Here is a 115,343-nt window from a genome sequence, read left to right as displayed (position 1 = left end):
GTCCAGCGGCGCGCGGCGCGAGAACGGTCGTTGCAGCGAGTCGACCAGCAGATACGACCCGTCCGGCGAGAACTGCGTGCTTCGATACATGCCCGGCCCGGCCCAGAGACTGGCCGCGCCCTGCAGCGGCACCCGCACCAGCACCGAGGTGGTCAGCGCCTCGAAGTTGGCGTCATCGACCGGGCCCGCCAGCATGTCCTGATAGGTGCGGTTCGATGCCTTGCTGCCATCGCTGACGCTGACGACCGGCCCGGCCGGGATCGCCGCCTGCGCATCGGTCAGCGCCCACGGCGACTCCGGCAGCATCCGCACCAGCAGCGCGCGACCGTCCTTGAACCAGGTGATCGGGTTGCCCAGGCTGGCATTGGCGCGCGCGTCGGTGAGCCGGCGCGCGCTGGCGCTGGCTAGATCGAGCACCCAGATCTCGACACCCTCATCGGCCGTGTGGGTAAAGGCCAGGCGAGTTTCGTCGGGCGACCAGGTGAAGTACGCCAGGCGCGCCCGCGGCGGCAACCCGCTGACCGGGACGGGCCCCGTCGCATCGACCCGCTGCAATGCCAGCCCGCGACTGTAGGCGAGCCGGACCGGGCGGTTGTCGCTGAGCGTGATGGTGTTGGCGACGTGCGTGCGCGGATCGATGCGCAGCCCGCCCAGGCGCAATTCCGGCGCGGACAGCTCGGCCAGCGGCGGATAGGCGCCCTGTTCCAGCAACACCAGGACCGTCTGACGGCTGTCGCTGATCACCTCGGGTGCCGCCGGCGCATCCGCCAGCGCCAGAATCTCCGCAGGTGGCTGCCGGTAAGTCGGCGGCGTCTGCGCCGCCACGCTTGCCGTCAGCATCGCCAATATCGGGAACAGCCATGCTCGGATCATCCGGGTCGGAACTCCTGGGTGAGTGGAAGCGGCATCATGCCAGGCGCGGCTCGCGCGGCTTCGACCGCGTCCGCCCCGACAACGCTGCGCGACAATGCAGATAGAACGCTTCGGTCAACGGCGTCTCGCGCACATTGGCCGACGACATGAACACGTACTCCTGCTCGATCACCGGCGCGAAACGGCGGATGCACACGCCGGTCCACAGCGAGCGGCGCGACAGCAGCTCGTTGACGATGGCGATGCCGATGCCCTCGGCTGCCAACGCGCAGGCCGCGCCGACGTTGTGGGTTTCCAGCCGCACATCCGGATGCACGCCGGCCTGCTGGAACGCCTGGCTGATCCGCATGCGGGTGTCGCCACCGCGATGGCCGACCAGGATGAGCGGTTCGCCGGCCAGCTCCCTGGCGCCGATGGCACGCTTGCCCGCCGACAGCGGATGCGCAGGCGGCAGCACGCAGACTGTGGGGCTGCTGATCAGCGGCCGCAGGCGGATCCCGGGATGATCCAGCGGCAACTTGCCGAAACCGCAGTCGGCGGTGCGCGTGGCGACCAGTTTCATCACGGTCGGCCGCGTGCGCGAATCGATGTTGATATGGATCTTCGGGTGTAGCGTCAGGAAGGTGGCAACCAGCTTCACCAGCGGCCCTTCGGCGAAACTCGGCGGCGCCACCACGCGCAGTTGCCCGGCATTGGTCTGGCGGATGTCCTTGGCCAGCACGTTGATCCGCTCGATGCCCTGCAGGGCCAGATCCACCTCCTCGAACAGCATCAGCGCCTGCGAGGTCGGCAGCAGCCGGCCTTTGCTGCGATGGAACAGCTTGAAGCCCAACTCGGCTTCGAACTGCGCCAGCAGCCGGCTGACCGCCGGCTGGCTAAAACCCAGGCTGCGCGCCGCCGCCGTCACCGAACCAAGCTGGATGATCTCGCGGAAGGCTTCCAGCGTCTTGATATTGTCGAGTCTCATGGCTGGGCGGTACCTGGCGGCTATGAATGGGCTGCCTGTGAACGTACACGATCGCGATGGAAGCCGGCACCGCGCTCAGTCGCCCTCGCGCAGCGGCAGCACCGGCAACAGCAACTGCGACGGATGCGCGCGATCCATGTGCACGCGGTTGTGCGCCACCCGCGCCTCGCTCCAGCGACCCGGTGCGGCATCGGTGTTCGGGTTGAGATCGAAATGCGGGTAGTTGCTGCTGGACACGTCCAGCCGGATGCGGTGCCCGGCGGCAAAACGGTTGGCCGTGGCGAAGGCTTCCACTTCGACCTCGACCACCTCGCCCGGCACCAGCAGGCGCGGCTGCTCCCACGAGTCGCGGTAGCGCAGGCGCAGGATGCCGTCGCTGAGGTTCATGGCGAAACCTTGCGGGTAGTCCGCGCTGGGCGGGTACTCGTCGATCAGCTTGATCGTGATGTCGGTGTCCACGCAGTCGGACGACACGAACAGCCGTGCGCGGATCGCCCCGGCGATCTCCACGTCCTGCGCCAGCGGCGCACTGCGGAAGCACAGCACGTCATCGCGTTCGCCGAGGTCGCGGCCGGTGCCGCTGCAGCCGAAAAAGCGGGCGTCGTCGCGCTGGTCGAACGCGCCCGGCGGCATGATCACGTCGGCCGAGGTGATGGTGCCGCCGATGGTCGGTACCGGGTCGGCCGGATCGTAGACATAGTCCAGCGCGGCAGACGGCGCTGCGGCCGGCGTCGGGTCGAGCAGGCCACTGGCGTGCAAGTGCCACGCCTGCGTGGCGGTGCCGGGCAACGGCCAGTCGTCGGCATGCAGCCAGCGCCCGCCATGCTGCAGCCGGCCGTCCGCGTTGCGCCGGCCGCTGCCGCCGCCCATCACGAAGATCGATACGCGGCCGCGCGCAAACGGGTTGTCGGCGCCGCGTCCCAGCACGTAGTCGTACCAGGCCCGGCGCAGTTCGTAGAACGAGCCGCCGAAGGCCGCGTCCAGGGTCGAGGACACGCCGAAATCGACGTCGCCGGCGAACGGCTGCGAGCGCCGGCCGTGGGTCCACGGCCCCATCACCAGATGCACCGGCCCGCGCTTGCGCCGCGACAGGCCCAGGTAGTTGTCGGTGGCGGTGCGCACGTACGGGTCATACCAGCTCGACATGTGCACCATCGGAACGTCGGCATAATCGTCGTAGTGCCGCTCGCCGCACAGCTCCACCTGTTGCCAGTAGGGGCCGAAGTCGCCGTGCTCCCATTGCTCGAACAGATAGTCCTCGTACTCCGGCGCGGCGCTGACCGGCGAGTCGCCGCGCGCCCACGGCATGCGCCGGAACCAGGCGCGGATGTCCTGCGCCTGCAGCGCCGCCTTGCGCAGTGGATCCTGTTGCGTGCGCGGGCTCAACAAGGCGTGCTTGTAGGCCCAGGTCGCCTGCTTGAGCTCGAACGCGCCACCCTGGCGAATGCCGCCGTGGTAGGCGTTGGAGAACCCGCCGGAGTCGACGAACTGTGCGGCCAGCGCCGTCGGCGCCAGGCTGCCCAGTGCGGTCTGCACATGGGCGCAGTACGACAGGCCCTGGGTCAGCACGCGGCCGTCGCTCCACGGCTGCGCCGCCAGCCACGCCAGCGTGTCGTAGCCGTCCACGGCTTCGTTGGTGTACTTGGTGAACACGCCCTGCGAGCGGTAGCGGCCGCGGCAATCCTGCATCGCCACCACGAAGCCATGGCTGGCGAACCAGCGCGCGATCTGCGGCTTGGACAACGGCTGCGGCTGCCCGGCGACGAGGTCCGACTGCGCCGTGCCGGACTTGTCGTACGGCGTGCGCTCCAGCAGGCAGGGCCAGCGCGGCGCAGCGCCTGCCTCGCGCGTCACCGGCAGGTACAGGTCGACCGCCAGTTGGACGCCGTCACGCATCGTCACCATCACGTCGGACTGCAGACTCACCGCGTGGGGACCGTCGGGAAGACCTGCCAGGGTGCGGCTACTGTCGTCCATGGATGCACATTCCATGTCGTTGCCCATCATTGCCATGTTCAATAGCCGATCCGGACGGCGACCAGCAGAAACGCCATCGCCACCGCGGACAGCACCAGGGTCAGCGGCAACATGAAACGCACCCACTGGCCGTAGGGCACCTTCGCCATCGCCAGCATCGCCAGCATCAGCCCGGAGGTGGGGCTGACCATCGCCATCAGGCCGTTGCCGAACAGGTAGGCCAGCACCACCGAGTTGCCATGCAGGCCCGACAGCTGCCCGATCGGCCACAGGATCGGAATGCTGATCGCGGCCTTGGCCGAGGTCGACGGAATCAGGACATCCAGGCCGGCCTCGGTGAACATGATCGCCAGCGACGCGATCCACGACGACTGCTCGTGGATCAGTCCGGCCATCCCGTTGACCACCGTGTCGAGGATCTGCGCCTGCTGCAGCAGCACGTGGATGGCGCCGGCCAGGCCGATCAGCAGCGCGGGCAGGATCATGCCCTTGATGCCGTCGATGAAGGCATCGGCGGTGGTGCGTGCGCCCAGGCCGCCGACTGCGGCAAGCACCGCGGTGACCGCCAGATAGAACGCGCTGAGTTCGTTGTAGTGCCAGCTCCAGGTGTGCCCCGCGTAAACCATCAGCACGACCGCCAGACCCAGCAGCAGCAACACGCCCATGTGGCGCTTGGACAGGGGCCGTGCATCGGCCACGAAATCCGCCTTGACGAAACCGCTGCGGAAGATGCTGTGCAGCAGATAGGCAATGCCGATCGTCAGGAAGATCCCCAGCACCGCCAGGCGCATGCCGAAGCCGCTGAAGATCGGCACCTGCACGATGCCCTGTGCGATCGGCAGTACCACCGGGTTGCTGACCGAGGCGATGTAGCCGATCTTGGCCGCGATCAACAGCATGGCCACTGCGTACAACCCGTTGAGTCGCAGTCGCTCGGCCATCGACAGCAGCACTGGCAACACCACCAGGTATTCCGAGATCAATCCGAGGAACGAGCTGCCCGCCGCCAACGCGCACATCAGCACCGGCGCCAGCAGGTAGATGTTGCCGTGCGAGCGGTGCACCAACTGGTCGAGCCCCGCATCCAGCGCACCGGTCTGCTTGAACACGCCGAACATGCCGCCGACGAACATCACCATGAAGATCAGTGGTGCATTGCGCACCAGGCCCAACGGGATCGACTGCAGCACCGTGATCACGCCGGCCGGACGAGCCAGCTCGTCGGCCGCGCCCAGGCCCAGCAGATGCAGCCAGTCGCTGGATTTCTCGATCACGGTGAACGTGCCCGGCACCACGCGCCCGTCGATGCGCTGGAACGCGCCTGAATCCAGCACGTAGGTCAGTACCGCACACAGCAGCAGCACGGACAGCAGCATCAGCACCGGGTGCACATCGATCGCGCGACGGCGACGGCCCGTGGGTTTGTCGTCGGTGACGGGGCTCTTGGCCATGCCGGGGGGTTCCATGGGTTTGACGAAGGCTCACGGCACCGGCGGCCGCCCGTATCGCACGGGCGGTGCCGGTACTTGCGTCAGAGGCTGATCGCCGCCTTCATGTAGATGAAGCGGCCACGCGGGTTGTAGGTGCTCATGTCGAAGTTCAGGTCGCCGCCGTTGACGTAAGACAACGGTGGATCCTTGTCGAACAGGTTCTGCACGCCGAGGGTAAAGGTCACCGGCTTGGCGGTCAGCCTGTAGGCTCCCCACACATCGTGGGTGAGCTGCGCCGGAATCCGGCCATAGCCCGGTGCCGCGCCCTCGTCGGTGTTGCCGATGTAATGCATGCTCCAGTTCGCCGCCCACGCGCCGCGCGACCAGTCCAGGCTGGTGTTGGCCTTCCAGCGCGGGAAACTTTCGCGAGCGATGTCCGACTTGCCCGCCCGCTTGACCACCCGCACCTGGCCGTTGGGCAGGGTGTCGTAGCGGTCGAATGCCGTCAGGTAGGCCGCGTTGAACATCAGGTCCAGGTTGCCTATGGCCAGTTTCGGCAGTTGGTAGCGCAACGTGGTGTCGACGCCCTTGGCTCTGAGCCGGTTGAGGTTGATCGGGCCGTCGGTGAGATTGATGATCTCGCCGCTGGTGTCGCGCCGGACCAGGTTGCAGCGCTGACCGGTGTTGGCGCACAGGTTGAGCAGGTTCTGCGAACCGAAGCTGGAGATCGCCTCCTTCAGGTCGATGTCGTACCAGTCCACCGACCAGCTCAGGCCCTTGGCGAAAGCCGGCGTGTAGACGAAGCCACTGCTGCGGTTGACCGAGCTTTCCGGCCTCAGGTCGGGGTTGCCGCCCACGGTGGAGTGGATCGAGCCGCCCGAGTAATTGGCTTGGTTGTAGCCGACCGGCACGCCCGCGCAGCCGGGTTTGCCCGCGCCGCCGCCGTTGCACGGATCATTGGCAGGCAGGTTGGTCTGGCGCAGGCCGGCGTACAGTTCATTGATCGACGGTGCGCGAAAACCCTGCGCCCAGGTGGTGCGCAACATCAGGTCGCCCCACGGCCGCCAGACCAGGCCGAACTTGCTGTTGGTGGTGCCACCGAAAGTGCTGTAGCGCGAATGGCGCGTGGCGACGGACAGTTCCAGTTGCTTCGCCATCGGCAGCTCGGCCAGCAACGGCACGTTGAACTCGACGTAGGCCTCCTTCAGGTTGTACATGCCGCGGGTGGGCAGGCGCGGAGCCGACGTGGTCTTGCGGTCGTAGGTGATGAACTGCGGCTTCTCGTTGACGTACGCGCTGGGTCGGTCGAAGCCGATTTCCTTGCGGTATTCGACGCCGGCCGCGAACGCCAGCATGCCGGCCGGCAGCGCGAACAGGTCGCCGGTGAGGTTGGCGGTGAAGTCGTGCTGCTTGGTGCCGTTGCGGTCCACGGCGTTGACGCGGATGTAGTCGGCCATCTGCGGCGTGATAGTGCCGAAGATGTCCAGCGGCACGCACGAGTTCGCCGCGCAGCGCGCATTCGGGCCCAGCGCCAGCGCCACCTTGTCCAGGTCGATCTGGTTGGCGGAAGTCCACTTCGCCTTGTTCTGCGCATAGGTATAGAACGTGTTCCACGACCAGCCGTTGCTGAAGTCGCCTTCGAAACCCGCGGCCAGGCGCATGGTGTTGACGTTTTGCGTGTTGATGCGCGGGCCCAGCTCGGTGATCATCCGCACCACTTCGAAGTTGGTGCCGCTGCCCTGGAACGGCACGCCGAACGGGTTGAACGGGTGGTCAACCGGAATTGTCATGCCGTCGCCGCCGCGGATGCGTGGGGTGGCCGCCGGGAAGCGCTGGCTCGACTCGCGGGAGTTGAACAGGCCCTCGGTCACGAAAGTGGCCGAGTCGCCCAGGTGGAAACGCAGCTGGCCGTACAGGCCTCTGCGATCGGACGGCCCGACCAGGGTGGTGTCCGGGGTCTCGTTGTAGACGTCGGTAGCCGGCACGTCCAGCCGGTAGCCGCCGGCGCCGTCCCGCACGAACGCCTTGGTACCGAAACTGCCCACCGCGATGCTGTTCTTGAAACGGCCCGCCGGCGTGTTGCGGCTCAACCCCTGCAGCGGCGCGCGCGAGAAGTCGCGATCGCCAGCGAGAATTTCCTTGCTCGAGGCGATCGTGGCCGAGACCAGTGCCGAACCCCAGTCGCCGGACTTGCCCCACAGGAGGTCCTCGTTGTGGGTGAAGCCGTCACCCTTGTCGGTACCGCCGACGTAGCTGCTCAGCTTGACGCCGTCGAAATCGCTGAAGGTGATGATGTTGACCACGCCGGCGATCGCGTCGGCGCCGTAGATCGCGGTGGCGCCATCGAGCAGCACCTCCACGCGTTCGACCGCCGCCAGCGGGATCGTGTTGAGGTCGACGAAGTCGCGGAAGCCGCGGGTACCGGCGCCGTTCACCCAGCGCCGGCCATTGACCAGTATCAGCGAGCGGTTGGCGCCCAGATTGCGCAGGTTCAGCGAACTGGTGCCATGGCTGGTACCGGCCGAGCCGGTCGAGTTGAAGCTGGAGCCCACCGAGGGCAGCTCCTGCAGCAGCTCGCCGACCGAGACCACGCCGGTCGCCTCGATCTCATTGCGCTCCATCGTGAACACCGGGTTGGCCGCTGTTTCGTCCTTGCGACGAATGCGCGAGCCGACCACGCTGACCGCTTCGAGCGTCTTCGCTTCGCTGCCGTCGCCGGCGCTGGCCGGGACGGCTTCCTGTGCCACGGCGAGCGACGGCAGGCCGTAGCCCATTCCGAGCACGCTGGCCACCGCGATGGCCATCAGGGTTCGGCGCGTGCCGCGACACATCACCACGTTGTTCGTCACTCCGTTCATAGGATTTCCCCCAAGGATTCTGCAGCGGACGATCCGCGCGCCGACCATCAAACCTGATGGGGAGTAATTCATGGGCGTCACACTTATGCAATCCTATCGTTCGACGTAATGTATTCATGCGTATTTGGTATGACACGCCCATGCCGGTGAATACGCTTGCATCCACCTCGGCCACTATGTGTTGCTAGGCTCGTCACCACGCCACGCGCAGCCTGCACCCCGCTCCGCGCCCGTTCGTTTTCGACGAGGACAACTCACATGACCGAAGCCCACGACCCCCAGCGACGACGCCTGCTGGCCGGCTTGGCCGCCTCGCCGTTGCTGCTGCTGTGCGGGGCGACCTCGGCGCCTGCGACGCTGACCCTGACCCTCACCGGACAAGCCCTGATCGCCCACGACCTGTGCGCCGAAGCCTACCCCGGGCTGGCCGACGTGATCGCGGAAATCCGGCGCGGCGACACGGCGATGACCGATCTGGAAACCGCGATCCGCACCGCCGCCTCGGGCGCACCCACGCGGGAAGGTGTGTTCCTGCACCAGGCCGGCATGGCCGAGCTGCGCTGCTTGCGCGAGATGGGTTTCGACGCCCTGGCGCTGGCCAACAACCACGCCGGCGATTTCGGCCGCGAAGGCGTGCTGGCAACGCGACAAGCCGCCCACGACGCCGGCTTCCATGTCGCCGGCAGCGGCGGCAACCTCGCCGAGGCCAGCCAAGCGACACGCTTCATGGTTGCCGGTCAGCCAGTGGCACTGGTCGCCATGGCCGCCGGCAAGATCCGCGCGGGCGCGGCCACTGCCACGCTGCCGGGTATCAACGAATTGCGGCTCGACGGCGTCAGCCCACCCAACGCCGGGGACGTGGCGCGTATTCACGCGTCCATCCGCGCCGCCGCCGGCTCGTCACGGGTGATCGCCTACCTGCACAACCACGACTGGGGCGACGACCTGCGGGTGACCCGCCCGTGGGTCCGCCGCTTCGCTGCGTCGTGCATCGACGCCGGCGCCAGCGCGTTCTTCGCGCACGGCGCACCGCTGCTGCATGGCATCGAGCTGCATCGCGGCGCACCGATCTTCTACTGCCTGGGCAGCCTGATCTTCCACTCGCGCACGCCGCCCGGCCACTACCTGCCGGAAGTCTGGGAAAGCGCTATCGCACATCTGCACTACCGCGAGGGACAGTTGCGTCAGCTCGAACTGGTGCCGGTAGTGCTCAACGAGCGGGGCGATGATGCCGCACGCCAGAACGAGACCCGCGGCCGCCCCCGGATCGCCACGGGAGAAGATGCGCAGCGCATCCTCGCCCGCCTGCAGGTGCTCAGCGGCGCGTTCGGCACCTCGCTGCGGATCGCGCGGGCACGCGGCTGGATCGAGGTGGGCTGAAACACCTCGACGGTATCAGCGGCCCTTGATCGGGAACGTCTGCGCATTCCCCGGCGCAGAACCGGCCGGCGTGGTCGGGCGCGCCGGCGACGGCGTGTTCGCGCCGCACTGGTAGGCGCCCCACGGCTGCGAGCCATCGGCCGGCTCGGCCAGCGGCTTGATGGTGTCGGCGTTCATCTTTGCCGCCTCGTTGCGGGCCAGCACCTCCAGCTCGTCGCGCACCTTGATGTTGTTGCGGTCGACCGGGCCGACGCGGTCCATCACCGAGACGGTGACCTTGCCCAGCTCACGGCAAGAGGAGACGTCGCCGCTCCACGCGGTACGCACGTTCTTCGCCGCCGGATCCAGGGTGATGCCCCAGCTGCAGGCGCCGAGCAGGAGGACGGGGACGAGCAACAGCAGGGTCTTGCGCATGGGTGACTCCGCGACGATGGCTTGGGCATGAAAGAGGCCGGGCGTGACCGACCCGGCCTCCATCCTAGCGCGGGGACGGCGGCGCGTCCCCAACCGATCCACAACGCGCGGCGGCGGCAGGCGCCGGCGCCGCGTCCCGGCTCACGGCACCGACTTGCCATCGGCGTCGAGCACCTGCACCTCGCCCAGTTTCAGCGCGCGGACCTGCGCCTCGATCTTCTTGAGGTCGCCGACGATCACCCAGGTCAGCTGGTCGGGGTGGATGATCTCCTTTGCCGCCGCTTCCACCGCGGCATCGGTCTGTGCCTCGATGCGCGACTTCAGGGTCTGCACGTAGTCGTCCGGCCGCTTGTACTGGGCGATGCCCTGCAGCGCGCCCATCACCGCCGAGGTGGTCTGGTAGCTGCCGGGCATGCTGCGCACGTCGCCGAGCTTGATCTTGTCGATCTCCTGCGCGGTCAGCGGCCTGTCGCCGATCACGCCCCTCGCCTCCTTCAGCATCTCGGCCACCGACGCTGCGGTCTGGTCGGTCTGCACCGGTGCATACAGCATGAACGGGCGCTGGCCCACCGCGTTCTGCAGGAAGCTGAAGGCGCCGTAGGCCCAGTGCTTGTCTTCGCGCAGGTTCATGTTGAGGCGCGAGGTGAAGGTGCCGCCGAAGGCACCGTTCATGGTCTGGATCTCCAGGTTGTTCGGCGCCTCGGTCGACGGCGCCAGGCTGCCGGCGAGGATCAGGCTCTGCTGCGCCCCGGGGCGGTCGACCAGGTACACGCGCACCTGCGACGGCGGCGCCACCTTGCCGATGTTCTTCGCCGGCACCTTGCCGGCCGGGGCCTTCCAGTCGCCGAACGCCGCGTCGAGCTCGGGGATGATCTTGTCCAGCGTGGTGTCGCCGGCGACCAGGATCCGCATGTTGTCCGGCCGGATGAAGTCAGCCATGAACGCGCGCATGTCGCCCGGGGTCAGCGACTTGATCGACGCCTCGGTGCCGGTGCCGGTGAACGGGATCGCGTAGGCATGGCCCTGGCCATACAGCAGCGGCGGCAGGGTGCGCAGCGCGATGCCGATGGGCTGGCTCTTCTCCTGGGCGATGCCGGCCAGCCACTGGCCGCGCAGGCGGCTGATGTCGGCCTCGCGGAACGCCGGGTTGCGCACGACGTCGGCGAACAGCGCCAGCGACGGCTTGAGCTGGTCGTCCAGCGCGTTCAGCGAGGCGCTGCAGAAATCCAGCCCGCAGCCGCTGGCGATGATCGCGCCGAGGCGCTGCTTGCGCTTGGCGATCTCGATCGAATCCAGGCTCTTGGTGCCTTCGTCCAGCATCGCCATGGTGAAGCTGGAGGTGCCCAGCTTGCGGCCCTGGTCGGCGGCGTAGCCGGCATCGAACAGCAGCTGCAGCTGCACCGCCGGCACGCCATGGCGCTCGGCCAGGATCACTTCGATGCCGTTGTGCAGCTTGCCGCGCTGCAGGGCGGGGAAGCTGAGGTCGGGGAAGCTGCCGACCACGGGCACGCCCTGGCTGCGGTCGACCTCGCTCTTCACCGTGCGGTAGTCGCCCTTCGCCGACAGCACCGGCGTCGGCGCGCCGCTGGCCGCGGGCCGGCCGGCCACGGTGGCCATGTCAGTGGCCCCAACCTTGCCAGGCACCACGGTCAACGTGTAGTCGCCGCGAGCGATCCACTGGTTCGCCACCGCGCTGACCTGGGCCGGCGTGGCCGCCATGAATTCCCTGAAGTCCTTCAGGTAAGCGCCCGGATCGTTGCGGTACAGCTGGCCCTCGGCCAGGATCGTGGCCTGCGTGTTGACCTTTTCCAGCCCGCGCACGAACGAGGCACGAGTCTGCGTCTTGACCCGCGCCAGCTCGTCGGCGGTGGGGCCATCCTTCAGGAATTTCCGCCATTCGTCGGCGATCGCCGCCTCGACCCTGGCCGGGTCGACGCCCTTCTTCACGTCCACCTGCAGGTTGAACAGGCTGGCCAGCACGTGTTGCTCGACGTCGACCGAGACGTCGTCGGCCAGTTTGTCGCGGTAGACCAGCCGCTGGTACAGCCGCGAGGTCTTGCTGCCGCCCAGCACCGCGGCGGCCAGTTCCAGCAGGTTCTCGTCGCGGCTGCCGCGGCCCGGCACGTTCCACTCGCGGTAGATGCGCACCTGCGCCACGTTGTCGGTCATCGTGCCGCGGGTGGACTCGGTGCGCGGCGCCACCCATGGCTGCGGCCGCGGCACCTGCGGCCCGGCGGCGATGTCGCCGAAGTACTTCAGCATCTTCTCCTTCGCCAGCGCTGGCGTGATGTCGCCGGACAGCACCACCACCGTGTTGGCCGCGCCGTAGTAGTCGCGGAACCACTGCTTGACGTCGGCCAGAGAGGCGCCGTTCAAGTCCTCCATCGAGCCGATGGTGTCGTGGTGATAGGGGTGGTTGGCCGGGAACGCCTCGGCCTGGATCAGCTCGCTGGCGCGGCCGTAGGGCTGGTTCTCGCCCTGGCGCTTCTCGTTCTGCACCACGCCGCGCTGCTCGTCGAGCTGGGCCTGGCCGATCGCGCCGAGCAGGTGGCCCATGCGGTCGGACTCCATCCACAGTGCCATGTCCAACGCGCTGGTCGGCACCGTCTCGAAATAGTTGGTGCGGTCGAGCCAGGTGGTGCCGTTCTGGTCGGTGGCGCCGGCCAGCTCGAACGGCTTGAAGAATTCGTCCTGGTGGTTTTCCGAGCCCTGGAACATCAGGTGCTCGAACAGGTGCGCGAAACCGGTCTTGCCCTTGGGCTCGTACGACGAACCGACGTGGTACCACACGCTCACCGCCACCACCGGTGCCTTGTGATCCTCGTGCACCACCACGGTCAGGCCGTTCGGCAGGGTGAAGCGGGTCCAGGCCAGCTCGGGGATCTGCTGCGTCGTCGCGACGGCAGCCGCGGTGTCCGGGGCTGCCAACGCCAGTGGCAGGCCGCCGGTCAGGACGAGCAGGCCGGCGACGAGCAGGGCGAGCGGTTTCTTTGCCACGGTGAACCTCCTGTTTCACGGATGAGTCCCCGCAGGCTAGTCGACGCCCTCCAGGCATCGCAAATGACTTGTGGCAGGGGTGGCGGCCGCCTGTCCGGCTGTCCGGCAACAGGCGGCCCGCTGTCCGCGGACAGCAGACCGAGCGCCAGAGTACTCCATTTTGTATTTGAAAATCAGATATTTGGCCCTATATGAGCGGCTGGCACGGGGATTGCTGAATCCAAAGTGCAGGACTTCCCCCCTTTCATCGGAGACATGAACATGAAACTCGAGACCTTGATGCTGCAGGGCCTGTTCGTTGCTTGCCTGGCCGTGAGTGCCCTGATCTTCGGCGCCATGCTGACCACCACCCCGGCATCCGTGCGGCTCGCTGCCGGCAACAGCGTCAGCGCGATCCTGCTGACCGCACCGACCAGCTGCGCATTGCCGCCGGACGGCGTGGTCTGCCCGCAGGTCGGCGGCTGAGGCTCGACGCCGGCCCCTACCGGCACGCGATAATGGCGGGATGCTCCACGTCATCCTGTTCCGACCCGAGATCCCGCCCAACACCGGCAACGTGATCCGCCTGTGCGCGAACACCGGCGCCGCGCTGCACCTGGTACGGCCGCTGGGTTTCGAGCTCGACGACGCCCGCCTGCGCCGCGCCGGCCTGGACTACCACGAGTACGCCAGCCTCGCCGTGCACGGCGACCTCGCCGCCTGCCTCGCTGCGATCGGCACCCCGCGCGTGTTCGCCTTCAGCACCCGCGGCCGCGTCGCCCATGTCGACGCGCAATTCGCCGACGGCGACGCGCTGCTGTTCGGCTGCGAGACCGCCGGCCTGCCGACCGAGGTGCTGGAAACGATTCCCGCCGAACAACGCCTGCGCCTGCCGATGCGCCCGCACAGCCGCAGCCTGAACCTGTCGAACACGGTCGCTGTGGCCGTCTACGAAGCGTGGCGCCAGCTGGGTTTCCCCGGCGCCGCGGAAGTTTGAGCCCGGCCGGCGGGCTACAATCGGCGGATGAACGCCGCCACTCCCAATTCCTGGTTGCCGCAACCGCTGCGCCGGCTCGCCGGCCGCGCGCTGGAAACCGCGCTGAACCACGCCCTGTCGCTCGATCCCGACACGCAGCAGAAACTCGCCGCGCTGGACGGCCGCCGCGTGCAGCTGCACCTGCGCGGGCCGGAGCTCGCGCTGGCGGTGACCGTCGAAGACACGCGGCTGAAGGTCGGCCCGCCACAGGACGATAGCCAGCTGAAAGTGGCCGCCACCCCCGGCAGCCTGCTGGCGATGTTGCTGCGCCGCGACGACGACGGCGTCGCGCCGGGCAAGGTGGAGATCGCCGGCGACGCCGAGCTGGCACGGCGGCTGGAGAAGCTGGCCGGCAGGTTCGCCCCGGATTTCGAGGAGGCCTTCGCGCGCACGTTCGGCGACGTGCTCGGCGTGCCGCTGGCCAGGGCCGTGCGCCAGGGCCTCGCCCACATCCGCGAAACCGCCGACCACCTCACCGAAGACACGGCCGACTGGCTGCGCGACGAAGTGCGTGTGGCGATGGCGCCGGGCGAGGTCGAGGGTTTCCTCGACGGCGTGGACGCGCTGCGCGAACGCAGCGAACGGCTGGAAGCGCGCGTGCAGCGACTCGTGCAACGACTGCAGGGCAGCGCCGCGTGACGCCGCTGAAGGTGGTGCCGCGCCTGCTGCGGGTGGCCTCGGTGCTGCTGGCGTACCGGCTCGACGAACTGGTCGACGCCGCCCACCTGTACCGTCCGTTGAAGCTGCTGCGGCCGTTGGTGGCGCGTCCGCGCATCGACATCAGCGGCCTGCCGCGCGGCGCCCGCCTGCGCCATGCGCTGACCGAACTGGGGCCAATCTTCATCAAGGCCGGCCAGGTATTGTCGACCCGCCGCGATCTGATGCCGGCGGACATCGCCGACGAACTCACACTGCTGCAGGACCAGGTCGCGCCGTTCCCCGGCAGCGCAGCGCGCGCCATCGTCGAGCAGGAGCTGAAGTCGCCGATTGGCCATCTATACGCCCAATTCGACGAAACCCCGCTGGCCTCCGCCTCGATCGCCCAGGTGCACGCCGCCAACCTGCACGACGGCCGCGCGGTGGTAGTGAAGGTGCTGCGCCCCGGCATCGACGCGCAGATCGCCCGCGATGTGAAGCTGCTGCGCTCGCTCGGCGAGCTGGCCCAGCGCTGGCACCCGAACGCCGACAAGATCCGCCCGCTCGACGTGGTGGCGGAAGTGGAGAAAATGCTGGAGAACGAGCTGGACCTGCAGCGCGAAGGCGCCAGCGCCAGCCTGCTCAGGCGCAACTTCGCCAGCGGTGTGGATCTTTATGTGCCCGAAGTGCACTGGGAACTCACCAGCGCGCGCGTGCTCACGCTCGAACGCGTCCACGGCATCAGCAGCGACGACATCGCCGCCATCGACGCCGCCGGCCTCGATCGCAAGGCGCTGGCCGCCAAGGGCGTGCGGGTGTTCTACGAGCAGGTGTTCCGCGACAACTTCTTCCACGCCGACGCCCACCCCGGCAACATCTGGGTCGACCCCACGCGCGCCGGCGAACCGCGCTTCATCGCGCTGGACTTCGGCATCATGGGTTCGCTGCCCGAGGCCGACCAGTACTGGCTGGCGCAGAACTTCATCGCCCTGTTCGAGCGCGACTACGCGCGCATCGCCAAGCTGCACGTGGACGCCGGCTGGATGCCCGCCGACGTGCGCCTGGACGAGCTGGAAGCCGCGGTGCGCACGGTGTGCGAGCCTTACTTTACGCGCCCGCTGGCGCAGATCTCGCTGGCCGAGCTGGTGGTGAAGCTGTTCCAGACCGCGCGCCGCTTCCAGCTGACCCTGCAACCGCAGCTGATCCTGCTGCAGAAGACCCTGCTCAACATCGAGGGCGTCGGCCGCATGCTCGACCCGGAGATCGACATCTGGGCGGTGGCGCATCCGGTGCTCAAGCGCATCCTGCGCGAACGCTACAGCGTGCGGCGCACCCTGCGCGAAGTGCGCAAACGGCTGCCGGAATGGCTGCACGAGGGGCCGCAGTTCCCCGGGCTGGTGCGCGACGCGCTGCGCCAGGCCGCGCGCGGCGAGCGGCGCATGCTGAGCGACCCGGCGGCGCTGAAGCTGCTGCACGACAACGCCCAGCGCCAGCACCGGCTGCTTGCCTGCGGCCTGCTCGGCAGCTCGCTGCTGCTCGTCGCCGCCCTGCTGTGGACGCTGGCGCCGCAGCACGGCCCATGGCCGCCGCTGGGCGCGGGCGCTGCCGGCCTGCTGGCGTTCGCGCTCGGCTGGCCCCGCTCACGCTGATACTCCATCGCCTCCCCCCCGGGAGGGGCACTCGCATTCGCCAGAAGCCAAAAGCACCCCACCCCAACCCTCCCCTGCAAGCAGGGGAGGGAGCCCACACACTGACGCATGACTCCGATCGAGATTCTCTACCAGGACGATGCGCTGATCGCGGTGAACAAGCCCGCGAACCTCGCCGTGCACCGCTCGAAGATGGTCGGCAACACCGAGGAGCTCCTCATCGACCTGCTGCGCGAACAGGTCGGCGGCAACGTGTACCTGGCGCACCGGCTCGATCGCGCCACCAGCGGCGTGCTGTTGATCGCACGCAGCAAGGAGGTCGCCGCCGCGCTGGGCGAGCAGTTCATGGGCCGCACGGTGCACAAGCAGTACCTGGTGGTGGTGCGCGGCTGGCCGGAGCCGGCCGAGGGCGTGATCGACTATCCGCTGCCCGGCTCGCGCGAGACCGGCCCGCGCCGCGAGGCGCGCACGCATTACCGGCGACTGGCCACGGTCGAGGTGCCGATCGCGCTGGGCCGCTATCCGCAGCAGCGCTATGCCCTGCTGCGGGCCGAGCCGGAAAGCGGCCGCTTCCGCCAGATCCGCAAGCACCTGGCGCACATCCACCACCCGGTGATCGGTGACTGCCAGCACGGCCGCGGCGACCACAACCGGTTGTACAAGCAGCACTTCGGCTGTCACCGCATGCTGCTGCACGCGTGGCGCATCGACTTTGCCCACCCGGTGACCGGCGCCGCGATGCATCTGGAAGCGCCACTGGATGCCGAATACGCCGCAGTGCTCGAGCGCTTCGACTGGAAACGGAAAATGAGCGAAGAAGAGTGAGCCGCGGGAGCACCGCGACTCGCCCCCGCTTTCTCTCGACTTCCCGCTCCTCTTTTCCCGCTCATCCACTTACCATCGCTCCATGCTTGTCATCAGCCGCACCCTCTCCCTGCCCGAATCCGAACTGGTCGAGCGTTTCCTGCGCGCCGACGGCCCCGGCGGGCAACACGTGAACCGCACCGAGAGCGCGGTGGAGCTGCGTTTCGACGTGGCGGGCTCGTCCTCGCTGCCGGAGGAAGTGCGTGCACGACTGCTGGCGCGGCGCGACCGCCGGCTCACCGACGAGGGCGTGCTGGTGATCCAGGCGCGCCGCTTCCGCGACCAGGCGCGCAACCGCGACGACGCGCGCGAACGGCTGGTCGAGATCATCCGCGGCGTGCTGGTGCCACCGAAGAAGCGCGTCGCGACCCAGCCGACCCGCGCCTCGAAGGAACGTCGCCTGGCCGGCAAGCAGCAACGCGGCAAGATCAAGCAGACGCGCTCGCGCAAACCGGACTTCGAATGAAGGGACGCCTGTTCACGCCGGACCAGTTGCCGACGCAGATGCCCGGATTGCGCGATGGCTGGCAACGCCGGATCTGCCGTGGCGTGCTGCGCCTGTGCGGCTGGAGCCTGGCCGGCGAGTTTCCCGACGTGCCGAAACTGGTGCTGATCGCCGCACCGCATTCGTCCTGGTGGGACGGCGTGTGGGGTCTGTTGGTCAAGGTGGCGATCGGGGCCGACGTGCACTTCATGGGCAAGCGGGAACTGTTCTTCTGGCCGCTGGGCAGCCTGCTGCGCCGGCTCGGCGGCATGGCGATTGACCGCGGCAGCGCGCAAGGCGTGGTCGAGCAGATGATCGACCAGTTCCGCCGACGCGAAAAACTCTGGCTGGGCATCGCCCCGGAAGGCACGCGCAAGCCGGTGAAGCGCTGGAAAAGCGGCTTCTGGCGCATCGCCCGCGACGCCGGCGTGCCGATCTTCCCGGTGGCATTCCACTATCCCGACAAGACCATCCAGCTCGGCCCGCTGTTCGACACCAGCGCCGACATGGAAGCCGACCTCGCCCGCCTGCGCGCGTTCTACGCGCCGTTCAAGGGCAAGCACCGCGACGTCTGAGCCGCCGGGTTTCTCCGCACCCGGTCCGCGCCGGCAACCCGCTCGCCCGGCCGGGGCCGGGCCCGTATCGCGCCGGCACACACGGGCAGGCCGGTACCGATGACTCCTAGCGACCTTCCTGGTCCGTTCCTGACCCGCCAGAGCCATTCCATCGCTCCCTCCCGCCGCAGCGGCGGCGGCGCGACCGCCGGAGATCCGCGGCCGGCATGGGCTTTCTTTCATGGCACGGCACGTGCTTGGCAATATGCATGAAAAATGTGATACACATCACATTATGAACGGCGGCGCCGCAGTAGGCGCCGGCATCCATCGGGGAATCCACGCATGCACGTGTTGATCACGGGCGGGGCCGGTTTCATCGGCTCCCATTTGGTAGCGCTGCACCTTGCGCAAGGGCACAAGGTCCACGTGGTGGACGACTTGTCGACCGGCCGGCGCGAGAACCTGGCGCCTTTCGAAGCCTCGCCGAACTTCCGCTTCGACGAGGCGGACATGCTCACCTGGCCGTTGCTGCAGCAGGCCGCGGCCTGGGCGGACCGCGTCTACCACCTCGCCGCGGTGGTCGGCGTGTACCGCGTGATCGCCGAACCGACGCGCGTGCTGGCCACCAACATTGCCGCCTGCGAGCGGCTGTTCCGCACCATCGTCGCCAGCGGCTGGCGGCCGCAGGTGGTGGTCGCCTCCAGTTCCGAGGTCTACGGCCACCACCACGAAGAGCGACTGGGCGAGGAAATGGATCTCAGCGTGTCCACCCGCGTCGGCACGCGCTGGAACTATTCGGTCAGCAAGATCGCCGACGAGGCGCTGGCCCTGTCCTACGCACAGAAATTCGGCATCCCGGTGGTGGTAGCGCGCTTCTTCAATACCATCGGGCCGCGCCAGACCGGCCGCTACGGCATGGTCGTGCCGCGCTTCGTGGAGCAGGCGGTACGGGGTGAACCGATCACGGTGTACGGCACCGGCGAGCAGACCCGGTCGTTCTGCGACGTGCGCGACAACGTGGCCGCGCTCGACCTGCTCGCCTCGCGCGGGAGCGGCGACGCGCTGGTGGCGAATGTCGGCAACGATCGCGAGATCAGCATGAACGCGCTGGCCGAACTGATCCGTGAGCGCGCCGACAGCGACTCGCCGATCACCCATGTGCCATACCTGAAGGCCTATGGCGAGGATTTCGAAGACATCCAGCGGCGCCGGCCAGAACTGACCCGGCTGCGTACGCTGACCGGGTTCCGGCACCGCTACACGCTGGAAGACACGCTCGACGAGCTGATCCAAGAACGGCGTATCGCCTTGACAGGGACCGCACATGGCCACCGCACCCTGGTTTGTCATCAGTCCTAACGCGCTGCTCAGCGTGGTCGGATTGCTGCGCGGTCCGGACCGGACCGTGCCGACGCCTGCGCAGGACTGGCGCGCCGCCACGGTGGACGTGGTGATTCCCGCCTACCGCGAGGCGGAGAACATCGCCCACTGTCTGGTCTCGGTGGCGCGGCAGACGCACAAGCCGCGCAACATCATCGTCGTCGACGACGGCAGCAGCGACGACACCGCCAACCGCGCCGAGCAGACCGCGCAGCGGCTGGGCCTAAAGGTCACGGTGATCCGGCGGCAGGCGTCGATCGGCAAGACGCCCACGCTCAAGCGCCAGGCGCGCGAGTTCGACGCCGACGTCGAGTTCATCCTCGACGGCGACACTTTCCTGGAATCGCCGGACTACATCGCCCGCTGCGTCGAGGAGCTGTACAAGGGCGTCGGCATCGCCTCGGTCTGCGGCCGCGTGCTGCCGATGCGCCTGTCCGACCGCCGCCGCCTGGCGGAGACCCCGGAATACGCCGCCGTGCTCGGCGGCAAGCCGTACGTCGACCCCAAGTCCAGCCGCACCCGCCTGCAGCTGATCTGGTGGGGGCTGACCAACATCTACCGCGACTGCCTGTACCGCTACCTGCAGGGCTTCGTGTTCCACGGCCAGATGGTGTTCTTCGGCGGCATCACCAACCCGGTGGGTTGCGCGGTGGCCTATCGCCGCGAATACATCAAGGACCTGTTCGACCGCTACGAGCCCCATTTCGGCGACAACCTGACCAATTCCGAAGACATCTTCATCGGCTTCGCGCTGATCAACCAGGGCTATCGCAACGCCCAGCTGAGCGACGTCAGCGCCCGCTCCGAGGAGCCGCTGGCCACGCACCTGCCCAGGCAGATCGCGCTGTGGTCGTCCTCGTTCCTGCAAAGCTGCTACTACTTCGACGCGCTGGTGCGCAGCCCGTTCAAGGCCTTCGCCCGGCTGCGCCGCCGCTGGCACGAACGGCACGGCGAACACGGCGAACACATCCGCGAGATGCGCAAGATCGCCGAGCCGTACCGGCAGGCGTTCGGCGAGGAAGTCACCCGCCGCTACGGCCGTCCGCTGGGCTGGATCATCTTCATGTCGGCGATCGAGAAGGTCGGCTTCCCCACCGCGCTGATCGTGATGCTCCTGCTGCGCATGTGGGAGCCGCTGGTGGTCACCGTGCTGGCCGAATCGCTGCTGTCACTGATGGTGCTGGTGGTGATCTCCAGGGGCGAACGCTGGAAGGCCTTCGGCAAGAGCCTGCTGGTGACCCCGCTGCGCTACGCGCTGATCCTCACCGAGGTCGTCACGATCGGCCGATTCGCCAGCGACCTCTGGATCACGAGGAACCGGAAATGGCGCAAATGATCTCACGCCGCCGGACCTTGGCTCGCGCTTCGGCGCCGGGTCGGGCCAGCCTGCTCGCCTGCGCGCTCGCCTGCGCCTTGTCCATGAAGCCCGTTTTCGCGCAGAACGCGGTCGCCTACCAGCCGGCGCTGGACGCCGCCTGGACCGGGCGCACCAGCGAGGCGCTGCGCCTGATCGACGCCTACCTCGCCAAGCACCCGCACGACCATGCCGCGCAACTCGACCGGGCGCGTTTCCTCGCCTGGCTCGGCGACTACGCGAAGGCGGACGACGCGCTGGCCGGGTTTGGCGCCGACGACAAGGAGGCCGCCGCGCTGCGTGCACGGGTGCTGGCCTGGGCCGAGCGCCGCGATGCCGCGCTGGCGCTCAACACGCCGTTGTACGCAACCGACCCGGACGACTACGACAACGCCTGGACCCAGGCGCTGATCCTGCGACAAGGCGAGTGGCCGCAGCAGGCCTTGCCGGCGCTGGCCGCCGTGCAGGCGGTCAAGCCGGACGACAAGGACACCATCGCGCTCGCCAAGGCGGTGCGTCTGCCGCTGTTCTCCACGATCGGCCTGGCGCCTTCGCGGTACAGCGATTCGGACCACATCGAAATCCGCGGCATCGCCGCCGATGCCAACCTGTGGCTGTCCGATCGCTGGCGGTTGCTGGCCAGCGCCACGCGACGCGAGCACTCGGCCGCGTTGGGCGGGCCGTTCGCGCCGTTGCTCGGCGACAACCACGTCGACGAGGATCGCGTTGGCATGGGACTGCACTTCGCGCCGTCGCCCGACACCGCGCTGGAGCTGTGGCTGGGCAATTCGCGGACCGACAACGGTGTCGGCAGCGACAGCAAGACGATCGGCCACCTGCAGATCTCGCAACGCGCCAGCGACGCTTTCCTTTACAAGCTCACCCTGGACCGCGACCGCGTCGACCAATCGCCGCGCGCACTGGCGGTGATGCGCCACGGCCTCACCGCCGATCTGCGCTGGACGCCGACGCTGCGCGACCGCTTCGATGCGCGCATCGCCAGCGACGCTTTCGACGACGACAACCGCCGCGCCTCGGTGCTGGCCAGCTACACCCGTGCGGTGTACCGCAGTGGACGGGTGATGTTCGACCTCGGTCTGCAGGCGGAGGGCCAGCACAACACCCGCAATACCGGCCATGGCTACTACAGCCCCGACCGCTACCGACGCTATGCCGTCGCGGCTTCCAGCTACGTCTCGCTGGGCCAGGAAGCCGGGTTGTACCTGTCGGCCGCACTCGGCCAGCAACGGGACGAGACTTTCGATAACTGGAAGCGCGCCACCGACGTCAATGCCGAGCTGACCCTCGGCATCTTCAGCCACTGGCAGCTGGTCGGCCATGCCGGCTACAGCCAGCGCCTGAACCAGTTCGGCCGCTACGAAGGCACCACCGTCGGGCTGGGACTGCGCTACCGCTTCTGCGAGTTTCGTGCCGACCGCTGCCCGTCGGTGCCTTGAGCGATCCGGCGGCGGAGCCTGCGCTGGGCGACGGCATCGCGTGTCGCCCGACGCGCGATGGATCCGACCCTGTTCGACTCGTGCCGTGCGGCCGGTGCCCGACCGGATCGCTTCGGTCAAGGCGCGCGCCGGCGATGGCTGGCGTGCACTTCCGAAAACCTTCCATCGCGCTGCCGCCGCAGGGGAGCACATGAAGAGACTGCTGCAGCTTGCCTGCATTGCGCTCATCTGCCTGTCGGCGGCGGCGCCCGTGGCGGCGCAGGCAACCACCGCATCCCACGACCGGCGCATCGCGATCACCTTCGACGACCTGCCCTGGGCCAGCCTCGACCCGACCACGCCGCGGCCCGCGCAGGGTACGGTGCCGCCGCGCATCACGGCCGAGTACGCGCGCCTGCTGCAGGCCATCGAGGGAGCGGGGACCCCTGCCGTCGGTTTCGTCAACTCCGCGCGTCTGCTGGTCGGCGGCCAGCCGCAAGCGGACCGCACGGCGATGCTCGACGCCTGGCTCGATGCCGGACTGGAACTGGGCAACCACACCGCCACCCATGCCGACCTGCACGCCGTCGGCGTGCAGGCCTACGCGGACGACATCCTCGCCTGCGACCGCGTGCTGCGCCCGCTGCTGGCCAGGCGCGGCCATGAACCGCAATGGTTCCGTCACCCCTACCTGCGCACCGGGCACACACTGGAAGACAAGGCGGCGATGGACGTCTTTCTCGCCACGCACGGCTACCGCATCGCGCCGGTCACGGTCACCAGCTCCGACTGGATCTGGGCCGCCGCCTACGCCAGGGCGCTGGACAGCGGCGATGCCGCCACCCAGGCGAAGCTGCGTGCGCAATACGTGCCCTACCTGCTGCGCAGGGTGAACTACTTCGAGCACCGCTCGATCAGGCTGCTGGGCTATGCCTTGCCGCAGGTGATGCTGCTGCACGCCAACGCGCTCAATGCCGACACCTACCCCGATTTCGTCGCTGGCCTGCGCGCACGCGGCTACCGCTTCGTCAGCCTCGACGAAGCCTTGCGCGATCCCGCCTATCGGCGCGCGGACGAATTCACCGGCGCACTCGGCACCAGCTGGATCCATCGCTGGGCGATCGCCGCAGGCAGGTCGTGGAAGTTCTACAGCGGCGAGCCAACTTCGCCGAAATGGGTGATCGACCTGGCCGGCGTGCCCACGGACTCGGAGTAGCCCCCGCCCGCAAGCGGCAGCGCGGCACGACGGCCAGCCACGATCGATGGCCCCGCGATGCAGCTCAGCGCCCCGAGTGCCCTGGCTCGTCGTAGTCGCGATGGGTCAGCAGGCCGGGCCGGATCAGGTCGACGAAGGCACGCGCCTCGGCGCTGAGGAACTTGCCCTTGCGCATCACCACGCCGTAGCTGCGCTGCGGGAAGTACTGCTTCATGTTGCGCACCGCCAGCCGCGCACGGTCGGCCGCGGTGATGCAGATGCCGGTGACGATGGAGATGCCCAGGCCCATCGCCACGTATTCCTTGATCACGTCCCAGCCGCCCACCTCGATCGCCACGTGGTACGGCACCTGCCGCTGCTGGAACACCAGGTCGACCAGGCGATAGGTGGACAGCCGCTGCGGCGGCAGGATCAGGCCGTACGGCGCGATGTCCTCCAAGGTGATTTTCTCCTTCGCCGCCAGCGGATGGTCCGGCGGCAGGATCAGCATCGGGTCGTAGTGCTGTACCGGCGCCCAGGCGATGTCGTTGGGCACGTCCAGCATCGAGCCGACCGCGAAATCCGCCTCGTCGGCGCGCAGCAGGGCCAGGCCGTCCTTGCCGGTGACGTTGGCCAGTTGCAATTGCACCGCGGGAAAGCGTTCGCGGTAGCGGCGCACCAGGTCGGGCAGCAGGTACTGGATGGTCGAGGTGCCGGCGGCGATGGTCAGCCGACCGCCCTGCAGCCCCTTCACACGAGCCTGGAAGTCGCGGTCCAGAGTGTCCCAGCCCTCGACCAGCGGTCGCGCCAGCTCATACAGTGCCTCGCCCGCGTCGGTGAGGTTGATGCGCCGCCGGCGGCGCTCGAGCAGGCTCACTCCGAGTTCCCGCTCCAGTGCCTGCAGTTGCAGGCTGATGGTGGGCTGCGACAGGTACAGCGCCTCGGCGGCGCGGGTCAGCGTGCCCAGCTTCACCACGCTGACGAAGGCGCGCAGTTGCTTGTAGCGGTTGCCCTTGTAGTAGAAGCGCCCCGCGTCGGCCGGCTCGCCGCCGGTGCGCTTTTTTGCTGCACTGCGGTGCGATTTTTTGGCTTTGTCCGGCGTTTCAGCAGACCTTTTCATCGAGATCGTTCAATGTGTTGAGTCATATATTAATCATGATAATAGTAATGATTGAAACATTTGCTTTGTCAAACAGATGATTCCTGCCTAGCTTCGAGTCACCCAGACACGGAGCAAATCCATGGCAGTCCCGCAGGAACGACTCGACACCGGGGGCGTCGAGATACACGCCGACCCCACCGGTCACGCAGGCATCCTGACCCCCGCGGCGCTGGCCTTCCTGGCCCGGCTCCACCGCCGCTTCGAGGCCACCCGGCGGCGGCTGCTGCAGGCCCGGCACGAGCGTCAGGCTGGTTACGACGCCGGCGACCTGCCGGACTTCCGCGCCGACACCGCGGCGATCCGCGACGGCGACTGGCGCGTGGCGTCGATCCCGGCCGCGCTGCAGGACCGCCGCGTGGAGATCACCGGCCCGGTCGAGCGCAAGATGATCATCAACGCGCTGAACTCCGGCGCCAAGGTGTTCATGGCCGACTTCGAGGATTCCTCCTCGCCCACCTTCGCCAATCAGCTCGACGGCCAACTCAACCTGCGCGACGCGGTGGACGGCACGATCGCGTTCACCTCGCCCGACGGTAGGGAGTACCGCGTCGACGACAACCCGGCCGTGCTGGTGGTGCGCCCGCGCGGCTGGCACCTGCACGACCGCTTCTTCAGCGTGGACGGCGAGCCGGTGGCCGGCGCGCTGGTCGACTTCGGCCTGTTCGCGTTCCACAACGCCCGCGCGCTGCATGCGCGCGACCGCGGTCCGTACTTCTACCTGCCGAAACTCGAGGCGATGGAAGAAGCCGCGCTGTGGGACGCGGTGATGGCGGCGGCCGAGGAGGAACTGCAGCTGCCGCTCGGCACGATGAAGGCGACCGTGCTGATCGAGACGCTGCCGGCCGCGTTCCAGATGCACGAGATCCTGCACGCGCTGCGCCGCCGCGCGGCCGGCCTCAACTGCGGCCGCTGGGACTACATCTTCTCGTACCTGAAGACCCTGCGCGGGCACCGCGACCGCCTGCTGCCGGAACGCGGCCAGGTGCAGATGACCGCGCCGTTCCTGAAGGCCTATTCGGAATTGCTGATCCAGACCTGCCACCGCCGCGGCGCGTTCGCGATGGGCGGCATGGCCGCGCAGATCCCGATCAAGGGCGACGAGGCAGCGAACGAGGCGGCGCTGGCCAAGGTGCGCGCCGACAAGCTGCGCGAGGTCAAGGCCGGCCACGACGGCACCTGGGTGGCGCATCCGGCGCTGGTGCCGGTGGCGCAGGCCATCTTCGACCAGTACATGCCGGCGCCGAACCAGCTCGACGTGCTGCGCGAGGACGTGCGCGTGACGCGCGAACAGCTGCTCGCTGCGCCGGTCGGCACGATCACCCGCGCGGGCTTCGACAACAACGTCGAGGTGTGTCTGCGCTACACCGCCGCCTGGCTGGACGGCCTGGGCTGCGTGCCGATCCACCACCTGATGGAGGATGCCGCCACCGCCGAGATCGCCCGTGCGCAGCTGTGGCAGTGGCTGCATCACGGGCACCTCGAATTTCCCGACCACGCGCCGATCGACTTCGCCCTGTTCGATCACGCCCTCGCCGCCCACGTCCATCGCCTGCGCGACAGCCGGCATCCCGGCGCCGCCCGCGCCGATGATGCCGCCGCGCTGCTCTCGGCCATGACCCACGCCAGCACGCTCGGCGACTTCCTCACCCTGCCCGCCTACGACCAGCTTTGACGACACCACCCCTTTCCCAACAGGGGCTCAAAACCAACGGAGCCGCACCATGAAGACCACTCTGCCCACCACCGAACAGATCACCCTGGACTGGAACAACAACCCGCGCTGGACCGGCGTGAAGCGCAACTACGCCGCCGAGGACGTAGTGCGCCTGCGCGGCACCGTCGCGGTGGAGCACTCGCTGGCGCGCCGCGGCGCCGAACGGCTGTGGAAGTCGCTGCACAGCGAGGACTTCGTCAATGCGCTGGGCGCGCTCACCGGCAACCAGGCGATGCAGCAGGTGAAGGCCGGCCTGCAGGCGATCTACCTCTCCGGCTGGCAGGTCGCCGCCGACGCCAACGTGGCCGGCGAGATGTATCCCGACCAGTCGTTGTACCCCGCCAACTCGGTGCCGCTGGTGGTCAAGCGGATCAACAACACCCTGCTGCGCGCCGACCAACTGCACCACGCCGAGGGCAAGGACGACTGCGACTGGCTGGTGCCGATCGTGGCCGACGCCGAGGCCGGTTTCGGCGGTGTGCTGAACGCGTTCGAGCTGATGAAGGCGATGATCGAGGCCGGCGCCGCCGGCGTGCATTTCGAGGATCAGCTGGCCTCGGTGAAGAAGTGCGGCCACATGGGCGGCAAGGTGCTGGTGCCGACCCGCGAGGCGGTGGACAAGCTCAACGCCGCGCGACTGGCCGCCGACGTCGCCGGCGTGCCGACCCTGCTGGTGGCGCGCACCGACGCCGACGCCGCCGACTTGCTCACCTCCGACATCGACCCCAACGACAGGCCGTTCATCACCGGCGAGCGCACCGTCGAGGGCTTCTTCCGCGTCAGGCCGGGCCTGGACCAGGCGATCAGCCGCGGCCTTGCCTACGCGCCGTACGCCGACCTGATCTGGTGCGAGACCAGCAAGCCGAACCTGGATGACGCGCGCCGCTTCGCCGAAGCGATCCACGCGAAATTCCCCGGCAAGCTGCTGGCCTACAACTGCTCGCCCAGCTTCAACTGGAAGAAGAACCTGGACGACGCCACCATCGCCAACTTCCAGAAGGAACTGGGCGCGATGGGCTACAAGTTCCAGTTCATCACCCTGGCCGGCTTCCACAGCCTCAACTACGGCATGTTCGACCTGGCGCACGGCTACGCGCGCCGCCAGATGAGCGCCTTCGTGGAACTGCAGGAAAGGGAATTCGCCGCCGCCGAACGCGGCTTCACCGCGGTGAAGCACCAGCGCGAAGTCGGCACCGGTTACTTCGACCAGGTGACCCAGGCGATCCAGCAGGGCCAGTCCTCGACCACCGCGCTGAAGGGCTCCACCGAGGAAGCACAGTTCAAGCAGGCCTCGGCGGCGTGACACCCGTCGAAAACCCGCAGGAGCCCGCTCACGGGCGATGCCTTTGCTGCATCCAAGAGCATCGCCCGTGAGCGGGCTCCTGCGGGTTCGTCATTCGGGGCGGGGCTCCGATGGCGGCACCAGCGCGATCACTGTCCAGCCTGGCTTCGGCTCCAGCTCGCGCTTGGCCGACGCCACCCGCAACGTGCCTTTTTCCTCCACGCCGAACATCAGCAGCGTGTTCGATCCGTACTGCTCGATGAAGTGCGGCCAATCGAACGTGCTGGTCAACTTCGTCGACTTGATCCGCCAGCCCTGCTCCATCATCTCGGCGAAGCGGCCGTGGGTCATCGTCTCGTCGAACAGCGGCGGCGCCAGCAGGCTGCCGGCCAGCGCCGCGCGGTCGGTGTTCTCCTGCGGCGTGAGGTTGCGCAACCGGTACACCTTCTGGCGCCCGAACTCCTGCCGGTAATGCACGCAGGCCAGCGAGTTGCGCTCGCGATGGGTGGACACCGCCAGCAGCCGGCCGATGCCGGTGAGGTCGAGGTGGCGCTCGGCATGCGGCGAGGCCGGGTTGCCGAAGAACGTGGCCAACCCCTCCATCCGCGCCAGCCGGATGCCGTCCCAGTCGTCGTCGGCCAGCACCACGCGGAAACCAGCGTCGTGCAGCGACTTGCCGATCGCGCGGGCCACCGGGTCCGAGCCGAAGACCAGCACGCCGCGCGGCTCCGGCTCGGCCACCTTCAACCAGATCGCCAGCGGTCGTGCGGTGGCGCTCTGCAGGATCACCGTGCCGATGATCAGGGTGAACACCAGCGGCACCAGCGCCTCGGCGCCGGCCACGCCAAGCTGATCCAGGCGCAACGCGAACAGCGCGGAGACCGACGCCGCCACGATGCCGCGCGGCGCCACCCAGCCGATCAGTGCGCGCTCGCGCCAGTTCAGGCCGCTGCCGAAACTCGACAGCGCCACGGTCAGCGGGCGCACCAGCAGCTGCGCGATCACGAACAGCGCGATGCCGGCGCCCAGCATGCCGTCCGGCAGCGGCCAGTGCAGCCGCGCCGCCAGCAGAATGAACAGCAGCGACACCAGCACCGTGGTGAGGCTCTCCTTGAAGTCGAGGATGTCGTCGATGTGCACGCCGCGCAGGTTGCCCAGCGCGATGCCCATGATCGTCACCGCCAGCAGGCCCGACTCGTGGGTCAGCGTGTTGGAGATGCTGAAGGCCATCAGCACCGCTGCCAGCACCGCGTAGTTCTGCAGGTACTCGGGGATCAGCTGGCGGCGCAGGAAGAACGCCATCAGCCAGGCGGACAAGGCGCCGATGATCACGCCGCAGCCGATGGTGGCGATGAACACGCCGATGGTGTGGCCTTCCTCGCGCGACACGATCGCTTCGTAGATCAGCACCGCGAACAGCGCGCCCAGCGGGTCGATCACGATGCCTTCCCAGCGCAGCGTGTTGGCGATGCGCGCGTTCGGGCGCAGCGTGCGCAGCATCGGCGCGATCACCGTCGGCCCGGTCACGCAGGCCAGTGCGCCGAACAGCAGCGCGATCGGCCAGGCCAGCCCGGCAACGAGATGCGCAGCCAGCGCCAGCAACAGCAACGAAGCGATCGCGCCGTAGCTGACCAGCCCGCGCACCGCTTTGCCGATCCCCGGCAGTTCGTGGAAACGCAGGGTCAGGCTGCCCTCGAACAGGATCAGCGCCACCGCCAGCGACACGCCCGGGAACAACAGCCCGCCGAGCAGCCTGTCCGGCTCGAGTACGCCACTGACCGGCCCTAGCACGATGCCGGCCAGCAACAGGAACAGGATGGCCGGCAGCTTCACCCGCCAGGCCAGCCACTGCGCCAGGAAGCCGATCATCAGCATGCCGGCGAGCATCAGGCCCAGCTCGATCGTCATCGCAGTCCTTGGGAAGATCAGGCCGCTATCGAAGCATGCACCGGCGGCGACGTCCAGTCGGCAGGCGAAATTCAGAAGCGCCGGTATTGCAGCGCCTCGGCCAGGTGTTCGCGCTCGAGCAGGGCCGCACCGCCATCGAGATCGGCGATGGTACGGGCCACCCGCAGTACGCGGTGGTAGGCGCGGGCGGACAGGCCCAGCCGCTCCAGCGCCGATTCGAACCAGCGCCGCTCGGCCGGCCCCAGCGCGCAGTCGCGCTCCAGTTCGCGCGTGCTGATCTCGGCGTTCGGCCGGCCCGCGCGCATCAGCGATTGCCGCCGCGCCTTGAGCACGCGTGCGCGTACCGTGGCGGAATCCTCGTCGCGCTCGTTGCGCGGCGTGCCCAGTTCGGCCAGCGGTACCGGCGGCACTTCCACGCACAGGTCGATACGGTCGAGCAGTGGCCCGGAGATGCGTGCACGATAGCGCTGGATCTGGTCCGGCGTGCATTGGCACCGCGGGTCGCCGGCGTAACCGCAAGGGCAGGGATTCATCGCCGCGACCAACTGGAACTGGGCGGGAAACGCCGACTGCCGCGCTGCCCGCGAGATTACGATGTGTCCCGATTCCATCGGCTCGCGCAGTACTTCCAGCACGTGCCGACTGAACTCCGGCAACTCGTCCAGGAACAGCACGCCGTTGTGCGCCAGCGAGATCTCGCCCGGGCGCGGATACGAACCGCCGCCGACCAGCGCCACTGCCGACGCGGTGTGGTGCGGGGCACGAAACGGGCGCCGCCGCCAATGCTTCGGATCGGCGACCTGCCCGGCCACCGACAGCACGGCGCAGGTTTCCAGTGCCTCCGACTCCGACAGCGGCGGCAGGATGCCGGGCAGGCGCTCGGCCAGCATGGTCTTGCCGGTGCCCGGCGGCCCGACCAGCAGCAGATGGTGGCCGCCGACCGCAGTGATCTCCAGCGCGCGCCGAGCCTGCAGCTGGCCGCGCACGTCGGCCAGGTCGGGACCATCTTCGGCACCGCCGTTACCGGGAATGCCCACCGGCATCGACAGTTCGTGCGCGCCACGCAGCCAGCCGCACACTTCGGCCAGCGTGTCGGCCACCCGCACGTCCACATCCGGCACCAGTGCCGCTTCGGCGGCGTTCTCGCGCGGCACCACCACCCGGCGCCCGCGCGCCCGTGCGCGCAGCAGCGCCGGCAACACACCGGAGACGCTGCGCAGCATGCCGGTCAGCGCCAGTTCGCCGAGGAATTCGCAGTCGTCCAGCTTTTCGCGCGGCACCTGGCCGCTGGCAGCAAGGATGCCCAGCGCGATCGGCAGGTCGAAACGACCGCCGTCCTTGGGCAGCTCGGCCGGCGCCAGGTTCACCGTGACGCGACGGCCGGGGTACTCGAACGCGGTGTTCTGGATCGCCACGCGCACACGGTCGCGCGCCTCGCGCACCGCGGCTTCGGGCAGACCGACGATACTGGTGCTCGGCAAGCCGCCGGAAAGATGCACCTCGACCATCACCTGCGGCGCGGCGACACCTTCCTGGGCACGACTGAGGGTGACGGCAAGACTCATGCGACCGCCAGCGACGTCAGGCGGCGAACGGCGGACGGAGCACCGACGAAAACAGGCATCGGCATCGAACGCTCCATCAGCGGCACTGGATAAATAACCGCCTCCGATCGTTCTCGGGGTGAGGGTGACGGATCGGAGGCGGCTCCCGGGAGGCGGTAGTCACTGACCCGCGCGGGCAGCCAGCGTGGCCTCCAATTCGGCCACGCGTCGCTCCAATTCGTCGACCTTGGCGCGTGTGCGCGCCAGCACCTGGGACTGGACGTCGAATTCTTCACGGGTGACCAGGTCGAGGCGGCGCAGTCCTTGCACCAGAACATCCTGGAAGTTGGTCCGCAAATCCTGATGCGCCTGTGCCACCCCTGGCGGTACCAACGACACAAGTCGCAGGGCAATCTTGTCGATATCCTGCCTATCCATCATGGATAGCGCCTCGAACTCGTCGAGGTAGATACTAGGTGAACGGAAATTGGGCGCGCCATCGGTATGCTCCGTCAAAAACTGTAGGGATTGTCCTACACGCGCCACTCCCGGCGCGACAATGCCCCGTCGCACAGGCAGAATGTGGCCTCAGCCCAACCGATACTTTGCAAGGAACCACCCATGAAGCTGGTCGTGGCGATCATCAAGCCGTTCAAGCTGGACGACGTGCGCGAGGCGCTGGCCGAGGTCGGTGTGCAAGGCATCACGGTCACCGAAGTGAAGGGTTTCGGGCGCCAGAAAGGTCACACCGAGCTGTACCGCGGTGCCGAATACGTGGTCGACTTCCTGCCCAAGATCAAGCTGGAAGTGGCGGTGGCCGACGACCAGCTCGACCGCGTGATCGAGGCGATCCAGGCCTCCGCGCGCACCGGCAAGATCGGCGACGGCAAGATCTTCGTCAGCACGCTGGAGCAGGTGATCCGCATCCGCACCGGCGAGCTGGATCACGACGCACTTTAACCCGCCGCTGTCCGCCCACGAAACGATCTGCACACAATCTGTTGGGTTGACCCTTCCCCGGTCACCCGATATGTTGTGTGCGTCGGTGCCCGACCCGATGCGACATCGGTCGGGCTTAAAAGGGAATCCGGTGTAACTCCGGAACTGCCCCGCAGCGGTAAAGCGGAAACGAAAGCCCCCACATGCACTGGCCCTCCGTGGCTGGGAAGCGGGAGCAAGTAGGCGGATCGCGCTGATCCTCGTCCGCAAGTCCGAAGACCTGCCGGCACATCGGGGCGAACGTGCCCCGGTGCGTAGTGGCGGCTTCCGCGGGGAAGTGCGTCGTGGAGCTGGTCGCCGCATGGCGTCCGCTTGCGCGCCGCTCCTGGACTCCGTCGCTATCAGGCCCTGCGCGCGGGAGCAGGCGTTTGATGTCCTTCGCCGGAGCCACCTGCCATGCAAGCCCCCGATACCGCCGAACGCGAGCGTGCCGACGCGCGCATCGAATCCCCAAGCCCGTCCGCCGACAGCGCGTTCGCGCTGACCTCTCCGCACAGCGCGGCCTCCATGCACGTGACCAAGCGCAACGGCGGCCGGGAAGCCGTCGACGTCAACAAGATCGTGCGCGCCGTGGCGCGCAACGCCGAGGGCCTGCACGGCGTCGACCCGCTGCGGGTGGCGCTGAAGACCATCGGCGGCCTCTACGACGCAGCTACCACCGCCGAGCTGGACCAGCTTTCCATCCGCACCGCCGCCGCGCTGACCGCGGAGGAACCCGAATACGGCCAGCTGGCCGCGCGCCTGCTCGGCGCGTACATCGACAAGGAAGTCAGCGGCCAGGAAATCCAGAGCTTTTCGCAGTCGATCGCACGCAGCGCGGAGCTGGGTATCCTCAACGATCGCCTGCGCGATTTCGTCGCCGCCAACGCGCGCAAGCTCAACGACGCGATCGACCCGCTGGCCACCCGCCGCTTCGAGTACTTCGGCCTGCGCACGGTGTACGACCGCTACCTGCTGCGCCACCCGCAACGGCGGCTGGTGCTCGAGACGCCGCAGCACTTCTTCATGCGCATCGCCTGCGCCCTGGGCGGCAACGAGATCGGCGAGACGCTGGAACTCTACCGGTTGCTGTCGTCACTGGAATACCTCGCCAGCTCGCCCACCCTGTTCAACGCCGGCACCGCGCACGAACAACTGAGCTCGTGCTACCTGCTCGACTCGCCGACCGATTCGCTGGAGTCGATCTACGACAAGTACGCCGACGTGGCCAAGCTCAGCAAGTTCGCCGGCGGCATCGGCCTGGCGTATTCGCGGGTGCGTTCGCGCGGCTCGCTGATCCGCGGCACCAACGGCCATTCCAACGGCCTGGTGCCGTGGCTGAAGACGCTGGACGCGTCGGTCGCCGCGGTGAACCAGGGCGGAAAACGCAAGGGCGCGGCATGCGTCTACCTGGAATCGTGGCACGCCGACATCGAGGACTTCCTCGAGCTGCGCGACAACACCGGCGACGACGCGCGTCGCGCGCACAATCTCAATATCGCGAACTGGATTCCCGACGAATTCATGCGTCGGGTCGAGGACGACGACGAGTGGTCGCTGTTCGATCCGAAGATGGTGCCGCACTTCGTCGACAGCTGGGGCGACACGTTCGACACCGCCTATCGCCAGGCCGAAGCCGACGGCTTGGCCGTGAAGACGGTGAAGGCGCGCGACTTGTACGCGCGCATGATGCGCACGCTGGCGCAGACCGGCAACGGCTGGATGACGTTCAAGGACCGCTGCAACGCCACCTCCAACCAGACGGCCAATCCCGAGAACGTGATCCATCTGTCCAACCTGTGCACCGAGATCCTGGAAGTGAGCTCGGCGAGCGAAACGGCCGTGTGCAACCTTGGCTCGGTAAACCTGGCGCGACATGTCGTCGACGACGCATTCGACTTTCAGCAATTGGCCTCGACCGTGCGTACCGCGGTGCGCCAGCTCGACCGGGTGATCGACCTCAACTACTACCCGATCGACACGGCGCGCACCGCCAACATGAAGTGGCGCCCGGTCGGACTCGGCGTGATGGGCCTGCAGGACGTGTTCTTCAAGCTGCGGCTGCCGTTCGACTCGGCCGAGGCGCTGGCGCTGTCCACGCGCATCGCCGAGGAGATCTACTTCAACGCCTTGTCGCAGTCATGCGAGCTGGCCGAGGCGGAAGGCGCGCACCCAGGCTTCGCCGAAAGCCGCGCCGCGAACGGCGAGCTGCAGTTCGATCATTGGCCCAGCGCCGCGCCGCACGACGGCGCACGCTGGAACGCCTTGCGCGAACGCATCAAGCAACATGGCTTGCGCAACTCCCTGCTGATCGCGATCGCACCCACCGCCACCATCGCCTCGATCGCCGGCTGCTACGAATGCATCGAGCCACAGATATCGAACCTGTTCAAGCGTGAGACGCTGTCCGGCGACTTCCTGCAGGTGAATCGCCATCTGGCCGACGAACTGAAAACGCTGGGACTGTGGACGTCCGAAATCCGCGACGCGATCAAGCTGGCGGAAGGTTCGATCCAGGGTATCGCGGCGATCCCCGAACGCCTGCGCCAGATCTACCGCACCGTGTGGGAACTGCCGCAGAAGTCGCTGATCGACCTGGCCGCCGCGCGCGGCGCCTGGATCGACCAGAGCCAGTCGCTGAACCTGTTCATGGAAAACCCGAACATCGGCCAGTTGAGCTCGATGTACATGTACGCGTGGAAATCCGGCATCAAGACCACGTATTACCTGCGCTCGCGTCCGGCGACGAAGATCGCCAAGACCACGGTGTCGGCGCCGTCCGACCAGGCCCATGCGACCGCCGCGGTGGTTTGTTCACTGGAGAACCCGGAGTATTGCGAGGCCTGCCAATGACGCCATGAGGTGTCGCGATGAAGCGCTACCGGAATCTCGATGGCAACTCCGGCGTCGCCGCGTACGAATGCGGTGACGGCTTCATCCGCATCCGCTTCGTCAATGGCGAAACTTACGAATACACCGACGAGGTCACTGGCCGCGCGCATGTCGCGAACATGCAGAAACTCGCGCAAGCCGGCCTGGGCCTCGCCACCTATGTCAGCCGCTTCGTGCATGACGCCTATGCGCGCAAGCTTTGAATCGAAGGAACCCCATGTCCGCCCAACCCGTCCGCAACGCCCACATCCTCGACCCGGGCTTCGAACTCACCCTGCGCCCGATGCGCTACCCGGGCTTCTACGAGATGTACCGCAACGCGATCAAGAACACCTGGACCGTCGAGGAGGTGGATTTCTCGATGGACACGCGCGACCTCGACACCAAGATGTCCGCCGCCGACCGCCACCTGATCCGGCGCCTGGTGGCGTTCTTCGCCACCGGCGACACCATCGTGTCGAACAACCTGGTGCTGAACCTGTACCAGCACGTCAATGCACCGGAGGCGCGCATGTTCCTGTCGCGCCAGCTGTACGAGGAAGCGCTGCACGTGCAGTTCTACCTCACCCTGCTGGACACCTACATTCCCGATCCGACCGAGCGCAGCGCCGCGTTCGCCGCGATCGAGACGATCCCGTCGATCCGCCAGAAGGGCGCGTTCTGCTTCAAATGGATCGACTCGATCCAGGACCTGCGCCGGCTGGAAACGCGCGAGCACCGCCGCCAGTTCCTGCTCAACCTGATCTGCTTCGCCGCCTGCATCGAGGGGCTGTTCTTCTACGCCGCCTTCGCCTATGTCTACTACCTGCGATCGCGCGGCCTGCTGCATGGGCTCGCCGCCGGCACCAACTGGGTGTTCCGCGACGAGAGCGGACACATGGCGTTCGCGTTCGAGGTGGTGCGCACCGTGCGCGCGCAGGAACCCGAGCTGTTCGACGATGCCATGCGCGCGCAGGTCGAGGAGATGGTGGAGGACGCGATCGCCTGCGAGACCCAGTTCGCCGAAGACGTGCTGTCCGGCGGCGTCGCCGGCATGTCGGTGAAGGACATGCGCCAGTACCTCGAATACTGCGCCGACCAGCGCCTGGCCCAGCTCGAGCTGCCGAAAAAGTACGGCGCGAAGAACCCGTTCGACTTCATGGACCTGCAGGACGTGCAGGAACTGGCCAACTTCTTCGAACGCCGCGTCTCGGCCTACCAGGTCGGCGTGCAGGGCGAGGTGGCGTTCGACATGGCGTTCTGAGCGATGTGCCGGGCGGCCTATTGACTACAGGTGTAGTCACGGCGTAGCTTGACTACACCTGTAGTCACGCGATCGTCCGTCATGCGCAAACCCTCCATCGGCGACCAGGAACTGGCGCTGCTGCAACACATCGACGAAGTCGGCGCCGCCTCGGTCGGCGAGGTGGCGGTGAGCTTCGGCGAGCCGCGCGGGCTGGCCCGCTCCACCGTGCTGACCATGATGGAACGCCTGCGCGGCAAGGGCTATCTCAAGCGCCGCCAATCGAAGGGCGTGTTCCGCTACAGCACCGCCACGGGCCCGGGCGAGGCGATGCGCAGCGCGGTGGGCAGTTTCGTCGAGAAGACGCTGAGCGGCTCGGTCTCGCCGTTCGTGGCCTGGATGTCCGAGCGTGCCGAAGTTTCCGACACCGAACTGGCCGAGCTCGAGGCGCTGGTAAGCCAGCTGCAATCACGGCGCAAGGAGTCGTGAGATGGACGCGCTCAACCATTTTTCCGACATCCTGCTGACGCGACTGGTCTGGACGTCCATCCAGGCCGCCGTGCTGATCGGCGCCGTCTACCTGGCCGGCCGTCTGTGGCCGCGCCTGTCCGCGGCGATGCGCTGCATGCTGTGGTGGCTGGTCGGCGCGCAACTGCTGCTCGGCCTGCTGTGGCACGCGCCGCTGGAGCTTCCGCTGCTGTCGCACGCACCGCTGGAAGCGATCGTGCCGGTCACGCCGCCCGTGACGTTCTTCGCCACCACGGCGACCGCCGGCGCCGTGCTGCCGTCGATCGCTGCGTCAACCACACCGGCGCCGTCCTGGCGTACCGGCGTCGCCCTGTCGTGGCTGGCCGTCGTGCTGTTGCAGGCGCTGATCGCACTGCGGCAAGGGCGGCAGGCGCGCCGCATGCTGCGCGAATCGCAAGTCTTGCGCGATGCTTCGCTGCAAGCGCTGTGCGCGCGGCAGGCGCGGCAACTCGGCTTGCGCCGCTGCCCACGGCTGCGCGTCTCGGACGCGATCGTCTCGCCGCAGGTAACCGGCCTGTGGCGACCCACCGTACTGCTGCCCGCCGGCCGCGCGCTCAGCGCCGAGGAAGCGGCGATGGCGCTCGCGCACGAGCTGGCCCACCTGCGCCGTGGCGATCTGTGGCTGGCCTGGGTGCCGGCGCTTGCGCAGTGCCTGTTCTGCTTCCATCCGCTGGTGCGCTGGGCGATGCGCGAGTACGCACTCAACCGCGAATCGGCCTGCGATGCGCAGGTCGTGCAGCACGACCGTGCCGCACCGCAGGACTACGGCCGCCTGCTGCTGCGCCTCGGCGTGGCGCAGCCGATGCACGCCGGTCTCGCCGGCGCTTCCCCGTCCTTCCACAACCTCAAGAGGCGACTGACCATGCTGCAGCAAACCGTGAACCAGCCGCCATCACGCACGCGCGGCTGGCTGCTCGTCGCAGTGATCGCCCTCGTCGGCGTGCTGCCCTATCGCGTGACAACCGCCGGCGCGAACGGCACTCCCGCCACGCCGGCTTCCACGCAGGCAAGCCTGCTGCCGCCACCGCCGCCGGCCCCTCCAGCAGCACCACTCCCCGCCGTGCCCGCCCTGCCTGCCGCGCCCGCCCCGCCCGCCCCGCCCGCTCCTCCGCCGGCACCACCGCTGCCACCCGCCCCGCCGCACGACGCCAGCGGTCTGCGCGTCCACTACGCCAACATCGCCATCCATACCGACGCCAGCGAAGGCTTCGCGCTGCTCGACGGCGATGCCGCCGTCGTCAATGGCAGCGATGCCGATCTCGCCGCCGCGAAGCGCCTGCAGCGGAACGGCAAGTCCATGCTGTGGTTTCGCCGCGGCGACAAGGCCTGGCTGATCGACGACGCCGCCTACGTGCAGCGCGCCAAGGCCGCCTACGCGCCGGTCGACGCCTTGGCCAGGCAGCAAGGCGAACTGGGCGGCAAGCAGGGTGCACTCGGCGGCAAACAGGGAGCCCTGGGTGCGCGGCAAGGCATGCTCGGTGCGCAGCAGGGACAACTGGCGGGCCGGCGCGCCATGCTGGCCAGCCAGCAGGCCATGCTCACCGCGCCATCCGGCCAGCGCGACCACGCCGCTGAAGTGCAGGCAAACCGCGCCAGGCTGGAAGCCAGCGAACAGGAACTCGACCGGCAGCAGGCAAAGCTCAGCCAGCAACAGGCGGAGCTGGGTCGGCAGCAGGCCGAGCTCGGCAAGCAACAGGAAGCGCTCGGCACGCAACAGGAAGCGCTGGGCAAGCGCCAGCAAGAGGCCTCCAGCCAAGCCAGCCAGCAGATCCGCAAGCTGCTGGACGAAGCGATCGCCAAGGGCGTCGCGAAACCGACGGCCCTGCGCTGAGCGAAATCTCGCAGTTGCCCCTGCAATCACGCGTCGCCTTGCTCCCTCCCCTGCTCGCAGGGGAGGGCTGGGGTGGGGTCCCCCTCCTGACCTCCCCCTGCTGCGCAGGGGGAGGGACCGGAAGCGGTGCTCAGCGCCACCTGCAGGGCTGAGGCGTCCTACCGGGCCGCCTCTAGCGGGAACCGTGCATGACGCTCAGCGCCAGGGCCACGCCTTCAGCTGGTACTCGTGCGGCGGCGTGTTGCCGGCCAGGTACTGCACGAAGTAGTCCCAGCGCCGGCGGGTGGCGTACGGGGTGGCCTCGGCGTAGCCGTGGTGGACGTTCGGGATCATCAACAGGTCGAAATCCTTGTTCGCCTTGATCAGCGCGTCGGCCACCAGCAGGGTCTGGTAGGGCGGCACGTTGTCGTCCATGGTGCCGTGCACCAGCATCAGCCGGCCCTTGAGGTTCTTCGCGAAGTTCTGGTTGGCCTGGGCGTCGTAGTTGGTCTTGCCGTCCTTGTCGGTGACCAGCAGGCCCTGCCACTTCTCGGCCCAGTCGTCTTCGTAGTTGCGGTTGTCGTGGTTGCCGCTCTCGGCCCAGCCGACCTTGAAGAAGTCCGGGTAGTGGAACATCGCCGCCGCGGTGGCGTTGCCGCCGCCGGAGTGGCCCCAGATGCCGACGCGGTCGAGGTCGATCCACGGGTATTTCTTGCCGAGTTCCTTGATGCCGAGCACCTGATCGGGCAGCGTGTTGTCCTCGATGTGCTCGAAGTAGGCGTCGTGGAACGCCTTGGAACGCCACGGCGTGCCCATGCCGTCGAGCGCGATCACGATGAAGCCCAGCTCGGCCAGCGCCTGGTTGTCGCCGTGCGCGGACAGGAAGCTGCGCCCGCGCACCGAACCGGTCTGCGGGCCGGGGTAGATGTAGTCGATGATCGGGTACTTCTTCGACGCATCGAAGTTCGACGGCTTGAACATCATGCCGTACAGGTCGGTCTTGCCGTCGCGGCCCTTCACCGTGAACGGGATCGGCGGCACCCAGCCGGCGGCCTTCAGTCGCGAGATGTCGGCAGTGGCCACGCTGGCCAGCTTGCGGCCGTCATCCGAGCTGCGCAACACGGTGACCGGCGGCGTGGTCGGGGTGGAATACGCATCGACGAAGGCCTTGCCGTCCGGCGACAGCGTGACGGTATGGTCGGCCGCTTCCGGCGTCAGCAGCACCGGCTTGCCGCCGTCCAGGCTGACCTTGAAGAACTGCTGGTAGTACGGGTTCACGCCCGCCGTGCGGCCGACGCCGCGGAACCATACGGTGCGTGTGGCCGGATCGACCTTGAGCACCTCGGTGACGTTGCCCTCGCCGGTGGTGATCGCGTGCTTGAGCTTGCCGGTCTTCAGGTCGTACAGGTACAGGTTGCCCCAGTTGTTGCGCTCGCTGAACCAGATCGCCTCGTTCGTCTCGGGCAGGTAGCGCCAGTTCACCGCGCCGTTGCCGCTCTCGTAGTAGGTCGGCACGACTTCCTCGAACACCGTGCGCACCTTGCCGGTGCTGGCGTCGGCGATGCGGAACCATTCGTGCTTGTGGTCGCGCGAGGTGGAAACGAAAGCCAGCGTCTTGCCGTCCGCCGCCCACTTCACGTCGTCCCAGCCGCCGTCGGGGCCGCAGCTGACGTCGTCGCACAGGCTGGAGCGGTGCTGGTCCGGCGGCATCTGCAGGCGCGTGACCTTCTTCGCGGCGACGTCGATGATGACGCGCTCGATCATCGTCACGTCCTTGTCGCCGACCAGCGGGTACTTCCACTTCTCCAGCTTCGGATGGCCGACGTTGGTGCTGACCAGATACATCTCGCCGGTCTTGCGCTGGTCCTGCTGGAAGGTGGCGATCTTCTTCGAATCCGGCGACCACTCCACGATCGCGTTGTCGGTGTGCTTCCAGCCGGCGTTGTCGGTGGCGTAGCCGAAGTCCTCCACGCCGTCGGTGGTGAGCTGGGTCTCCTGACCGCTGGCGACGTCGCGCAGCCACAGGTTCCAGTCGCGGATGAACGCCTCGCTCTTCTTGTCCGGCGACAGCGCGCCGGGTTCCTTGCCGGTCTTCACCAGCGTGGCGCGGTCGACGCAGCTCGCCTCGGCAGCGGCGAGGTCGCACACGTAGTGCTTGCTGCGCACGGCGATGTCGACCCGCCCGTCCGGCCGAACCTCGTAGCCGGTGACCGGCAGTTTTTTCGCATCGACCGGCTTGCCGCCGGCCTTGCCCAGCGCGGCGGCCAGCTTCGCCTGGTCGAACAGCGGCGCGGTCTTGCCGCTGGTCGCGTCCATCCGCACGAAATGGTCGCCGTCGGCGTCGTGGTCGACGTACCAGAAATGGCCGTCGTCCAGCCAGGTGACCTTCTGCACCGCGTGATCGACCAGCGGCGCGGTGTTGTAGCTCATGAAACGCTCCGCCCGCGCGTAGTCGTCGGCGCTCAGCGTGCGCGTCTGCGCCGCGACGCCGGACGACAAGGCGCCCATGACCAGCGCGCCGAGTACGCGTGAACTGCTGATTTTCAAACTCATGTTGCGTTCCCCTTGCGAAAGCGGATTTCTGCGATTGCCGACCCTGGCGCGGACTCACTCGAATACCCGATGCTAGCGCGGGCATGACCAATGGCACCCCTGCCATTGGTCCCGATTGACCCGCTCGAGCCGCCAGTGCGCCACCGCACGGAAGTGCCGCGCCCTGCGCTTGACGGACGGACGCCGGCCATCGCACGCTGCGCCAACCGTGCCCCCGGAGCCGCGTCATGTCGCAGCGCCTCAGAGTCATCGGCAACTACCTCTCGCCTTACGTACGCAAGGTGCTGGTGTGCCTTGAGCTGAAGGGGCTGGAATACGAAATCGACCCGATCGCGCCGTTCGTCGGCAACGACGAATTCACCCGGCTCAGCCCGCTGCGCCGCATCCCGGTGCTGGTCGACGGCGAACTGGTGCTCAGCGACTCCTCGGTGATCTGCCAGTACCTGGAAGACCGGCAGTCCACGCCGGCGGTCTACCCGCGCGACATCGCCGACCGTGCCCGCGCCCGCTGGCTGGAGGAATACGCCGACACGCGGCTGGCCGACGGGCTGATCTGGCGGCTGTTCCACCAACTGGCGATCAAGCGCCACATCTTCGGCGAGGCACCCAACGAGGCGGTGGTGCAGCATGCGCGCGAGGTGGAGATCCCCGCCGCACTCGACTACCTGGAAAAACAGCTGCCCGACGACGGCTTCGTGTTCGGCACGTTGTCGATCGCCGACATCAGCCTCGCCAGCTTCTTCCGCACCGCCTCGTTCGTGCGCTACGCGATCGATGCCGAACGCTGGCCGCTGATGGCCGCGCTGGTGGCGCAGGTGCAGGCGCTGCCGGTATTCCAGAAGCTGGCACGCTTCGAGGACTGCATGCTGCGCCTGCCGCTGGCCGAACAGCGCGGCGCCCTGCTCAGCGCCGGCGCCCCGCTGACCAGCGACACCCTCGGCACCAGTGCGCCGCGCCCCGGGCCGCCGCGCGCGTCGTAACTCCCTCGACATGCCCCTCCCCTGCTTGCAGGGGAGGGCTGGGGTGGGTTGCTTTTGGCTTCGCGGCAAGCCGGAGCAACCCCCCTGCCTGCAGGGGGAAGAGCCAAGGGCTGCGCATCGGCGCGCGGAGCGAGAACCGCTAAACTGCGCCGCATGAGTACCCCCGAACACTCCCCGCTCGGCAAGGACACCGTCTACGCCGAGCGCTACGATCCGCGCCTGCTGTTCCCGATTCCGCGCGCGGGCAAGCGTGCGGAGCTCGGCATCGCCGAATCGCTGCCGTTCCACGGCGTGGACGTCTGGAACGCCTATGAGCTGTCGTGGCTCGACCTGCGCGGCAAGCCGCGGGTGGCGCTGGCCGAGTTCCGCGTGCCGGCGGCGTCGCCGCACCTGATCGAGTCGAAGTCGTTCAAGCTTTACCTGAACGGCTTCGCGCAGGAGCGCATCGCCGATGCCGCCACCCTGGCCGCCACCCTGACGCACGACCTGTCCGCGGCGGCGGGTGCGGTGGTCGGCGTGCAGCTGCGCGACGCACGCGCCCAGGCACTGCCGACCGTCGACCTGGACGGCCATCTGCTCGACGACCAGGACCTCGTCATCGACCACTACGGCCCGCCGGATGCCGGTTTCCTGCAAGCCGACAGCAGCGCCACGCCGGTGGCGGAAACCCTGGTCTCGCACCTGTTGCGCTCGAACTGCCCGGTCACCGGCCAGCCCGACTGGGGCAGCGTGCGGATCGCCTACCGCGGCGCGCCGATCGACCATGCCGGGCTGTTGCGCTACCTGGTGTCGTTCCGCACCCACAACGAATTCCACGAGCAGTGCGTGGAGCGCATCTTCGTCGATCTCACCCAGCGCTGTGCGCCACGGCAACTCAGCGTGTACGCGCGCTATACCCGCCGCGGCGGGCTGGACATCAACCCGTTCCGCAGCAGTACGCCGGCCACGCCGGACAATCCGCGCACGGTGCGCCAGTAGCGGCGAAGCCCCCGCCGCATGTGCGCCGCGCGTTGCCGGCGCATGAAGGTCCGGCAGCCTGGACGCCGCCCGGTAATCCTCGCTTCAGATCGGCGGCGCTAGCCTCGTCGAGCCTGACCAACGCGCCCGGACGGCGCCGCGGCAGTCACCATGGACGGCCTCCGCCCATGATCGAGCCAGGAGTTCCCATGACACGTCCCATGCGTAACAGCGCGCTGTTGAGCACCGCCCTCGCCGCCCTGCTGCTCGGTGCCTGCGGCAAGCACGAGCCGGCCGTGTCGCCGACCGGCGCACCCGCCCCGGCCCACACGGCCGCCGCACCCGTATCGGCCCCAGCCCCGGCCGCCACCGCCGCGCAACCCGCGGCCGCCACCACGGCCGCCCATGCCGATGGCGCGGCAGCCGGCGCCTCGACAGCGCCCCTGCCCGCACCGCTCACCGTGGCCAAGCTGACCCTGGGCAGCGCGGTGAACGCCGAGCACCAGGTGATCCGCGCCAGCGACCGTTTCGCCACCAGCGACAGGACGCTCTACGCCAGCGTCGCCACCGAAGGCAGCAGCGGCGGCGCCACGCTCAACGCGAAGTGGAGCTACCTGGAAGGCCAGGGCCAGCTGGTCAGCAGCATCAGCCAGTCGATCGCCACCGACGGCCCCGCCATCACCACGTTCAAGGTGCAGAACCCCGACCTGTGGCCGGAAGGCAAGTACCGCGTCGAGATCTCGCTCGACGGCAAGCCGGTGGCCAAGCAGGATTTCCAGATCGGGAAGAGCTGAGCTCGCTCGATCCGGCATGCACACAAAAAGGCGCCCTCCAGGCGCCTTTTTGTTGACTCAGTGCCCGTCCAGCGCCCTGCGCCCGATCGCCGGAGCGTCGGTGAAGAACGCATCGATGCCGGTGGCCAGGTAGGTGCGGATCTCGGCGATGGCACCGGCCTCGTTGACATGGCGCGGGTCGATGCCCTGCCACAGGTCGCGCGGCAGGAAGTGGTTCTCGGGGCGGAAGGTGTACGGGTGCACCTCCAGGCCGGCGGCATGCGCGTCGTGCACCAGGCTGGTGGGCGTGCCGAGCAGGCGGTTGAACTCCAGCGGGATGATCGCGCGGATACTCGGCCCGATCGCATCCGCATACGTGGCGACCTCGCGCAGTCCGGCCGGCGTCATCATCCGTGCGTAGGTCAGCTTGCCGCCCGCCGCGGCCACGTCGTACGGTTGTCGCTCCGCGTCGCCGAGCAGCTGCAGCAGGCGGATGTTGCCGCGCGTGAAGTCGGCGAGCTTGCCGCGCAGATACTTCAGGTTGCCGATCTCGAACGACTGGATCTCCACCGGTGCCGTGCGCGTGTAGTCGTGCGCGGCCAGCGTGGCCAGCAGCTGGTCCTCCAGCGGCAGGCCGATGCGCCGGAAATAGCTGCCATGCTTGATCTCCGGGATGATCCCGATGACCCGTCCGCGCGCCCTCGACTCGACGGCGACCAGGTCGATGATCTCGTCCAGCGTGGCCAGCGGGAACCGGCCGTCGTACTGCGTGCTGCGCAGCTTCGACAGCCGTTCGCGCGCGCGCAGCGTCTTCAACTCGGCCAGGCTGAAGTCCTCGCTGAACCAGCCGCTCACCGCCTCGCCGTCGATCGTCTTGCAGGTCCTGCGCGCGGCGAACTCCGGATGGTCGACGACGTCGGTGGTGCTGCCGATCTCGTTCTCGTGACGCGCCACCAGCGCGCCGTCCCTGGTCGTCACCAGGTCCGGCTCGACGTAATCGGCGCCGTCGGCGATCGCCTGCGCGTACGAGGCCAGCGTGTGCTCCGGGCGCAGCGCACTGGCGCCGCGATGGCCGATCACCAGCACCTTGGCGGCAAGCGGTTTCTCGGCGGCGGCACGGGTGGCGGACATGGCGATTCCCGGAAGCAGGGCGAGGACCAAGCATAGGCGATGCACGCGGGCTCCCCGATCAATGCGCAAAAGGCAGGCCGGCGACATCATGCAGGAACTCGCGGCTGCGCCGGTGCGCCGACTCGACCGACTGCGAATGCGCCACCGCGGCGATCACATGCGCGCCGGCGTCGAAAGAATCCGCTTGCGATGAGCCGCGCCAGGCCACCCCGTTCACCGGGGCATCACGGCCGGTCCACACCGAGTGCCACAAAGTTGCGCGTCGGCGCCGGGAACAAGAAATTGCCTGGCCGGCCCAACTGCGTGAGGAAAAAATCATGAGTATCAACGAGCGACCCACCGGCTCCGAACCGGGCAAACAAAAGGGCGGCATCGGCTATGTCCTGCTGTGGTTCCTGGGCGTTCCCATTCCTCTGCTCATCTTGTTCGCTCTCTTGCGCGGTTGCGCCTGATCCATGCGTTGCGACCAAGCGCTTGTGCAATCGCCGAACGGGAGAGACGACCATGTCATTCGTGCCAGAAAGTCCTGCAAATATCGACAAACGAAATTTGCACCCGGCCATGAAGTTTCGCGCGGTGATCGCGGGTTGGCTGGTTGCGACGGGTGTGGCCGGGTTGCTTTACGTGGCCGGACTCGCATTGGGCTTTTCCAGTTTCGATGCGTGGAATGCCGCCGGGAGCGTCAAGGGCATCGGCACCGGCACGGCGCTTTGGATGATCATCACGTGGGCCGCCGCGCTCTTTCTGGGCGGCATGTTCGCGGCGTGGTTTGACGGCCGCAACGATGACACCATGGGCGCGCTTCACGGAGTGACGGTCTGGGGGCTTTCCGTAACCATGACCGCCCTTTGGCTGGCATTGGGCCTGGGGCACTCCCTGTCCGGGCACGGCGGCACGATGGGCATGCACGGAGCCGGGGACGGCCTGCGCAACCCGACAGCCACGGCAGGCGCAGGTGCGGTTGCGGTGCTGGATGCCAATATCGCGTTCTTGCTGAACGCGCACGTACGCGGTGATTCGACCCCGATCGTCGCGGCACTGATCGCCAACCATGACGACACGGCCAGCGCGCTTCTCGCCGCGGATACAGGCACGACACAGGCCAGCGCCGCGGAATCGTTGCAACGCCTGTCGCCCCAGATCAGGGCGGCGAGAGCCGAGGCGAAAATGACGGCGGATCGAACGACCCACTACCTGGCCATGACGTTGTGGATCGTCTTCATCAGCAGCTTCGCCGCACTGCTCGCGGCAGCTGTTGGCGGCTGGTTGGGCGCCTCCCACGTCCACCGCGTATATCACTTGCGCAAATACACGGTTCGTCCGAGACGTCTGACCTGACCGTATTGATGTCCTTGCGCTATCGGCACGAATCGGGCGAAACGCGACTTACGCCCTCTTGGCGTTTTTCAACCGCCGGTTGGCGGTCGGCGACCGCTTCGCGGTGCGCAGCCGGCGGCGCAGGAAGCGCAGGACGGCGGTTTCGAGCTGGCGCGGATGTGTGGCGACAGGCAACGGGATCGCTGCGTGCAGGCTGTCGTCCAGCCAGCCTTCGATGATCTGTGGATGGATGTACGAAGCGCGGCATACCGCCGGCGTATTGCCCAGGGCCGCCGCAACTTGCTTGATCGCCTCGGCCAGTGCCGCACGCTGGACCGGTTCGCCCTCCGCCGGCCGGGGTGTCCGGACCAGGATTCGCGCAGCCTCCAGCGTGCCGCCCCAGGTGCGGAAATCCTTGGCGCTGAAGTCACTGCCGCAAGCGGCGCGCAGGTAGCCGTTGACCTCGCCGGAATCGACTGGCCGCCGATGGCCGGCACCATCGAGATACTGAAAGAGTTTCTGACCAGGCAGTTGCTGCAGGTGTCGCACGACCCGTGCCAATCGGGTGTCGTCCAGTTCGGCCTCCTGCGTTTGCCCGCTCTTTCCGCGAAAGGTGAAGCGGAGCCGACCGCGTACGGTGCGTACATGGCGGGAGCGCAGGGTGGTCAAACCGTAGCTGTGGTTGTCCCGGGTATAGCGTTCGTTGCCGACGCGGATCAGGGTTTCCTCCAGAAGGCGCACGATCAGCGCCAGCACTTTTTCGCGCGGCAAACCGGGTTGCGCGAGATCATGGCGCACGTGCCGACGCAAGGTGGGCAGCAATGCGCCAAATTCCAGAAGACCGCCGAACTTGCCTTTATCCCGCAGCGCACGCCAGCGCGGGTGGTAGCGATACTGCTTGCGCCCGCGCGCATCGCGCCCTGTAGCCTGAAGGTGGCCGCTGGCGTGGGCGCATATCCAGACGTGCTCATACGCGGGAGGAATGGCGAGTTTGCGGATGCGTTCCAGTTCATCGCGTTCCGTGACGCGTCGGCCTTCGGCGTCGCGATAGATGAACGACTTGCCATGACGCACCCGACGGATGCCCGGCTCCAGATCGCTGACATAGGTCAGCCCCGCGATGCGTGCTTCGTTGCGGGACGACGGACTGGAATCGCGCTTGTTCGCCACAGCCGGAGTATCCGCACAGTCAGGGATTGCGCTGAGGCGGAGCCCTTGCGCTCATGGACGGCCGCCGGATCTGCCACGCGATGTGCGGCACCGTCGTCGATTCACCGGGCACGTTTCCGATCCGCAATACCGGAGAGCATTGAACGCGCGCTGCGATTCACGGCTGGCTCACACCCTCTTGCTCCATGTTACGCCGCATCGTGACCCGGAAAGATAGGCCGTGACATCCCCCTCCCCGCCACCAGGGCATGCCGGACGCGCAACCGTGCCCGCCGTGTACGTCGGCTGCGCCGGCTGGACGGTTCCAGCTGCCCACGCAGGCCGCTTCCCCGAGGGCGACAGCCATCTGCAGCGTTACTCGCTGGTCTTCAATTGCGTCGAGATCAACTCCTCGTTCTATCGCCCGCATCGGCCGGCGACCTACACGCGCTGGGCGGCCACGGTGCCGAAGGATTTCCGCTTCGCGGTGAAGATGCCCCGCGTCATCAGCCATCAGGCACGACTGCATGACTGCGCGCCCGCGCTGCGGACCTTCCTGGCCCAGGTCGATCAACTCGGCGAAAAACTGGGCTGCCTGCTGCTGCAACTGCCACCCGGCCTGGTCTACCAGCCCCGCGTGGCCCTGGCGTTCTTCGACGAGTTGCGCAGCTTGCACGAAGGGCCGGTGGCCTGCGAGCCGCGCCATGCCTCGTGGTTCGCGCCGGCAGTTGACCGCCACCTGAGAGACCACGGCATCAGCCGCGTCGCCGCCGACCCTGCACGCACGCCGCAGGCGGCGATACCGGCCGGTGACCCTGCGCTGCAATATCTGCGTCTGCACGGATCGCCGCGGATCTACTACGACAGCTACGCGGACGCGAGCCTGTGCCGGATTGCCCTCACGCTGCGCCAGGCTTCATCGCAAACCACCCGGCGTTGGTGCATCTTCGACAACACCGCGCTGGGCCACGCCACCTCCAACGCACTGGAACTGATCGACTGCTTGGGCGCCTCGAACTGCTCGGGTTGATCCCGTTCAAAAAGCTGTCGCCCGGATAAATCCCGTAGCAGCAGTTCGCGGACTTTTCACTCGGCCGGACGCATGTTCACCCCCCTTTGTGGAGGAACGATCGTGCTCCAGCTCAACCCACCTATCCCGATGAATACGCCCAAGGGTGAAGGCTTCGCCCATGTCTTGATCGACTATGGACCCGAGTCGGACCTGTACTGGACCGTTCTGATCACGGAGACGGGCGAGATATGGACATACGCAAACCGTCATGTGCGCGCGGCGAAGAACATTACGCTCGGGCGAACCAACCCGTCCGTCCCGATCGGGAATGATGTCTCGCCGGTCCCCATGCGGCCCCGTGTCGTGGACAGCCCCGAACGCTCATAAGCCGGTGCACGGCTGGCCGCCGGAATCGCGGCTGGCCGCACCGGACGCATGGCTTACCCTGCGCGGCCGCCCTGGTTTGGCGAGGGGCAGCAGCCTGGCCGGAGAGCGCGCTACCCGGCATGCGCGAGCCCAGACCGCTCGGCAGTGCCTGTTTTCCGCGATCACGCAGTCACGCCACTCCCAGCGAAGCCGTTGTCGATGCCGGAAGGCCCGTCCATAGTCATCTTGCGCGAGGAGGCTGCGAAGTTTGCCGGCCGCACGATCCAGCGCGCCGTGGGTAATGCGAAAATCGATCTTCCACGGCTGCTCGGGCGCGAGGTGCGCAGTTTGCGCAGCTTCGGCAAGCAGTTCCTGATCGAGTTGCCCGACCGGCTGGCCGTGCGCATCCACTTGCTGATGTTCGGCAGCTACCGCATCGACGAACGCAGAGATACCCCGCCCCGGCTGAGCCTGGGCTTCGACGACGGCGAGCTCAATTTCTACAATTGCTCGGTGCGCCTGCTCGAGGGCGACCTGGACGTGTTGTACGACTGGCGCGCCGACATCATGTCGGCCAGCTGGGATCCGGTACTGGCGCGCGCGAAGCTGCGCGCGATGCCGCAGACCCTGGCTTGCGATGCGCTGCTCGATCAGAACGTATTTGCCGGTGTCGGCAACATCATCAAGAACGAGGTGCTGTACCGGACCCGGATCCACCCGCTGTCCGTGGTCGGCGGACTGCCGCCGCGCAAGCTGCGCGAACTGGTTGAACAGGCGCGCGTCTACTCCTTCGAGTTCCTCGCCTGGAAAAGGGCCCACGTGCTGCGGCAGCACTGGCTGGTGCACAACCGCGGCCGCTGCCCGCGGCATGACATCCCCTTGCACAGGGCCTATCTGGGCAAGACCAACCGCCGCAGTTTCTATTGCGAACGCTGCCAGAAGCGCTACACCCGGGATTGAGCGATGCCGGGCTTCGCTTCGCGCCACGCAGCCTGCCACTGGACCAGCCGACCGCACGCGCGCCGCCAGTCCATCGCGGCGGCAGCGATCCCGCGGAGAGGACCATCTCGAGACCCAACACGCCAGCCACGACGAACGGATGCGCCGATCCGCAGCAAAAGACGTGGCCCTGTCGCTCAGCGCGTACCGAAATACCGGTCGCTCCCGTACCACGACCGCACCGAGTCAGGCACCAGCGCCTGCAGGTCCATGCCCAGCGCGGCGTAGGCGTCCAGCACGTCGCGCAGGACCTTCTCCACACGCCTGTCGCCTTCATGCGAAGGCACATTGAAATGCTCGTACTCGATCATCTCCAGCATGCGCGTCGACCAACCGAACAAGAGTTCGCTCCAGTCGGCGAAGCGCTCGCGCACCCATGAACTCAGCGGTGCGTGCAGCAGGAATCCCTGCTCCTCGCAAACTTGCCGCGCCAGCACGTCCACCTGCGGAGACACGCCGCGGAACCATTCGGTATGTCCAGCCGCGGATCGCGGCACCACCAGCGGCGCAGGGGCGCGCTGGTCGGCGAAAGTGGTGATGAACAGGCGCTCGATGCGCCGCGCGTCATGCAGGTGATCGGTGCGGATCAGCAGGCCTCGCTCCAGGTCGAAGAACTCGAAGAAGCGCCGATGGAGGGTGCGGAACCGGTCAACGGGATCGCGCGAAAAGCCCACTTTCAGGATGTCCTCGTGCCGGCACGGCAGCACGTAAACGAACGTGCGTCCGCGACTGGCAAAGCGCGGGTAGATTGCCTCCTCGTCCACGACAACACCTTCCTCCAGGCGCCTCTTTCATGGCCGCACCGTGACGCGGCCGCCGCGCCCACACGGGCACGAATCATGGAAGAACCGGAGCAAACGGCTGCGCCATGACGATGACCAAGAGGCGTCGGGCAGGCCTGAAGTGTCCTCCGACACTCGTCTGCATGGCGTGCAAAACGCCGTTGCCGAAGAGTCCGCTTCCGGTGCCGCATGCAGTCTTTGAACAACTCCATGCCGCAGCCGTCACGCCGGATGTCCTTCACTGGCCGTGCATTTCGCAGCCCAACCTGGGACCACAACCAGGATCCCCCCAAGGAGAAAACACTCCCATGAGCAACGACCACGATATCAAGACGCTGAACAGCCTCATCGAAACCACGCTGGACAGCGCGGACGGCTACGCCGAGGCGGCCAAGGACGCCAAAAGCGCGCAACTGATTTCGCTTTTCACGGCACGCGCCACCGAGCGCCGTGCGATTGCCTCCACGCTGCAGCAACGCGTGCGCTCGCTGGGCGGCAAGCCCGAAGAGGACGGCACCGTGCTCGCTTCCGCACATCGCATGTTCGTGAACCTGCGTACCAGCCTCACCTCGAACGACAATACCGCGGTGGTGGACGAGGTTGAACGCGGCGAGGACCACATCAAGGCCAAGTTCGAGGATGCGATGAAGGATACCAAGGTTTCTCCCGGGACCATGTCCGCCATCGCCGAAGCCTACACCTCGGTACGCAGCGGCCACGACCAGATGAGGGATATCAAGAAGGTCATGCACGCCGTCAAGTAGACGTTCGCGCGCGCAGGACGGGCGGGAAATGCCGCCCGTCCTGATTGCCTGCCGGGTGTTCAGCTGGCCTTGCGGACCGGCGATCGTTTCCCGGGTGCCTTCTTTGCACTTGCCTTTTTCGCCGGCGCTTTCTTCGCGACGGCTGTTTTTCCTGTTGCCGTCTTGCGTGCCGGTTTCGCCTCGGCCTTTTTCGCCGGCGTGCGTTTCTTGCTGGCCAGGCTCTGTTGCAGCAGGGCCATGAAATCCACCACGTTGGTGGCAGCGTTTTCCGGCATCTGCGCCTCCTCATCGGCCGGCGGCGTGACCACGCCCTTGGACTTGAGTCGCTTCTCGATGACCTTGCGCAGGCGATCGCGGAATTCGTCCCGGTAGTCACCGGGTTTCCACTCGCCGCTCATCGAATCGATCAGCTGTTCGGCCATCTGCAGTTCCTTCGGCGAGATGCGGTGTTGTGATGCCGCGCCCTCGGGGATCTTGTAGTCGCTTGCGTCGACCAGCTCCTGCGGGTAGCGCAGCAGCATGAGCATCAGCGCGTCGCCCTTGGGCATCACGGCCGACAGGTATTCGCGTGTGCGGATCACCACGCGCGCAATGCCTATCTTGCCGGTGCGCTTGAGTGTCTCGCGAAAAAGCACATAGCCCTTCTCCGCCTTCTTGCCCGGCACCAGCACGTACGGCTTCTCGAAATATTCCGGCCCGATCGAATCGACGTCGACGAAGGCCTCCACCTCGACCGCCTCGCGTCCCTCCGAGGCGGCCGACTTGATATCTTCCGGCTCCAGCACGACGTAACTGCCCTTCTCGTACTCGAACGCCTTGACGATTTCCTTCCACGGCACCTCCTCGCCGGTCTCCGCGTTGACGCGCTCATAGCGCACCGGCGTGTTGCTGCGGCTGTCCAGCATGCGGAAATGCAGGTCGACGCTGCGTTCGCCCGGCATCAGCGACACCGGCACGTTGAGCAGTCCGAATGACAGTGTTCCGGTCCAGATGGGGCGGGCCATGATGTGCGCTCCGGCGGTGCGGTGATCGATCAGGAAGCGTTCTTCGCGCGGGTCTTCGCCGCCTTCTTCGCCGCCGCCGAACGACCGGCTGCACCCTTGGTGTGGGCGGCCTTCTTGGCGGCCGCGGAACGCGAACCGGCGCTTCGCTTCAAGGCGGCCTTCTTCGCGTGGGACGATAGCGCGGATTTCGAGGCGGCACCGTGGCCTTCCTTCTTCAGTGCCCTGCTGGTAGCCCGCGAGCGCTTCGCCGCCGGCTTGTGGTGCTCGTGCGAAGCAGCCTCGTCCTGCGCGGCCTTCTTTCTGGTCGACTTGCTGGCGGTCTTGCCGGCCGGCACCTTCACCCCGGCGCGCCGTGCCTTGGACAGCCCGATGGCGATCGCCTGCTTGGCCGAACGGGCCCCGTGTTTTCCCTCGCGCACATGCTCGATTTCCTCATGCACGTACTCGCCGGCCTGGGTGCTCGGGGACTTGCCTGCTTTCTTGTCCCTGGCCGCGGCGCGTTGGGTTTTCTTCTCGGGCATGGCAGTTCTCCAGTGGCAGCAGGTACCCGGACTATTCCCCCCGCGCTGTCGACGAGCTGTCAAGTACACGCGCAGATGATGAACGCTTCACCCGGGGCGCACGATCCGTTCGCTAGGGTCGTCGACCCGCCAACCGTTCGCGATCCATGGAGTGCCAGGTCCATGCCCACCAGCAAAACCACCTCGCGAACCGGCGCCACCATCAAACGGCAGCGCGCCATACAGGCCGCGACGGACCAGGACGAGCAGCGCAAGGCAAAGTCGAAATCCACGTCACCCAAAGCGCCGTCGAGGACCATCCCTGCAACGGCAGGCGGGCGCAAGCACCCGGAGAATCCGCTGCCCGCACAGCATCTGCGCAAGCCGGGCATCGAGCGGGATCTCGATCCGCGCCCGCAGTTCATGGCTCCCAATTACGTTGGCAGCGGCAAGTTGGCCGGGATGTCGACGCTGATCACCGGCGGCGACTCCGGCATCGGCCGCGCCGTGGCCGTGCTGTTTGCGCGCGAGGGCGCCGACGTGGCGATCGTGTACCTGTGCGAGGACGCCGATGCGGAGGAAACCCGCGACTACGTCGAAGGCGAAGGCCAGCGTTGCCTGCTGATCCGCGGCGACGTCCGGGATCCCGCGTTCTGCCGTGAGGCCGTCGCGCAAACGGTGAAGGCGTTCGGCAAGCTTTCCGTGCTGGTCAACAACGCCGCGTTCCAGGAGCACGCCGACTCGATCGAGGACATCAGCGAAGCGCATTTCGACGAGACCCTGCGGACCAACCTCTATGGCTATTTCCACATGGCCAAGGCCGCGTCGCCACATCTCGGCAGCGGCTGCTCGATCATCAACACCGGATCGGAAACCGGGCTGTTCGGCAACGCCAGGCTGCTCGACTATTCGATGACCAAGGGCGGCATCCATGCGTTCACCAAGGCGCTGGCATCGAACATGGTTTCGCGCGGCATCCGCGTGAATGCCGTCGCACCGGGCCCCGTATGGACACCGCTGAATGCCGCCGACCAGCCTGCGGAGCGCGTGCGCGACTTCGGCAAATCCAGCGCCATGGGCCGCCCCGCACAACCGGAAGAGCTGGCGCCGGCCTACGTCTTCCTGGCCGCACCGTCCTGCGCCAGCTACATCTCCGGCGCGGTGCTGCCGGTGATGGGAGGTCCGACCAGCTGACCATGGGCAGCCTGCGGGACTACCAGCGCAAGCGTGACTTCTCGAAGACACGCGAGCCGGCCGCCAACGAACCCGGCATGGCCAACCAGCGCGCCATCTTCGTGGTGCAGCTGCATCACGCCAGCCGGCGCCATTTCGACTTCCGCCTGCAGGTCGGCGACGTGCTGAAGAGCTGGGCAGTGCCAAAAGGGCCCAGCTATGACCCGCGGGTGAAACGGTTGGCGGTCGAGGTGGAGGATCACCCGGTGTCGTATGCCGGCTTCGAGGGCGACATCGAACACGGCTACGGCAAAGGTCATGTCGATCAGTTCGACCACGGCGTATGGGCCACATCGGGCGACGCCGAGGCCCAGCTGCAGAAAGGCCACCTGCGCTTCGAGCTGTTCGGCAAGCGGCTCAAGGGCGGCTGGCACCTGGTGCGCAGTGGCCGCAAGGAACGCCAGCCCGCGTGGTTCCTGATCAAGGCCAGGGACGCGTTCGCCGGCGATGTCGAGGCCGACGACCTGCTCGACGCGAAGATGACGCGCAGCACCCGCAAAGCCGCGAGGGCCCCGGCGACGCAGGCCGCGGCAAGGAAGTCGACCGCCCGGAAGAAATCCGCACCCAAGTCCAGAAAACTGCCGCGCCTGCGCCTGGCCAGGGCGGCCGCCGCATTGCATGGCGCCCGGCCGGCGGCGCCCAGCAACGTCTTCTTCAAACCTGAACTGGCACGCCTGCGCGAATTTCCGCCGGAAGGAGCGCAATGGCTGCATGAAGTGAAGTGGGACGGTTACCGCATTCTCGCGGCGATCGCCGAGGGCGAAGTGAAGCTGTGGTCGCGCAACGCGCTGCCGTGGAACGAGCGCCTGCCCGACATCGTGCAGGCGCTGGAATCGCTGGGCCTGCATTCGGTCCACCTCGATGGCGAACTCGTTGCGCTGGATGCACGCGGTCGCAGCGATTTCAACGGACTGCAGCAGACGCTGTCGGGTGAGGCGCAGTTGCCGCTGGTCTACATGCTGTTCGACCTTCCTTACCTCGAGGGCAGCGACCTGTCGCGGGTCGTCCTGCTGGAGCGCAAACAACTGCTGGAAAAACTGCTGGCGCACGCACCGGAACATCTCGCCTTCAGCACCCATGCGATCGGCAATGGCCAGGACGTGTTCCGCATGGCGACCGAGCAGGAGCTGGAGGGCATCATCTCCAAGCGCATTGATTCGGCCTACCGCCCGGGGCGCGGTGACGACTGGCTCAAGATCAAGCGGCTGGAGAGCGACGAGTTCGCCGTGGTGGGCTACACGCCGCCCAAGGGCAGCCGCAGCGGCTTCGGCTCGCTGCTGCTGGCGCGGCCCGATCCCGAGGTGAAGTCCGGCTGGATCTACGTGGGCCGCGTTGGCACCGGTTTTTCCAACGAGCAACTGCGGCAACTGGGCAAGACCATCGCCGACAAGGGCAGCAGCAGACCCACGGTGAAGCTCACCGCCATCGATCCACTGTTGCGCGATGCGCGATGGGTCAGGCCGGCGGCGGTCGCCGAGGTGTACTACCGCGGCATCGGCAACAAGAACCTGCTGCGCCAACCGAGTCTCAAGAGCATGCGTACCGACAAGACCCCGGCGGATCTCGCCGACTCCGATCGCGCCAGCAGCAAGCCGTCAGCGAAAAACGCAGGTGCGGGACGCCGCAAACCGGCCGCCCCGGAGATCAAGATCACGCACCCCGATCGCGTGGTGTTTCCCGACGACGGCTACACCAAGCAGGACGTGGCCGATTACTACGCCAGCGTCATGACCTGGTTCCTGCCCGGCGTGGTGAATCGCCCGACCTCGGTGATCCGCTGTCCGGAGGGAACCGCGAAGGCCTGCTTCTTCCAGAAGCATCTGATCCCTGGCCTGAAACACGTGGGCAGTGCGAAACTGAAGGAGGAGTCCGGTGCGCAGGCCACCTACATCTATCCGCTGGACGCCGCTTCGGTGCTCGAACTGGTGCAGTTCGGCGCGCTCGAATTCCACCCCTGGGGTTCGACCATCGGGCAGCCGGAGCTGGCCGATCGGGTGGTATTCGACCTGGACCCCGGCGACGACGTGGCCTGGCCGCGGGTCGTGGCCGCCGCGCGGCTGCTGCGCAGGCTGCTCGCGCGGCTGGGCCTGGAATCCTTCCTGCGCACCACCGGCGGCAAGGGCCTGCATGTCGTCGTCCCGCTGAACCCCGGCTGCGCCTGGCCGCAGGTGAAAGACTTCGCGCACGCCTTTGCCGCCACCGTGGCGCAAGCGCATCCGCTGGAGTTCATCGCGATCGCGACCAAGGCGCAACGCGGCGGCAAGATCTACCTGGACTACCTGCGCAACAGCCGGGGCGCCACCAGCGTGGCGTCGTATTCGCTGCGCGCGCGCAGCGGCGCGCCGGTCGCCATGCCGCTGCGCTGGAGCGAGCTGGGCAAGCTCGAGAGCGGGCACGACTTCGATATCCGCTCCACGCCGACGCGACTGGCGCGGTTGCGTTCGGATCCCTGGGCCGGCATCGACGATCTGCAGCAGAATCTGGACGACGTCATGGCGAAGCTGCGCTGAGTCAGGCGCTGCCCTCGGCGCATTGCCATGCAATCACGATGCGGTGGTGCCCGCCAGGCCGATGTACCGTCCTGGCAGTTCAGTGTTAGCGCGACGTGACCCGAAAGTGGCCGTCGCGTTGACGGCGCGTGCACCACGAAGCTGCGATGGTCCATGCGTCACGCGCAGGCGGCCGCCGGGCGCGAAGCACCGCAGCGAACCCGGCTCGGGTTTCGCGCTCATCGCCAAGGAACCAACATGTCACTTTCATTGCTGCTGATCATCGTGCTGGTCCTCCTTCTGATCGGCGCACTCCCCGCGTGGGGATACAGCCGCTCGTGGGGTTATCGTCCCGTCGGCGGCCTTGGCATCATCCTGATCATCGTGATCGTGCTGCTGTTGATGGGCGTGATCTGAAAGCCCCTGCAGTGCGCAGTGGCTGCACGCACGCGAGTCGAGCCCATGCCAGCCTGGCAAGGACCGCGTGGCGGCCCTCCCAGCGGGAGTCGCGAAGACTTCACTCATGTTGAGCGGACTCGACGAACGCGCTTCTGTCCGAGATCCGGCACAGATGTATCACAGATGTATCACAGGGGGAAAATGGTGCGCCCGGCGGGATTCGAACCCACGACCCCTGCCTTCGGAGGGCAGTACTCTATCCAGCTGAGCTACGGGCGCATGCATGGTCGCCCGCGGTGCACGGCCTGGGCCGGCACCGCGGGGAGCGCAGTATAGCCGAGTTGTCCGCGGGGCGTGGACCCGGCCAGCCGGAGCCACTCGAAGCGTTCGCCACTATGCAGGGCGGGCCGTGCCCGCCCTGCGGCAGGAGGCTTCAGCGCGCCTTGAGCAATGTGCTCAAGGTGTCCGGCCGGCTCTCGTCGCGGACCAGGTGCGGGTACTTCAGGCCGTCGTGGTAGTCGATGCGGATGGTCTTGTACTGGTCGAAGTTCTTCACCAGCAGTTCGATCGGCTGGCTCTTGTCCTTCGCCGCGGCGGTGACGGCGTCCTTCAGCGCGTCGGCGTCGTAGTCGCGGCCGTTGACCGCGACCACCCTCATGCCGGGCGAGATGCCGGCCTTGAACGCCGGGCCGTCCCACAGCACGTCGCCGATGTCACCGCTCTTGCCGACCGACAGGCCGAGCGAATAGGTGAGGTCGGCCGAATGCCGGCGCGCTTCCAGCGCCGTCACTGCGGCGGACGGCTGGTCGGTGTAGACCAGCTTCCAGCCGTGTGCCGCGATGCCGCCGATGAGCGGGCCGTGGCCGTCCAGGCGCGTGCGCAGGTAGCTGGCCCAGTCGAACGGCTGGATGTCGTTGAGCGTCTTGACCACGTCCTCGAAGGTGTAGGTGTTGACGTGCCACTCGCCGTTGCCCATGCCGAAGAAGGCCTTGCCGAAGTCGTCGATGGAATGCTTGCCGCGGCTCAGCTCGCGCAGCTTGGCGTCGACCTCGAGCCAGATCATCTGGCCGGCCGAGTAGTAGTCCTCGCTGGCCTGGTAGTTGCGGTACGGCAGCGGCGCGCGCTGGGCGATGATCGGGTCGTTGGTGGTGTCCTGCACGTTGCGCCAGCTGGCCAGGCCGGGACGGCCGCGGTCGTAGGTGGCGGCGACGAAGGCGAGCATGTCGCGTGCCTGCTCCTGGTTCCACAGACCCGAGCGCGCCGCCATCACCTGGCCCCAGAACTGGGTCTGGCCTTCGTAGACCCACAGCAGCGAGTCTTCCATCGGCACGTTGAAGTTCGGCGTGGTGAGGTCGGCGCCGCGGCGGTACTTGCCGTCCCACGAATGGTTGAATTCGTGCGGCAGCAGGTCGCGGCTCAACGCGTTCTTGTCCCACTCGGTGAAGTAGCCGGTGCCCACGCCGTTCTCGCTGGAGCGGTGGTGCTCGAGGCCCTGCCCGCTCATCTTGTCGCTGAGCGAAAGCAGGAAGTCGTAGTGGTCGTAGTGGTGCGCGCCGTACAGCTTGTACATCTGCTGCACCAGGTTGCGGTGCACCTTCAACTGTTCCGGGGTGATCTCCAGGTACTTCGGCGCGTCCGCCACGATGTTGAGGTGTACCGGCGCCTTCGCGCCCGGGTCCAGGTCGACGCGCTTGAAATACTTGCCGGCGTAGATCGGCGAATCGACCAGGTCGTTGTACGCGATCGGCTTGAAGTGCACCGTGTCGCCCTCGCGCGAAGCCACTTCCAGCGCGCTGCCGAACTGCCAGCCGGCGGGGAAGGTCACGCTGGCCTCGGTCATGATGCGCTTGGCGAAGTAGCCGGCCGGATACACCGTGTTGGCGTTCCACTGCAGGTTCAGCATTTCCGGCGTCATCACCACGCGGCCCTGGCGGGTGTTCTGCGGCGATAGGAACTGGAACGACACCTCCACACTGCTGGCGCCTTCGGGCACCTCGACGTGGAAGGCGTAGACGTTGAGCGTGTCGCGCTTCCACGGCAATGTCTTGCCGTTGGCGGTCACCACCAGGCCGGCCAGCTTGTCGATCGGACCGCTGGGCGAGTGGTGCCCCGGCAGCCACTGCGGGTACAGCAGGGTCAGCGGGCCGGGCTGCGCCGGGATCGTCTCGTGCACGCGGAAGATCCGGCGCGCCACGTCGGTGGCGTCCACCTTGATCTTCAAGGTGCCCTGATACGGCACATCCTGCGGCGCCGGGACCTCGGCGAGCGCAGCGAAACTGGCCAGACCGAGGGCGGTGGCGGCGAGGGCAGTGGCGAGGCGGGTGGCTTTCAATGCGTTCTCCGGGTGAGAAATGGGGAGCCGGCGGGATGAACGGGAATCCGCAGCAGGAGCCGCCCGGGCCGGACAGGCCGGGGAATCCGTGCCGCGGAAGTTGCCGTGACAGGCATCCGGAACGCCGATGCTAGACCGGCCATGCCGGCCTTCACCCCTGCCGAAGGTCATGAGCATGGCCGGCACATGAACCCCTTCCGGCCAGTCGCCGCGATCTGGCACCGCTCTTGCTGTGCTCACTCGACCTCACACGCCCTCCGCCCTCCGGGACCCGCATGAACCTGCCGTTCGACCACCCCATGTCTGCCGACGACGCCCGCCAGCGCCGCGAGTACCGCCAGTACCTGGCGCTGCGGATGGGGCCGATGATCCATGCGCTGATGCTGGTGGCGGCGCTGTCCTACCTGGCGGCGATCGGCGTCGGCGTGCTGATGCGCGACTCGCCGGTGCCGCTGTGGCTGCGCATGACGCCGGCACCGCTGCTGCTGCTGCTGGCACTGGCCACCGGCCGCGTACGACAGCCGCGACTGCTCAGCGCGCTGACCCTGCTGTGCGTGCTGCTGCTGGAAATCGGCATCAATCTCGGCAGTGTCAGCCATCCGCAAGGGCACTCGTGGGTGCCGCCCGGCCTGCTGCTGCCGGTGGCGACCTCGGTGCTGTGGATGGGGCGTTGGGATTTCCTCGTCGCGATGACGCTGTGCGCGCTGGGCCCGCTGCCGATCCTGCTGCTCGGCCCGACCGACAGCCAGTTGCTGGTGCAGTACCTGGTCTACATGGCGATCGCGATCGCGCTGGCGGCCGTGCTGCGGGCGTTCATGGCAGGCACGCTGTTCGAGCAGTTCCGGCTGGAGCAGCAACTGCGCGAGCAGGCCAACATCGACGGCCTCACCGGTCTGCTGCAGCGCAATCGCTTCCTCGAACTGGCGCGTGCCGCGCTGGCCGAACTGCGCCGACAGCAGCAACCGGCCTGCATGCTGTTCCTCGATGCCGACCACTTCAAGCAGCTCAACGACCAGCACGGCCACGCCGCCGGCGACGCGGCGCTGGTCGCGCTGGCCGCGACGCTGCGCCGCCAGATGCGCCAGGGCGATCTGATCGGGCGCATCGGCGGCGAGGAATTCGCCATGCTGCTGCCCGGCAACAGCCTGGAGCAGGCGTGCCGGCGCGCCGAGCAGCTGCGCCAGTCGATGCGCGAGATCCGGCGCCCGGACGGCCCGCTCACCACCAGCATCGGCGTCGCCGAGTGCTCACCGGACTGCAGCGACGACATCGATGCCCTGCTGGCGCGCGCCGATCAGGCCATGCGCCAGGCCAAGCGCGAGGGCCGCGACCGCGTCGTCAGTAGCCCGGACCGCTGCTGACGGTGAAGCTCAGCCCCGCGCCATCCGGCTGTGTCGTATGCCGTAGGCGAAATAGATCACGCAGCCCAGCGCCATCCACAGCAGGAATCGCTCGTAGGTGATCCACGGCAGGCCGTAGATCAGCGCCGCGGAAAACACGATGCCCAGCGGCGCAGTGAACCACACCGCCGGAGTCCTGAAGTTGCGCTGCAAGTCCGGCCGGCGCACGCGCAGCAGCATGATCGAGCTGCAGATGATGATGAAGGCGCTGAGCGTGCCGATGTTGACCAGCTCGGCCACCTCGCCGATCGGCAGCAGCCCGGCGACCAGCGCGGTGAACACGCCCAGGATCAGGGTCGGCCGCGCCGGCGTGCCGAAGCGCGGGCTCACTTTCGCGAACCAGCCCGGCAGCAGGCCGTCGCGGGCCAGCGCGAACCAGATCCGCGCCGCGCCCAGCATGAATGCGAACAGCACGCTGGTGACGCCGATCACCGCCGCGGCCGCGATGGTCACGCTGAGCCAGTGCAGGCCGATCTGCTCGAACGCGTCGGACACCGAGGCCTCGCCGCCGAGCTTGCTGTAGTGGGTGATGCCGGTGAGCACCAGCGACACCGCGATGTACAGCACCATCGCGATCGCCAGCGACAACAGCACCGCGCGCGGCAGGTCGCGCTGCGGGTTCTTCGATTCCTCCGCCGCGGTGGTCAGCGTGTCGTAGCCGAACACCGCGAAGAACACCACGCTGGCGCCGGTCAGCACGCCGGCCCAGCCGAAGTGGCCGATGCCGGTGGCGGCGTCGACCACCCGCGGCGGCACGAACGGGTGCCAGTTCGACGTGTCGATGTAGAACACGCCGACCAGCACCACCAGCAGCACGCCGACCACCTTGATCGCCACCACCAGGGTGTTGAAGCGCGCGCCCCACTCGGTGCGCACGGTCAGCAGCACGGCGACGGCCAGCGACACCGCGGCGGCGATCACGTTGAAGCGGTGGCCGTCGCTGGGCCCGGCGATCGCCGTCGAACCATGCAGGCCGAACAGCTGCTGCAGGTAGTACTCCATGGTCTGCGCGCTCATGCTCTGCTGCGCCCACTCCGGCAGGTGCACGCCGGCCGAGTTCAGCAGCACCTGCACGTAGCCGGACCAGCCGATCGCCACCACCGCGACCACCAGCGCGTATTCCAGCAGCAGGTCCCAGCCGATGATCCAGGCGGCGAACTCGCCGAGCACCGCATAGCCGTAGGTGTAGGCGCTGCCGGTGACCGGGATCAGCCCGGCGAACTCGGCGTAGCACAGCGCGGCGCAGGCGCTGCCGATGCCGGCGATGAGGAAGCTGATCGCCACCGCGGGGCCGGCGTTCATCGCCGCCTGCTGCCCGGCCAGCACGAAGATGCCGACGCCGATGATGCCGCCGATGCCGATCGCGGTGAGCTGCCACAGGCCCAGCACGCGGCGGAAATCGCCGCGCGTGCCGGCCTCCGCCTGCAACTGCTCGACCGTCTTGTGGCGCACCAGCTTGCTGAAGAATCCCATCGCCTGCCCCTGAGTTGAGCAAACGGCGATCATAGCGAATGCGCATGCAGGCACACAGCGCGGTGCAGCAAGGTCGTCGCCGAAGATCCACGATCCGGTAGGGCGGGCACTGCCCGCCGCTTCTGCCAACGCCGACAGCTACCGCAACGCCGGCAGCCGGCGGGCAGTGCCCGCCCTACCGCAGCGCCGACAGCCGGCGGGCAGTGCCCGCCCTACCGCAGCGCCGACAGCCGGCGGGCGGTGCCCGCCCTACCGCGGCGAGGCGGTTGCCGACTCAGGGGACGCGGCGGCCATGCCCACGCGGGCCGATGACGGACGCAGCCACGGCAGTGCGACGGCACTCAGTCCGAACACCGCCGCGATCGCCAGCGCGAGATGGCCGTCCAGATGCGGCACGCCGAACCAGCGCCCGCCGAGCAGCGGCACCGCGGCGGTGGCCAGCACGCGCACGGCTTCCGCCCACGGCGCCCAGCGCCGACCTTCCATCAGCGCGCCGATCACGCACAGGCCAGCGACCAGGTAAGCCGCGTAGCCGAGCAGCGCCGGCAGGCTGGCCGTGCCGGCCATGCCGAGGAACTGGGTGGTCATGCCCAACAGCAGCGCGAACTGCACCAGTACGTAAAGCTTCAGCGGCCGCGACAGCGGCGGGTCGAAACGCTCGACAGGCATCGCGAACGCCGGCTTCGGGTAGCGCGCCGCCACGTCGGCCGGGCGCCAGCCTGGCGGCTTCAGCCACACCAGCAGCTTGTCGCGCCAGCGCCGCGCGTGCCACGCGTCCACCGCGGTATGCCAGTACACCTCGGCGTTCGCCCACAGCGGATTCCAGCTGCGCAGCGGCGAACGGGTGCCGTACACCGGCGGGTCGTTGTCGTCTTCCTCGACGAAGGTGCCGAACAGGCGGTCCCATACGATCAGGATGCCGCCGTAGTTGCGGTCGAGGTAGCGGTCGTTCACCGCGTGATGGGCGCGATGGTTGGACGGCGAGCAGAACACCCGGTCGAACCAGCCGAGCCGGCCGATCTGCTCGGTGTGCACCCAGAACTGGTACAGCAGGTCGATCAGCGCCACGATCACGAACACCTTCAGTGGCACGCCGAGCACCGCCAGCGGCAGGTAGAACAGCCAGCCCAGCAAGACGCCGCTGCCGGTCTGGCGCAGCGCGGTGGACAGGTTGTAGCGCTCGCTCTGGTGATGCACCACGTGCGCGGCCCACAGGATGTTCACCCGGTGCCCGGCGCGGTGCAGCCAGTAGTAGCAGAGGTCGTACAGCAGCAAGGCGCCGATCCACACCAGCAGGTTGTTGTCGGGCAGCGCGAACAGCGCCAGGTGCTCGACGCACCAGGCATAGATGCCGATCGTCAGCAGCTTGCTGAACACGCCGACCAGCTGCGAGATCACGCCCAGCCCGATGCTGTTGATCGCGTCGTTGCTGGCGTACGCCTCGCGCCCGCGCAGCTTGGCCACCACGAGCTCGATGCCGATCAGCAGAAAGAACACCGGGGTGGCCCAGGTGATGATGAGTTCCTGCGTGTTCATGACGCCTCGTCTTCGATGGCGATGCCCTGCACCGAGCGGGCGATCCACCACAACGCCAGATAATACGCCGCCAGCACCCACAGGCTGGCCAGCGGCAGTGGGCCGCGGAAGCGGTCCCAGGCCAGCACGCTGTCGCTGAACATGAATACCAGCGCGCCGCGCGCGGCCAGCCGGGTGGCGGCATCGCCGTGTTGCGCCCGCGCCCACGCCTGCCCGCCCATCATGGCCAGCACCGCCACGTAGACGATCACCGGTACGCGCAGCGGGGCATCGATGGCGGTCCACAGCAAGGCGAGATTCACCACGCCATAGGCGATGCAGGCCGCCAGCGGCCACGCCGGCGCGGCGAAACGGCTATCACCGAGGAAGGCGGCGATGAAGCAGCCGTGCGCGAGCAGGAACGCCAGCAACCCCGGCACGAACAGGTCGCCCGGCAGCATCAGGAACACGTCGCCCGCCAGCGAACCGGCGATGCCGGCCAGGATCCAGCGCCGGTAGCGCGGCGACTGCGCCGGACGCGCGCGCCACGCCAGCACGAAGATCAGCGCGGTGGCCAGCGGCTTGCCGCACCAGTGCAGCCACAGCCAGCCGTGGCCGGCATCGCCTGTCGCCAGCAGCGCGCCGGCGATCGCCGCGACCGCCGCGACCAGCGTGGCCAGCGCAAGCCCGCGCGGGTACGGCGCGGGCGCGGTTTCGAAGGCGGCGACGGACATGCGCGATCCGGCTGGCGAAGGTCGCCCGATCATAGCCCGCACGGCACCTTCAGCGGGCCGCTCCCGCCTGCTGCAGCCACGCCTGCCGCGTCGGCCGTTCCACCGGCACGCCGTCCGCATTGCAGCTGCCCAGCCGGCACAGCTCGGCGCGCAGGCGCGGCGCGTGCTGCACGATCACGTGGAAGATCACGTTCTGTTCCAGCTCGCCGTGGAACGCCGCGGCGCCGGGACCGGTGGCGAAGATCGCCACGTCCTCGCCGCCATGGCTCTCCGCCTTCAGCGGAACGGTTGCCTCCTGAAGGTAGTCCGGATCGGTGGTGTCGACCTCGCGCAGGTCGGGCCGGCCCTTGCCGATCGCGCTGTACTCGCGCGGGTTGTGCGGGTAGCGCTTGCTGCCCTCCGGCTGCTGGTCGCTGGCGCCGGTGTAGCCGGGGCCGTTGGCGAAACCGAGTGTGGTGTACGGCAGACCGGCGGCGTCGCGCGCCAGGCCCGGCGCGCTTTCGTCGTCGAAACTGTCGGTATGGCCCATGACCTTGCCCAGGATCGGGTTGCCGCGGCGCGGGTAGCCGGCGAAGGTCAGCGTATGGCTGTGGTCGGCGGTGACCACGATCAGCGTCTCGGCCGGGTCGGTGTGCTGCAGCGCAACCTGCACCGCATCGGCGAAGGCGATCGTCTCGTCCAGCGCACGGTAGGCGTTGCCGGCGTGCAGCGCGTGGTCGATGCGGCCGCCCTCGACCATCAGGAAGAAGCCGTTCGGGTTCCGTTTCAGCACCTCGATCGCGCTGGCCGTCATCTCGGCCAGGCTGGGCTCGCCGGCCTTGTCGCGCGGGCGCTCGTGTTCGTAGTTCATGTGCGAGGGCTCGAACAGGCCGAGCAGGCGCGGCGTGCGCGCAAGGTCCAGCGCTTTCAGCTGCGCCGCGTTCCACACGTACTTGCCGTCCGGATGGCTGGCCGTCCATTCGCCGATCAGGTCGCGGCCGTCGAGGCGCTGGCCGACGCGGTTCGGATACTCCGGGTCGTCCGCGCCGGCCGGCATGAATGCGGTGCGGCCGCCGCCCATCGCCACGGTGAGGCCGCCGGCGACCGGGAAGTCGATCAGCTGCGCGGCGAAATCCTTGCAGCCGGCGACCTTCGCCGCGTCGCTGAGGTCAGCGTCCACTTCCCAGTTGCGCTCGGGCAGGTGGCCGTAGGTGGCGGCCGGGGTGGCGTGGGTGATCCGCGTGGTGGTGACCGCGCCGGTGGCCATGCCGGCCGCGGCGGCCAGCTCCAGCGCGCTGACCAGCTCCTGCCCGCGCGTGCCGGCGCAATCCTGCCGCTTCGGCACCTGCGATACGCCGATGAAGCCGGCGCGGGTCTTCACCCCGGTCATGATCGCGGTCATGGTGCCGGCCGAGTCGGGGGTCTGCTGGTCGGTCTCGTAGGTGCGACTGAGTGCGCTGAACGGAAACTTCTCGAAGCTCAGCCGGTAGCTCTCGCCGTCCGTGCCTGCGCGCTGGCCGGCCAGCACGTGCGCGGCGGCGATGGTGGGAAGGCTCATGCCGTCGCCGAGGAACACGATCACGTTCTTCGCACGTTGGCCACCCGTATTCGCCTGCGCGGAGGCCAACGCCGCCTGCGCCGCGCCGCTGCGGAACCACCATTGCGGCGTCTCGCCCTGCGGGCGCTCGATGGCGGGCACCGCGATCGCCGCCGGCGATGAAGTCATCGGCGGCTGGCTGGCGCAGGCGCCGAGCGTGGAGAGCATGGCGCCCAGCAGGATCGGGCGCGCAGCGAACGGGAAACGGGTCATGCGGATCTTCCAGGCTGTTCCGCGCGGCCATCCGCGCGGATGACACCCGATCATAACCGGGACGCGTACATGTTCCGCGGCAGCGGCCCGACCGCACTCAATCCTTGCCGTACATCCTGCGGTACACCGCGCTCACCCGCTGTTCCAGCGCGCCGCCCTGATGGGCCTGCCTGAACGCGTCGTTGAGCTGCTTCTCGGCGGCGTGCAGGTCGCGCAGGAATTGCCGGGCGTCGTTCGACAGGCCGCAGTCGGCCATCTGCCGTTCCAGGCTGGCGTCGGCGGTCTCCAGGCGTCTCGGCTTGCGCTCGCTCATGCCTGATGGCAAGCAAGACTGCTGCCAGCGGCGCCGATCCCGCCGCACGCGGCATGCGCCCGGTCAGCCGCCGGCCGCGCCGGCCCTCGGCGGCGAAAACTGCCGCTGCGGGTCAGCCGCGGCCGGCAGCGGCGTCCGTCACTGGTAGACGTGCAGCCGGCCGATCGTCCAGGCGTGGTAGGACGCCAGCAGGCCCGGCACCGCGCAGTCGTCGTACCGGCCGTGGCAGCGCTCGCGCAATTCGGTCGCCGCGGTGAAATACGCATCGGTGGGCACGCCCGCCGCCTGCAGCACCATGCTGGGCAGGAACGCGATGTCGAGCAGCGGGTACTGCGGCAACGGCGGGCCGGCGAAGTTGCTTTTCAGCATGTAGTAGGTGAGGTAGTCGCGGTACGGCTGCAGGTCGGCCGGCAAACGGCGCGGCAAGTTGCGGATCAGGCCGTTGAAGGACGGCTGGTGGTCGCCGAAGTGCATCAGCACGGTCGGCTGCGGGCGGTCGAGGAAGGCGTGCTCCAGTGCGCGCATGGCCAGGTCGGAATCGTGCAGGCGCGCGAGGTAGGTGTCGAAATTCAGTGCCGTGTCGGGTGGCAACCCGCGCAGCAGGTTGCGGTAGGGGCGCGCCAGCTTCGCCATCGGCTCGTGGTCGTGCGGGCCGTGCTGGTTCAGCGTCAGGATCATCAGGAACACCGGTTGCCCCGGCTTCTTCAGCTTGTCGTAGAGGCGCTTCGCCGCCGCAAACATCTGCGCGTCGCTCTCCTCCCACTCCTCCAGGTCGAGTTCCCCGGCACCGTACAAGTGGTCGAAACCGTAGGCCTGGTACGCGTTGCGCCCGTTGATGAAGTCGGCACTGGTCGGGTAGACGCCGATGGTGAGGTAGCCGAGCCGGCGCAGCTGCAACGCCAGCGCGTCGTGCACGTTCGGCGCCAGCACGTACGGCGCGTACATGCCGCCGGGACCGAAGATGTCCTGCGGCATGCCGGTCAGCGCGGCGAACTCGCTGACCCAGGTGCCGCCGCCGAAGGTATGCACACGCAGCATGCCGTGCGCACGGGTGTGCGCGTCGGGGCGGAACATCGCCGCCCGGCACGGCGGCACGTTGCAGGCGTCGAAGATCGACGGGTCGAAAGTGCTTTCCTCCAGCACCTGCACGATGTCCGGGTACGGCGGCGACATGCTGCCAGGCGCGCCCTGCGCGGTGGCGCCCCAGTCGCGCTCGGCCACGGCGTCGTCGGCCATCGCCGGCAACTCCACGTCGGCATCATGCAGGTTGACGAAGAAGTTGGTCAGCTGCGCATCGTCGGACATCTTCTGCCACGCGTTGCGCGAGTGCACCTGCGCGAACGGCCCGCCGGGCAGCATGCACAGCCACAGCGCCAGCGCGCACAGCGCAATGCCGCCAAGGCGCACGCCGGCGGCATGACGCCGGCGCAGACGCTCCAGCACGCGCCAGTCCCAGCGCCATACCAGGTACAGCAGCGGCGGCAGCAATACGCCCAGGCCGAGCCCCACCGTGTACAGGTGCGGATAGTGGCGCAACGTGTCGAGCAGGCTGCTGCGCACGTAATAAATGAAGTCCGACGGCATCAGCTGCGAGTCGAGGTAGCGCAGCTTCAGCACCGCCACGGATTTCAGCAGCAGGAACAGCCCGCCGCCGACCAGCAGCGCCATGGCGAATCGGCCGAACGCGAACAGCAGCAGGCCGAACGTGCACAGCATCAGTCCGGCGATGAAGCCGCGCTGCAGCGGCAGCGGCTCCTGCCAGGCAGTGAGCGCAACGCAGCCGGCGAAGAAAGCCAGCGCGCACAACACCACCGCACCCGCCCGTGTAGGACGCAACGACATTCGACGCATGGCTGGAACGTCCCCCCGCAGGAACCGGTGTCACTGGAGCGCCATCTTACGGTCTCGCAGCGGCAACGAAGCGGCCGCGCGGCCGCGCCGTTCCACTGGCGTTGGGCTTGGCGCGAAGGACCGGCGAAGGGCGCCTCCGGCGGCGGCCGGCAAGCACCCGGTCACCCCGATCTGCTAGCTTTCGCCATCCGAACCCGCTCGTCCCACGGAACCGCCATGCCGCTTCGCCCGACCCCGTTCGCCGCCCCGCTGCTCGCCCTTGGCGCCGCCCTGCTTGCCGGCTGCTCCAGCCTGCCATGGGCGGCCGGCAGGACGCCCGACGGTGCGCGCGCGAACGTGGCGATCCTGGAAACCACCGACGTGCACGCCAACGTGCTCAGCTACGACTACTACAAGCTGAAGCCGGACCCCTCGCTCGGCTACGAGCGCACCGCCACGCTGATCCGCCGCGCCCGCGCCGAGTTCCCCAACACCTTCCTGTTCGACAGCGGCGACACCATCCAGGGCAGCGTGCTGGCCGACTACCAGGCGCTGGTGAAGCCGGTGACCTGCAAGCAGGAGCTGGCGATCTACCAGGCGATGGACGCGATGGACTACGACGGCGGCACCGCCGGCAACCACGAGTTCAACTACGGCCTGCGCTTCCTGTCGCAGGTTACCGGCACGCCGATGAACGTGGACGGCGGCCACCGCGAGCGCTGCGCCGGCCCGCGCTTCCCGCTGGTGCTGGCCAACGTCTACAGCGCGCGCGACGGCAAGCCGATCTTCAGGCCGTGGACGGTGGTGACGAAGCAGATCGAGGCCTATACGCCCGACGGCAGCAAGCTCAGCGTGCCGCTGAAGGTCGGCATCATCGGCTTCACCCCGCCGCCGATCATGGACTGGGACAAGCAGAACCTGGCCGGCAAGGTCACCGTCAGCGGCGTGGTCGAAGCGGCGCAGAAGTACCTGCCCGAGCTGCAGGCGCAGCATCCCGACCTGGTGGTGGCGATCCTGCATGGCGGCCTGAACACCGCGCCGTACACCCCGGACATGGAAAACGCCGGCTGGTACCTGGCCGGCGTGCCCGGCATCGACGCGCTGCTGCTAGGCCACTCGCACGCCGAATTCCCCGGCCCGCGCTACGCCGGCCTGAAGGAGGTCGACGCCGCGCGCGGCCTGGTGCGCGGCGTGCCGGCGGTGATGGCGGACTTCTTCGGCAAGGACCTGGGCGTGATCCGGCTGGTGCTGGACCGCAAGGACGGCCGCTGGGTGGTCGACCGCACGGAAAGCCACAGCGAGGTGCGGCGCATCTGTCCGCAGAAGAACGAGTGCGTGCCGGCCGACCCGGCGATCGCGCCATTGGTGCAGCAGGCGCACGCGGCCACCATCGCCTACGTCAACACGCCGATCGGCGAAAGCTCCGTCCACATGAGCAGCCACTTCGCCGACGAGGGCAACATGACCGCGCTGGCGCCGGTCAACGCCGCCCAGATCGACTACGTGCGCAACGAACTGGCGGGCTCGCATCCCGAGCTGGCCGGCGTGCCGGTGCTGTCCGCCGCCGCCGCCTTCCGCACCGGCTTCGGCGGCCCCGACGACTACACCGACGTCGCCCCCGGCCCGCTCACCCTGCGCAGCGCCGCCGACCTGTACTTCTATCCGAACACGTTGGCCGCGGTGAAGACCGACGGCGCCGGCGTGAAGGCCTGGCTGGAAAAATCCGCCGAACGCTTCAACCGCATCGACCCGGCCAAGGCCGGCGAACAGGCACTGATCAACAGCCGCTTCACCGGCTACAACTTCGACCAGCTCCAGGGCGGCATCCGCTACGTCATCGACGTCTCCAAGCCGGTCGGCCAGCGCATCACCGCGCTGAGCTTCCAGGGCAAGCCGGTCGAGCCGGCGCAGCCGTTCATCGTGGTCACCAACAACTACCGCGCCAGCGGCGGCGGCCACTTCCCCGGCCTCGACGGCAGCAACATCGTGCTGGCCGCCCCCGACGGCACCCGCGAGATCCTGGCCAAGTGGCTGGAGCGCAAACAGCGGATCGGCACGCAGGATCTCGAACCGACCTCATGGACCTTCGCCCCGCTGAAAACCCGCGGCCCGGTGGTGTTCACCGACGCCAGCGGCAAGCAGGACGTGGCCCGCGCCGCCGGCCTCGGCAACATCCGCCAGCTGAAGGACCACGGCGACGGCACCGCGACGTATGCGATCGACCTGTCGCATTGACGCCGGCGCACGCGCGAAACCGCGCTGGCGTCGGGGTTGCTCGAATCGCGGGACGGCATGGTCGCCGCCCCTCCCCTCTGCGCTGGTGTGCACACTAAGAGAGCAAGAGCTTTCGTCCTCCTTCGGAGGGCGAGTCACTTTCTCTCGTTTGCCCGAGAGAAAGTAACCAAAGAGAGGGGCACCCCGCTTGGCGCTTGCCGGGCTCCTGCCCGGCAAGTCCGTGAGCCGGGGCCGGGCTTTTCGAGCGGGCTCCTGCCCGCGCGAAAAGGCGTTGCCATCCCTGGCAACGCCCGCTGGCGCGGCCTGTCGTCCCCGGCTCACCGCCGCGCAAGGGACCCCGGGCAGAGCAGCGGGCCATCCTGGCCCGCACTTTTTAGAAAAGCCAAGGCCGCGCTGCCTGCGCCTTCAATGTAGTTGGCAATTGCCATCCCGCCGCGTCACGCGCGCCAAAAACATCTCGCGCTCCGCTCGTTGAGTCGGCCTCAGGGCCGGCCTGCGGGAGATCCAATACAGTACAGACTTGATCGGTCCGGAATGTCCGCTTTCGACCCAGGCTGTGTGAAAACTCTCTGAGTCGATAGACTTGTCCCACCGCGCCGACGAGAGTTGCCGATGGGACGTTTTGTTGAAGGTGAAGATCGCTCGCAGAGCACCTTGCTTCCCGAGCGCCTCGACGACTACGTGACGGAAGACAACCCCGTGAGGGTGGTGGACGTCTTCGTCGACAACCTCGATCTGACCGCGCTGGGGTTTGAGCGAGCGATTGCACAGGCCACTGGTCGTCCGGGCTATCACCCGGCCACGCTGTTGAAGATCTACATCTACGGCTACCTCAATCGCGTGCAGTCGAGCCGGCGTCTGGAGCGCGAGGCGCAGCGGAACATTGAGCTGATGTGGTTGACCGGTCGACTGTCGCCGGACTTCAAGACGATCGCCGATTTCCGCAGGGACAATGGTGCGGCGATCCGCCGGGTCTGCCGCGAGTTCGTGGTGTTGTGTAGGCGGCTGGATCTGTTTTCGCAGGCGCTGGTAGCCATTGATGGCAGCAAGTTCAAGGCGGTCAACAATCGCGACCGGAACTACACCCGCGCCAAGGTGCAGCGCCGGATCGAGCAGATCGAAGAGAGCGTGGCGCGATATCTGTCGGAACTGGACAGCGCGGATCGCCAGGGTGCAGCCCCGGTCGCCGAAGCGCACACGACGCGACTTCACGAAAAGGTCGAGAAGTTGCAGTCGGAGATGCAGCGCATGCAGGCGTTAGCCAAAGAAGTCGAGGCCGCCCCTGACCAGCAGATCTCGCTGACCGACCCGGATGCACGATCCATGGCGACCAGCGGCAAGGGTACCGGCACCGTCGGCTACAACGTACAGACGGCGGTCGATGCGCAGCACCACCTGATCGTCGACCATCAGGTCACCAACATCGGTAACGATCGCAGCCAACTGGCGGCCATGGCAAAGCGTGCGCGCACCGCAATGCAGGCCGAACACATTGAGGTTGTCGCTGATCGTGGTTACTTCAGCGGGGAAGAAATCGTGGCGTGCGAGGAAGTCGGCATCACCGCCTACGTCCCTCGTCCGCAGACCTCCAACAACCAGGCCAAGGGCCTGTTCGGCAAGCGGGACTTCGTCTATCTGCCCGAGACCGACTCTTACCGTTGCCCGGCCGGACAGTCGCTGATCTGGCGTTTCAGCACGGTCGAAAAGGGATTGACGCTGCATTGCTACTGGAGCTCTGCGTGCAAGGCCTGCCCGCTCAAGACGCAGTGCACCTCTTCGCCGCAACGACGCGTCAAACGCTGGGAGCATGAAGCCGTAATCGACGCGATGCAGCAGCGTCTGGATCAGGATCCAGACAAGATGCGCATCCGACGGCAGACGGTCGAACACCCCTTCGGCACCCTGAAGGCCTGGATGGGGTCGACGCACTTCCTGATGCGTACGCTCAACCACGTCAGCACAGAGATGAGCCTGCACGTGCTCGCCTACAACCTCAAACGCGTGATGAAAATCTTGGGCATCGCACCGCTGATGCAGACGATGTGCGCCTGAAGGCGCTTTGCACCCGAAATACCTCCGCCAAGGGGCGCGATGGCGATCTTCGGTCTCGATCAGTTGCTCCGAAATTCAAGAGGCGAAGTCTTCGCGGCGGCGTCTGTAGGTGATTGCAAGCGGCCAGCAAACCGCTCGGCGCAGCCATTACGCCATCATTTGCAGCGCGCACGCGTTTTCACACAGCCTGGACCCAGGCTGTGTGAAAACTCTCTGAGTCGATAGACTTGTCCCACCGCGCCGACGAGAGTTGCCGATGGGACGTTTTGTTGAAGGTGAAGATCGCTCGCAGAGCACCTTGCTTCCCGAGCGCCTCGACGACTACGTGACGGAAGACAACCCCGTGAGGGTGGTGGACGTCTTCGTCGACAACCTCGATCTGACCGCGCTGGGGTTTGAGCGAGCGATTGCACAGGCCACTGGTCGTCCGGGCTATCACCCGGCCACGCTGTTGAAGATCTACATCTACGGCTACCTCAATCGCGTGCAGTCGAGCCGGCGTCTGGAGCGCGAGGCGCAGCGGAACATTGAGCTGATGTGGTTGACCGGTCGACTGTCGCCGGACTTCAAGACGATCGCCGATTTCCGCAGGGACAATGGTGCGGCGATCCGCCGGGTCTGCCGCGAGTTCGTGGTGTTGTGTAGGCGGCTGGATCTGTTTTCGCAGGCGCTGGTAGCCATTGATGGCAGCAAGTTCAAGGCGGTCAACAATCGCGACCGGAACTACACCCGCGCCAAGGTGCAGCGCCGGATCGAGCAGATCGAAGAGAGCGTGGCGCGATATCTGTCGGAACTGGACAGCGCGGATCGCCAGGGTGCAGCCCCGGTCGCCGAAGCGCACACGACGCGACTTCACGAAAAGGTCGAGAAGTTGCAGTCGGAGATGCAGCGCATGCAGGCGTTAGCCAAAGAAGTCGAGGCCGCCCCTGACCAGCAGATCTCGCTGACCGACCCGGATGCACGATCCATGGCGACCAGCGGCAAGGGTACCGGCACCGTCGGCTACAACGTACAGACGGCGGTCGATGCGCAGCACCACCTGATCGTCGACCATCAGGTCACCAACATCGGTAACGATCGCAGCCAACTGGCGGCCATGGCAAAGCGTGCGCGCACCGCAATGCAGGCCGAACACATTGAGGTTGTCGCTGATCGTGGTTACTTCAGCGGGGAAGAAATCGTGGCGTGCGAGGAAGTCGGCATCACCGCCTACGTCCCTCGTCCGCAGACCTCCAACAACCAGGCCAAGGGCCTGTTCGGCAAGCGGGACTTCGTCTATCTGCCCGAGACCGACTCTTACCGTTGCCCGGCCGGACAGTCGCTGATCTGGCGTTTCAGCACGGTCGAAAAGGGATTGACGCTGCATTGCTACTGGAGCTCTGCGTGCAAGGCCTGCCCGCTCAAGACGCAGTGCACCTCTTCGCCGCAACGACGCGTCAAACGCTGGGAGCATGAAGCCGTAATCGACGCGATGCAGCAGCGTCTGGATCAGGATCCAGACAAGATGCGCATCCGACGGCAGACGGTCGAACACCCCTTCGGCACCCTGAAGGCCTGGATGGGGTCGACGCACTTCCTGATGCGTACGCTCAACCACGTCAGCACAGAGATGAGCCTGCACGTGCTCGCCTACAACCTCAAACGCGTGATGAAAATCTTGGGCATCGCACCGCTGATGCAGACGATGTGCGCCTGAAGGCGCTTTGCACCCGAAATACCTCCGCCAAGGGGCGCGATGGCGATCTTCGGTCTCGATCAGTTGCTCCGAAATTCAAGAGGCGAAGTCTTCGCGGCGGCGTCTGTAGGTGATTGCAAGCGGCCAGCAAACCGCTCGGCGCAGCCATTACGCCATCATTTGCAGCGCGCACGCGTTTTCACACAGCCTGGACCCAAAGCGACGTTGGACTAAGTGAACCTGACCCGCCCGTTCTGGAGCGAAATCCCCGCTACCGGAGTTTCAAGGATCTCTGCTCATGTATGGGTGCCGATTGGAGCGTCCCATCGGAGGCATCCGCAAGCGCAATATGCGTTCCATCTCCCGAGACACCAAACACGCCGATGATCCGACCACATTGTGCGCACCGGCAGAGCAAATCTGCGCTTGCCGTAGCGTATCGCACCGATGCACCACAGGCGCAGATCAAGCGGACTTCCTCTTGCCTCGTGAGCGCCTTATAGGCGACATATCCGACAAGCTGGAACTGTGCATCCATGGCTGGTCGCACCGTGCAACGGGTATCGACGACAAGCGTCTCCTCGTTGACATGCTCGATGTCCGTAATTCGACAGAAATGCATTCCCTCAGCCTCGCGCGGTGGTAGGTGGCGCTGACCAATGCGTCGAAGCTTTTCGCGCATAGGCCGCGGCAAATCGGGAACGTCGGGAGCGTCGGAACCAAGGACGAGGCTTGCTCCTTCCACCGATACCATGTAGTCGACAGCCTCTGGCACGATCTCAACCTCGTAAAGCGCACCACAACCACGGCAATAACAATCCCAACGATGATGCGGAGGCTTCCATGAAAACCGGTCGCCGCAGCGTCCGCACTCGATGTTGATCGTACGATCGGAACCGACGAGTCCATCACGAATGAACTCGAAGGCGGTCCGGTCATTCAGTCCATGGGAGGTTGACAACGCCTGCCCCGCACGGTCGAGCATTTCCACGCCCTCGAGCGCATCGGTCAGCATGCTTTGCATACTTACCTTGCAGGCAGCGATGAAAAATTGGACGTAGTAATGTGCGCACTCACGGAGCAAACGCAATTTTACCTCGGCTAGATTCTCTGCCGACGCGGTGTAGTAATCCCCGGCAGTTCCCAGCACAATCTGGCCGGTACTGATGGAACCTAGCGCCACATCCGACGCGTACCCCAGATGCACGAGGTCGGAGCAAAATTTAAAGACGAGTTTGATTCGGTCTCGACACCATTGATTCGCTCCTACGTGAGCTCCGAGAAAATCGACGCGTTCCCCGAACTTCCGATGCTCGTTGCTCGCATAGGCCTCAACTCGACGTTTCCGTCCGTCCGGCGCCGCAAAATTTTGGATAGTGCGCTGGATCTCCTCGGAGTACAGCCGGCTGTGCAATGACAATGGCGCAACTGGCGCGAAGCTCACCAGCGATTCGAAGAACTTGTAGTTGAACGCGTGGGGATCGAGCTTAGTCGCCTGGTACGCTGTCTCGATCATCGAATCGATGAACTGTCTCACCACTGTCCCAAGATCGATGAAGTCATCGTGACGAGCTTCGATGCGCGCGATTTCATCGATCGATGTCGCGCGCTTGGCTGGCTTTGTGGCGGCAAGCAACTTATGGGCAATTCGCTGAAAGCTTTCAAGCAAGACGGGGACAATTTGACGAAATGGTGCTGCGTCCGCAGGATCGCGAAACGCTTCTTCGACTAGGGCGCCATCTTCCAACCGCGCCTTGAACCATTGCACCACCCCGTCCACGTCGCCAACCGCTATTTCAAAATCGGTGTTGGTGCGCGCGGCCTGCGCACGCAGGCTCGGGAAGTGCGCCAGCGCCGCCGCGACTGGCGAGCGCGTCATCGCAGCTGCGACGGCCGCCAGCACCTCGCCGGCAGGACTCCTCGGGGGCGGAACGGTGCTCATGGACATGTCCGTAAAGTGGAAGAACGCAGCATAGCAATGCGCATTCAAGAACAGAGTCACCTAGCCCATGCCTATCACACGACGAAAGATGCGCTCGGTGCAGAATGAGTTTTGGCGTAATTGGTCGGCACACTCTGACGACCGGCACCTCCTGGCCGAACTGAGACATTGGTGGCATTGAAAAGTCCCGCTCGCAGTCGGACTTTCTTGTTCTTGGCTTTACGGCTTTCGCCACCGCGCTCGCGTTGAAGCTGAAAAGAAACAGCCATAGCAAAGCGTCGATTTGCTGTGGCTTCGCTCTCGCTCTTGATCTGGCTCTTCTGAAGAGTGCGCGCAGGATGCGCGCTGCTCTTCCGGGCCCCCTCTGCAGCGGCGGGCGGGTGGAGGAAAAGCCCGAAGGGTGGTTCGCATGGATGCGAACCAGTTTGTCGTCAGGGCAGGATGCCCTGTCGACAAACCCCGGAGCCCGCACGCGAACTTTCCGGGCAGGATGCCCGGAAAGCGCGGAAGCGGGGTGCTCTTTCTCTTTGGTTACTTTCTCTTTGAGCACGCAAAGAGAAAGTAACTCGGGCGCCGGAGGCGCACGAAAGCTCTTGCTTTGAAAGCTGTTCGTTCTGGACGCGGAGACAAACCAGAGCATCGCCCGCGAGCGAGCTCCTTCAGAGGCACGGACCGAAGGCCCTGTGCGCGGGAGCAACAGCACGACGCGACCGGGCAAGAACCCTGCGGTGGCGATTCGACGGCCGCCTCAGCGAATCAACACGAACACCGTGACAATGACCAGCAACACCAGCGGATACAGGCTGGCGCGATCGAACAGGCGCGCGGCCTGGCGGCCGTCCAGCGTGCGCGCCAGGCGAATCGCCGGCGGCAGCAGCAGGCCGGCGCCGGCGGCGAGAATGGCGAGCGGGAACAGCCAGCCGCTACCGAGCGGCGACATCTGCGGCAGCAGTGCGCTGGCGAGCACCACCAGCACCAGGCAGGCCACCACCACCACGCCGGCAGTGCGCAGGCCGAACACCAGCGGAATGGTGCGCGCGCCGATGCGCCGGTCTTCCTCGATGTCGTTCCAGTCGGCCGGGATGTTCTGCCCGCCGATTTCCCACAGCATCAGCCAGATCAGCATCCCCAGCAGCCCCGACCACGGCGGCGCGGGGATCACCGCGAACACGGCGGCAACCGGGCCGGCCGACTTGACCAGGCCGCTGACCACGGTGCGCCACCAGGTGACCTTCAGCAGCTTGACGTAGAGCACCTCCAGCGCCGCCGCGGCGAACACGATGAGCAGGATCTTCGGGTTCAGCAGCCAGGTGCCGAGCACGGCCAGCGCGAACCAGAAGCCGAACCACGCCAGCGCGCCCTTCATGCTGATCAGGTTCTGCGCCAGCGGGTAGCGCATGGCGGACGCTTCCACCGCGTAGCCCGGGGTGATGCCGCCGGCGACCTTTTCCTTGTCGTCCTTCACCCCGATCAGGTCATTCAATGCGTAGATGGCCGTATAGCCGGCCAGTGCGGTCGCCAGGCACAGCGCCAGCACCGGCCACGAGGGGAAGTGCCCCAGCCACAGCAGCGCGACGAAGCCGGGCATGGCGATGTCGAGCACGCCGTGGACGGAACGCGACAAGGCAAGAAAGCGCCGCATGGGTTCAACCCTTCCTGATGAAGCAGGCCATGTAGTTGATGTCTTCGCGGTTCGGCGCGACCCGGAAGCGGCGCGTGAGCGGGTTGTACATGAGGCTGTCCACCGCCTCGAAGTCGAGCCCCGCGGCGCTCGCCCACGCGCGCAGCTCCGCCGGACGGATCAGCCTGCGGTAGCTGTGGGTGCCGCGCGGCAGCAGGCCCAGGATGTACTCGCCGGCCACGATGGCGAAGGCGAACGCCTTGAACGTGCGGTTGATGGTGGAGAAGAACGCCACGCCGCCCGGCTTGAGCAAGGTGGCGCAGGCGGCGATGACCTGCGCCGGCTGCGGCACGTGCTCGAGCATCTCCATGCAGGTGACGGCGTCGAAGCTGCCCGGCTCCTCGCGTGCGAGCGTCTCCGCGTCGAGCTCGCGGTAGTCGATGGCGAGCCCGCCGCGCTGCGCATGCTGGCGGGCGATCTCCAGCGACAGCCGCGACAGGTCGATGCCGGTCACCCGCGCGCCGCTTCGGGTCAGTGCCTCGGCCAGGATGCCGCCGCCGCAGCCCACGTCGACGATGCGCGGCGCCGGCACGCCGATGCGCTCGGTGATGAAGCGCAGGCGAAGGTCGTTGATCGCATGCAGCTGCCCCATCTTGCCGTGCGGGTCCCACCACAGCCGGGCGATGCGGTTGAAGTGGGCGATTTCCGCGGCGTCAACGTTCGGCGATTCGGTCATGGTCTGTCGTGGTCCACTGGTGCAGGGTGCGGATGGAGGCTTCGATTTCCGTGCGCGCGATGTCGTTGACGAACACGCACTCGCCGATCGCCGCGGGCAGCGGCACGCGTTGCAGGCCGTTGCGGTGCTCGACGCGGTCGAGCAGCGACTGCCACATCAGTTCGGCGTCGAGCAGGGCAAGGTCGGGAATGAGCTGCAGGCGTTCGGCCAAGGCGACAATGCGCCCGGCCGCGGCGGCATCGAGCAGGCCGCGCCGATGCGCGATCGCGGTCGACGCCAGGATGTCCAGCAGCACCGCCTCGCCGTGCAGCAAGTCGTCCCCGTAGCGGGTTTCCAGGCCGTAGCTGAAGGTGTGGCCGAAGTCGACCTTGCGCGCCAGCTCCTCCTCGTGCAGGTTCGGCGCCAGCTCTTCGAGCATGCCACCGATGGCGCGGTCGAGGATGTCGCCGCCGTGCGCGTCCTGGAACGCCGTCGCCAGCGACGCCGCGCCATGCTGCTTCAGCAGGCGGAACAGCGCGGCGTCGCGGATCACCGCCAGCTTGACGATTTCGCACAGGCCGTTGCGCAGGTGGCGCGACGGCAGGCTGCGCAGCAGGCTGCGGTCCAGCAACACCCGGCGCGGCGGCTCGAAGTTGCCCAGGCGATTCTTGCGCTCGTTGAAATTGATCCCGGTCTTGATCCCCACCGCCGCGTCGACATAACCCATCAGCGTGGTCGGCACCTTGATGTGCGGCACGCCGCGGCGGTAGCTGGCTGCCGCGTAGCCGACCACGTCGGTCAGCACGCCGCCGCCGATGGCGATGATCGGTTCGTCGCGGCGATGGATCGGGAACTCGTCCAGCTCGCGCAGCACCGCGAGCCAGGCGTCCAGCGTCTTGCCGCCCTCGCCGCCCGGCAGGGTGACGATGCGGGCGTCGATCCGGTGATGCGCGAAATAGGCGCGGATGCGCGCGCCGTGATGTGCGTGCACGCACTCGTCGACCACCACGAAGCGGCGCCCGTCAAGCACGCGACCGATCGACAGCAGCGCATCGCTGCGCGGATCGAACACGTCGGCCACGTTGAGCAGGTCGTACTCGATCCGGCGCGTGGCGCTGACCTGCCAGCGCGCGCCCGGCGTGGCCCTCATGCGACGTCAGCCCAGGCCGCGCGCTGCGCCAGCACCTCGCGCGCCACGACCTGCGCGCGCGCCAGGTCGTGATGGCGCCAGTGGCCGCACTGGTCGATGCGCGCATACGGCACCGCGTCGGCTTCGAGCACGCCTTCGAGGACGGCTTCGAGCGCGTCCTCGATGACGGCGCGCCGGCCCTCGCCGAGCAGGGTGAGGTAGAAGCCGGTCTGGCAGCCCATCACGCCGATGCCGATGAAATGCCGCGGCAGCAGGCGCTGGAAACCTTCCAGCAGGAAATGCTCGATCGAGTGCGCCTCGGTGCTGGACAGGCAGGCGTCGGCATTCGGCCGGCGCAGGCGCAGGTCGATGCTGTAGACGACGTCACCCGCCGCGCCCGCGCGGGCGCCGCGCAGCTTGACGCTGGGCGCTTTCAGCAAGCGGTGGTCCAGTTCGCCGACGGTGTCGCCATGCCAGCCCAGTGCCTCGAAGTCGATCATCGCGCTTGCCCGGTGGAACGGATCGGTGTGCTCACGCCGGCTGCGCGATCGCGGCCAGGTGGCGGTAGCTGGCGTCGAGCGCCCGCTGCCAGCCCTCGACGTGGTGGTAGAGCTCGACCGAGCCGAAGCCGTCGAAGCCGTGCGTGTTCAGCGCGTCGAAACTCGCCGCCAGGTCCAGCGTGCCTTCGCCGGGAATCTCGTGGAAATGCACGATGCCGGTGCGGGTGTTGGCCACCATCCGCTCGAACAGCGCGGGGCCGCGCACGCCGCGCAGGTGGGCGACGATCGGCCGCGCCCGTTCGAGCACGTCGAAGCTCAGGCCGGGCACCGAGATCAGGTAGGTGAAGATCTCGTCGTCCAGCGGCGAGGTACCGGCGTACAGGCTGCCGTAGTCGACCAGGCCCGCCGGACGATCGATGCCGGCCTGCGCCAGCAGGGCGTCGATGCGCCGGCGTCGCGCCGGGTCGGGCGCGCGGTCGGCGAAGTAAAGCGGGTGGCGGCGATCGAGCAGCAGATAGTCCGCCGTATCGTCGAAGTAGACCAGCGTGCTGGCCGCCTCCAGGGCGGGAGAGTCCGGCACGGCATGGTCGTGCACGATGCGCAGGTTGTGGCCCGCGCGCGCATCGGAGATGTGCAGGTAGCGCGCGTGCGGCGCGGCCTGCGCCAGCGCGCCGAGGTAGTCCGGTTCGGAGCAGTAGGCGTGGCAGATGTCGATGTGCAGCGCGAAGCGTGGCGAGCCGACCGCGCGGATCAGTGCCAGCCCCTGCGCCAGCGTCTCGACGTACATGCCCGGCTCGGGCTCGATCAGCAGCGTGATGTCCTCGTCGTCGCGGAGCTCGCGCAGGCATTCGCGGATGCTCTCCGCCAGCAGCTCGCCCGGGTCGACTTGCGGCGGGCGCACGTGTTCCTCGCGCAGGAAACCGCTGCCGAAGGTGACCAGCCTCACGCCCAGCCGACGGGCCACGCGGATGCCGCGCCTGATGAGATCGATGCGGCGCTTGCGCCCGGCCACGTCGAGTGACATCAGCGACGGCTCGTGCGGTCGCTGCGGGGTGAAGAAGTGCGAGGCGGTGGCCACGCAGGCCGGCACGATCCGCGCCGCCTCCAACCGCGCACGCACGGCGTCGAGATCGGCGTCGTCGAGGTCGAAGGGGTTGAACTGCTCGCGGTGGAAGGACAGTTCGACGCCCGCGTAGCCGGCCCGGGCCACCGCGTCGATGGCCTCCAGGAACGGCAGGTTGGTGAGGCCGAAGGTGCTGTAGCTGAGCTGGATCATGGCGGGACCGTGGTGAGCAAGTCGACGGAACTCGAGTGCGCCGGTGGCCTGATCCCTGAGGCTGCAGCAGGCACGGCATCGGCCCCGCCATGCGGCGCCGACGTCGAGCGGGTGTGCAGCGTGCGGGCGCGGCCGCATGGCCGCCATGACCCACGTCAAATCATGCCGGCCATGCCCGAATGTCTGCGGCGGACGCCGGCGAGGCGCATCTTGCGCGGGCTAGTTCCGGGGCCGCAGTCGGCCGTTCAGACGTGGCGCAGCCATTGCCGCACGATCGCCACCAGCGCCACCTCGCCGGCGGCCAGCTCGGCCGCGCTGCGGAAACCCACGATCGCGCGGTCCGGTCCCAGCCATTCGAGCAGGCCATGCGGGTCGGCGATCGCTTCGCGCGGCAGCGCGCGCTTGTTCGCCCCGAGGTGGAGAATCAGCCGCACGACGTCCCTCCTGCGCAGCTGCATGGTGGCGAAGTGCTGCGTGGTGCGGAAGCTCGGCGCGTTCCACTTGATCTCCTCGCCGATCGCCGGATCGGCATCGAGCAGAATTCGCCGCAGCGCGACGATCTCGCGCTGCAGCGGATGCTCCAGCGCGGCAAGGAAGGCCTCCACCGCATCCGTACCCCTGGTGCCCATGGCCCCGCCTCCGTTCGCCGGTGCCCGGCGGCGCCGGGCATCATGGCGAGGATGCCACGACGGCCGCGCCGATGCGCCTTCAGTCGATCGGCGTATGCCGGTACTGCCCCACCTGCGCCGGCTGCACGGCAGAGGCCTGGTTCGACCACGACTGGCGGATGTAGCCGACCACCGCGGCGACGTCCGCGTCGCTCAGCTGCTGCGCGAACGGCGGCATGGAATACGGCTGCGGATTGCCGATGGTGGCCGGGGCGAAGCCGCCGAGCAGCACGCTGCGGATCGCGTTGATGCCGGTCGGTTCGGTGACCGAGGTATTGCCGTCCAGCGGCGGGTAGACGCCGGCCACGCCGCGGCCGTCCGCCCCGTGGCAGTCGGCGCAGCGCTGCGCGTAGAGCTTGCCGCCCTGCTCGTGGCTGGTCGCCCGCTTGAACGGTGCCGGCGCCGGCTGCGCCCGCGGCGGCAGCGACTGCAGATAGACGGCCACCGCCTGCAGGTCGGCGTCGGTCATGTGCTGGGTGCTCAGGCGCACCACGTCGGCCATCGGCCCGAACGCCGTGCCCTTCGCCGACTGGCCGGTCTTCAGCAGGTCGACGATGTCCTGCGCGCTCCAGCCGGCGAGGCCGCCGCCGGGCTGGGTGCTGAGGTCGGGCGCGTACCAGTCCAGTTGCGGGATCTGGCCGCCGGTGAGGTGACGGTCCGGCGCGATGCCGCCGAGCGAGTCGCGCGTGGTGTGGCATTCGTTGCAATGGCCCAGGCCCTGCACCAGGTAGGCGCCGCGGTTCCACTGTTCGGACTGCGCCGGATCGGGCTGGAACACGCCCGGCTTGAAGTACAGCGCGCGCCACGCGACCAGGCTGCTGCGCACGTTGTAGGGAAAGTCCAGCCCCAGTTCGGTATCCGGCCGCTGCACCGGCGGCAGCGACTTCAGGTAGGCGAAGATCGCCAGCGCGTCGTCGCGGGTCACCTTGGTGAACGAGGTGTACGAGAACACCGGATACAGCAGCTCGCCCTGGCGACCCTTGCCTTCATGCAGCGCGCGCCAGAAATCGTCGAAGCTCCATGCGCCAATGCCGGTTTCCGGATCGGGCGTGATGTTCGGCGCCGGCACGTCGCCGAACGGCGTGCCCAGCGAGCGACCGCCGGCGTAGCGCTGGCCGTCCCGTGCGGTGTGGCAGGCGGCGCAGTCGCCGACCGTGGCCAGGTATTCGCCGCGGGCGATCAACGCCGGATCATGCAATGCGGCGGCATCCGCCTCGCGCTGTGCCGGCGCCGACGCTGACTGGCCGGCGCGGCCGAAGTAGTGCCAGCCCAGCACCACGATCACCAGCAACGCCAGCACCCATCCTCCACGTCGCCACCACTTCATTGACCTGCTCCGCTCTTGCCCATCACGCACCAGCCTGGCAACGGCTCGGTCTGCGCACTGGCCGGTTCCGGATGCATGTCGGCCGGCGGCTCGCGGCTGGCCAGCCACGCGGACACCGCGGTGATGTCGGATTCGCGCATGCGATTGGCGACCACGCCCATGCAGTAGGGCCCTTCCGCCGCGCGCTGACGCGTGCGCCACGACACCAGCTGGGTGCTGAGGTAGTCGTACGACAGGCCCATCAGGCCCGGCATCATCGGCTCCACGCCGGTGAGCTTGCCGCCATGGCAGCTGACGCACGACGGCACGCCGCGGGTCGAATCGCCGCGCATCACCAGCTGCTCGCCGCGCCGCAGGGTCTCCACGGACACCGCCGGCACCGGCAGTTTCCGGTAGGGCACGTCCTGCTTCGCGAAGTACTCGGCGATGTCGCGCAGGTACGCCGGGCTCAACTGGCGCACCACGTATTCCATCGGCGCATGCCGGCGCTGGCCGGTCTGGAAATACTCGAGCTGCTGGATCAGGTAGCCCGCCGGCTTGCCGGCCAGCCGCGGAATCGCCACGCTGTCCGGCGAACCCTCGCCGTGCGCGCCGTGGCAGCTGGTGCATGCGGCCACGCGTTGCTGCATGGTGTCGGGTACCGCTGGCGCCGCGCCGGTCTGGGCGACCGCCGCCCCGCACGCACCGAAGGCAAACAGCGCGAGGGCCACGCGCAGCACCTGCCCGGGCAGCCGCTGGCGCAATGAATCCAACCTGATCATCCGCAAATTGTAGGCCGACCGAACCGCGTCGACCGACGACAAATGGCGTATCGCGACAACCTGCCGCAGCGTGACGACCTGCGCCCGCCTGCCGAAAAGTTGCAAATGAATCTGTTGACCGCAGCGCAATCTTGCCTCTAAGGTCGAACGCATGTCGCCGCTTTCCACGCCAGCACGCACGCATGTCGCCCCGGTTCGCGCCGGGCGTGCGCCGTTGCCGGCCGGCGCCATCAACCGTTCCTTCGCCACCACCACCACGACCACGATTACCACTCGGTCGGGGTGGGTGTCCGTGCGCGACTAGGTTCTTCACTACGCAACGGCCCCGCCCTCGACCGAGGCGGGCCGGTGCACTCCCCAAGCACAAGCCGATCCGCCAGCGAGCACGGGCCTCACCAGGAGGTCATCGTGAACATCTGTGCGTCCACACTTGCCGATCCGCCGCCGTCGCGCGGTTTCGCCGTGCCGACCCTGCGGCGGCCACGCGTGCTGGCCGTCGGCGTGATCGGCCCCGGCCGCGTCGGCAGCGCCTTGCTGGACCAGTTGCGCGCCGCGCAGCCGCGGCTGGCACGCGACAGCGGACTGGAGCTGAAACTCTGCGGCGTGGTGGCCAGCAAGCGCATGTGGCTGGACTGCGACGATGTCGAGCTCAATGGCCGCCACGGCGGCGCGCAGATCTGGCGGCCGAACGACCTGGACGCGTTCGCCGAACACGTGCGCGGCAGCGACGGCCGCCACGCGCTGCTGATCGACTGCAGCGCGAACGACGAGGTGGCCGCGCACTACCCGCGCTGGCTCGCCGCCGGCCTGCACGTGGTGACGCCGAACAAGCTCGCCGGCAGCGGGCCGCTGCCGCGCTGGCAGGCGATCCGCGCGGCCTGCGCCAGCGGCGCGCGTTTCCGCTACGAGGCCACCGTGTGCGCCGGCCTGCCGGTGGTGCAGACCTTGCGCGACCTGCTCGACACCGGCGACGAACTGCTCGCGGTCGACGGCATGTTCTCCGGCACGCTGGCCTGGCTGTGCAACCGCCACGACGGCCGCCAGCCGTTCTCCGCGCTGGTGCACGAGGCGCATGCGCTGGGTTACACCGAACCCGATCCGCGCGACGACCTGTCCGGCCTCGACGTGGCGCGCAAGCTGGTGATCCTCGCGCGCGAGGCGGGCTGGCCGCTGTCGCTGGAGGACGTCGACCTGGAAAGCCTGGTACCGCCGGCGCTGGCCGCCCTGCCGCTGGACGAATGCATGCAGCGGCTGGACGAACTGGATGCGCCGATGGCGGCGAAGCTGGCCGAGGCGCATGCCGCAGGCGGTGTGCTGCGCCACGTGGCGCAACTGGACCGGCACGGTCGCGCCAACGTTCGGCTGCGGGTGCTGCCGGCCACCCACGCGTTCGCGCATACCCGGCTGACCGACAACATCGTGCAGTTCACCACCCGCCGCTACTGCGATAATCCGCTGTCGGTGCAAGGCCCCGGCGCCGGTCCGGAAGTGACCGCCGCCGGCGTGTTCACCGACCTGCTGCGTATCGCCGAGTCGCTGGAGGCGCGCGCATGAACTCCTCCTTGTCGGAATCCGCCATGGCTCCACCGCGCCGCCTCTCCCTCCCGCAAGTCGCCTGCGCCTTCGCCCCCGCCAGCGTCGGCAACGTCGGCGTCGGCTTCGACCTGCTCGGCCACAGCGTGACCGGCACCGGCGATCGCGCCGAGGTACGCCGCATCGACGAGCCGGTGGTGCGCATCACGGCGATCCGCGGCTGCGTCACCGAACTGCCCGCCGACCCGCGCGCGAACACCGCCGGCACCGCGCTGCTCTCGCTGCGCAAGGCGCTCGGCCTGCAACACGGTTTCGAGCTGGTGCTGCACAAGGGCATCGCGCTGGGCTCAGGCATGGGCGGCTCGGCCGCTTCCTGCGTGGCCGCACTGGTCGCCGCGAACGCCTTGCTGGCGCGGCCGCTGCCGCGCGAGGCGCTGTACGGCTTCGCGCTGGACGGCGAGGCGGTGGCCAGCGGCAGCCGCCACGGCGACAACCTCGGTCCGATGCTGCTCGGCGGCCTGGTGCTGGCCACCCACGAACGCCTGCTGCGCATCGACGTGCCGGCCGCATGGCATTGCGCACTGGTGCATCCGCACGTGGTGCTGGAAACGCGCAAGGCGCGCGCCGCGCTGGCCGGCCACTACCAGCTGGGCGAGTTCGTGGCGCAGAGCGCGAACCTCGCGCTGGTGCTGGCCGGCTGCTGGCGCGGCGACGCCGCGCTGGTGCGCGAAGGCCTCAAGGATGTGCTGGTGGAACCGCGCCGCGCGCCGCTGATCCCGAACTTCGCCAGGGTGAAGCAGGCCGCGCTCGACCACTGTGCGCTGGGCGCCAGCATCTCCGGCGCCGGCCCCAGCGTGTTCGGCTGGTACGACAACCGCAGCGATGCCGAAGCGGCGAGCGTGGCGATGCAAGCGGCGTTCGCCGAGGCCGGGCTGGACAGCGACGCGTGGGTCTCGCCGATCAATGGGCCGGCGGCCGCACTGATCGACTCGATCGAGGCTGCCGCATGAACGCTTCCGTAGGGCGGGCACTGCCCGCCAGCTCCTGGCATTTGGCGAAATCGTGCAGGGCAAGCGCGGCGGGCAGTGCCCGCCCTACGAGGCCGCTTCATTCGTATGAGGTCGATGCATGAGCCAGCACGAGCCGATCCGCTACCACAGCACCCGCGGAAGCGGTCCCACAGTGCCGATCAGCCAGGCGATCGCCGCCGGACTGGCACCGGACGGTGGACTGTACGTGCCCGGGGCGCTGCCCACGCTCGATCCGGCCGCGTTCGATCCGCACGGCTCGCTGGCCGACACCGCGGCCACCTTGCTGGCCCCGTTCTTCGCTGGTGATGCACTGGCCGACGAACTGCCCGCGATCTGCGCCGAAGCGTTCACCTTCGACGCGCCGCTGCGCGCACTGCCCGCCCATCCGGACACGCTGATGCTGGAGCTGTTCCACGGCCCCACCTCGGCGTTCAAGGATTTCGGTGCGCGCTTCCTCGCCGCCTGCCTGCGCCGGTTGCCGCGTGGCGACGCGCGGCCGCTGACCATCCTGGTCGCCACCTCGGGCGACACCGGCGCCGCGGTGGCCGCCGCGTTCCACCGCCAGCCGAACGTGGACGTGGTGATCCTGTATCCGGACGGCCTGGTCTCGCCGCGGCAGGCGCACCAGCTCGGCTGCTTCGGCGACAACGTCCGCGCGCTGCGCGTGGCTGGTCGCTTCGACGACTGCCAGCGCATGGTGAAAGCCGCGCTCAACGATGCGCCATTGCAGGCGCAACGGCCGCTGTCCTCGGCCAACAGCATCAGCCTGGGCCGGCTGCTGCCGCAGATGAGCTACTACGCGCACGCCGCGCTGGGCTGGTGGCGCGAACACGGCACGCCGCTGAATTTCATCGTGCCTACCGGCAACCTGGGCAACGCGCTGGCCTGCCTGTGGGTGCGCGAACTGGGCCTGCCGGTCGGCGAGGTGCGGCTGGCCTGCAACGCCAACGCCACCCTGCCCGACTACTTCGCCGGCGCCGACTACGCGCCGCGCGAAGCGATCGCCACAATCGCCAACGCGATGGACGTGGGTGCCCCGAGCAACTTCGAGCGGCTGCGCTGGACGTTCCCGGACGAAGCGCCATTGCGCCGACTGCTGCAGGCACACAGCGTCGACGACGCCGCGATCCGCCGAACCATCATGCGCCATGCGCGTGGGCACGGCGAAGTGTTCTGCCCGCACACCGCCACCGCGATGCATCAGCTCGACCGGCTGCGGGCGGACGGCGACGCCGCGCCATGGACGGTGGTCGCCACCGCCCATCCGGCCAAGTTCGAGAGCGTGGTGGAGCCGTTGGTCGGCCACCCGGTCGAGGTTCCCCCGGCGCTGGCCGCGATGCTGGCGCGCAGCGCCCGCGCCGAACCGCTGGCCGCCGCCGACACGGCCCTGCGGAACTGGCTGCTGCTCCCCTCGTAAGACATTCCGCAGCTCGCCCGAAAAACCATCTGGACATCTGGACGTCCAAAACAGGCCGGTCGACTGATTTCAGATGAAACTGTTGACGCCGCCATGCGAAGTACCCTAAGGTCGGTTCCATGTCGCAACGCAGCAGCCACTGCCGCATCGCCGAAATGAACCGTCTCGCGACGGTCGACGGCCTGCTGCAGCTTGGCGGCACGCTCCTTCTTGCCCTCGTACTCGTACTCGTACTCCTTATTACCAACGGAGGTGCGGGCTGAGGGCATGTGTCCAGGTAGCTAGAAAACGAACCTGAAAACACCCAAAGAACCCCGCACCAGCCATGGCGCGGGGTTTTTTGTTGCCCGAAGGCCCGTCCCGCAACGGAGCCAGCGATGAAAAACCCGCAGCACAGCGAGCAACACGAGGCCGGCGACGACGCCGCCGGGCGCGTACGCATCTTCGACACCACCCTGCGCGACGGCGAGCAGACGCCCGGTTTCTCGATGGACCGCCGCGCCAAGCTGCGCATGGCGCAGATGCTGGAGGCGCTGGGCGTGGACGTGCTCGAGGCGGGTTTCCCGCGGGCCTCGCCGGATGATTTTGCCGCGGTCGCACAGATTGCCGGCGCGTTGCAGGACACCACCGCCTGCGCGCTCGCGCGCTGCGTGCCGGGCGACATCGACAGCGCCGGCCGCGCACTGGAACACGCGCGGCGCTCGCGCATCCACGTGTTCCTCTCCACCAGCCCGCTGCACCGCGAGCACAAGCTGGGCATGAGCAAGCAACAGGTGCTGGACGCGGCAATCGCCGGGGTCGAGCGCGCCGTGCAGCTGGCGCACGAGGTGGAGTTCTCGGCCGAGGACGCGATGCGCACCGAGCCGGAGTTCCTGGCCGAGGTGTTCTCCGCCGCCGCCGCCGCGGGCGCCGGCACGCTGAACGCGCCGGACACGGTGGGCTACATGACGCCGATCGAGATCGCCGAGCGTTTCGCCTGGCTGATCGCCAACGTGAAGCGCGACCGGCACGTGGTGTTCTCCAGCCACTGCCACAACGACCTGGGCCTGGCGGTGGCCAACAGCCTCGCCGCGGTGGGCGCCGGCGCGCGCCAGGTGGAATGCACCATCAACGGCATCGGCGAACGCGCCGGCAATGCCGCGCTGGAGGAGATCGTGATGGCGATGAAGGTGCGCGGCGCCTGGTTCGGCACCGACACCCGCATCGACACACGCAAGCTGTACCCCGCCTCGCGCCTGCTCAGCGAGCTGACCGGCCAGAACGTGCAGCGCAACAAGGCGGTCGTGGGCGAGAACGCGTTCGCGCACGAGTCGGGCATCCACCAGCACGGCATGCTGAAGCACCGCGGCACCTACGAGATCATGCGCCCCGAGGATGTCGGCATCGCCCAGACCCGGCTGGTGCTGGGCAAGCACTCCGGCCGCGCCGCGCTGCGCCAGCGGCTGGAAGCGCTGGGCCACGCACCGGACGACGCGGCGATGGACGAGATCTTCGCCCGCTTCAAGGCGCTGGCCGACCGAAAGCGCGAAATCCACGACGACGACCTGGACGCGCTGGCGCGCGGCCGCGATCCGGACGCCGCCGGCCCGTGGCGGCTGACCCGGCTGGACACCAGCGCGCACCTGGGCGCGGGCGCCTCCGCCTCGGTGAGGCTGCGCCACGACGACGGCCGCGAAGTGGCCGAGGCCGCCCTGGGTGACGGCCCGGTGGACGCGGTGCTGCGTGCGATGGAGCGCGCTACCGACACCGCGCTGCAGCTGACCCGCTTCCAGGTGCAGGCGGTGGGCGAAGGCGGCGACGCGCAGGGCGAGGCCCGTCTCGCCGCGCAGCACGACGGCCGCGCCTGGAACGGCCACGGCGTCAGCACCGACATCGTCGAGGCCGCGGCGCAGGCCGCGCTGGCCATCGTCAACCGCATCGCGCAAAGCACGCCGACCGCCGCCCCTTCCCCGCGCACCACCAAGTCCAAGGCCCTGGGAGCCCACGCATGAGCACGCCCTTCCTCTGGCACAACGGCCGCATCAAGCCGTGGAACGAAGCCAGCGTCCACGTCAGCACGCACGCGCTGCACTACGGTTCCTCGGTATTCGAGGGCGAGCGCGTGTACGCCACGCCGGACGGCCCGGCCTATTTCCGCCTCGCCGACCACACGCGGCGGCTGTTCGAATCGGCCAGGGTGTACGAGATCGAGATCGGCTACAGCGAGGCCGAGATCGACGCAGCCTGCCATGAAGTGATCCGCGCGAACGGGCTGAAGTCCGCCTATGTGCGGCCCATCGTGTTCCGCGGCGCCGGCGGCCTGGGCGTGCTGGCGAAGCCCGGCGCACCGGTGGAGGTGGCGATCATGGCGATGGAATGGGGCGCCTACCTGGGCGATGCCGCCGAGCGCGGCGCCGACGTATGCGTGTCTTCGTGGCAGCGCCCCGCGCCCAACACCATCCCCAGCTGGGCGAAGGCCGGCGGCAATTACCTGTCCAGCCAGCTGATCGGGCTGGAAGCGCGCCGCGGCGGCTACGACGAAGGCATCGCACTGGGCGTGAACGGCATGCTCTCCGAAGGCGCGGGCGAGAACCTGTTCCTGGTCAAGCGCGGCAAGCTGCTCACCCCGCCGTCCAGCGCCGGCATCCTCGCCGGCATCACCCGCGACAGCGTGCTCACGCTGGCTGCCACGCTGGGCATCGCGGCAGAAGAGCGCGAGCTGCCGCGGGAAGCCCTCTACACCGCCGACGAGATGTTCATGACCGGCACTGCCGCCGAGATCACCCCGGTGCGCTCGGTGGATCGCAAGAGCGTGGGCAACGGCACGCCCGGCCCGGTGACGCGCGCGCTGCGCGAGGCGTTTTTCGGCCTGTTCGATGGCCGCACCGACGACCAGTGGGGCTGGCTGAGCTTTACCAGTGCGGCCGTCCCTGACCGCGAAAGCCAGAAAGCGGCCACCCATGGCCGCACTCCTCAACCACAGCCCGCTTCGATGGGAATCACGGCATGAGCGCGACGACCCTGTTCGAAAAAATCTGGGACGCCCACGTCGTGGCCCCCGAAACCGCCGACACCCCGGCGATCCTCTACGTCGACCTGCACCTGGTGCACGAGGTCACCTCGCCGCAGGCCTTCGACGAATTGCGCTCGCGCGGCCTGAAGCTGCGCCGCCCGGACCGCACGCTGGCCACGCTGGACCACTCCACGCCCACCCTGCCGGCGAATGCCGACGGCACGCGTCCCTACGCCAACGCCGAGGCGCAGGCGCAGGTGGCGCAGCTGGAAGAGAACTGCCGCGCGTTCGGCGTCGAGCTGCACGGCTGGGACAGCGCCGGGCGCGGCATCGTGCACGTGATCGGCCCCGAGCTGGGCGCCACCCGGCCGGGCATGACCATCGTCTGCGGCGACAGCCACACCTCCACCCACGGCGCGTTCGGCGCGCTGGCTTTCGGCATCGGCACCACCGAGGTCGGCCACGTGATGGCCACGCAGTGCCTGCTGCAGCGCAAGCCGAAGACGCTGGCGATCCACGTCGACGGCGAACTGCCGCCGGGCGTGGGCGCGAAGGACCTGATCCTGCACGTCATCGGCAGCATCGGCGTCGACGGCGGCACCGGCCACGTGATCGAGTACCGCGGCGCGGCCATCGAGAAACTGTCGATGGAAGAGCGCATGACCGTGTGCAACATGTCGATCGAAGCGGGTGCGCGCGCCGGCCTGATCGCGCCGGACGAGACCACGTTCGCCTGGCTGAAGGGCCGTCCGCGCGCACCGCAGGGTGCGGCATGGGAGCGCGCGGTGGCGCATTGGCGCACGCTGAAGACCGACCACGGCGCACAGTACGACCGCGAAGTGCGCATCGATGCCGGCCAGGTCAGGCCCACCGTCACCTACGGCACCCACCCCGGCATGGCGATCGCGATCGATGCACCGGTGCCGGCCGCGCGCAACGCGATGGAGCAGCGCGCGCTGGACTACATGCAGAGCCGCGCCGGCCAGCCGATGCAGGGTTCCAGGGTGGACGTGGTGTTCGTCGGCAGCTGCACCAACTCGCGCCTGTCCGACCTGCGCGAGGCCGCGCAGGTGCTGCGCGGCCGCCGCGTCGCCGCCGGCGTGCGCATGCTGGTGGTGCCCGGTTCCGAAGCGGTGCGTCGCGACGCCGAAGCCGAAGGCCTGCACGAGGTGTTCCGCGCCGCCGGCGCCGAGTGGCGCATCCCCGGCTGCTCGATGTGCATCGCGATGAACGGCGACCTGGCACAACCGGGCCAGCTGGTCGTGTCCACCTCCAACCGCAACTTCGAGGGGCGCCAGGGCAAGGGCGCACGCACCGTGCTGGCCAGCCCCGCCACCGCCGCGGCGTCGGCCGTTGCCGGACGCATCGCCGATCCGCGCGAATACCTGGTGGAGGTGGCGGCATGAATGCCGATCGCTCCGCCTGCCCCCTCCCCTGCTCCGCCGCGGGAGCAGCAGAAGCCGCCACGAGGAAACCTGCATGAAACCCGTCACCCATCTCCACTCCCGCACCGCCGTGCTGGCCGACGAGAACATCGACACCGACCGCATCATCCCGGCGCGCTTCCTCACCACCACCACCCGCAGCGGGCTGGGCAGGCTGTGCTTCCACGACTGGCGCTACCAGCCCGACGGCAGCGACAACCCGGTGTTCCCGTTGAACCGGCCCGAAGCGCGCGGCTGCTCGATCCTGGTCGCCGGGCGCAACTTCGGCTGCGGCTCCTCGCGCGAACACGCGCCGTGGGCATTGCTGGATTACGGCATCCGTGCCGTGCTGTGCAGCGAGATCGCCGACATCTTCCGCGGCAACGCGCTGAAGAACGGCCTGCTGGCCATCGTGATCGATGAGCTGGAACACCGCTGGCTGCTCCGACACCCGGGTATCGAGCTGGCGATCGACGTGCGCGAACAGTACGTCGCGCTGCCCGACGGCGGCCGCATCCCGTTCCAGCTGGAGCCGTTCGCGCGGCACTGCCTGCTGCACGGCGTCGACCAGCTGGGCTACCTGCTGCAGCACGCCGAGGCGATCACCCGATACGAACATCAGGAGCAAGCCGCATGAAGGCACGCATCGTCATCCTGCCCGGCGACGGCGTCGGTCCCGAGGTCACCGCCGTGGCGGTCGCCGTGCTCGAAGCCGTGGCCGCGCACTACGGCCATGAGTTCACCTTCGACCGGCAGCTGGTCGGCGGCGCCGCGATCGACGCCGCCGGCGAGCCGCTGCCCGCCGCCACGCTGGCCGCCTGCCAGGCCGCCGACGCGGTGCTGCTGGGCGCGGTGGGCGGCCCGAAGTGGTCCGACCCGAACGCGAAGGTGCGTCCCGAGCAGGGCCTGCTGGCCCTGCGCGCCGCACTGGGCGTGTACGCCAACCTGCGCCCGCTCAGCGTGCATCCCGCGCTGGCCGCGCTGTCGCCGCTGAAGGACGAGAAGCTGCGGGACGTCGACGTGTTGTTCGTACGCGAACTGACCGGCGGCGCCTACTTCGGCGCGAAGACCCGGGGCGCCGACTACGCCACCGACGAATGCCGCTACACCGAGGCCGAGGTCGAGCGCGTCGTCCGCCGCGCCTTCGAGCTGGCGCGCGGCCGCCGCCGCCACGTCACCTCGGTGGACAAGGCCAACGTGCTGGAGACCTCGCGGCTGTGGCGGCGCACCGTCATGCGCGTGGCCGCCGACTACCCCGACGTGGCGCTGGAGCACCAGCTGGTCGACTCGATGGCGATGCTGCTGCTGACCCGCCCGGCCAGCTACGACGTGGTGGTCACCGAAAACCTGTTCGGCGACATCCTCACCGACGAGGCCGCCGCGATCGCCGGTTCGCTGGGCCTGCTGCCCTCGGCCTCGCTCGGCGAAGGCCGCGCCGGGCTGTACGAACCGATCCACGGCTCGGCACCCGACATCGCGGGCCAGGGCGTGGCGAACCCGATCGGCACCGTCCTCTCCGCTGCCCTGCTGCTGCGCCATTCGCTGCAGCTGGACGTGGAGGCGCAGGCGGTGGAAGCCGCCGTCGGCCACGTGCTGCAGCACGGCCCGCGCAGCCGCGACCTCGGCGGCCATGCAGGCACCGCCGAGGTGCGCGATGCGGTACTCGCCGCGCTGGCCGGGCACATCGCCCACGCCGATGCGTTCCCGCGCGGAGTCCGCGCATGCGGCTGATCCGCGCCACCCGTCCCGGCGGAGGCGCCAGCGCCCCCGCCTTCCTTGCTGCCCCCTGCGTGTCCGCGACGGGAACGGCTTCAGCTGCCGTGATGGCGCCGACTCCCCGGCCGTTCCGTCGACCCCTCCCGCACGCGCAGGGGGCGCTTTCTTCATTCCGCCACGCATGCCACCCCATCCACGTGCCAACACGCCACCGCCAATCAAGGAGTCACCCATGAGCAACCCCAACAACACGCTGGCCAAGGCCCGCATCGCCGTTCTGGGCTACGGCAGCCAGGGCCGCGCCCACGCCCTCAACCTGCGCGACTCCGGCCTCGACGTCGTGGTCGGCCTGCGCAAGGGTGGTCCATCCTGGGAGAAGGCCCGCGCCGAGGGCTTCGCCGTGGCCGAGCCGGGCGAGGCGGTGCAGGGCGCCGACCTGGTCGCCGTGCTCACCCCCGACATGGTGCAGCCGAAGCTGTACACCGACGCCATCGAGCCGAACATCAAGGCCGGGGCCGCGCTGCTGTTCGCGCACGGTTTCAACGTCCACTTCGGGCAGATCGACCCGCGCCGGGACATCGACGTGATCCTGGTGGCGCCCAAGGGTCCCGGCGCGCTGGTGCGCAGCGAGTACGAGCGCGGCCGCGGCGTGCCCTGCATCTGGGCCGTGCAGCAGGACGTCAGCGGCCACGCCGAGGCCAGGGCCAGGGCCTACGCCGACGGCATCGGCGGCAGCCGCGCCATGCTCATCAGGACCGACTTCAAGGAAGAGACCGAGACGGACCTGTTCGGCGAGCAGGCCGTGCTGTGCGGCGGCGCCAGCTCGCTGGTGCAGGCCGGCTTCGAGACCCTGGTGGAAGCCGGCTACCAGCCGGAGATCGCCTACTACGAAGTGCTGCACGAGCTGAAGCTGATCGTCGACCTGTTCTACGAAGGCGGCATCACCCGGATGCTGGAGTTCGTCTCCGAGACCGCGCAGTACGGCGACTACGTCAGCGGCCCGCGCGTGATCGACGCCGGCGTGAAGCAGCGCATGAAGGACGTGCTGAAGGACATCCAGGACGGCAGCTTCGCGCGCAACTGGATCGCCGAGTACGACGCCGGCCTGCCGAACTACAGGAAGTACAAGCAGGCCGACCTCGATCACCCGGTCGAGCAGGTGGGCAAGCAGCTGCGCGCGCGCATGGCGTGGCTGCAGGCCGGCGCCGCGAAGGCAGCCGCCGAACCGCTGAAGAAGACCGGTTGAAAACCGCCCGCTCCCTCCGCTGCATTCGCAGGGGAGGGAGCAGGCAATCACCCGCCGCCACACCAGACACTGGAACGAGGTACGCCATGAAACGCTTTCATATCGCCCTGGCCGTCGCCGACCTGGACGCCTCCATCGCCGACTACAGCAAGCGCCTCGGCCAGCCGCCGCAGGCCCTGGTCTACGGCGTCTACGCGATGTGGCGTACCGACATCCTCAACTTCTCGATCCGCCAGCAAGCCGGGAAAGCCGGCCAGATCTGCCAGCTCGGTTTCGAGGACGACGCCGCGCAGGGCTTCAGCAGCAGCACCGACGTCAACGGCATCGCGTGGGAGCGCTTCTCCACGCTGGAGCAGGACCTGCAGATCATCGCCAGCTTCGGCGTGCCGGTGCATCCCGCGGTCGAACACGAGCTGATCCGCAATTGACGGGCGAAACCCGCCATGCCGATGCCACGGCGTCGTGCCGCGAGATGCCTTCGACGGCCGCGGGGCCGGTCGAGCGAAACCGCCGTATTCCCGCTCGCGCGGGGATCGCGGCAAGAAAAACCGGATGCCACCGCGCATCCATCCACCAGGAACCCGACGTGACGACTTCAGCGCAAACGGCACCGTCCGCTCACGCAGCCGCCATCGACCCGCACCCGCTCGCCGGCCTCGCCATGACCGGCGCGGAGGCGATCGTGCAGGTGCTGGCCGACGAAGGCTGCAGCACGCTGTTCGGCTATTCCGGCGGCGCGATCCTGCCGGTGTACGACGCAGTGTTCCGCTACAACGCCGACCACGCCACGGCCGACGGCCGCGAACCGATGCCGCTGATCGTGCCTGCGAACGAGCAAGGCGCAGGCTTCATGGCCGCGGGCCATGCGCGCGCCTCGGGCAAGCCGGGCGTGGCCATCGTCACCTCGGGCCCCGGCGCCACCAACATGGTCACGCCGGTACGCGACGCGATGGCCGACTCGATCCCGCTGGTGGTGATCTGCGGCCAGGTGCCCACCACGGCGCTGGGCAGCGACGCGTTCCAGGAAGCGCCGGTCAGCAACATCATGGGCGCCTGCGCCAAGCACGTGTTCCTGGTCACCGACCCGGAACAGCTCGAAGCGACCGTGCGCACCGCGTTCGAGATCGCGCGCAGCGGCCGCCCCGGCCCGGTGGTGGTGGACGTGCCGAAGAACGTGCAGAACGCCACGCTGCGCTTCGACGGCGCCAGTCGCCTCGCCATCCCCGGCTACCGCGCGCGCCTGCGCGCAGCGGAGAACGCGCGGCTGGACGACGCGGCTTGCGCCGCGTTCTTCGCCGCGCTGATGCAGGCGCGGCGTCCGCTGATCTACGCCGGCGGCGGCGTGATCGCGGCAGAGGCGGCGATGGCGCTGCGCGCGTTCGCCGGCGCGTTCGGCCTGCCGGTCACCACCACCCTGATGGGCCTGGGCGCGTTCGACAGCACCGAGCCGCTGGCGCTGCACATGCTGGGCATGCACGGCACCGCCTACGCCAACTACGCGGTGGAGGACTGCGACTTCGTGTTCGCGCTGGGCGCACGCTTCGACGACCGCGTGGCCGGCGTGCCCGACCGCTTCGCACCCCGGGCGAAGTTCATCGCGCAGATCGACATCGACCCCGCCGAGATCGGCAAGGTGAAGGCGGTGGACTGGCAGCACGTGGGCCCGCTCGGCCCCGCGCTGGAGCGGCTGGTCGCCTATGGCCGCACGCACGGCCTGCAGCCGCAGCTGGCCGACTGGCACGCCCACGTCGCCGCGCTGAAACGCGACCACGCGATGGACTGGGACCGCGCCAGCCGGCTGATCCAGCCGCAGGCGGTGCTCGCCGCGATCAACCGCCACACCCGGGGCCGCGCCGTGGTCAGCACCGGCGTGGGCCAGCACCAGATGTGGGCGGCGCAGTACTTCGACTTTCGCGCGCCGCGGCAATGGCTCACCTCCGGCTCGATGGGCACGATGGGCTTCGGCCTGCCGGCGGCGATCGGCGCGCAGTTCGCGCGGCCCGACGCACTGGTGCTCGACATCGACGGCGACGCCAGCATCCGCATGAACCTGGGCGAGCTGGAGACTGTCACCACCTATGGCCTGCCGCTGAAGATCGTCGTGCTGAACAACAGCGGCGACGGCATGGTGCGGCAGTGGCAGAAGCTGTACTTCGGCCGCCGCTTCGCCGCCTCCAACAAGAGCCTGCACAAGAAGGATTTCGTGCTCGCCGCGCAGGCCGACGGTTTCGGCTGGGCGCGCCGGCTGGACGACCCGGCGCAGCTCGAAGCCACCATCGCCGACTTCCTCGCCTGCGGCGGCCCCGCCTTCCTCGAAGTGGTGATCGACCCCGACGCCGGCGTCTACCCGATGGTGGGACCGGGCGCGACTTACGCGCAGATGATCACGGGCGAGTTCATCGCTTCGCGCCATGCCACGCCCACCGAAGCGAACGAGGTTCCACCCACTTCGATGTTCTGAGCTTTACCCCTTCCCCCTCCGGGGGAAGGTGGCCCGAAGGGCCGGGTGAGGGTACGGCGAAGCTTCAATGCCACGCGCCGGCCGAACCCTCACCCGCCTGCCGGCACCCTCTCCCGCAGGGAGCGGGATTCCACCCTTGAAGGTTTGCGGTATGCCATGCGGAGCACTGCCATGAAACACACCTTGTCCATCCTGCTGCAGAACGAATCCGGCGCACTGGTGCGCGTGGCGGGGCTGTTTGCCGCGCGCCACGTCAACATCGACGCGCTCACCGTGGCGGCCACCCACGATCCCGCGGTGTCGCAACTCACCCTGGTGCTGCACGGCGACGACGGCACGCTGCAGCAGATCCTGCGCCAGCTGCGCAAGCTGGTGGACGTGCTGGACGCGAACAGCCTGTCGCTGGTGGGCAGCCGCGACGGCAGCCGGCTGGCCGCCACCCCGGCATGAACGCCCGGCCCGCCCCGCGCCCGGAAAACGACGCTGCACCGTCCGACCCCGACCTGCTGCGCCGCATGCTGGCCGCGCGGGTGTACGAGGTGGCGCGCGAGACGCCGCTGGAAGACGCCGTGCTGTTGTCCGCTCGCCTCGGCAACCGCGTGCTGCTGAAACGCGAGGACCTGCAGCCGGTGTTCTCGTTCAAGCTGCGCGGCGCGTACAACAGGATGGCCGCGCTGAGCGCTGCCGAACGGGCGAACGGCGTGGTTGCCGCCTCGGCCGGCAACCACGCGCAGGGCGTGGCGTTGGCGGCGGCGAAGCTCGGCGTGCGTGCGGTGGTCGTGATGCCGGTGACCGCGCCGCAGGTGAAGGTCGATGCGGTGCGCCGTTTCGGCGGCGAGTTCGTGGAGGTGCTGCTGGCCGGCGACTCCTACAACGACGCCCAGGCCGCCGCCGCGCGCATCGAAGCCGAGCGCGGCCTGGTGCGGGTGCACCCCTTCGACGACCTCGAGGTGATCGCCGGCCAGGCCACCGTGGGCCTGGAACTGCTGCGCCAGTCGACCACGCCGCTCGACGCGGTCTTCGTGCCGGTGGGCGGCGGCGGGCTGCTCGCCGGCGTGGCGAGTTGCATCAAGGCGTTGTCGCCGCGGACCAGGGTGATCGGCGTGCAAGCGGACGACTCCGACGCGATGGCGCGCTCGCTGGAAGCGGGCATGCGCGTGACGCTGCCCGAAGTGGGCCTGTTCGCCGACGGCACCGCGGTGAAGCAGGTCGGCGCGCTCACCTTCGAGCTGTGCCGCCGCCACGTGGACGAGATGCTGCGCGTGGACGGCGACGCGCTGTGCGCCGCGATCCGCGACGTCTACCAGGAAACCCGCAACGTGCCGGAACCCTCCGGCGCGCTGGCGCTGGCAGGGCTGAAGCAGTACGCCGCCACCCGCCAGCTGCACGGCGCGACACTCGCCGCGATCGTCTCCGGCGCGAACATGAACTTCGAGCGACTGCGCTTCGTGGCCGAACGCGCCGAGGCCGGCGAGCAGCGCGAGGCGCTGTTCGCGGTGACCATTCCCGAGGAGCGCGGCAGCTTCCGCCGCTTCTGCGCGGCGCTGGGCCGGCACAGCATCACCGAGTTCAACTACCGCATCGGCGACGCGCGGCAGGCGCACATTTTCGTGGGCGTGCAGACCGCCGGCCGCGACGAGCGCGCCGCGCTGGCCGCCGCGTTCCGCGCGCAGGACTTCGCCGTGCTCGACCTCAGCGAGGACGAACTGGCCAAGCTGCACCTGCGCCACATGGTGGGCGGCCGTTCGCCGCTGGCACAGGACGAACGGCTGTACCGCTTCGACTTTCCCGAGCGCCCCGGCGCCCTGCCGGACTTCCTCGCCCGCCTGCATCCGGACTGGAACATCAGCCTGTTCCACTACCGCAACCACGGCGCCGACCACGGTCGCATCCTGGTCGGCATCCAGGCGTCGGCCGACGAACAGGTCGCGCTGCGCCGCTTCCTCGCCACGCTGGGCTACCCGCATTGCGACGAGAGCGACAACGCCGCCTACCGCCTGCTGCTGCGCTGCTGACCCATCCATCCGAACCTGCGATTCCCGGAGCACGAAACCCATGCCTGCCTACCGTTCCCGCACCAGTACCCACGGCCGCAACATGGCCGGCGCGCGCAGCCTGTGGCGCGCCACCGGCATGAAGGACGGCGACTTCGGCAAGCCGATCATCGCGGTGGCCAACAGCTTCACCCAGTTCGTGCCCGGCCACGTGCACCTGAAAGACCTCGGCCAGCTGGTGGCGCGCGAGATCGAGGCCGCCGGCGGCGTGGCCAAGGAGTTCAACACCATCGCGGTGGACGACGGCATCGCCATGGGCCACGGCGGCATGCTGTACTCGCTGCCCTCGCGCGAGCTGATCGCCGACAGCGTGGAGTACATGGCCAACGCGCACTGCGCCGACGCGCTGGTGTGCATCTCCAACTGCGACAAGATCACCCCCGGCATGCTGATGGCCGCGATGCGCCTCAACATCCCGGCGGTGTTCGTCTCCGGCGGCCCGATGGAATCGGGCAAGGCGGTGGTGAAGGGCACGAAGAAGGCGCTGGACCTGATCGACGCGATGGTGGCCGCCGCCGACGACAGCTACAGCGACGCCGAAGTGGCGACGATGGAGCGCTCGGCCTGCCCCACCTGCGGCTCCTGCTCGGGCATGTTCACCGCCAACTCGATGAACTGCCTCACCGAGGCGCTGGGCCTGGCGCTGCCCGGCAACGGCTCGGTGCTCGCCACCCACGCCGACCGCGAGCAGCTGTTCCGCCGCGCCGGCCGCGTCATCGTCGATCTCGCCCGCCGCTGGTACGAACAGGACGACGCCAGCGCGCTGCCGCGCGCCATCGCCGACCGCGCCGCGTTCGAGAACGCGATGAGCCTCGACATCGCGATGGGCGGTTCCACCAACACCGTGCTGCACCTGCTGGCCGCCGCGCGCGAAGGCGGCGTGGATTTCGGCATGGCCGACATCGACCGCCTGTCGCGCCGCGTGCCCTGCCTGTGCAAGGTGGCGCCGTCGAAGGCCGACGTGCATCTGGAGGACGTGCACCGCGCCGGCGGCGTCATGGCCATCCTCGGCGAGCTCGACCGCGCGGGACTCATCGACACCACCCGCCCCACCGTGCACGCGCCCACGCTGGGCGACGCGCTGGCGCAGTGGGACATCCGGCGCAGCAGCGACGAAGCGGTGCACACCTTCTACCGCGCCGCGCCGGGCGGCGTGCCCACGCAGGTCGCCTTCAGCCAGTCCTCGCGCTTCAAAAGCCTGGACACCGACCGCGAGCACGGCGTGATCCGCTCGGCCCAGACGCCCTTCAGTCACGACGGCGGCCTCGCCGTGCTGTTCGGCAACCTCGCGCCGGAAGGCTGCATCGTGAAGACCGCCGGCGTGGACGATTCCATCCTGCGCTTCGACGGCAGCGCGAAGGTCTACGAAAGCCAGGAAGCGGCGGTGAGCGGCATCCTCGGCAACAAGGTGAAACCCGGCGACGTGGTGGTGATCCGCTACGAGGGCCCGCGCGGCGGCCCCGGCATGCAGGAGATGCTCTACCCCACCAGCTACCTGAAATCGAAGGGACTGGGCAAGGCCTGCGCCCTGATCACCGACGGTCGCTTCTCCGGCGGCACCTCGGGCCTTTCCATCGGCCACGTCTCGCCCGAAGCGGCCGAAGGCGGCCTGATCGCCCTGGTCGAGGACGGCGACCCCATCGCCATCGACATCCCCGGCCGCAGCATCCGCCTCGACCTGCCCGACGACGTGCTCGCCGCCCGCCGCGCCGCGATGCAGGCACGCGGCCGCGAGGCCTGGAAGCCGCGCAACCGCACGCGCCCGGTCTCCGTCGCACTGCAGGCCTATGCGGCGCTGGCTTCGAACGCGGCGAACGGAGCGGTGCGGGATCTCGGGCGGCTGGGCGCGACGCGCGCCGACGAACTCCCGGCCTGACGGCAGAAACGTCTTCGCTCCCGCCGCGCGCAGCTGCCCGGCGTACGCACCGACGGTGGCGAGGCAGGCCGGCCCGCCGCCAGTCATGAAGATGCCCCGCGAAAGCGCGGCGACGGCCGTGAGCAGTGCCCTGGACACGTGTGGCCACATGGCCGCGGGATGGCCCACGGATCGCCACGCGCGGTTCAGAACAGGTCGATGCTGCCCGCCGTCACGCCTTCGTCGAGCAAACCGCACTCGCGCAGGTTCTCGTAGCCACGGACGCCGTCGCGGCCATGCTGCTTGACGTAGTACAGCGCCTTGTCGGCGCGATCCAGCACCCGTTCCGGATAATCGTACCGACCCGCGCGGGCATAGCCGACGCTGACCGTGACGCGCCCGACCTGCGGGAACCCGTACCCGGCCACACGCTGGCGGAAGCGCTCCAGCGCGGCCTGCACGCTGTGCTCGCCGAGCGCGCCGAACAGCACCACGAACTCCTCGCCGCCGAAGCGGAACAGCACGTCGTCACGGCGGAAGCTGGCGCGCATCTGCTGGGCCAGCAGCAGGATCACCTCGTCGCCGTAGATGTGGCCATAGGTGTCGTTGATGCGCTTGAAGTGATCGATGTCGAGGATCGCCAGCCACACCTGCGGCTGTTCGTGCGCCGGCAGCTCGCGTGACGGCTGCTGCTGCAACGCCTGCTCGTGCTGCTGCAACAGCGCCTGCAGCTGACGCTCCAGGCTGCGCCGGTTGTACAGGCCGGTGAGCTTGTCCCGTTCGCTCTCGTGCAGCAGCGCGGTGTAGTTGGCGTAGATCCGCGCGAAGCCTTCCGCCAACGGGCGGCTGGCCGCCGGCGGCATGGCGCATTCCAGCTGCAGCGCGGCGATCGGGCGGCCCTCGCGCTGGATCGGCACCAGCAGGCGATGCAGGTCGTCCTCCATCTCCATCTGCACTTCGGCCCGCTCCATGCAGCGCTGCAACCGGCCCGGCAGCGGATCGGCCGGATCCGGCTCGACGGCCGACAGCCGGTAACCGCCCTGGCCATCGGGCTCGCAACGCACGATGCCGGACGGACCGTCGCCGCGCCTGGCCAGGGCCACGCTGTGCGCCGAGGACAGTTCGGCCAGGGTGATCACCAGACTGTGGTCGAGCGCGTCGATGTCGCGGTGGTGGGTGAAGGCGGCCACCGAGTCGAGCAGGCGCGACTGCGCGGCACGGTCCGGCGACACCAGCTCGGACACGGTGGACGCCGCGACGCTGCGGGATGGATCGTCCTTCTTGCTGGTCTCGCTTTCGGCCATCGGCGTTCCGGCTGCCGGCGGTCACGGCACGGTCCGGCGCGTGCCTGGCGCTGCCGAAGTGGCAGCATCTGCCGGTTTTCATCGGCGCACTGGAGAAAAACTTTAGAGCGGGTTCACGGCATGCGGGTCGGTGCCGCGGGTTAAACTCGCACGCATGTCCACGCCGCCCCGCCAACGCCAGCCGCGCAAGAGCGCTCCCTCGCCCGCCCGGCGTGCGCGGCCTGCCGCGACGAAGCCCGCGGCGCCGCGGCCGGCGGACAGCTCGACCCGCGCCACGCGGGTACTGGACTGGCTGCTGCGGAAACTGCCGGCGCGCCACCGCGAGAAGGCCCGCGACTACCTGGTGCTGACCCGGATGGATCGCCCGATCGGCGCGCTGCTGCTGCTGTGGCCGACCTGGTGGGCGCTGTGGCTGGCGGCCGGCGACTTCCCGCCGTGGCAGCTGCTGCTGATCTTCACCCTCGGCGTGTTCGCGATGCGCGCGGCCGGCTGCGCGATCAACGACTACGCCGACCGCAAGCTCGACCCGCAGGTGGAACGCACTGCCGGGCGGCCGATCGCCGCCGGGCGGGTGACGCCGCGCGAGGCGCTGATCGTGTTCGGCGCGCTGCTGGCGTTCTCTTTCGTGCTGGTGCTGTTCACCAACCGGCTGACCATCCAGCTGGCGTTCGTCGGTGCCGCGCTGGCGGCGATCTACCCGTTCACCAAACGCTGGACCTACCTGCCGCAGGTGGTGCTGGGCGCCGCCTTCGGCTGGTCGATCCCGATGGCGTTCGCCGCAGTGACGCACACGGTGCCGCCGCTGGGCTGGCTGCTTTTCATCGGCAACATCCTGTGGTCGGTGATCTACGACACCGAGTACGCGATGGTCGACCGCGACGACGACCTCAAAGTCGGCGCGAAATCCACCGCGATCCTGTTCGGCGACGCCGACGTGCCGATCCTCGGCCTGCTGATGGGCACCTTCCTGCTGGCAATGCTGTTCGTCGGCCAGCGCGCCGGGCTCGGCTGGCCGTACTGGCTGGCCCTGCTGGCCGCCGCCGGCCTGTTCGGCTGGCAGCTGTGGCTGATCCGCGATCGCGCCCGCGACGCCTGCCTGTCCGCGTTCCGCCACAACAACTGGCTGGGTCTGGCGCTGTGGACCGGCATCGTGCTGGCGCTGGCGCTGCGCTAGCCACGCATCGGGAACCGTCACCCGCGCGGCGACGGCGCCCGCGCCAGCGCCCACACGTCCACCCGCTGCACGCCGGCGCGGCGCAACACCCGCGCGCATTCGGCCAGGGTGGCGCCGGTGGTCATCACGTCGTCGAGGATCGCCACGTGCGCCGGCAGCACCACGCCCTCGCGCAGGGCAAACGCACCGTGCACGTTGCGGCGGCGGGCGACGGCGTCGAGTTCGGTCTGCGCCGCGGTGGAACGGCGGCGCTGCAGCGCGTCGCGGTGCAGCGGCACGCCGAGTGCGTGCGCCAGCGGGCGGGCCAGTTCCAGCGCCTGGTTGTAGCCGCGCCGGCGCAGCCGGCTGCGGTGCAGCGGCACGGCCAGCAGCAGTTGCGGCAGCCGCAGCGGGCACGGTTCGCTTTGCCACAGCCGCGACAACACGCGGCCGGCGGCCAGGTCGGCGGAAAACTTGTAGCGCGACTCCAGCCGGTCCAGCGGCCAGCCGTAGCGGAACGGCGCCCACGCTGCATCCCACGGCGGCGCGCGGCGCTGGCACTCGCCGCACAGCGCCGCCGGCGCGGCCAGCGGCAGCGCGCAGCGGGCGCAGCAACTGCGGTTGCGCGGCAGCTCCGCCGCGCAGTCGGCACACAGGTCGATGCCGTCGGCGCCGCGGGCGCCGCACAGCAGACAGCGCCAGGGCAGCAGCCACCGCCACAGCGCGTGTCCGGATGGCAGCCGTGCTGGTCGTTCCATGCGCCCTCCCCGTTCCTGCGCCGGAATGGTAGCGGCAAGTCACCCACAGGACCTCACCCTCGCCTCGTCGGCGACGTACACTCGATTGTCGCCGCATCGCGACACCCGATCCCGTACGCAACGTCATCCGCCCAGAGAGGTTCCCATGTCTGTGCCCGACGGCGGCAAATCCGCCCCTTCCACCTGGCCGGCGCTAGCCGGCACCGCGCTGCGCGTAGCCTTCGGCCTGATCTGGGCCGTGAGCGCCGCGCTGACCTGGACTTCCGATTTCGCCAGCCATTACGTCGGCTACCTGCACAACGCCGCCACCGGCCAGCCGGCCTGGTCGGCGTGGTGGTTCGAGCTGTGGATCGGGCTGGTGACACCGCACGCGGGCTTTTTCGTGTGGGCCACGCGCCTCGCCGAAACCCTGCTGGCGCTGGCGCTGCTGCTGGGCTTCGCGCGCAAGATCACCTACGTGGTCGGCATCCTGTTCAGCCTGCTGATCTGGAGCACGGCCGAAGGCTTCGGCGGGCCGTACTCGGTGGGCGCCAACAACATCGGCGCGGCGCTCAGCTACGTGCTGATCTTCGCGGCGCTGATCGTGATCAACCTGCGCTCGGGCCCCAGCCCCTACAGCCTGGACTACCTGATCGAGCGCCGCTGGCCGCGCTGGCGCCGCTTCGCCGACTGGAACGACACGCTGCCGCTGGCCAGCGTGCACCCGCTGCCGTGGCGCGTGCAGGGGCCGGCGCTGGCCGGCGTGCTGATCCTGGTGGCACTGCTGCTGGCCGGCCTGCACAGCGCATTGAACGTGAAGTCGGCCAGCCCGCAGGCCGCGGCGGCCGCGGTGACGCCGCTGTCGCTGGCCTCCAGCCAGCCCATCGCCAAGGCCCGCGACGCGCGCCTGCCGCCGCTGCAGGAAGGCGACAACGTGGCGGTGAGCATCGACGTCTCCGACCAGAGCGTGGAAATCGCCAGCGGCGTGCAGTACCAGGCCTGGACCTTCGGCAAGAGCGTGCCCGGCCCGGTGATCCACGTGCGCCAGGGGCAGACGGTGAACGTGACGCTCACCAACCACGGCACCATGCAGCACTCGATCGACTTCCACAGCGCGATCACCCCGCCCAGCCTGCACTACGTGGACATCATGCCGGGCGAGTCGATCGCCTTCTCGTTCGTGGCCAAGGTGCCCGGCGCGTTCCTTTACCACTGCGGCACGCCGCCGGTGCTGCTGCACATCGGCAACGGCATGTACGGCGCGTTCATCGTCGACCCCGCCACGCCGCTGCCAGCCGCCGCCGAGAGCTACGTGCTGGTGCAGGGCGAGTGGTACACCCAGCAGGTGTCCGGCACGCTGATGGCCGGCAACTACGAGAAGATGCAGCAGATGCGCCCCGACGAGGTGGTGTTCAACGGCGCGGCGTTCCAGTACCGCGACCACCCGCTCACCGCCAAGCCCGGCGAGCTGGTGCGGCTGTACGTGGTCAACGCCGGCCCCAGCCTGTGGAGCGCGTTCCACGTGATCGGCGCGATCTTCGACAAGGTCTATCCCGGCGGCAACCCGGCGCAGGCCATCGACGGTGTCTCCACCTATTCCGTCGGTCCCGGCGAGGGCGCGGTGTTCGACCTCAAGCTGGACGAGGCCGGCCACTATCCGTTCGTCGACCACGCCATGGCGCACATGCAGCTGGGCGCGCAGGGCGTGCTGCTGGTGGGCTCGCCCGACGAGGCCGCGGCCAAGCCGCCGGTGAGCAAGGCACCGGTCGCCGCCGCGCCCGCCACGCCGCCGCCCGCGGCCAGCGGTCCGTACACGTTCGACCCGGCCCGCGGCGCCTCGCTGTACGCCGCCAACTGCGCGGCCTGCCACCAGGCCACCGGCCTGGGCCTGCCCGGCGCGTTCCCGCCGCTGAAGGACAACGTCGCGGTGCAGGACGCCGACCCGGCCAAGCACATCGAGGTGATCCTGAAGGGCCTGCAGGGCCAGCTGATCAACGGCACCAGCTACCCCACCGCGATGCCGCCGTTCGCCGCCGCCCTGAGCGACGCGGACATCGCCGACATCGCCAACCACGAGCGCAACTCGTGGGGCAACCAGGGCAAGCTGATCAGCGCCGAGCAGGTGAAGGAAGCACGCGGCAAGTAGCCCGGCGCAGAGGAAAGGAGGAAAGGCGGCCTGCGGGCCGCCTTTTCGTCGGCGACCCGGCTCGTCAACCAATCTTCCATACCGAAAAGTTGACGAAGGGGAACGGCCCGCCCAAACTCGCCGGCTCTGCCACGGAGCCCGCCATGCCCGAAGCCGCCATCCGCCACGACTGGACGCGCGAGGAAATCGCCGCGCTGTTCGCGCTGCCGTTCAACGAACTGCTGCATCGCGCGCACACGGTGCACCGCGAGCACCACGACCCGAACGCCGTGCAGGTGTCGACCCTGCTGTCGATCAAGACCGGCGGCTGCCCCGAGGACTGCGCCTACTGCCCGCAGGCCGCGCGCTACGACACCGGCGTGGCCGCGCAGAAACTGATGGACGTCGACGACGTGCTGACTCGCGCGAAGGCCGCCAAGGCCGCCGGCGCCAGCCGCTTCTGCATGGGCGCGGCCTGGCGCGGCCCGAAGGACCGCGACATCCCCAAGGTCGCCGCGCTGGTGCGCGCGGTGAAGGACCTCGGCCTGGAAACCTGCGCCACCCTCGGCCTGCTCGGCGACGGCCATGCGCAGGCACTCAAGGATGCCGGACTCGACTACTACAACCACAATCTCGACACCGCGCCGGAGTTCTACGGCGAGATCATCCACACCCGCGAGTACCAGGATCGCCTCGCCACGCTGGAACAGGTGCGCGACGCCGGGCTGAAGACCTGCTGCGGCGGCATCGTCGGCATGGGCGAGACGCGCGCGCAGCGCGCCGGCCTGCTGCAGGCGCTGGCCAACCTGCCCGAGCATCCGCATTCGGTGCCGATCAACCAGCTGGTGCCGGTGCCCGGCACACCGCTGGCCGATGCCGCGCCGCTCGACCCGTTCGAATTCGTGCGCGCGATCGCGGTGGCGCGGATCCTGATGCCGCTGTCGATCGTGCGCCTGTCCGCCGGCCGCCAGCAGATGGACGATGCGGTGCAAGCGTTGTGCTTCTTCGCCGGCGCCGGCTCGATCTTCTACGGCGAGAAGCTGCTGACCACCGGCAACCCGGACGTGGAGGCCGACCGTGCGCTGTTCCGCCGGCTCGACCTGCATCCGATGGAAGTGGCCGCAAGCGCGGACACCGTGCATGCGGACATCGGCGATCACGGAAACGCCGGTTGCGGTCATGGCTGCGGCTGCAGTGCCGCGGCCTGACCTGCTCCAGCGACTGGCCGTCCAGACGGCCGAACGCGAACGCGCCAGCCTGCGCCGCCGGCTGCATACGATCGACCGTGTCGACGGCCCTTGGCTGGAAAGCGGCAACCGGCGCCTGCTGTCGTTCTGCGGCAACGACTACCTCGGCCTGGCACAGCACCCGCAGCTGGTTGCCGCGCTCCTCCGAGCGGCAGGCGAGGAAGGCGTCGGCAGCACCTCGGCGCACCTGATCTGTGGCCACCGCCACGTGCATGCGGCGCTGGAGGAAGCGCTGGCCGCCTGGACCGGACGCGAGCGCGCGCTGCTGTTTTCCACCGGCTACATGGCCAACCTCGGCGTGCTGCAGGCACTGCTGGCACGCGGCGACGTGTGCGTGCAGGACAAGCTCAACCACGCCTGCCTGCTCGATGGCGCCAGGCTCAGCGGCGCCGAGCTGAAGCGCTATCCGCACGCCGACGTGAACGCCGCCGCGCGCCAGCTGGCGGCACGCCCCGATGCGGCCGCGCTGCTGGCCACCGACGGCGTGTTCAGCATGGACGGCGACGTCGCGCCGCTGCGTGAGCTGGCGCAACTGTGCGCACACGAGCGCGCCACCTTGATGGTCGACGACGCCCACGGCCTCGGCGTGTTCGGCACGCGCGGCGCCGGCAGCCTCGACGCGGCGAAGCTGGGCCAGCACGACGTGCCGCTGCTGATGGCCACGCTGGGCAAGGCGCTCGGCTGCAGCGGCGCGTTCGTGGCCGGTCCGGCCGCGCTGATCGAGGGCCTGGTCCAGTTCGCACGACCGTACATCTACACCACCGCGATGCCGCCGGCGCTGGCCGCCGCCGCGCTGGAAGCGGTGCAATTGGCGCAGTCCGAAACATGGCGGCGCGAGAAGCTGGCCGCGCTGATCACGCGTTTTCGCCGCGGCGCCGCCGAACTCGGCCTGCCGCTGGCACCCTCGCCCAGCGCGATCCAGCCGCTGCTGCTGGGCGGCGCCGACGCCGCGCTGGCGGCGGCGCAGGCGCTGGAACGGCACGGCCTGCTGGTCACCGCGATCCGCCCGCCGACCGTGCCGGCCGGCCAGGCGCGGCTGCGCATCACGCTGTCGGCGGCGCACGAGGAAGCCCACGTCGACCGGCTGTTGGCCGTGCTGGAAACGCTGCATCTGCCGTCCGCGCCGCGGGCGCCCGGCGGCGACCACGTATAATCGCGGCTTGCTCCGCCGATGTCCCCGCATGTCGATCGTCAACATCTCCGCCTACAAGTTCATCAGCCTGGCCGACCTGCCCGCGCTGCGCGAACGGCTGCTCGCGCGCTGCGAGGCGCTGGCGCTGAAGGGCACGATTTTGCTGGCGCCGGAAGGCATCAACCTGTTCCTCGCCGGCAGCCGCGCGCAGATCGACGGCTTCATGGCCACGCTGCATGACGACCCGCGCTTCGCCGACATCGCGCCGAAGGAATCGCTTTCCGACGCGGTGCCGTTCGGCCGCATGCGCGTGCGCCTGAAGCGCGAGATCATCACCATGCGCCTGCCCACGATCCGCCCCGAAGGCGGCCGCGCGCCGGCGGTGGACGCGCCCACCCTGCAGCGCTGGCTGGACCAGGGCCACGACGACGACGGCCGCGAGCTGGTGCTGCTGGACACGCGCAACGACTACGAGACCGACGCCGGCAAGTTCGCGCAGGCGATCGACTACCGCCTCGCCAGCTTCACCGGCTTCCCCGCTGCCGTCGCCGCCGACCGCGCGCGCTACGCAGGCAAGACGGTGATCTCGTACTGCACCGGCGGCATCCGTTGCGAGAAAGCCGCGCTGCACATGCAGGAACTCGGCATGCAGCACGTCTACCAGCTCGACGGCGGCATCCTGAAGTACCTCGAACAGACCGACGGCGCGCACTGGCAGGGCGACTGCTTCGTGTTCGACGGGCGCGGCGCCGTGGGGCCCAATCTGCTCCCGACAAACAAACTCCCTCTCCCCTCCGGGGAGAGAGCCGGGGTGAGGGAACACGCTGGCGAGAAACCAGCATCAGAGCGTGCTCTGAACCGCACGTCGGCAGGCCCCGGCCCCTCACCTCAATCCTCTCCCCGACGGGGAGAGGAGGCGAACGCAAGAAGCGCGTTGCCTCATTGGAGCGGGGCATGAGCCTGTACGTCGACCGGCGCGGCCACGGCCCGGTCCCGCTGGTGCTGCTGCACGGCTGGGCGATGCACGGCGGCGTGCTGGCGCCGCTGGCCGAGGCACTGGAAGACCACTGCACGATGTACGTGGTCGACCTGCCCGGCCACGGCCGCTCGCGCAACTGCGGCCTGCCGCTGGAACCGCGCGCCTGCGCCGAGACGATCGCCGCCGTCACGCCGCCAGCAATCTGGCTGGGGTGGTCGTTGGGCGGCACCGTCGCGCTCACCGCCGCGCTGGAGCTGCCGCGGCAGGTGCGCGCCCTGGCGATGCTGTGCGCCACGCCGAAGTTCGTGCGCGACGCCGGCTGGCCGCACGGCACCGACGGCCAGCTGGTGCACCAGTTGGCCAGCGACCTGGAAACCGACTACCACGCCACCATCGAGCGCTTCCTGGCGCTGGAGGCGATGGGCAGCGCCGACCCGCGCGGCGAACTGCGCCACCTGCGCGAGCTGGTGTTCGCGCATGGCGAACCCGACCTGCGCGTGCTGCAGGAAGGCATCCGCATCCTGGAAACCAGCGACCGCCGCGCCGCGCTTCCCGACCTGCGCATGCCCAGCGCGTGGATCAGCGGCCGTCGCGACCGGCTGGTGCCGCCGCAGGCGATGGCATGGTCGGCCAGCCGTTGCGGCGGCAGCTACACCGAGATCCCGCAGGCCGGCCACGCGCCGTTCTTCGGCCACGCCGACGCGGTGGCGCGGGCGCTGCAGCCGCTGCTGGCTCCTTCTTCCCTTGAGCAGGTTCGATGAGCGATTTCCAACTCGACCAACAGCGCGTGCGTCGCAACTTCGGCCACGCCGCCAACAGCTACGATCACCACGATGCGCTGCAGCGTGAAGTGGGCGATGCCCTGCTCGAACGACTGGGCTTCTATCTGGAAACGCCGCAGCGCGTGGTCGACGTCGGCGCCGGCACCGGCCGCGGCACGGCGTTGCTGAAGCAGAAGTATCCCAAGGCCGAAGTGATCGCGGTCGACCTCGCCCTGCCGATGCTGCGCGTGGCGAAACAGCACAGCAGCTGGCTGAAGCCGTTCCGCCGCGTGTGCGCCGAAGCCACCCACCTGCCGCTGGCCGACCACAGCGTCGACGTGCTGTATTCCAACCTGTGCTTCCAGTGGGTCGACGACCTGCCCGCGCTGTTCGGCGAGTGCATGCGCGTGCTGAAGCCCGGCGGCTTCCTGGCGTTCTCCAGCTTCGGCCCTGACACCTTGAAGGAGCTGCGCGCGGCCTGGGCCGAGGCCGACCAGCAGCCGCACGTGGGCCGCTTCCTCGACATGCACGACGTCGGTGACGCGATGCTCAACGCCGGGCTGCGCGACCCGGTGCTGGACGTGTTCCGCTACACCCTCACCTACAGCGAGCCGCGCAAGCTGCTGGAGGAACTGCAGGGCCTGGGCGCTACCAACGCCGACCGCGCGCGCGCGCGCGGCCTCACCGGCAAGGGGCGCTACCGGCGCATGCTGGCGGCCTACGAGGCGATGCGCGTGGACGGCCGCATCCCGGCCAGCTGGGAAGTGGTCAGCGCGCACGCCTGGGGTCCGCCGATCGGCCAGCCGCGCCGCGTGCCCGGCGGCGAGATCGCTACCTTCTCGATCGACTCGCTGCGCGGCTCGCGGCGGCGCTGAGCCGCGCCGGCGGGTCAGCGTCGCGACGGCCAGCGGACGCGCACCAGGATCTCGAACAGGCGCAGCAGCATGATCACCAGCGCCAGCTCGGCGCCGCCGGTGGCTTGAGCCGCCGGCATGCGCACGATCGGCTCCACCGGCGTCTGCAGCAGGCGCTGCAGCTGGGTCGCGCTCTCGTCCATCTTCTCCAGGATCTCGCGCACCTGGCCGATGCACTCGCTCACCGCCTTGCGGGCCTTGTCTTCCCGGGTCGTGCCCTCGCCCTTGCCGAGCCGGTCGACCAGCGCCGCCAGCTCGCGGCGCCGCCCTTCCAGCTCGCGTTCGTCCATTTGCGCCAGCACGCCGCGCAGGCGGGCCAGCTGCTGCTCCCGCGTGCGGGCCGAGGCCAGCGCCACCGCGCGCCGGCTGCGCCCGGCCTCGAACGAGATCTTGTCGCGGGCCTGCTGGCGAAGGAAGGTTCCGGATGGTTGCGGCATGGGGTGCTCCTTGCATGGGGGTCGGGTCGGGATTCCGGATGCAGACTACATCACGACGGCGGCGACGCCGCCGTGCCGGACGCCACACCCGCGGGCGACCGCGCTCACACCTGCCGGTGGCGGAAGCAGCCGGCGAGATGGTCGTTGACCATGCCGGTGGCCTGCAGCAGCGAATAGCAGATCGTCGTGCCGACGAAGCGGAAGCCGCGCCGCTTCAGCGCCTTGCTCATGTGGTCGGACAGCGCCGTGCTGGCCGGTACCTCGGCCTGGCTGCGCCAGCGGTTGCGCAGCGGCTTGCCGTCGACGAACGACCACAGATAGACGTCCAGACTGCCGAACTCGGTGATCACGTCGAGAGCGGCGATGGCGTTGTCGCGGGCGGCCGAGACCTTCAGCCGATTGCGGATGATGCCCGGATCGAGCAGCAGCTTTTCCAGTTCCCGGTCGGTCATGGCGGCGACGCGGGAGATATCGAACTGGTGGAACGCCTTGCGGTAGTTGTCACGCTTGGCCAGCACGGTGCGCCAGGACAGGCCAGCCTGGGCGCCTTCGAGGCAGAGGAACTCGAACAGCGCGCGGTCCTCGTGCAACGGCACGCCCCACTCGGTGTCGTGGTAATCGCGCATCAGCGCGTCGCCGTTGGCGGCCCAGTGGCAGCGTGGCGGTTCGATGGTCCTGGTCATGGCTGGCGGATGGTCGAAAGGTACGCCACAAGCTACCCCACGCCGCTAGACTTGTCGCTCCCTCCCGGATGCCGTGCCCCATGCCCTCCTCGCCTTCGCGCGGCGCCGTGCCCGCGCTGCTCGTCACCATCCTGATCTGGGCCTACAGCTGGGTGGTGATGAAACAGGTGCTGGCGTACGCCGGGCCGTTCCATTTCGCCGCGTTGCGCTACCTGCTCGGCGCCGCCGTGCTGTTCGCCGCGCTGCTCGTCGCGCGGCAATCGCTGCGGCCGCCGCCGCTGCTGCCCACGCTGCTGATCGGCCTGTGCCAGACCACCGCGTTCCAGGGGCTGGAGCAATGGGCCTTGCTCGACGGCGGAGCCGGCCACGTCGCGCTGCTTGCCTACACCATGCCGTTCTGGGCGGTGTTGCTGGCCTGGCTGCTGCTGGGCGACCACCCCACCGCGCGGCACTGGTTGGGGCTGGCGCTGGCGGCGCTCGGCCTGCTGTGCATCATCGAACCGTGGCGCGCCATGGGCAGCCCGCTCAGCACTACGCTGGCGATCGCCGGCGGTGCCGCCTGGGCGGCCGGCACCGTGCTCAGCAAGCGCATGTTCCAGCGCCACGCGCCGTCGGTGCTCAACCTCACCGCCTGGCAGATGCTGCTCGGCGGCATCGTGCTCGGCGGCATCGCGCTGGCGGTGCCGGAGCGCGCGATCGAGTGGAACTGGCTGTTCATCGGCGGGCTCACCTACAGCGTGCTGCTGGCCTCCAGCCTGGCCTGGTGGCTGTGGTCGATCGTGCTGCAGCGGTTGCCGACCACGGTGGCCAGCGTGTCCAGCCTCGGCGTGCCGATCGTCAGCGTGCTGCTGGCCTGGCTGATCCTGCACGAGCAGCCGTCGCCGCTGGAACTGGTCGGCATCGTGTTCGTGCTGCTGGGGCTGTGCGCGGTGAGCGGCGTGCGCCTGCGCCGTCGGTAGGCGCATCGCAAGTTCGCGCGCCGCGCGTTCAGCGTGCCGGCGAGATCGCGGCGATATGATGGACGCCGTCGTTCCCTCCGGGTTCGCCGATGTTTTCGCTTCCCCAACTCTGGTCCGTTCTGGTCGACTGGCTGAGCCGCCACGCGGTGGCCCCTGTGCTCGACCTGCTGCACCTGGGCCAGCTCTCCGGCGACCCGCGCGACATCGCCGCCGCGCTGCTGATCGCGGCGTTGCAGATCGCCATCATCGGCTTCGTGTTCCGCCCGCTGGAGACGTTCTTCCCGGCGGAAAAATGGGCGGGCCGCCAGCTCACCCGGGTGGACCGCAACTACACGCTGCTGATGCTGCTGGGCATCTTCCCGTTGTTCACCTACCTGGTGCTGATGCCGTTCAGCCACCTGTTCGGCGGCGCCGACGCCGCCGCTTCGGGTACTGGCTCGCCGCTGGCGCTGAAGGCCTGGATGCCGTGGTTCAACGACCATCCGTACGCGCTGTTCGCGGTGTACTACGTGGTCTACGACTTCACCTACTACTGGATGCACCGCACCCAGCACGCGATCCCGTGGTGGTGGGCACTGCACAGCATGCACCACAGCACGCGGCAGATGAGCTGCTGGACCAACGACCGCGGCAGCCTGGTCGACGGCTTCATCCAGTCGATGATCCTGGCCACGGTGGGTCTGGCGATCGGCGTGGATCCGGACGAGTTCGCCTGGCTGATGCTGATCGGCGAACTGGTGCAGAACTTCTCGCACACCAATACCCGCGTCGGCTTCGGCCGGGTGTTGCAGCGCGTGTTCGTCGACCCGCGCTTCCATCGCCTGCACCACATGCTGGTGGATCCGGAACGCCCCGGCCTGCACAACTGCAACTACGGCCAGGTGCTGTCGGTGTGGGACGTGCTGTTCGGCACCGCCCTGTACGGCGAGCCGGCGCGACCCACCGGCGTGGGCGACCCGGTGGTGGATGCGGACAACGACTA

General features: G+C 68.4%; 97 protein-coding genes, 1 tRNA gene, 1 pseudogene and 1 riboswitch (2 of these 100 cut by a window edge). Of the genes and pseudogenes, 60 read left to right on the top strand and 39 right to left on the bottom strand.

Going from position 1 to position 115,343, the window contains the following annotated elements:
• The 5 genes from R5H19_RS00990 to R5H19_RS00970 form a co-directional block, all read right to left on the bottom strand.
• Positions 1-873: the 5' end (the start) of a prolyl oligopeptidase family serine peptidase gene (locus R5H19_RS00990; protein WP_318157106.1), read on the bottom strand. It extends 1,578 nt beyond the left edge of the window; the window shows 873 of its 2,451 coding nt (coding positions 1-873); the start codon lies at positions 871-873; the stop codon falls past the left edge of the window.
• A gap of 34 nt (positions 874-907) precedes the next feature.
• Complete coding sequence (locus tag R5H19_RS00985) at positions 908-1,840, bottom strand: LysR family transcriptional regulator (protein WP_318157105.1); 933 nt, start codon at positions 1,838-1,840, stop codon at positions 908-910.
• Between the two features lie 75 nt (positions 1,841-1,915).
• The gene (locus R5H19_RS00980; RefSeq protein WP_318157104.1) at positions 1,916-3,817 is read right to left on the bottom strand and encodes a CocE/NonD family hydrolase; all 1,902 of its coding nucleotides are present in this window, start codon (positions 3,815-3,817) and stop codon (positions 1,916-1,918) included.
• 38 nt (positions 3,818-3,855) lie between these two features.
• Complete coding sequence (locus R5H19_RS00975; RefSeq protein WP_318157103.1) at positions 3,856-5,268, bottom strand: hypothetical protein; 1,413 nt, start codon at positions 5,266-5,268, stop codon at positions 3,856-3,858.
• 80 nt (positions 5,269-5,348) lie between these two features.
• Entirely contained in the window at positions 5,349-8,105 is a 2,757-nt protein-coding gene (locus tag R5H19_RS00970) for a TonB-dependent receptor (RefSeq protein ID WP_318157102.1), read from the bottom strand.
• Positions 8,106-8,363: 258 nt separating this feature from the next.
• On the opposite strand from R5H19_RS00970, the gene R5H19_RS00965 reads away from it, so the two are divergent.
• A complete protein-coding gene (locus tag R5H19_RS00965) occupies positions 8,364-9,485 on the top strand; it encodes a CapA family protein (RefSeq protein WP_318157101.1) in 1,122 nt (373 codons plus the stop codon).
• 15 nt (positions 9,486-9,500) lie between these two features.
• Here R5H19_RS00965 and R5H19_RS00960 read toward each other — a convergent pair whose 3' ends face one another.
• Complete coding sequence (locus tag R5H19_RS00960) at positions 9,501-9,899, bottom strand: DUF4156 domain-containing protein (protein WP_318157100.1); 399 nt, start codon at positions 9,897-9,899, stop codon at positions 9,501-9,503.
• A gap of 141 nt (positions 9,900-10,040) precedes the next feature.
• Positions 10,041-12,896, bottom strand: a complete 2,856-nt coding sequence (locus R5H19_RS00955) for a pitrilysin family protein (RefSeq protein WP_318157099.1) — start codon at positions 12,894-12,896, stop codon at positions 10,041-10,043.
• A gap of 261 nt (positions 12,897-13,157) precedes the next feature.
• Between R5H19_RS00955 and R5H19_RS00950 the strand changes: the two genes are divergently transcribed.
• The 11 genes from R5H19_RS00950 to R5H19_RS00900 all read left to right on the top strand — a co-directional run bounded on the left by R5H19_RS00950 (position 13,158) and on the right by R5H19_RS00900 (position 23,487).
• Positions 13,158-13,361 (top strand): hypothetical protein, encoded by a 204-nt coding sequence (locus tag R5H19_RS00950; protein WP_318157098.1) that lies wholly within the window; start codon positions 13,158-13,160, stop codon positions 13,359-13,361.
• Between the two features lie 40 nt (positions 13,362-13,401).
• Positions 13,402-13,872, top strand: a complete 471-nt coding sequence (gene trmL / locus R5H19_RS00945; protein WP_318157097.1) for a tRNA (uridine(34)/cytosine(34)/5-carboxymethylaminomethyluridine(34)-2'-O)-methyltransferase TrmL — start codon at positions 13,402-13,404, stop codon at positions 13,870-13,872.
• A 27-nt stretch (positions 13,873-13,899) separates the two neighbouring features.
• Positions 13,900-14,550 carry an SCP2 sterol-binding domain-containing protein gene (locus R5H19_RS00940; RefSeq protein WP_318157096.1) on the top strand — a complete coding sequence of 217 codons (651 nt, stop codon included), beginning with the start codon at positions 13,900-13,902 and terminating at the stop codon, positions 14,548-14,550.
• Positions 14,547-16,196: a ubiquinone biosynthesis regulatory protein kinase UbiB gene (gene ubiB / locus R5H19_RS00935; protein WP_318157095.1), complete on the top strand. Its 1,650-nt coding sequence runs from the start codon at positions 14,547-14,549 to the stop codon at positions 16,194-16,196. The genes R5H19_RS00940 and ubiB overlap by 4 nt, the downstream gene beginning before the upstream one ends.
• A gap of 108 nt (positions 16,197-16,304) precedes the next feature.
• Positions 16,305-17,021 carry a pseudouridine synthase gene (locus R5H19_RS00930; protein WP_318157094.1) on the top strand — a complete coding sequence of 239 codons (717 nt, stop codon included), beginning with the start codon at positions 16,305-16,307 and terminating at the stop codon, positions 17,019-17,021.
• Between the two features lie 82 nt (positions 17,022-17,103).
• Complete coding sequence (arfB, locus tag R5H19_RS00925; RefSeq protein ID WP_318157093.1) at positions 17,104-17,526, top strand: alternative ribosome rescue aminoacyl-tRNA hydrolase ArfB; 423 nt, start codon at positions 17,104-17,106, stop codon at positions 17,524-17,526.
• Positions 17,523-18,119 (top strand): lysophospholipid acyltransferase family protein, encoded by a 597-nt coding sequence (locus tag R5H19_RS00920; RefSeq protein WP_318157092.1) that lies wholly within the window; start codon positions 17,523-17,525, stop codon positions 18,117-18,119. Before arfB ends, R5H19_RS00920 begins: the two co-directional genes overlap by 4 nt.
• Before the next feature lie 324 nt (positions 18,120-18,443).
• Positions 18,444-19,460 (top strand): NAD-dependent epimerase/dehydratase family protein, encoded by a 1,017-nt coding sequence (locus R5H19_RS00915; protein WP_318157091.1) that lies wholly within the window; start codon positions 18,444-18,446, stop codon positions 19,458-19,460.
• Positions 19,426-20,817, top strand: a complete 1,392-nt coding sequence (locus R5H19_RS00910; protein WP_318157090.1) for a glycosyltransferase family 2 protein — start codon at positions 19,426-19,428, stop codon at positions 20,815-20,817. Before R5H19_RS00915 ends, R5H19_RS00910 begins: the two co-directional genes overlap by 35 nt.
• A gap of 83 nt (positions 20,818-20,900) precedes the next feature.
• Positions 20,901-22,292 (top strand): hypothetical protein, encoded by a 1,392-nt coding sequence (locus tag R5H19_RS00905; protein WP_318157089.1) that lies wholly within the window; start codon positions 20,901-20,903, stop codon positions 22,290-22,292.
• A gap of 190 nt (positions 22,293-22,482) precedes the next feature.
• Positions 22,483-23,487, top strand: a complete 1,005-nt coding sequence (locus R5H19_RS00900; protein ID WP_318157088.1) for a polysaccharide deacetylase family protein — start codon at positions 22,483-22,485, stop codon at positions 23,485-23,487.
• Between the two features lie 64 nt (positions 23,488-23,551).
• On the opposite strand, the gene R5H19_RS00895 is transcribed toward R5H19_RS00900, so the two are convergent.
• Entirely contained in the window at positions 23,552-24,586 is a 1,035-nt protein-coding gene (locus R5H19_RS00895) for a LysR family transcriptional regulator (RefSeq protein ID WP_318157087.1), read from the bottom strand.
• A 121-nt stretch (positions 24,587-24,707) separates the two neighbouring features.
• On the opposite strand from R5H19_RS00895, the gene aceB reads away from it, so the two are divergent.
• Both aceB and aceA read left to right on the top strand, forming a co-directional pair.
• Positions 24,708-26,300, top strand: coding sequence for a malate synthase A (gene aceB, locus R5H19_RS00890; RefSeq protein ID WP_318157086.1), 1,593 nt, complete (start codon positions 24,708-24,710; stop codon positions 26,298-26,300).
• Positions 26,301-26,349: 49 nt separating this feature from the next.
• Entirely contained in the window at positions 26,350-27,645 is a 1,296-nt protein-coding gene (gene aceA / locus R5H19_RS00885; protein WP_318157085.1) for an isocitrate lyase, read from the top strand.
• A gap of 90 nt (positions 27,646-27,735) precedes the next feature.
• Here aceA and R5H19_RS00880 read toward each other — a convergent pair whose 3' ends face one another.
• The 3 genes from R5H19_RS00880 to R5H19_RS00870 form a co-directional block, all read right to left on the bottom strand.
• On the bottom strand, positions 27,736-29,532 hold the full coding sequence (locus tag R5H19_RS00880; RefSeq protein WP_318157084.1) for a sodium:proton antiporter: 1,797 nt from the start codon (positions 29,530-29,532) through the stop codon (positions 27,736-27,738).
• A gap of 71 nt (positions 29,533-29,603) precedes the next feature.
• Positions 29,604-31,097, bottom strand: coding sequence for a YifB family Mg chelatase-like AAA ATPase (locus R5H19_RS00875; RefSeq protein WP_318157083.1), 1,494 nt, complete (start codon positions 31,095-31,097; stop codon positions 29,604-29,606).
• A gap of 159 nt (positions 31,098-31,256) precedes the next feature.
• Entirely contained in the window at positions 31,257-31,517 is a 261-nt protein-coding gene (locus tag R5H19_RS00870; RefSeq protein ID WP_318158127.1) for an accessory factor UbiK family protein, read from the bottom strand.
• Between the two features lie 180 nt (positions 31,518-31,697).
• On the opposite strand from R5H19_RS00870, the gene glnK reads away from it, so the two are divergent.
• From glnK to R5H19_RS00840, 6 genes are all read left to right on the top strand, one after another.
• A complete protein-coding gene (glnK, locus tag R5H19_RS00865) occupies positions 31,698-32,036 on the top strand; it encodes a P-II family nitrogen regulator (RefSeq protein ID WP_108472059.1) in 339 nt (112 codons plus the stop codon).
• A 66-nt stretch (positions 32,037-32,102) separates the two neighbouring features.
• Positions 32,103-32,318: riboswitch (cobalamin riboswitch) on the top strand.
• Positions 32,319-32,471: 153 nt separating this feature from the next.
• Positions 32,472-34,907: a ribonucleoside-diphosphate reductase subunit alpha gene (locus R5H19_RS00860; protein ID WP_318157082.1), complete on the top strand. Its 2,436-nt coding sequence runs from the start codon at positions 32,472-32,474 to the stop codon at positions 34,905-34,907.
• 17 nt (positions 34,908-34,924) lie between these two features.
• The gene (locus tag R5H19_RS00855; protein ID WP_318157081.1) at positions 34,925-35,149 is read left to right on the top strand and encodes a hypothetical protein; all 225 of its coding nucleotides are present in this window, start codon (positions 34,925-34,927) and stop codon (positions 35,147-35,149) included.
• Between the two features lie 14 nt (positions 35,150-35,163).
• Positions 35,164-36,189, top strand: a complete 1,026-nt coding sequence (locus R5H19_RS00850; protein WP_318157080.1) for a ribonucleotide-diphosphate reductase subunit beta — start codon at positions 35,164-35,166, stop codon at positions 36,187-36,189.
• A gap of 81 nt (positions 36,190-36,270) precedes the next feature.
• On the top strand, positions 36,271-36,657 hold the full coding sequence (locus R5H19_RS00845) for a BlaI/MecI/CopY family transcriptional regulator (protein ID WP_318157079.1): 387 nt from the start codon (positions 36,271-36,273) through the stop codon (positions 36,655-36,657).
• Position 36,658: 1 nt separating this feature from the next.
• The gene (locus R5H19_RS00840; RefSeq protein WP_318157078.1) at positions 36,659-38,527 is read left to right on the top strand and encodes a M56 family metallopeptidase; all 1,869 of its coding nucleotides are present in this window, start codon (positions 36,659-36,661) and stop codon (positions 38,525-38,527) included.
• 195 nt (positions 38,528-38,722) lie between these two features.
• Here R5H19_RS00840 and R5H19_RS00835 read toward each other — a convergent pair whose 3' ends face one another.
• Complete coding sequence (locus R5H19_RS00835; RefSeq protein WP_318157077.1) at positions 38,723-41,059, bottom strand: DPP IV N-terminal domain-containing protein; 2,337 nt, start codon at positions 41,057-41,059, stop codon at positions 38,723-38,725.
• A gap of 227 nt (positions 41,060-41,286) precedes the next feature.
• Between R5H19_RS00835 and R5H19_RS00830 the strand changes: the two genes are divergently transcribed.
• The 3 genes from R5H19_RS00830 (at position 41,287) to R5H19_RS00820 (ending at position 43,790) form a co-directional block, all read left to right on the top strand.
• Positions 41,287-42,039 carry a glutathione S-transferase family protein gene (locus R5H19_RS00830; RefSeq protein WP_318157076.1) on the top strand — a complete coding sequence of 251 codons (753 nt, stop codon included), beginning with the start codon at positions 41,287-41,289 and terminating at the stop codon, positions 42,037-42,039.
• A gap of 153 nt (positions 42,040-42,192) precedes the next feature.
• Positions 42,193-43,017, top strand: coding sequence for an NADPH-dependent 7-cyano-7-deazaguanine reductase QueF (queF, locus tag R5H19_RS00825; protein WP_318157075.1), 825 nt, complete (start codon positions 42,193-42,195; stop codon positions 43,015-43,017).
• Between the two features lie 188 nt (positions 43,018-43,205).
• Positions 43,206-43,790, top strand: coding sequence for a hypothetical protein (locus tag R5H19_RS00820; protein ID WP_318157074.1), 585 nt, complete (start codon positions 43,206-43,208; stop codon positions 43,788-43,790).
• 57 nt (positions 43,791-43,847) lie between these two features.
• On the opposite strand, the gene R5H19_RS00815 is transcribed toward R5H19_RS00820, so the two are convergent.
• Both R5H19_RS00815 and R5H19_RS00810 read right to left on the bottom strand, forming a co-directional pair.
• Entirely contained in the window at positions 43,848-44,900 is a 1,053-nt protein-coding gene (locus R5H19_RS00815) for a glycerophosphodiester phosphodiesterase (protein ID WP_318157073.1), read from the bottom strand.
• Positions 44,901-44,958: 58 nt separating this feature from the next.
• Positions 44,959-45,219 (bottom strand): hypothetical protein, encoded by a 261-nt coding sequence (locus tag R5H19_RS00810; protein WP_318157072.1) that lies wholly within the window; start codon positions 45,217-45,219, stop codon positions 44,959-44,961.
• On the opposite strand from R5H19_RS00810, the gene R5H19_RS00805 reads away from it, so the two are divergent.
• Together R5H19_RS00805 and R5H19_RS00800 are read left to right on the top strand one after the other, a co-directional pair.
• Positions 45,218-45,352 (top strand): hypothetical protein, encoded by a 135-nt coding sequence (locus tag R5H19_RS00805; RefSeq protein WP_318157071.1) that lies wholly within the window; start codon positions 45,218-45,220, stop codon positions 45,350-45,352. The genes R5H19_RS00810 and R5H19_RS00805 overlap by 2 nt on opposite strands.
• Before the next feature lie 52 nt (positions 45,353-45,404).
• Positions 45,405-46,238 (top strand): hypothetical protein, encoded by an 834-nt coding sequence (locus tag R5H19_RS00800; protein WP_318157070.1) that lies wholly within the window; start codon positions 45,405-45,407, stop codon positions 46,236-46,238.
• A 48-nt stretch (positions 46,239-46,286) separates the two neighbouring features.
• Here R5H19_RS00800 and R5H19_RS00795 read toward each other — a convergent pair whose 3' ends face one another.
• Complete coding sequence (locus R5H19_RS00795) at positions 46,287-47,387, bottom strand: DNA topoisomerase IB (protein ID WP_318157069.1); 1,101 nt, start codon at positions 47,385-47,387, stop codon at positions 46,287-46,289.
• A gap of 274 nt (positions 47,388-47,661) precedes the next feature.
• Here R5H19_RS00795 and R5H19_RS00790 point away from each other — a divergent pair, with 274 nt between their 5' ends.
• From R5H19_RS00790 to R5H19_RS00780, 3 genes are all read left to right on the top strand, one after another.
• Complete coding sequence (locus R5H19_RS00790) at positions 47,662-48,396, top strand: DUF72 domain-containing protein (RefSeq protein ID WP_318158126.1); 735 nt, start codon at positions 47,662-47,664, stop codon at positions 48,394-48,396.
• 102 nt (positions 48,397-48,498) lie between these two features.
• Positions 48,499-48,765 carry a hypothetical protein gene (locus R5H19_RS00785; RefSeq protein WP_318157068.1) on the top strand — a complete coding sequence of 89 codons (267 nt, stop codon included), beginning with the start codon at positions 48,499-48,501 and terminating at the stop codon, positions 48,763-48,765.
• A 198-nt stretch (positions 48,766-48,963) separates the two neighbouring features.
• Positions 48,964-49,704 (top strand): DNA-formamidopyrimidine glycosylase family protein, encoded by a 741-nt coding sequence (locus tag R5H19_RS00780; protein ID WP_318157067.1) that lies wholly within the window; start codon positions 48,964-48,966, stop codon positions 49,702-49,704.
• 176 nt (positions 49,705-49,880) lie between these two features.
• Here the strand turns inward: R5H19_RS00780 and R5H19_RS00775 are convergent, their stop codons facing one another.
• The gene (locus R5H19_RS00775) at positions 49,881-50,507 is read right to left on the bottom strand and encodes a GIY-YIG nuclease family protein (protein ID WP_318157066.1); all 627 of its coding nucleotides are present in this window, start codon (positions 50,505-50,507) and stop codon (positions 49,881-49,883) included.
• A 326-nt stretch (positions 50,508-50,833) separates the two neighbouring features.
• On the opposite strand from R5H19_RS00775, the gene R5H19_RS00770 reads away from it, so the two are divergent.
• The gene (locus R5H19_RS00770; RefSeq protein WP_318157065.1) at positions 50,834-51,289 is read left to right on the top strand and encodes a PA2169 family four-helix-bundle protein; all 456 of its coding nucleotides are present in this window, start codon (positions 50,834-50,836) and stop codon (positions 51,287-51,289) included.
• Between the two features lie 59 nt (positions 51,290-51,348).
• On the opposite strand, the gene R5H19_RS00765 is transcribed toward R5H19_RS00770, so the two are convergent.
• Positions 51,349-52,293, bottom strand: coding sequence for a Ku protein (locus R5H19_RS00765; protein ID WP_318157064.1), 945 nt, complete (start codon positions 52,291-52,293; stop codon positions 51,349-51,351).
• Between the two features lie 29 nt (positions 52,294-52,322).
• A complete protein-coding gene (locus tag R5H19_RS00760; protein ID WP_318157063.1) occupies positions 52,323-52,814 on the bottom strand; it encodes a DUF6496 domain-containing protein in 492 nt (163 codons plus the stop codon).
• Between the two features lie 162 nt (positions 52,815-52,976).
• On the opposite strand from R5H19_RS00760, the gene R5H19_RS00755 reads away from it, so the two are divergent.
• The 3 genes from R5H19_RS00755 to R5H19_RS00745 all read left to right on the top strand — a co-directional run bounded on the left by R5H19_RS00755 (position 52,977) and on the right by R5H19_RS00745 (position 56,932).
• On the top strand, positions 52,977-53,987 hold the full coding sequence (locus R5H19_RS00755; RefSeq protein ID WP_318158125.1) for an SDR family oxidoreductase: 1,011 nt from the start codon (positions 52,977-52,979) through the stop codon (positions 53,985-53,987).
• A gap of 2 nt (positions 53,988-53,989) precedes the next feature.
• Entirely contained in the window at positions 53,990-56,536 is a 2,547-nt protein-coding gene (gene ligD, locus R5H19_RS00750; RefSeq protein ID WP_318157062.1) for a DNA ligase D, read from the top strand.
• Between the two features lie 237 nt (positions 56,537-56,773).
• Entirely contained in the window at positions 56,774-56,932 is a 159-nt protein-coding gene (locus R5H19_RS00745; RefSeq protein WP_318158124.1) for a DUF3309 family protein, read from the top strand.
• 184 nt (positions 56,933-57,116) lie between these two features.
• Here the strand turns inward: R5H19_RS00745 and R5H19_RS00740 are convergent.
• Positions 57,117-57,193 (bottom strand) — tRNA-Arg (locus R5H19_RS00740).
• Between the two features lie 154 nt (positions 57,194-57,347).
• Positions 57,348-59,246 carry a M61 family peptidase gene (locus tag R5H19_RS00735; RefSeq protein ID WP_318157061.1) on the bottom strand — a complete coding sequence of 633 codons (1,899 nt, stop codon included), beginning with the start codon at positions 59,244-59,246 and terminating at the stop codon, positions 57,348-57,350.
• A 275-nt stretch (positions 59,247-59,521) separates the two neighbouring features.
• Between R5H19_RS00735 and R5H19_RS00730 the strand changes: the two genes are divergently transcribed.
• Complete coding sequence (locus R5H19_RS00730) at positions 59,522-60,607, top strand: GGDEF domain-containing protein (RefSeq protein ID WP_318157060.1); 1,086 nt, start codon at positions 59,522-59,524, stop codon at positions 60,605-60,607.
• 9 nt (positions 60,608-60,616) lie between these two features.
• Here R5H19_RS00730 and R5H19_RS00725 read toward each other — a convergent pair whose 3' ends face one another.
• The 6 genes from R5H19_RS00725 to R5H19_RS00700 all read right to left on the bottom strand — a co-directional run bounded on the left by R5H19_RS00725 (position 60,617) and on the right by R5H19_RS00700 (position 68,321).
• Positions 60,617-62,119 (bottom strand): amino acid permease, encoded by a 1,503-nt coding sequence (locus tag R5H19_RS00725; RefSeq protein ID WP_318157059.1) that lies wholly within the window; start codon positions 62,117-62,119, stop codon positions 60,617-60,619.
• Between the two features lie 249 nt (positions 62,120-62,368).
• A complete protein-coding gene (locus R5H19_RS00720) occupies positions 62,369-63,655 on the bottom strand; it encodes a sterol desaturase family protein (protein WP_318157058.1) in 1,287 nt (428 codons plus the stop codon).
• A complete protein-coding gene (locus R5H19_RS00715; RefSeq protein WP_318157057.1) occupies positions 63,652-64,368 on the bottom strand; it encodes a lysoplasmalogenase in 717 nt (238 codons plus the stop codon). Before R5H19_RS00715 ends, R5H19_RS00720 begins: the two co-directional genes overlap by 4 nt.
• A gap of 49 nt (positions 64,369-64,417) precedes the next feature.
• Entirely contained in the window at positions 64,418-66,157 is a 1,740-nt protein-coding gene (locus R5H19_RS00710; RefSeq protein WP_318157056.1) for an alkaline phosphatase, read from the bottom strand.
• Positions 66,158-66,254: 97 nt separating this feature from the next.
• Positions 66,255-66,470: a hypothetical protein gene (locus R5H19_RS00705; protein WP_318157055.1), complete on the bottom strand. Its 216-nt coding sequence runs from the start codon at positions 66,468-66,470 to the stop codon at positions 66,255-66,257.
• 138 nt (positions 66,471-66,608) lie between these two features.
• A complete protein-coding gene (locus R5H19_RS00700; RefSeq protein WP_318157054.1) occupies positions 66,609-68,321 on the bottom strand; it encodes a sulfatase-like hydrolase/transferase in 1,713 nt (570 codons plus the stop codon).
• A gap of 216 nt (positions 68,322-68,537) precedes the next feature.
• Between R5H19_RS00700 and R5H19_RS00695 the strand changes: the two genes are divergently transcribed.
• The 3 genes from R5H19_RS00695 (at position 68,538) to R5H19_RS00685 (ending at position 74,283) form a co-directional block, all read left to right on the top strand.
• The gene (locus R5H19_RS00695) at positions 68,538-70,535 is read left to right on the top strand and encodes a bifunctional 2',3'-cyclic-nucleotide 2'-phosphodiesterase/3'-nucleotidase (RefSeq protein ID WP_318157053.1); all 1,998 of its coding nucleotides are present in this window, start codon (positions 68,538-68,540) and stop codon (positions 70,533-70,535) included.
• A gap of 612 nt (positions 70,536-71,147) precedes the next feature.
• Entirely contained in the window at positions 71,148-72,587 is a 1,440-nt protein-coding gene (locus R5H19_RS00690) for an IS1182 family transposase (protein WP_318157052.1), read from the top strand.
• Positions 72,588-72,843: 256 nt separating this feature from the next.
• Complete coding sequence (locus tag R5H19_RS00685) at positions 72,844-74,283, top strand: IS1182 family transposase (protein WP_318157052.1); 1,440 nt, start codon at positions 72,844-72,846, stop codon at positions 74,281-74,283.
• Positions 74,284-74,533: 250 nt separating this feature from the next.
• On the opposite strand, the gene R5H19_RS00680 is transcribed toward R5H19_RS00685, so the two are convergent.
• The 9 genes from R5H19_RS00680 to R5H19_RS00640 form a co-directional block, all read right to left on the bottom strand.
• Positions 74,534-76,204 carry a hypothetical protein gene (locus R5H19_RS00680; protein WP_318157051.1) on the bottom strand — a complete coding sequence of 557 codons (1,671 nt, stop codon included), beginning with the start codon at positions 76,202-76,204 and terminating at the stop codon, positions 74,534-74,536.
• Between the two features lie 748 nt (positions 76,205-76,952).
• Positions 76,953-77,846: a UbiA family prenyltransferase gene (locus R5H19_RS00675; RefSeq protein WP_318157050.1), complete on the bottom strand. Its 894-nt coding sequence runs from the start codon at positions 77,844-77,846 to the stop codon at positions 76,953-76,955.
• 4 nt (positions 77,847-77,850) lie between these two features.
• Positions 77,851-78,561, bottom strand: coding sequence for a bifunctional 2-polyprenyl-6-hydroxyphenol methylase/3-demethylubiquinol 3-O-methyltransferase UbiG (ubiG, locus tag R5H19_RS00670; protein ID WP_318157049.1), 711 nt, complete (start codon positions 78,559-78,561; stop codon positions 77,851-77,853).
• Positions 78,539-79,690, bottom strand: coding sequence for a sedoheptulose 7-phosphate cyclase (locus R5H19_RS00665; protein ID WP_318157048.1), 1,152 nt, complete (start codon positions 79,688-79,690; stop codon positions 78,539-78,541). Before R5H19_RS00665 ends, ubiG begins: the two co-directional genes overlap by 23 nt.
• On the bottom strand, positions 79,687-80,169 hold the full coding sequence (locus R5H19_RS00660; RefSeq protein WP_318157047.1) for an S-ribosylhomocysteine lyase: 483 nt from the start codon (positions 80,167-80,169) through the stop codon (positions 79,687-79,689). Before R5H19_RS00660 ends, R5H19_RS00665 begins: the two co-directional genes overlap by 4 nt.
• Before the next feature lie 31 nt (positions 80,170-80,200).
• Entirely contained in the window at positions 80,201-81,445 is a 1,245-nt protein-coding gene (locus R5H19_RS00655) for a sugar phosphate isomerase/epimerase family protein (RefSeq protein ID WP_318157046.1), read from the bottom strand.
• Between the two features lie 245 nt (positions 81,446-81,690).
• Positions 81,691-82,074, bottom strand: coding sequence for a DUF1801 domain-containing protein (locus R5H19_RS00650; protein WP_318157045.1), 384 nt, complete (start codon positions 82,072-82,074; stop codon positions 81,691-81,693).
• 79 nt (positions 82,075-82,153) lie between these two features.
• Positions 82,154-83,440 (bottom strand): cytochrome c, encoded by a 1,287-nt coding sequence (locus R5H19_RS00645; RefSeq protein WP_318157043.1) that lies wholly within the window; start codon positions 83,438-83,440, stop codon positions 82,154-82,156.
• The gene (locus R5H19_RS00640; RefSeq protein ID WP_318157042.1) at positions 83,437-84,201 is read right to left on the bottom strand and encodes a c-type cytochrome; all 765 of its coding nucleotides are present in this window, start codon (positions 84,199-84,201) and stop codon (positions 83,437-83,439) included. The genes R5H19_RS00645 and R5H19_RS00640 overlap by 4 nt, the downstream gene beginning before the upstream one ends.
• A gap of 480 nt (positions 84,202-84,681) precedes the next feature.
• On the opposite strand from R5H19_RS00640, the pseudogene R5H19_RS00635 reads away from it, so the two are divergent.
• The 15 genes and pseudogenes from R5H19_RS00635 to ilvD form a co-directional block, all read left to right on the top strand.
• Positions 84,682-85,755, top strand: a pseudogene (locus R5H19_RS00635) (homoserine dehydrogenase); the annotation flags it as partial.
• Positions 85,756-85,778: 23 nt separating this feature from the next.
• Positions 85,779-86,744, top strand: coding sequence for a homoserine kinase (locus tag R5H19_RS00630; RefSeq protein ID WP_318157041.1), 966 nt, complete (start codon positions 85,779-85,781; stop codon positions 86,742-86,744).
• Between the two features lie 118 nt (positions 86,745-86,862).
• Positions 86,863-88,182, top strand: coding sequence for a threonine synthase (gene thrC, locus R5H19_RS00625; protein WP_318157040.1), 1,320 nt, complete (start codon positions 86,863-86,865; stop codon positions 88,180-88,182).
• 119 nt (positions 88,183-88,301) lie between these two features.
• Positions 88,302-88,445, top strand: a complete 144-nt coding sequence (locus tag R5H19_RS00620) for a hypothetical protein (protein WP_318157039.1) — start codon at positions 88,302-88,304, stop codon at positions 88,443-88,445.
• A 114-nt stretch (positions 88,446-88,559) separates the two neighbouring features.
• On the top strand, positions 88,560-90,173 hold the full coding sequence (locus R5H19_RS00615) for a 2-isopropylmalate synthase (RefSeq protein WP_318157038.1): 1,614 nt from the start codon (positions 88,560-88,562) through the stop codon (positions 90,171-90,173).
• A complete protein-coding gene (locus tag R5H19_RS00610) occupies positions 90,170-91,171 on the top strand; it encodes a branched-chain amino acid transaminase (protein ID WP_318157037.1) in 1,002 nt (333 codons plus the stop codon). Before R5H19_RS00615 ends, R5H19_RS00610 begins: the two co-directional genes overlap by 4 nt.
• A complete protein-coding gene (leuC, locus tag R5H19_RS00605) occupies positions 91,168-92,580 on the top strand; it encodes a 3-isopropylmalate dehydratase large subunit (protein WP_318157036.1) in 1,413 nt (470 codons plus the stop codon). The genes R5H19_RS00610 and leuC overlap by 4 nt, the downstream gene beginning before the upstream one ends.
• A 73-nt stretch (positions 92,581-92,653) precedes the next feature.
• Entirely contained in the window at positions 92,654-93,235 is a 582-nt protein-coding gene (gene leuD / locus R5H19_RS00600) for a 3-isopropylmalate dehydratase small subunit (RefSeq protein WP_318157035.1), read from the top strand.
• A complete protein-coding gene (gene leuB, locus R5H19_RS00595) occupies positions 93,232-94,329 on the top strand; it encodes a 3-isopropylmalate dehydrogenase (RefSeq protein ID WP_318157034.1) in 1,098 nt (365 codons plus the stop codon). The genes leuD and leuB overlap by 4 nt, the downstream gene beginning before the upstream one ends.
• Before the next feature lie 217 nt (positions 94,330-94,546).
• Complete coding sequence (gene ilvC, locus R5H19_RS00590) at positions 94,547-95,560, top strand: ketol-acid reductoisomerase (RefSeq protein WP_318157033.1); 1,014 nt, start codon at positions 94,547-94,549, stop codon at positions 95,558-95,560.
• An 86-nt stretch (positions 95,561-95,646) separates the two neighbouring features.
• Positions 95,647-95,988: a hypothetical protein gene (locus R5H19_RS00585; RefSeq protein ID WP_318157032.1), complete on the top strand. Its 342-nt coding sequence runs from the start codon at positions 95,647-95,649 to the stop codon at positions 95,986-95,988.
• 233 nt (positions 95,989-96,221) lie between these two features.
• A complete protein-coding gene (gene ilvB, locus R5H19_RS00580; protein ID WP_318158123.1) occupies positions 96,222-98,021 on the top strand; it encodes a biosynthetic-type acetolactate synthase large subunit in 1,800 nt (599 codons plus the stop codon).
• Positions 98,022-98,192: 171 nt separating this feature from the next.
• Positions 98,193-98,471 carry an acetolactate synthase small subunit gene (gene ilvN, locus R5H19_RS00575; protein ID WP_318157031.1) on the top strand — a complete coding sequence of 93 codons (279 nt, stop codon included), beginning with the start codon at positions 98,193-98,195 and terminating at the stop codon, positions 98,469-98,471.
• Positions 98,468-100,036 carry a threonine ammonia-lyase, biosynthetic gene (gene ilvA / locus R5H19_RS00570; protein ID WP_318157030.1) on the top strand — a complete coding sequence of 523 codons (1,569 nt, stop codon included), beginning with the start codon at positions 98,468-98,470 and terminating at the stop codon, positions 100,034-100,036. Before ilvN ends, ilvA begins: the two co-directional genes overlap by 4 nt.
• A gap of 40 nt (positions 100,037-100,076) precedes the next feature.
• Complete coding sequence (gene ilvD, locus R5H19_RS00565; protein WP_318157029.1) at positions 100,077-101,951, top strand: dihydroxy-acid dehydratase; 1,875 nt, start codon at positions 100,077-100,079, stop codon at positions 101,949-101,951.
• 185 nt (positions 101,952-102,136) lie between these two features.
• Here the strand turns inward: ilvD and R5H19_RS00560 are convergent, their stop codons facing one another.
• On the bottom strand, positions 102,137-103,234 hold the full coding sequence (locus tag R5H19_RS00560) for a GGDEF domain-containing protein (RefSeq protein WP_318157028.1): 1,098 nt from the start codon (positions 103,232-103,234) through the stop codon (positions 102,137-102,139).
• A gap of 154 nt (positions 103,235-103,388) precedes the next feature.
• Between R5H19_RS00560 and ubiA the strand changes: the two genes are divergently transcribed.
• Positions 103,389-104,408, top strand: a complete 1,020-nt coding sequence (gene ubiA / locus R5H19_RS00555) for a 4-hydroxybenzoate octaprenyltransferase (protein WP_318157027.1) — start codon at positions 103,389-103,391, stop codon at positions 104,406-104,408.
• A 17-nt stretch (positions 104,409-104,425) separates the two neighbouring features.
• On the opposite strand, the gene R5H19_RS00550 is transcribed toward ubiA, so the two are convergent.
• On the bottom strand, positions 104,426-105,145 hold the full coding sequence (locus R5H19_RS00550; protein WP_318157026.1) for a ComF family protein: 720 nt from the start codon (positions 105,143-105,145) through the stop codon (positions 104,426-104,428).
• A gap of 145 nt (positions 105,146-105,290) precedes the next feature.
• On the opposite strand from R5H19_RS00550, the gene R5H19_RS00545 reads away from it, so the two are divergent.
• The 6 genes from R5H19_RS00545 to bioC all read left to right on the top strand — a co-directional run bounded on the left by R5H19_RS00545 (position 105,291) and on the right by bioC (position 112,243).
• The gene (locus R5H19_RS00545; protein ID WP_318157025.1) at positions 105,291-107,270 is read left to right on the top strand and encodes a multicopper oxidase domain-containing protein; all 1,980 of its coding nucleotides are present in this window, start codon (positions 105,291-105,293) and stop codon (positions 107,268-107,270) included.
• 143 nt (positions 107,271-107,413) lie between these two features.
• Positions 107,414-108,457, top strand: coding sequence for a biotin synthase BioB (bioB, locus tag R5H19_RS00540; RefSeq protein WP_318157024.1), 1,044 nt, complete (start codon positions 107,414-107,416; stop codon positions 108,455-108,457).
• Entirely contained in the window at positions 108,444-109,649 is a 1,206-nt protein-coding gene (bioF, locus tag R5H19_RS00535; protein WP_318158122.1) for an 8-amino-7-oxononanoate synthase, read from the top strand. The genes bioB and bioF overlap by 14 nt, the downstream gene beginning before the upstream one ends.
• 28 nt (positions 109,650-109,677) lie before the next feature.
• The gene (locus tag R5H19_RS00530; RefSeq protein ID WP_318157023.1) at positions 109,678-110,586 is read left to right on the top strand and encodes a sulfurtransferase; all 909 of its coding nucleotides are present in this window, start codon (positions 109,678-109,680) and stop codon (positions 110,584-110,586) included.
• Positions 110,583-111,368, top strand: a complete 786-nt coding sequence (gene bioH / locus R5H19_RS00525) for a pimeloyl-ACP methyl ester esterase BioH (RefSeq protein WP_318157022.1) — start codon at positions 110,583-110,585, stop codon at positions 111,366-111,368. Before R5H19_RS00530 ends, bioH begins: the two co-directional genes overlap by 4 nt.
• Positions 111,365-112,243, top strand: coding sequence for a malonyl-ACP O-methyltransferase BioC (gene bioC / locus R5H19_RS00520; protein WP_318157021.1), 879 nt, complete (start codon positions 111,365-111,367; stop codon positions 112,241-112,243). The genes bioH and bioC overlap by 4 nt, the downstream gene beginning before the upstream one ends.
• A 14-nt stretch (positions 112,244-112,257) precedes the next feature.
• Here the strand turns inward: bioC and R5H19_RS00515 are convergent, their stop codons facing one another.
• Positions 112,258-112,719 (bottom strand): hypothetical protein, encoded by a 462-nt coding sequence (locus R5H19_RS00515; protein WP_318157020.1) that lies wholly within the window; start codon positions 112,717-112,719, stop codon positions 112,258-112,260.
• 104 nt (positions 112,720-112,823) lie between these two features.
• Positions 112,824-113,402 (bottom strand): DNA-3-methyladenine glycosylase I, encoded by a 579-nt coding sequence (locus tag R5H19_RS00510; RefSeq protein WP_318157019.1) that lies wholly within the window; start codon positions 113,400-113,402, stop codon positions 112,824-112,826.
• 80 nt (positions 113,403-113,482) lie between these two features.
• On the opposite strand from R5H19_RS00510, the gene R5H19_RS00505 reads away from it, so the two are divergent.
• Positions 113,483-114,361, top strand: coding sequence for a DMT family transporter (locus R5H19_RS00505; RefSeq protein ID WP_318157018.1), 879 nt, complete (start codon positions 113,483-113,485; stop codon positions 114,359-114,361).
• An 89-nt stretch (positions 114,362-114,450) separates the two neighbouring features.
• Positions 114,451-115,343, top strand: partial view of a sterol desaturase family protein gene (locus R5H19_RS00500; protein ID WP_318157017.1) — the 5' portion only. It continues 220 nt past the right edge of the window; the window shows 893 of its 1,113 coding nt (coding positions 1-893); the start codon lies at positions 114,451-114,453; its stop codon lies beyond the right edge, outside the window.

Source organism: Rhodanobacter sp. KK11 (assembly GCF_033345435.1).
In the GTDB taxonomy this organism is placed as follows: domain Bacteria; phylum Pseudomonadota; class Gammaproteobacteria; order Xanthomonadales; family Rhodanobacteraceae; genus Rhodanobacter.
This window is presented reverse-complemented; position numbering and strand designations above follow the sequence as displayed.

Coding starts and splice junctions, on each gene's coding strand:
- R5H19_RS00985 (WP_318157105.1), bottom strand. CDS start 1,840: ATGAGACTCGACAATATCAAGACGCTGGAAGCCTTCCGCGAGATCATC.
- R5H19_RS00980 (WP_318157104.1), bottom strand. CDS start 3,817: ATGGACGACAGTAGCCGCACCCTGGCAGGTCTTCCCGACGGTCCCCAC.
- R5H19_RS00975 (WP_318157103.1), bottom strand. CDS start 5,268: ATGGCCAAGAGCCCCGTCACCGACGACAAACCCACGGGCCGTCGCCGT.
- R5H19_RS00970 (WP_318157102.1), bottom strand. CDS start 8,105: ATGAACGGAGTGACGAACAACGTGGTGATGTGTCGCGGCACGCGCCGA.
- R5H19_RS00965 (WP_318157101.1), top strand. CDS start 8,364: ATGACCGAAGCCCACGACCCCCAGCGACGACGCCTGCTGGCCGGCTTG.
- R5H19_RS00960 (WP_318157100.1), bottom strand. CDS start 9,899: ATGCGCAAGACCCTGCTGTTGCTCGTCCCCGTCCTCCTGCTCGGCGCC.
- R5H19_RS00950 (WP_318157098.1), top strand. CDS start 13,158: ATGAAACTCGAGACCTTGATGCTGCAGGGCCTGTTCGTTGCTTGCCTG.
- trmL (WP_318157097.1), top strand. CDS start 13,402: ATGCTCCACGTCATCCTGTTCCGACCCGAGATCCCGCCCAACACCGGC.
- R5H19_RS00940 (WP_318157096.1), top strand. CDS start 13,900: ATGAACGCCGCCACTCCCAATTCCTGGTTGCCGCAACCGCTGCGCCGG.
- R5H19_RS00930 (WP_318157094.1), top strand. CDS start 16,305: ATGACTCCGATCGAGATTCTCTACCAGGACGATGCGCTGATCGCGGTG.
- arfB (WP_318157093.1), top strand. CDS start 17,104: ATGCTTGTCATCAGCCGCACCCTCTCCCTGCCCGAATCCGAACTGGTC.
- R5H19_RS00920 (WP_318157092.1), top strand. CDS start 17,523: ATGAAGGGACGCCTGTTCACGCCGGACCAGTTGCCGACGCAGATGCCC.
- R5H19_RS00915 (WP_318157091.1), top strand. CDS start 18,444: ATGCACGTGTTGATCACGGGCGGGGCCGGTTTCATCGGCTCCCATTTG.
- R5H19_RS00910 (WP_318157090.1), top strand. CDS start 19,426: ATGGCCACCGCACCCTGGTTTGTCATCAGTCCTAACGCGCTGCTCAGC.
- R5H19_RS00905 (WP_318157089.1), top strand. CDS start 20,901: ATGAAGCCCGTTTTCGCGCAGAACGCGGTCGCCTACCAGCCGGCGCTG.
- R5H19_RS00900 (WP_318157088.1), top strand. CDS start 22,483: ATGAAGAGACTGCTGCAGCTTGCCTGCATTGCGCTCATCTGCCTGTCG.
- R5H19_RS00895 (WP_318157087.1), bottom strand. CDS start 24,586: ATGAAAAGGTCTGCTGAAACGCCGGACAAAGCCAAAAAATCGCACCGC.
- aceB (WP_318157086.1), top strand. CDS start 24,708: ATGGCAGTCCCGCAGGAACGACTCGACACCGGGGGCGTCGAGATACAC.
- aceA (WP_318157085.1), top strand. CDS start 26,350: ATGAAGACCACTCTGCCCACCACCGAACAGATCACCCTGGACTGGAAC.
- R5H19_RS00880 (WP_318157084.1), bottom strand. CDS start 29,532: ATGACGATCGAGCTGGGCCTGATGCTCGCCGGCATGCTGATGATCGGC.
- R5H19_RS00875 (WP_318157083.1), bottom strand. CDS start 31,097: ATGAGTCTTGCCGTCACCCTCAGTCGTGCCCAGGAAGGTGTCGCCGCG.
- R5H19_RS00870 (WP_318158127.1), bottom strand. CDS start 31,517: ATGATGGATAGGCAGGATATCGACAAGATTGCCCTGCGACTTGTGTCG.
- glnK (WP_108472059.1), top strand. CDS start 31,698: ATGAAGCTGGTCGTGGCGATCATCAAGCCGTTCAAGCTGGACGACGTG.
- R5H19_RS00860 (WP_318157082.1), top strand. CDS start 32,472: ATGCAAGCCCCCGATACCGCCGAACGCGAGCGTGCCGACGCGCGCATC.
- R5H19_RS00855 (WP_318157081.1), top strand. CDS start 34,925: ATGAAGCGCTACCGGAATCTCGATGGCAACTCCGGCGTCGCCGCGTAC.
- R5H19_RS00850 (WP_318157080.1), top strand. CDS start 35,164: ATGTCCGCCCAACCCGTCCGCAACGCCCACATCCTCGACCCGGGCTTC.
- R5H19_RS00845 (WP_318157079.1), top strand. CDS start 36,271: ATGCGCAAACCCTCCATCGGCGACCAGGAACTGGCGCTGCTGCAACAC.
- R5H19_RS00840 (WP_318157078.1), top strand. CDS start 36,659: ATGGACGCGCTCAACCATTTTTCCGACATCCTGCTGACGCGACTGGTC.
- R5H19_RS00835 (WP_318157077.1), bottom strand. CDS start 41,059: ATGAGTTTGAAAATCAGCAGTTCACGCGTACTCGGCGCGCTGGTCATG.
- R5H19_RS00830 (WP_318157076.1), top strand. CDS start 41,287: ATGTCGCAGCGCCTCAGAGTCATCGGCAACTACCTCTCGCCTTACGTA.
- queF (WP_318157075.1), top strand. CDS start 42,193: ATGAGTACCCCCGAACACTCCCCGCTCGGCAAGGACACCGTCTACGCC.
- R5H19_RS00820 (WP_318157074.1), top strand. CDS start 43,206: ATGACACGTCCCATGCGTAACAGCGCGCTGTTGAGCACCGCCCTCGCC.
- R5H19_RS00815 (WP_318157073.1), bottom strand. CDS start 44,900: ATGTCCGCCACCCGTGCCGCCGCCGAGAAACCGCTTGCCGCCAAGGTG.
- R5H19_RS00805 (WP_318157071.1), top strand. CDS start 45,218: ATGAGTATCAACGAGCGACCCACCGGCTCCGAACCGGGCAAACAAAAG.
- R5H19_RS00810 (WP_318157072.1), bottom strand. CDS start 45,219: ATGATTTTTTCCTCACGCAGTTGGGCCGGCCAGGCAATTTCTTGTTCC.
- R5H19_RS00800 (WP_318157070.1), top strand. CDS start 45,405: ATGTCATTCGTGCCAGAAAGTCCTGCAAATATCGACAAACGAAATTTG.
- R5H19_RS00780 (WP_318157067.1), top strand. CDS start 48,964: ATGCCGGAAGGCCCGTCCATAGTCATCTTGCGCGAGGAGGCTGCGAAG.
- R5H19_RS00770 (WP_318157065.1), top strand. CDS start 50,834: ATGAGCAACGACCACGATATCAAGACGCTGAACAGCCTCATCGAAACC.
- R5H19_RS00765 (WP_318157064.1), bottom strand. CDS start 52,293: ATGGCCCGCCCCATCTGGACCGGAACACTGTCATTCGGACTGCTCAAC.
- R5H19_RS00760 (WP_318157063.1), bottom strand. CDS start 52,814: ATGCCCGAGAAGAAAACCCAACGCGCCGCGGCCAGGGACAAGAAAGCA.
- R5H19_RS00755 (WP_318158125.1), top strand. CDS start 52,977: ATGCCCACCAGCAAAACCACCTCGCGAACCGGCGCCACCATCAAACGG.
- ligD (WP_318157062.1), top strand. CDS start 53,990: ATGGGCAGCCTGCGGGACTACCAGCGCAAGCGTGACTTCTCGAAGACA.
- R5H19_RS00745 (WP_318158124.1), top strand. CDS start 56,774: ATGTCACTTTCATTGCTGCTGATCATCGTGCTGGTCCTCCTTCTGATC.
- R5H19_RS00730 (WP_318157060.1), top strand. CDS start 59,522: ATGAACCTGCCGTTCGACCACCCCATGTCTGCCGACGACGCCCGCCAG.
- R5H19_RS00725 (WP_318157059.1), bottom strand. CDS start 62,119: ATGGGATTCTTCAGCAAGCTGGTGCGCCACAAGACGGTCGAGCAGTTG.
- R5H19_RS00720 (WP_318157058.1), bottom strand. CDS start 63,655: ATGAACACGCAGGAACTCATCATCACCTGGGCCACCCCGGTGTTCTTT.
- R5H19_RS00715 (WP_318157057.1), bottom strand. CDS start 64,368: ATGTCCGTCGCCGCCTTCGAAACCGCGCCCGCGCCGTACCCGCGCGGG.
- R5H19_RS00710 (WP_318157056.1), bottom strand. CDS start 66,157: ATGACCCGTTTCCCGTTCGCTGCGCGCCCGATCCTGCTGGGCGCCATG.
- R5H19_RS00705 (WP_318157055.1), bottom strand. CDS start 66,470: ATGAGCGAGCGCAAGCCGAGACGCCTGGAGACCGCCGACGCCAGCCTG.
- R5H19_RS00700 (WP_318157054.1), bottom strand. CDS start 68,321: ATGCGTCGAATGTCGTTGCGTCCTACACGGGCGGGTGCGGTGGTGTTG.
- R5H19_RS00695 (WP_318157053.1), top strand. CDS start 68,538: ATGCCGCTTCGCCCGACCCCGTTCGCCGCCCCGCTGCTCGCCCTTGGC.
- R5H19_RS00690 (WP_318157052.1), top strand. CDS start 71,148: ATGGGACGTTTTGTTGAAGGTGAAGATCGCTCGCAGAGCACCTTGCTT.
- R5H19_RS00685 (WP_318157052.1), top strand. CDS start 72,844: ATGGGACGTTTTGTTGAAGGTGAAGATCGCTCGCAGAGCACCTTGCTT.
- R5H19_RS00680 (WP_318157051.1), bottom strand. CDS start 76,204: ATGAGCACCGTTCCGCCCCCGAGGAGTCCTGCCGGCGAGGTGCTGGCG.
- R5H19_RS00675 (WP_318157050.1), bottom strand. CDS start 77,846: ATGCGGCGCTTTCTTGCCTTGTCGCGTTCCGTCCACGGCGTGCTCGAC.
- ubiG (WP_318157049.1), bottom strand. CDS start 78,561: ATGACCGAATCGCCGAACGTTGACGCCGCGGAAATCGCCCACTTCAAC.
- R5H19_RS00665 (WP_318157048.1), bottom strand. CDS start 79,690: ATGAGGGCCACGCCGGGCGCGCGCTGGCAGGTCAGCGCCACGCGCCGG.
- R5H19_RS00660 (WP_318157047.1), bottom strand. CDS start 80,169: ATGATCGACTTCGAGGCACTGGGCTGGCATGGCGACACCGTCGGCGAA.
- R5H19_RS00655 (WP_318157046.1), bottom strand. CDS start 81,445: ATGATCCAGCTCAGCTACAGCACCTTCGGCCTCACCAACCTGCCGTTC.
- R5H19_RS00650 (WP_318157045.1), bottom strand. CDS start 82,074: ATGGGCACCAGGGGTACGGATGCGGTGGAGGCCTTCCTTGCCGCGCTG.
- R5H19_RS00645 (WP_318157043.1), bottom strand. CDS start 83,440: ATGAAGTGGTGGCGACGTGGAGGATGGGTGCTGGCGTTGCTGGTGATC.
- R5H19_RS00640 (WP_318157042.1), bottom strand. CDS start 84,201: ATGATCAGGTTGGATTCATTGCGCCAGCGGCTGCCCGGGCAGGTGCTG.
- R5H19_RS00630 (WP_318157041.1), top strand. CDS start 85,779: ATGGCTCCACCGCGCCGCCTCTCCCTCCCGCAAGTCGCCTGCGCCTTC.
- thrC (WP_318157040.1), top strand. CDS start 86,863: ATGAGCCAGCACGAGCCGATCCGCTACCACAGCACCCGCGGAAGCGGT.
- R5H19_RS00620 (WP_318157039.1), top strand. CDS start 88,302: ATGTCGCAACGCAGCAGCCACTGCCGCATCGCCGAAATGAACCGTCTC.
- R5H19_RS00615 (WP_318157038.1), top strand. CDS start 88,560: ATGAAAAACCCGCAGCACAGCGAGCAACACGAGGCCGGCGACGACGCC.
- R5H19_RS00610 (WP_318157037.1), top strand. CDS start 90,170: ATGAGCACGCCCTTCCTCTGGCACAACGGCCGCATCAAGCCGTGGAAC.
- leuC (WP_318157036.1), top strand. CDS start 91,168: ATGAGCGCGACGACCCTGTTCGAAAAAATCTGGGACGCCCACGTCGTG.
- leuD (WP_318157035.1), top strand. CDS start 92,654: ATGAAACCCGTCACCCATCTCCACTCCCGCACCGCCGTGCTGGCCGAC.
- leuB (WP_318157034.1), top strand. CDS start 93,232: ATGAAGGCACGCATCGTCATCCTGCCCGGCGACGGCGTCGGTCCCGAG.
- ilvC (WP_318157033.1), top strand. CDS start 94,547: ATGAGCAACCCCAACAACACGCTGGCCAAGGCCCGCATCGCCGTTCTG.
- R5H19_RS00585 (WP_318157032.1), top strand. CDS start 95,647: ATGAAACGCTTTCATATCGCCCTGGCCGTCGCCGACCTGGACGCCTCC.
- ilvB (WP_318158123.1), top strand. CDS start 96,222: ATGACCGGCGCGGAGGCGATCGTGCAGGTGCTGGCCGACGAAGGCTGC.
- ilvN (WP_318157031.1), top strand. CDS start 98,193: ATGAAACACACCTTGTCCATCCTGCTGCAGAACGAATCCGGCGCACTG.
- ilvA (WP_318157030.1), top strand. CDS start 98,468: ATGAACGCCCGGCCCGCCCCGCGCCCGGAAAACGACGCTGCACCGTCC.
- ilvD (WP_318157029.1), top strand. CDS start 100,077: ATGCCTGCCTACCGTTCCCGCACCAGTACCCACGGCCGCAACATGGCC.
- R5H19_RS00560 (WP_318157028.1), bottom strand. CDS start 103,234: ATGGCCGAAAGCGAGACCAGCAAGAAGGACGATCCATCCCGCAGCGTC.
- ubiA (WP_318157027.1), top strand. CDS start 103,389: ATGTCCACGCCGCCCCGCCAACGCCAGCCGCGCAAGAGCGCTCCCTCG.
- R5H19_RS00550 (WP_318157026.1), bottom strand. CDS start 105,145: ATGGAACGACCAGCACGGCTGCCATCCGGACACGCGCTGTGGCGGTGG.
- R5H19_RS00545 (WP_318157025.1), top strand. CDS start 105,291: ATGTCTGTGCCCGACGGCGGCAAATCCGCCCCTTCCACCTGGCCGGCG.
- bioB (WP_318157024.1), top strand. CDS start 107,414: ATGCCCGAAGCCGCCATCCGCCACGACTGGACGCGCGAGGAAATCGCC.
- R5H19_RS00530 (WP_318157023.1), top strand. CDS start 109,678: ATGTCGATCGTCAACATCTCCGCCTACAAGTTCATCAGCCTGGCCGAC.
- bioH (WP_318157022.1), top strand. CDS start 110,583: ATGAGCCTGTACGTCGACCGGCGCGGCCACGGCCCGGTCCCGCTGGTG.
- bioC (WP_318157021.1), top strand. CDS start 111,365: ATGAGCGATTTCCAACTCGACCAACAGCGCGTGCGTCGCAACTTCGGC.
- R5H19_RS00515 (WP_318157020.1), bottom strand. CDS start 112,719: ATGCCGCAACCATCCGGAACCTTCCTTCGCCAGCAGGCCCGCGACAAG.
- R5H19_RS00510 (WP_318157019.1), bottom strand. CDS start 113,402: ATGACCAGGACCATCGAACCGCCACGCTGCCACTGGGCCGCCAACGGC.
- R5H19_RS00505 (WP_318157018.1), top strand. CDS start 113,483: ATGCCCTCCTCGCCTTCGCGCGGCGCCGTGCCCGCGCTGCTCGTCACC.